Here is a 115,343-nt window from a genome sequence, read left to right on the forward strand (position 1 = left end):
GGTTCAATACCTGCAGCTGCACTTGATCATACTGTTTATACAATGAGCAACAATGCAAAAGCTTCAGCGGCTACTGGAACAGCAACTAAATAGTTTTAATATACTTTTAAAAAAGTACATTTAATTGACAAAGGCTTAAGTAATGACAAATAATTGTTGTTTCTTGAGCTTTTATCGATTTTGATAACTAAGCATTGATTTAAAGCTTAGAATTACTAAATCTCTTTTACATCCAAAGCAAAAAAACTATATTTATAAATACATTCTAACAAAAAACAATAGTTATGAAGAAAATTTTGATGATTGAAGACGACCCCTCTATTGTTGAGTTAGCTAGTATTCATTTAAAAGACATTCATTGTGAATTAACCAAAGCTTATAACGGCTTTGAAGGTTTGCATCTTGCTAACACTAATTCTTATGATGCTATTATTCTAGATATCATGTTACCCGATATTGACGGAATAGAAATTTGCAAACGCATTAGGGCCGAAAAGAACTTTACTCCCATAATGATGCTTACGGCAAGAAGTGAAGAAATTGACAAAATCATAGGTCTTGAAACCGGTGCTGACGATTACCTAACAAAACCTTTTAGCATAAGAGAATTTACAGCACGCGTAAAAGCACTGATTAGAAGAAGCGAAATAAACAGCACAGAGCAAGTCATTGTTGATGAAGTTTTGCAATGTGGAAATTTGCAATTAGATACTCAAAAAAGAAAAATTTTACTTGAGGATCAAAAAATTGAATTAACACCTAAAGAATTTGATTTATTGTATTTATTCATGTCAAATCCTGGAATAAGTTATTCTCGTGAAACCTTGCTAAATTTGGTCTGGGGATATGAATTTTCTGGTTACGAACATACTGTAAACTCTCATATAAATAGATTACGAACTAAAATAGAACCCAATCTTACCAACCCAAAATATATTTTAACTACTTGGGGAATAGGATACCGTTTTACTGACGAAATAAAATAAGAATGGAACAAAAAAGATACAACAGTTTATTTTGGAAAATATCATTGGTGTTTTTTCTACTTCTTGCGATTGTGGGTATGGCTCATGTTTATATAAGCTACAACTCATCACGAGAATATCTAGAAGAGGTCAACCAAAGAATCAACCACGACACTGCTAAAAATATTATTGAAAACTCTACTCCTTTTTATAACGGAAAAGTAATCAAACCGGCACTAAACGAAATGTTTCATCACGTGATGGCAATTAATCCAAACCTCGAGGTATATTTGGTTGACCCAAAAGGAAAAATTATTGCTTGGTTTCCGCCAGAAAAAAAAATAATATTAGAGTCTATTAATGTACTCCCCATCAAAGCATTTATTGCAGATAAGAAAAAGTCTTTGATAAGAGGTGACGATCCCTTAAACCCAGGTACTCAAAAAGTCTTTTCGGCACACCCATTAACCATGAATAATATGCTATATGCTTATATTTATGTGGTGCTAAATGGTGAGAAAAAACAAGCAGAATCTGATACCCTATTCACTAGTTACTTATGGCAAATTAGCTATCGTACTATGGGGATTACACTGTTTTTTACATTTTTAATAGGTTTGCTTATCATTCGAACCATCACAAAAAACTATTCAAAGATCCTGAATGTCATGCAACGTTTTAGAGAGGGAGATTTGCACGCCAGAATAAACCTGGACAGCTTAAGTAGTGAAAAACAACTAGCCGAAATGTTTAATGAAATGGCAGATATATTGACCACAAACATTGATAAACTTAAAGAAGTAGAAAATTTAAGACGAGAGCTTATCGCCAATGTATCACATGATTTAAGAACACCAATCGCAATAATACGAGGCTATCTTGAAACCTTACAAATCAAAGAAAAAACAATCACTGACGAAGAAAGAAAACGTTATATTGATATGGTAAGTCAGAGTTCAGTGAAATTAGAAAAACTTGTTCATGAACTTTTTGAATTATCAAAACTAGAAGCAAACCAAATTCGCCCTAACAAAGAAGCCTTTATTATTAGTGAATTAGTAAATGACATCAGCTCTAAATACCATCTTATTGCACACAATAAAAAAATTACAATTGACACTTTTTTATCGAAAGAATTAGCGCCGGTATTTGCAGATATTTCTTTGATCGAAAGAGTGATTCAAAACCTATTAGACAACGCAATAAAATTTACTCCTGAGAACGGATACATTAGTATTACAACAGAAAAATGTTTGAACAATACTGTAAAAATCACCATAACGGATAATGGAATAGGAATTCCGGAGAAAGACCGAGAACGTATTTTTGCTCGTTATTATAGAGCTAATAACTATACCGATCTAAAGAACAGTACAGGTTTAGGTCTTGCTATTGCAAAAAAGATACTGGACCTCCACGATTCGTCGCTTGAATTAATTAGCAGTGAAAATACTGGAAGCTCGTTCATTTTTAAATTAAAATGCAGTTAATTGCATTTATACTATACAAACTAGTATCACAGTTAATTATTTCCACTTAAGATAAGTCACAAAAAAAAGACCGATACACATAATATATCGGTCTTTTTTATACCTTAAAAAGGATTATTTTTTTGCTAAAGCAGCACTCATTTCCATAGAAATTGCAGAACGCTCCATTTTTAACTTTCCAGCCATTGTGTCTAAAATTACTGTTGTTTCAGCAATTTCAGAAACCTTACCGTGAAGTCCGCTTTTTGTAATTACTTTATCTCCAACTTTTAAAGCGCTTTCAAATTCTTTTTCGTTTTTAGCTCTTTTTTGTTGTGGTCTAATCATAAAGAAATAGATCACTACAAACATTAGTAAAAAGGGTGCAAATTTAGTTAATTGTTCCATAATATTAATTCTCTTTTTTAAATTATTAATTACATTAAACCGCGACCGGTTTTAAGCATTTTTTTATTCGATTCTAATTCTTTAACTAAATTATCTAGAATTCCGTTGATAAAAATACTACTTTTAGGAGTAGAATACTCTTTAGCAAGCTCTAAATATTCATTTAAAGTAACTTTTACAGGAATAGATGGGAATTTCAAAAATTCACAAATTGCCATTTTTAAAATAATAGTATCTACCTCTGCAATACGATCACTATCCCAGTTTGGTGTTTTATCTACAAATTCCTTAGCTAACTCAGATTCGTTTAAAACTGTTTTTCTGAATAAATCTTTTACAAATGCTTTATCTTCAGCATCCTTGTACACTTTAGGCACAGTAAAATTATCATCCATAATAGGTTTCATCGCTTTCAATTGCTTTAGAATTTGCGTGTTTACCAATGGAATGTCATCAATCCAAGTTAATTGATCGTCTTCTAAGAATTCGTATAACTTTTCATTTGGAACAATAACTTCTCCAAATAAATCAACAATAAGTTGTCTGTCTTCTTCAAAAGTTGTTTCGGCATTACTCATATAAGTAATGTAAAACGGACTTACTTTTATTGCATTTAACAGCAATGAAATGTAGTCTTCATGAAGTCTCCAAGCATCAATTTTACGATTCTCTAAAGCAATGCTCAAAGAATTATTTTCAGCAAGGATTTGAAAAATGCTGTTTTTGATAAATTTCTCGTTGGGTTTACGTTCTTGAGGCGTAGCAAGGTGTTTTAAACTTGATTTGTGTAAAAACTCAGCCTCTTTTTTACAGATTTCCATTAAGGAAGAAACCATTGTAAGGTATAAATCTTGAATATTATCGATACTATAAAAAAGAAACTTTTCTTCTTTCTCTAAGTTATCTGAACCGTTTTGATGCATCGCATAAATCGATTGCATAACTTTAACGCGTATGTGTCTTCTATTTACCACCTTGTAAGAACTTTAATTAAATTAGTTTGCAAAAATAAGTATTTCCTTTTTTATAATAAAATATATAATTGCTTATTTTAAAAAGTATTCGGTGTTGCCTTTTTAGATAATCAAGAGCTATCTAAAAAAACAACACGGAAATATAATTAGATCTGAAACCTATTTTTTACTGTTTTCTAGTTTTCTTTGATCAATTCGATTTTGTGCAATAGTAAGCGCTGCATGATGTGTCGTGATCCCTTTTGCTACAGCATAATCAAAAATCTCCAAAGTAGTATTGTAGATATTCTCAGTTTTACTCATGATCTCTGCTTTACCATAATGTGCTAGCTCAGCGTAAACATTGATAATTCCACCAGCATTAATCAAGAAATCAGGTGCGTATAAAATACCTCTTTCTTGTAAAATAGCTCCGTGAACATCTTCATTTGCTAATTGATTATTTGCCGCTCCAGCAATAACTTTTGCTTTAATTTTATTTACAGTAGCGTCATTAATAGTTGCTCCCATAGCACATGGTGCGTAAATATCAACATCAGCAGTATATAAATCAGCTCCTGTATAAATAGTCGCATTGTATTTATTTCCTACCTCATATAATTTTTCTTCGTTAATATCAGCAATAGTTACAATAGCACCTTCTTTAGTTAAATATTCTACTAAAGTTTCTCCTACGTGACCAATTCCTTGTACCAGTACTTTTTTACCTGCTAGAGAGTCGGTTCCAAATTTATGTTTTGCAGCCGCTTTCATCCCCATATAAACTCCAAAAGCAGTTACAGGTGATGGGTTTCCTGCTCCACCTCTTTCTTCAGATATTCCAGTTACATAAGGAGTCACATCTCTTACAATGTCCATGTCCTTAGTTTCCATTCCTACATCTTCTGCAGTAATGTAACGCCCGCTTAATCCGTGAACAAATTCTCCAAATTTACGCATCAACTCAGGAGTTTTCTTAGTCTTAGCATCACCCATAATAACGGCTTTACCTCCACCAATGTCTAAACCTGTAATAGCTGCTTTATAAGTCATTCCGCGAGACAAACGTAAAACGTCATTTAACGCTTCCCATTCATTAGCATAATCAAACATACGTGTTCCTCCTAAAGCAGGTCCCATAACCGAATTATGAATACCAATAATTGCTTTTAAACCCGTATCTTTGTCATTGCAAAATACAATTTGTTCGTGATCATCAAATGATAGTTGTCCAAAAACGGGATCCATTTTTTGAAGTTCCTTTCCTGTTGTGAAAGTTGCATCCATATAGTTTAATTTTATAGTGATATAATTGTGAATTTGTCAAAAAGACAAATCAAAATTACACAAAATATGCATATCTTTCATTTTTTTTATGAAAAATTGTCTTTTCTATAAAATACTAACCTATATTATCTTTTAATAATTTATAATTTAATAACATTTTACTTAAAAAGTAAAGAATCATAATACCGAATATCACAAAAAAATGAAAGAATTAAGTTATTTAAACAAATATTTTATAAAATACAAGTACAGTTTTTCGCTTGGTATTTTGTTCACAATAATCGCACAAATATTCATGCTCTTTACGCCTAAATTGATAAGTCAATCATTTAAGGTTATTGAGAGTTTCTCTAAGGACAAAACAATTTCAACGCAAGTGATTAGAGAAGAACTTACCTCTAATGTCTTATTAATTATCGCAACCACTATTATCGCTGGTTTTTTAACTTTCCTAATGAGACAAACATTAATTGTAATGTCACGTCACATAGAATTTGATTTAAAAAATGAGGTTTTTAGACAATATGAAAACCTGAGTCAAAGTTTTTACAAACAAAACCGTACGGGAGATTTAATGAACCGTATTAGTGAAGATGTCTCAAAAGTGAGAATGTATGTTGGTCCCGCAGTTATGTACTCAATCAATACCATTATTCGTTTTACGATTGTCATTGTTTACATGTACAATGTATCTCCACGATTAACCGCTTACACTTTGCTACCACTACCGTTATTATCTTACGGAATATTTAAACTAAGTACCGAAATCAATAAGCGCAGTACCATTTTTCAGCAGTATTTATCTAAAGTCTCTAGTTTTTCACAAGAAATTTTCTCTGGACTACGTGTAATTAAAGCCTATTCTTTAGAAAATCAGCATCAAAACAACATGGTCAACTTAGCCAATGAAAGTAAAAGCAAAAGTTTAAACCTAGCAAGAGTACAGTCGCTTTTTGGTCCTTTAATGTTAGCACTAATTGGCATCAGTAACTTGGTGGTTATTTATTTTGGTGGATTAATGTACATTGATGGTACAATTAAAAGCATAGGAACAATAGCCGAATTTATTCTTTACGTTAATATGTTAACTTGGCCAGTTGCCTCATTAGGATGGGTATCATCAATGGTTCAAGAGGCCGAAGCTTCTCAGAAACGTTTGAATGAATTCTTGAAAATCGAACCTCAAATTCAAAACAACAATCCTGACAAATCTATCATTGAAGGATCCATTGCTTTTGAAAACGTAAACTTTACTTATGATGACACGAAGATAAATGCTTTAAAAGACATTTCGTTCACAGTAAACAAAGGCGAAACTTTAGCTATTTTAGGTAAAACAGGCTCTGGTAAATCAACCATTCTTTCTTTAATTTCTCGTTTGTATGACGTTAATAGTGGTGTGATAAAAATCGACAATAAAAGTATTGAATCACTGAATTTATTTGATTTAAGAAACAGCATTGGTATTGTACCACAAGACGCTTTTCTTTTTTCTGATTCAATCAAAAACAATATTAAGTTTGGTAAAGAAAATGCGACGGACGACGAAGTTATGGCTGCTGCCAAAAGTGCTGTGGTTCACGACAACATCATGGGCTTCACCAAACAATATGATACGGTACTTGGAGAAAGAGGAATTACACTTTCAGGAGGACAAAAACAACGCGTTTCTATAGCACGTGCCATTATTAAGAGTCCGCCTATTTTACTTTTTGACGATTGCCTATCCGCAGTCGATACAGAGACTGAAGAGACGATTTTGAACAATCTTTTTGAGATTTGCAAAGACAAAACAACAATAATTGTAAGTCATCGTGTCTCATCGGCTAAAAATGCTAGTAAAATAATTATCCTTGAAGATGGTAAAATAATTCAACAAGGAACTCATAATCAATTGATAAATCAAGAAGGCTATTACGCTTCCTTATATCTAAAACAACTTTCAGAAAAAGAAATGCTTTAATTGTTGTGTAAACCATAATTTTTTAAGATTTTTGATTACTACTTAACAACCATTAATTGATAGAACGGATTATGAGAGAAAACGACATGTTAGAAAAAGAAGAAATTTTTTCTAAGGTTTTACGAGCTGGAAGAAGAACCTATTTCTTTGATGTAAGAGCAACAAAAGCAGATGATTATTACATTACAATTACTGAAAGTAAAAAATTTACTGAAGAGGATGGATCATTTCACTTTAAGAAACATAAAATCTACTTATACAAAGAAGATTTTGCCGCTTTTGCAGAAATCTTAAATGACATGACAACTTATGTTTTGAACCACAAAGGAGAAGAAGTAATTTCTGAAAGACATCAAAAAGATTTTAAAAAAGAATACGTTACTGAAAAAGTAATACTAGAAGAGGCAGTACCAAGCATTTCAAGTTTTACAGATATCGACTTTGACGATATTTAATTATATTACAAATTCAATTCCTATTACTTATTAAATTAAAAAGTCCAAAAGCTGCATGGTTTTTTGGACTTTTTGATTATAAATTATTTCCTAATTATAACATTAAATTACATGAAAGACCTTTTTGAAAAAAATATAGAAAAGTACGGAGAATTAATAATACCATGGCTTTTAACTAGTGGAGTTAAAATAATTTTTATAATTATTGCCGCATTAATCTTAAATAAAGTAATTACAAGTTTTATTGAAAAAGCGGTTAGAATTGCTGTACGTCCTGACAAAAACTCATCGGCAGAAGCAGAAGCAAAAAGAGAAGATACCTTAATTCAAATTTTTTCTACAACTTCTAAAATTTCGATCCTATTAATTACAGGATTAATGGTTTTACAGGAATTTGGTGTCGAAATCGCCCCAATATTAGCCGCAGCAGGAATTGTAGGTTTGGCATTTGGTTTTGGTGGTCAATACCTCATCAGAGATATCATTAGCGGATTATTTATTATTCTCGAAAACCAATACCGCATAGGAGATATTGTAAGTTTTGACAACGCAGGTGGTGAAGTAATCGAAATTAGTTTAAGAAAAACAACCTTACGCGACCTTGACGGAACCGTGCACCATATTCCTCACGGGGAAATTAAAAAAGTTTCCAATCTTTCTAAAGATTTCTCACGTATTAATATTGACATGGGTGTAGGATACAGTTCAAATTTAGAACATGTAATTACTGTAATCAATAGCGTAGGAACAGCTTTAGCAAATGACCCTCTATGGAAAAATGCAATCATAGCAGCACCGCAATTTTTAAGAGTTAATGATTTTGCCGACTCTGCCATAATGTTAAAAATTCTAGGAGAGACTTTACCTAGTAAACAATGGGAAGTTGCCGGTGAATTGCGTAAACGACTTAAAGTAGCCTTTGATAAAGAAGGAATTGAGATTCCGTTTCCACAAATGACACTGCATCATGTTAGAGAAAAAGCAGTAGAAACTGAAAAAGAAGCGCCAAACAATTAATTATTGCTTAAAACACAATATAATGAGCCTGAAAATCTACTGATTTTCAGGCTTTTTTTATACATTTATAGAAGAATAATATACTAATTATTCCGTTTGAAGTTAGTATACAAAAACACTAACACACCAATAATAAATACTTACAAACTAAATCTCTTGCTATTAGGGCAACTTACTTTTAAGTATTATTTCATTTCATACTTATGTCTAAAGAAATAAATATTCCAGAAAACATCATTGGCCTTACTAACAGTGAAGTTGTTGCATCAAGAAAGGAATTTGGAAGTAACGAACAATCTCATAAAACAGAATACAAATGGTGGCTAGCGCTCATAGAAATGTTCAAAGAACCCATGCTTTTATTATTGATTGCCGTTGCAATAATCTATTTTGTGTTAGGCGAAAATAGTGAAGCCTACTTTATGCTTGCTGCAATAGTTGCTGTTTCTGGAATCTCCTTTTTTCAAGACAATCGCAGCAGAAAAGCACTAGACGCCTTAGAAAAACTCAATGAACCGCTTAGTACTGTTTTAAGAAATGCCGTAGTTATCCAAATCCCAACACGAGAAATTGTAGTAAACGATATTGTAATTGCCGAAGAAGGCAACACCATAAATGCTGATGGAGAAATCATCCATAGCAATGACTTCTCAGTAAATGAGTCATCACTTACCGGCGAAGCTTACGCTGTTTTCAAATCAGAGAAGTCCGAAAAAAAAGAAGTCTTCAGTGGCACATTAGTTGCTTCTGGATTAGCTGTTTATAAAGTAAAACAAATTGGTATTGCTACTGAAATAGGAAAACTGGGCACTGCTATATTAAGCATAAAAGAACAAGCCACACCGCTGCAAGTACAAATAGAGAAATTTGTAAAAGGAATGGCCGTTATTGGCATCGTAATTTTCTTACTAGTTTGGGGTGTTTATTTTTGGAAAACTAAAGACTTATTACAAAGTTTACTAAAAGGATTAACCTTGGCTATGTCTATTCTTCCCGAAGAAATACCCGTTGCCTTCACCACATTTATGGCATTAGGTTCTTGGCGATTAATGAAAGAAGGAGTAATTGTAAAAAAAATAAGAACCGTAGAAACGTTAGGAAGCGCCACTGTTATTTGTACTGACAAAACAGGAACACTCACTGAGAACAAGATGAGTTTACAATCAGTTTATGCTTTTAGTACTGGAGAATTGTATGAAAAAGAAAGTTGGAGCAACCCAGAAGCACAAGCCGTCATTACCACCGCAATGTGGGCGAGTGAACCTGTGCCTTTTGATCCTATGGAAATTACATTGCACGAGGAGTATCAAAAAATTACTAGTAATGATATCCGTAGAGAGTTTACAATGTTTCATGAATATCCGTTAGAAGGGAAACCACCTATGATGACGCATATTTTTCAGAACCAAGAAGGCAAACGTATAGCTGCTGCCAAAGGTGGTGCTGAAACGATTATAAAAGTCTCTAAACTCAACACAGATCAAAAAAACACTATTTATAAAACAATTGATGCCTTAGCGGCAAAAGGTTACCGAGTGCTTGGTGTTGCACAATCTTCTTATTCTAAACAGGAATTCCCGGATAACCAACAAGAGTTGCCATTTCAATTTTTAGGCTTAGTAGCTTTCTACGATCCTCCAAAAGGCAATATTAAAGAAGTCATCAAACAATTCTACCAAGCTGGAATTGATGTTAAAGTAATCACTGGTGACAACAGCGCTACCACGAAAGCAATTGCCCAAATGGCAGGAATTAAAAATACTGACCGCATTATGGAAGGCGAAGCAATTATGGCGCTAGATGAAAATGAAAGATTAGCAGCTATTCACGACAGTACCTTAATGACTAGAATGTTTCCTGATGCTAAATTAGCAGTGGTTAATGCATTAAAAAACGACAACCAAATTGTAGCCATGATTGGTGATGGTGTAAATGATGGACCAGCATTAAAAGCTTCACACATAGGAATTGCAATGGGTAAAAAAGGAACTGAGATTGCTAAAACTGCAGCCGATTTAATTTTAGTTGATGACGACCTATCAAAAATGATTGTAGCTGTAGCTGCTGGACGTCGTATTTATACCAATCTTAAAAAAGCCGTTCAATACATCGTTTCCATACATATACCGATAATTTTAACCGTTTCCCTACCGTTATTTTTAGGTTGGATTTATCCGGATATTTTTACACCTGTACATGTTATTTTCTTAGAAATAGTAATGGGTCCAATGTGTTCTATTGTATACGAAAATGAACCTGCTGAAAAGAACAGCATGTTGCAAATGCCCCGCCATTTGGGCAGTACTTTTTTATCTTTAAAAGAAATGGCTATTAGTATCGTTCAAGGAATTATCATCACAGTCGGGATTTTATTTGTATACCAGTTGACAGTCCAAAATGGAGGGTCAGAGAATCTTACTAGAACAATGGTATTCACTACCTTAGTTTTTTCTAATGTTATCTTATCTCTTGTTAACCGTTCCTTTTATTACTCAGTTTTTACTTCGTTAAAAAATAAAAACAACATGATGGTTTTCGTAAATACTATTACATTAATAATGCTTGCTATGATTATCTACATCAATCCTATTGCACGTTTTTTTGAAGTAGAACCGTTGGCTTTTACCCAATTGTTAATATGTGGAGGAGTTAGCGCAGTAGCAGTACTATGGATTGAAATCTGGAAATGGAATAAACGCAGTAAAAAAAATTATTTATACTAAAAAAATAATGAAAAATACTATTGTATCAATACAATGGCTTAAAGAAAATCATCATGATAAAGAGGTGATTATACTTGATGCGAGCCAACAAATAAATCAAACAAAGGTTTTTCCTGAATTTCAAGGCATACAAATTAAAGGCGCCCGATTTTTTGACATAAAAAATGATTTTAGCGATACCACAAATCCGCTTCCTAATACAATACCAAGTCCCGACGCTTTCGCAAAAGCAGCGCAAAAACTGGGAATTAATTCTACTAGCAAAATTATAATTTATGACAGCCTTGGCATTTATTCTAGTCCTAGAGCGTGGTGGCTTTTTCAAATTATGGGTCATAAAAACGTCTGGGTACTTAATGGTGGACTTCCCGCTTGGGCGAAAGAAAATCTTCCGGTAGAAAAATCAGTAAAAAACGATTATGAAAGTGGTGATTTCGAATCCAATTTCAACTCAAAAATGGTGAAAAGTAAAGAGCAAATACTAAATAATATTGACTCAAAAGAAGCAATATTAATCGATGCACGTTCTAGTGATCGTTTTTACGGAGAAACCGAAGAACCAAGAGCCGGATTGCGCAGCGGTCATATTCCAGGAGCAATAAACATCCCGTACACTGATTTACTAGAAAACGGTCTTTTTTTATCGAAAGAAAAATTAGCTACCGTGCTACCTAATCAAGAGAAACCTATACTATTTAGCTGTGGTTCTGGCGTTACAGCTTGTATTGATTATCTTGCTTATGAAATAATTGGAAGCACCAATTCTAAAGCCATTTACGACGGTTCGTGGACTGAATGGGGACAAATCGAAAGTTTACCAATAGAGTAATAAAATCATCCTATATGTTGCCATTTAATTCAAATAGTAAGAATAACATCAACAATCCTAAAACTTTGAAATACACTAAATATTACTTGTATATACTAGTGGTGATTATGATTTCGTCTTGCGCAACTAATAAAGACAGTACGCATCAGCAAAATCATTCTTATACTCCTGACGACCCCGAATTATACCGTACTATAATAGCAATGGATAGCGTTTTCTTTACCGCATATAACAACTGTAATCTAGACAAACAAGCAGTAATATACGCTGACAATATTGAATTTTATCACGATAAAGGCGGATTAATGACTTCAAAAAAAGACATATTAGATGCAACTAAAAAATACATTTGCGGAAAAGTAAGTCGGGAATTAGTAAAAGGAAGCGTGGAAGTTTATCCCATAAAAGATTTTGGTGCCATTGAAATAGGTTTGCATAAATTTCATAACAATCAAGAGCCAGCTGGGACAGCTTCAAAAGAAAGTAAGTTTATAATGATGTGGCAATTTAAAAATAACGAATGGAAAATCACAAAAGTAATCAGCCTACATTGATGAAGTAAAAGTGAATTTAACCAATTCGCAATCCATTTTCAATTTTAAAATCGGGTGTTAATAATATCACATCACCTTCCGCTCCTACAGCTCCTAAAACTAAGCATTCACTCATGAATTTACCTATTTGCTTTTTAGGAAAATTTACAACAGCCACGATTTGTCGATCTAGTAAATCATCCTTTGAATACCTTTTTGTAATTTGAGCTGATGTTTTTCTAATTCCGATTGTTGTTCCAAAATCAATAGTCAGTTGGTAAGCTGGTTTCCTCGCTTCGGGAAAATCATTAATTTCTAGAATAGTTCCTACACGCATTTCAGTTTTCTCGAATTCTTGCCAACTCAGGTTATTTTCCATCATTCCTTTTGCTAAATAAATTACCAACTAAAATAACCATTTTAAGCTAAAAGCAATCCTTTTTTACTAACTTTAAAGTTCAAACAATAAATAAAATTTGCAATGGCAAGAACCGCTTCAAATATGTTGCCTTTAGGCACTAAAGCTCCCGATTTTTATTTAAAAGATCAAAAATCAGCATCTCAATGGTTTTCTTTTGCAGATTTAAAAGGAGAAAAAGGGACTTTGGTAGTATTCATCTGCAACCACTGTCCGTTTGTACATCATGTAATAGAAGAAGTTGTAATGATTGCTAATGATTATAGAGTTCAAGGCCTTGGTATTATTGCAATATCAAGTAATGACGTAGTGAATTACCCGCAAGACTCTCCAGAATTGATGACCGAATTCGCTTTCGAAAATAATTTTGAATTTCCTTATTTATATGATGAAAGTCAGGCTATCGCCAAAGCATATGACGCTACTTGTACACCAGATTTCTTTTTATTTGACAATCAAGACAAACTCATTTATCGCGGCCAGTTAGACGATAGTCGTCCTGGAAACGGGATTCCGCTTAGCGGAAATGATTTACGAGGAGCAATAGATGGTGTACTCTATAATCGTTCCATTAATCCGGATCAGAAACCAAGTATTGGGTGTGGAATTAAGTGGAAATAATACTTAAGGTTAAATATAATTAAAAATCCCATCTCGTTTAAAACAAGATGGGATTGTTAATTATATAAACTGATCAATAAAAATCTGATCACTGAATATTAAAAATTATTTAACGTCCATTAATTCAACGTCAAAAATCAAAGTAGCGTTTGGTGGAATTGCTCCTCCAGCACCACGAGATCCGTATCCTAATTCAGAAGGAATTACAAAACGTGCTTTGTCTCCTACTTTTAATAAAGCAATACCTTCATCCCATCCTTCGATAACTTGCCCTTGACCTAATTTGAATTCAATTGGCTTTTTTCTTGGGTAAGAAGAATCAAAAACTTTTCCGTTTTCTAAAGATCCTTCGTAATGAACGGCAACTGTTTTTCCAGCAACGGCTTGTTTCCCTTCACCTCTTTGGATGAATTGGTAACGCAATCCGCTATCTGTTTTTTCAAAACCAGCAGCTAATTTTTCCATCGCAGCATCTGCGCCAGCTCTTTGATCTGCAATACGTTTTTTACGGTTTCCTTCAAATGATCTAAAAGCTTCAATAGCATTCCATTTTTCAGCTTCCTCACCTACTCTAACAATTTCTAAAGTATCTAATGAATCCCCTTGTGCAATTGCATCAACAACATCTTGTCCTTCTACAACATGACCAAAAACAGTATGCTTACCGTCTAACCAAGAAGTAGGAACGTGCGTAATGTAAAATTGAGAACCATTAGTTCCAGGACCTGCATTAGCCATTGCTAAAATACCTGGTTTGTCATGCTTTAAACTTGGGTGAAATTCATCATCAAATTTATAACCTGCATCTCCAGTTCCAGTTCCTTGTGGACATCCACCTTGAACCATGAAATCAGGAATAACTCTATGAAAATTCAAACCATCATAGTATTTAGTTCCTTGAGGCTTTACTTTATTTTCCATATTACCCTCAGCAAGAGCAACAAAATTCCCTACTGTTCCTGGCGTTAATTCATGCTCTAACTTTACTAAAACAGCTCCTTTTGCTGTGTTGAATTTAGCGTATATTCCGTTTTCCATCTTTTTATTTTTTTATTGAATTACAAATTTACAAATTAATTTTTATCATTACTATTTTCTATCACTTTCCGTTTTGATTTAAACGTAAAAGCATACACCGAAAAAGCTAATGCAGATAATAGCAAACCACCTAAAGCCACCGCATGCCAACCTCCAAATTGCCATAAAAACAACCCAAATGCTGATCCTGCAGCTGTTCCTAAAAAGCTAAAAGACATGAATACAGTATTCATGCGATTTCTTGCTTCAGGCAATATAGAATATACACGGGTTTGGTTCGAAATATGCACGCCTTGCAAACCAATATCTATCAATACGATACCTATAACAATACCAACAACGCTTGCTCCCGAGAAATAGAAAACGATAAAACTTAACGCAATTAATAAACAACCATAGCCCACCGCCACTCTTGAACTTCCTTTATCACCAAGCTTTCCAACCAAAGGCGCTGCCAAAGCTCCTGAAGCACCTACAATACCAAATAATCCAATTGTTGCACTATTAAAATGAAACGGTTCTGCCGAAAGTAATAAAACCATGGTTGTCCAGAAAGCACCAAATTGCGCAAAACTAAACACATTAATTAAAGTTGCCTCACGTAATAATGGTTGCTCTTTAATTAAAGTAAAAAGAGAACCAATCAATTGTCCATAGGAACCATTGAACACCGGTTTATTGTAAGGGAATTGTTTTTTTATAATAAAAAACAAAAGCAAACACAATCCAGAAGCAATCCAAAACATCGCACGCCAGCCTAAGACTTCTCCAATAAAGCCACTTAAGGTTCTTGATAACAAAATTCCAACTAATAATCCACTCATGATGGTTCCCACTACTTTACCTCGTTCTTCAGGTGCGCTTAATGAAGCTGCCAAAGGCAAAATAAGTTGTGGAACGATAGAGGTGATTCCGATTAAAAGGGAAGCGATTTCTAAGATTAGATAACTTTGTGCAGTAGCTGCAATAATCAAAGCAATTACAGAAGCAAAAGTGGTGTATAATATTTGTGTTTTGCGCTCTAACTTATCTCCTAACGGAACCATAAAAAACAAACCAATTGCATATCCTGCTTGCGTAAGATAGGTTATAGTACCAGCATCGGCATGCGGTATATTAAACTCGTCTGCGATTAAAACGATTAAGGGTTGGCAATAATATAAATTAGCCACTATAAGTCCCGTGGCAGCAGCCATAAACAGGACATTTTTTTTTGATAAATTCATCGCGCAAAAATACGTTGGGTTTATAAATTAAACTTTTAAAAAAAAGCTAAATTTTATACAAATACACTAATCTCTAAATTAAAAATACCCTCAAAAGATTTTCACTTTTGAGGGTATTGAATAAAGACTTGCTTTAATTATTTTTTTAAGCCATCAAGAGCTTTAAGTATGTCGTGCGCTTCGGCTCTATTTCTATATTCAGCGTCTAAAAATGTATACACAATTTTACCACTTTGATCGATTACATATGTGGCTGCTAATGGTAATTCATCAGACTCATCACCGTTATATCCATGTAAATCAAATCCTTTTTGGTAAGACGCAGCTACATCATCAGTTAATTTAAAGACTATTCCGTATTCTTTTGCTACTTTATTTCCTACATCACTCAAAACTTCAAATTGTAAATGGTGTTTCTCAGCAGTAGACATTGATTTATCTGGTAATTCAGGTGTTAGTGCTAATAAATTAGCCCCTTTTAACTGAATATTTGGTAATTGTTCTTGTAAATAATGCAAAGTCATGTTGCAATAAGGACACCATCCACCACGGTACCATGTCAAAACTACAGGTCCTTTTTTTAGATAATCACTTAATTTCACTTCTTTACCAGTGGCATTTGTAAGACTAAAATCAGGAGCGATATCCTCATTTTTCTTAGCGTTAGCAACTACGTTCTGGCGTGTTACATCAGCTATTCCAGCTGCATATATTTCTTTAATTTGTTCTGGCGCTTTCTCTTCCCAAGCATTTTTAGCATTATCTAAAGTGGCTTGTAAACCAATTGTATTGTTTTCTGTGCTCATTTTTATATTTGTTTATTGATTGTACAAATGTACTATTACGTTTCCCTTAATTGTTTATAATTTTTTCTCGAAAATGTTACAATATTTCCCGAATTAAATCTAAAATTACTAGCTTCTAATTTTCTAAAAAGTCAGTTAGTGGCTTAATAAATTTATCAAAACTCTCAATATGTGGCATGTGTCCAATATTAGGAATCTCCACTAATTTTGAATTTGGTATTTTCTTTTGCGTTTCTTTTCCTAGTACAGCATACAACCCCATTGTTTTCCTAACCTCATCATTAACTAGAGGTTTTCCTAAAGCCGTTCTATCTCTTGTTCCAATTATTAAAAGCGTGGGGGCTTTTATGTTTTGGAATTCATAAACGACTGGCTGTGTAAAAATCATGTCATACGTTAGGGCTGAGTTCCAAGCTATTTTATTAAAATCAGAATTCAGAGTCCAACCTGCTAATAGATTTACCCACTCATCATATTCAGGATTCCATTTCCCATCGTAGTAACTGTCTAACTGGTATTTTTTAATTCTGTCGTAACTTTGTGTTAATTCGTTTTTATACCACCAATCTACTGTTTGATAAGGCACTTTTAATTTCCAGTCTTCTAAACCTATTGGATTTTCAAGAATCAATTTCTCCGTAACCTCAGGATACATCAATGCAAAACGTGTCGCTACCATTCCGCCCATAGAGTGTCCCAATACAGCTGTTTTTTGAATTCCAAGAGAATCCAGAATCTGTTTTGTATTTTGCGACAATTGCTGAAAAGTATATTGGAAGTTATTTGGTTTAGTCGATTTTCCAAAACCTATTTGATCTGGAACGATAACACGAAATCCTTTTTTTGTCAACGCTTCAATAGTGGTTTTCCAATAAGCTCCATTAAAATTTTTCCCGTGCAGTAATAGCACGTTTTTCCCGTTGTAATTATTGGGTTTCACATCCATATATTCCATTTTGAGTTCTTGTTGCTGCACATTTAAAGTGATATAATGTATTGGATAAGGATATTCATAATTAGACAAATTGATGTCTAACCATTTTAGTTCTTCTTGTTGTGCAAAAGACCCCAAGGTTATAAAAAAGAGTCCTATTAAAAGTTTGAATTTCATTTTTAGTATTTTTTATTAGAATCGTAAATTTAAGTAGAAAGAATGCTAATGGAAAACTATTAGGAAAACTTTACGATTAAATAGCACAAAGTACAACTATGAAATAGCTTTGTTAAACAAGAATATAATTTCAAAATTTCAATCTAATAATCTAGGATGCAACTATCGCATCATAAATCACAATTACTGTTTTTATCATATATAAGATTATAGTTACTTATTTCAAAAAAAATTTCATGCAACTTTAACTTTTATGTCCTGCTTTTTTGAGAGCGAAAATATACTTATCTCCTTTGTTTACTTGAATCTTTACATTACAACATACCTAATTAAAAAACGATCTAAATAAATTATTAACATTTTTTTTACATATAATGTAATTTACTTTATAATATTTTGTTTATTTGGTATTCCAAACTGGTGCACCAGTTTGGAATACCAAATTTACGATTGAATACTTAACCTAAATTTATTTAAAGATTATGAAAACAAAATCGATTAAGGATTATCAAATGAATTATTTGAAATCGAATCTAGTTTATGGCTTTATTAGCCTATGTCTATTAGGCCTTACTGGATGCAGCAATGATGTAGACCAAGTAGGGAATGATTTAACAAATGCCTCAAGTGACAAAACAACGAATATAGTAACTGATTTTAAAGTAGCAGGTATAACTACTGCAACTACAGCTTCTCCTACTTCGGTTTTAGGAATTACATCAAGCAAATGGAAAATTAATAGCAGCACTGGATCACCTAGTTCTTCATCTCAAAAATATTGGGATGACATTACAGATAGTGGCGCTAATTACGCAACTTATTCAGACACTAATTATTTTTACACAGATGGTTCATGGGTTTACTTTAAAGCTTGGAGAGGCACTAAAACTTCGTCTTCTTCAGGGAATCCAAGAACAGAATTAAGAGAAATGATAAGTGGATCTGCAGCTAATTGGAATGGTTCGTCAGGAACTCACTCTATGACATGGACAGTTAAAGTAGATAAATTACCTAAAGGAAAAGACGGATCCACTGGAGTTGTATGTTTTGGCCAGATTCATGGGCCTGAAAAGAATTCAAATGGTGTTGAAGTGGATGACATTATTCGTTGTCAATTTTATGGAACTGCCAATCAATCTACAGGTACTGTAAAATTAAAAATCAGTGGCTATATTACTGAAACTGTTCTTGGTGAAAGCAAAACTTACACAGGGTATAATTTAGGTTCTACTTATACTTTTACACTTAAATATTATGGTAGTACTGTTTATTTATATAATGGTTCAACTTTAGTATTTTCTCAAAAAATGAATACTAGTTGTGACAGCAACTACTTTAAAGTTGGTGACTATTTACAGTCTGTACAAAGTCAATCTTATGATGGTTCTTATGGTTTAGTGGGAATCAAAAATTTAAGTGTTACACACACTAATTAATTAGTTTTTAATGACTTCATTTAAAACGGGTTATCTAAAATAGACAGCCCGTTTTTTTTGTTATATAAAAAGTTTTTTTTTATGAAAACGCTTTATTATCGTTTCAATTATTGAGAAGATTATTCTGGAATACCATACTATTTATAAAAGAGTCCAATTGTCAGTTCGAGCGCAGTCGAGAACCGCTATTGCAACTCTATGGCACTTGAGGTGACGAAAATTAGACTGAACTATATCGGCTTTTTGGATACAATAAACACCCTTATCTATTGTTAAAATCGACGCAATCAACTAATTAAAAAACTACAGTTCCTGTATAAATGCTTAGCTTAATAATTTAAGCTCAAATAATACTATTAGAAAAATTTTACACTTTAGAAATCAAAACATAATCCCAACTACATTGGCTAGCCCAGATGGAAACGGCATCCTATTGTGCCGGGGTTCGGCGCAATAGATATAGTGGACAGCTGGAAATTGCTCTAAAAAAAATGACATCCTTAACGAATGCCATTTTAAATAGTATTGTAATGAGATTATTTCTCTATCAATCCTGCATTTCTTAAGTACGGTTCGATTTCCATATCATGACCTATCAATTCCTTAAAAGCTTCGTTTAAATCTACACTATTCCCTACTGATAAAATGTATTTTCTGAAACGCTCGCAGTTTTCTCTAGTCAAACCACCATTAGCATTCATCCAGTCGTATACATTATAATCTAAGGTTTTTGACCATGTGTATGCGTAATATCCAGCAGAATAACCGCCAGACCAGATGTGTGCAAAATAAGGAGAATGGTATCTTGTAGGTACTTCATTTACCAATAAACCGTATTTTTCAAGAGCTTCTTTTTCGAAAATTAAAGTTGGTTTAAAGTCTGCTTCATTCTCTACACTATGCCAGTTCATGTCTAAAGTTGACGCTGCCAAAAGTTCCGTTACATGATACCCACTATTGAAAGATTCTGCTTTTTTAATCTTGTCAATCAATTCCTGAGGAATCACTTCTTTAGTTTTATAATGTATTGCATAATTTTTTAAGACTTCAGGATCTAAAGCTGCGTGTTCATTGATTTGAGAAGGAAATTCTACAAAATCACGAGGCACAGAAGTCCCAGAAAGACTGGCATAATTTTGATTTGCAAATAATCCGTGTAAAGTATGTCCAAACTCATGAAACATGGTCGTTACGTTATCAAAACTAATTAAAGAAGGGTTTCCGTTTATTGGTTTTGCAAAGTTATATACGTTTACAATAACTGGTTTTTGTTTTAAATAATGCGATTGTTTCACAAAACTATTCATCCAAGCACCACCGTTTTTATTGTCTCTTGTATAGAAATCTAAATAGTAGATTGCCATTGATTTTCCGTCTTTATCAAAAACTTCGTAAGCCACAACATCCGGGTGATAGACTGGCAAATCAGGACGCGCTTTAAAAGTTATACCGTACATTTTTTGGGCTGCAAAAAACACTCCTTTTTCAAGAACTGTTGTCAACTCAAAATATGGTTTTACTTGACTTTCGTCCAAATCGTATTTGGCTTTACGAACTTGCTCAGAATAAAAATTCCAATCCCATGGTTCTAACTTGAATCCACCGTTTTGAGCATCAATAAGATCTTGAATTTCTTTGGCTTCTCCTTTTGCTTTGGCTACTGCAGGTCCTGCAATTTTTGCTAATAAGTTCATTGCTCTCTCTGGCGTTTGTGCCATTTGGTCTTGTAGCTTCCACTCAGCAAAATTCTTTTTGCCCATTAAGTTGGCTTTTTGCAAACGCAATTTTGCCATTTGCTCTAGCACTTCACGAGTATCTCCATCATCATTCTTTTCGGCACGAGTCCAAGATGATTTGAATATTTTTTCTCTAGTTGCTCGGTTAGTTAAACTCTGTAATAAAGGCTGTTGCGTAGTGTTTTGCAAGCCTATTAAATATTGTCCATCGTGACCCGCTTCAGTCGCTTTTAATTTTGCAGCAGCAAGATCATTAGCGCTTAAGCCATCTAAATCAGTTACATTATCAAAAAGAATTGCTCCGTTTTTACGAGCTGCTAATAATTTATTTCCAAAAAGAGTTCCCAAACTAGCCAACTCTCCATTGATTTTTTTCATTTTCTCCTTATCCGCTTCAGATAAATTAGCACCGGCCAATTCAAAATCTTGCAAATAATTTTCAGTTAGTTTTTTATCTTCTCCTTTAAGAGTATTCAAATCAACTGCTTTAATACGGTTGTATAACTTAGAATTCAAGTACATTTTATCGCTATGCGCTGAGAATATAGGTGCGTATTCTGCCTGCAAGGCTTGCAATGTTGGGTTGGTATTAGAGCCCGTTAAGTTGTAAAACATTCCAGTAGCTCTTTTTAAATCTACTCCAGAAGTTTCTAAAGCTAATATTGTATTTTGAAAAGTAGCCTTGGCAGTATTGTTTGTAATCGCTAATATCTCTTTGTCGTGAACCGCTAAACCATACTCAAAAGCAGGTTTAAAATGTTCGTCTTTAATTAAATTAAAAGCAGGAGCTTGATATTGTAATGTGCTTTTTTGTAATAATGGATTGGTCATTTTTACTGATTTATCTTGGGCATTAATCGATTGTAAAGACGTAACCATAACAAGCATAGTGCTTGATAGAATTATGTTTGATAAAATTTTCATAAGGTGATTGTTATTTTCTATAAAAGTAATTAAAAAAATAGAGACAATCAGCATGCACCACCTAATCCTTAACTAAATTAATAGGTATATTTGCTTTAGAGCAGCACAAAAAAAACAGGTTCTAATTTTAGACTATGAAATCAATATTTGACAAAACCGATAATGCTATTATAATAAATCGTATCAACAAACTTACTCCTGAAAGTAAAGCTGAATGGGGTAAGATGTCTGTAGATCAAATGCTAGAACACACTAATGCTGCGGTGATAGTTGCTTTTGGAGAAAAAGAGCTAAAAGTAAACTTCTTAATAAAGTTGGTTGGTAAAATATTAAAGAAAAAAGTCTTCAATTCGGAATTCAAAAAGAATAGTCCCACAGCCAAAGAATTTGTTTTTACCGCACAATACGATTTTGAGCACTCTAAAAATGAATTAATTAAAAATTTTAGTCGTTTTGCTGCTGGAATTGAATCCATAAAAACAAATGATCACCCTTTTTGGGGAAATATGTCTCCCGAAGATTGGAATAAATTGATGTGGAAACATGTAGATCATCATTTAAAACAATTTGGAGTGTAATACTTCTCTATACTGTTTCTTAGTACTTGACTCTTGACTCTACTTTTGTACCTTTACCAAATAAATTACTAACATGCGAATAGATATTATTACCGTTTTACCTGATTTACTTAGAAGTCCGTTTGAAGCTTCGATTATGAAACGCGCCATTGACAAAGGACTTGTTGAAGTTCATTTTCATAATTTACGTGATTACACTACCAATAGGCAAAAAAGTGTAGACGATTACGCTTATGGTGGTCGTGCGGGTATGGTAATGACTGTGCAACCTATTGATGATTGCATCACGCATTTAAAAAGCGAAAGAAGCTACGACGATATAATCTATATGTCTCCCGATGGTAAAACTTTGAATCAAAAAATGTGTAACACCATGTCTATGTATGAAAACATTATCATATTATGCGGACATTATAAGGGAGTAGATCAAAGAGTTCGTGATCACTTTATCACTAAAGAAATTTCAATAGGAGATTATGTATTATCTGGAGGAGAATTAGGCGCTTTAGTATTATCAGATGCATTAATTCGCTTAATTCCAGGAGTTTTGAGTGACGAAACATCTGCTTTGACAGATAGTTTTCAAGATGGTTTATTATCAGGACCTATATATACAAGACCAGCTGATTATAAAGGATGGAAAGTTCCAGAAGTTCTAACAAGCGGTAACTTTGCTAAAATAGACAAATGGAATGAGGACATGGCGTACGAACATACTAAAACAAGACGACCTGATTTATTGGAAGAATAGAAAAACCACTTAACAATCAGTATTTAAGCAACCCTTTATAGCTTTAAATAAAATAATTTCAAAATCTAAACTTTTTTAATTACTTTTGCACCCACTTTAGACTAACCTCTGGCGAGATCCGTGAATGTTGCTCTAGTATAAAAAACCATAATTACAATTATCATGGCAGATTTAATGAAATTCGTTAAAGACGAATTAGTTACAAAAAAAGAATTTCCTGAATTCGGAGCTGGAGACACAATCACAGTTTACTACGAAATTAAAGAGGGTGAAAAAACTAGAACACAGTTTTTCAAAGGAGTTGTTATCCAAAGAAGAGGTTCTGGTAACACAGAAACTTTTACTATTCGTAAAATGTCAGGTGCAGTAGGTGTTGAGCGTATCTTCCCTGTAAACTTGCCAGCTTTACAAAAAGTTGAAATCAACAAAAAAGGTGCAGTTCGTAGAGCTAGAATTTTCTACTTTAGAGAACTTACTGGTAAAAAAGCAAAAATTAAAGATAAAAGAAGATAGTCAAATATCCCTTTATCATAAAAGTCCCAACAATGTTGGGACTTTTTTTTGTCCTAATTTTAACCAAAAACGACAACATTGTTGGAAATAGACCTGTTCCATGAACAAAACAATAAATTCAACACTAACAAGTTAACAATCCTATAATTCAATTAATTCTAGTCAAAACTGAGCCTAATTTCGCTCGGATTTCATTATATTTGCATCGCTTAATTTTTAAGCATACGATTCATTTAACATTCTTTTTAAAAGGATACGATTATAAAAATATAAAAATGACACAGAAACCGAAGATTGTTTACACGTTAACTGACGAAGCTCCTTTGTTAGCTACTTACTCATTATTACCTATTGTTAAAGCATTCACTGCTACCTCTGGAATCGAAATAGAAACAGAAGACATTTCCCTGGCATCAAGAATATTAGCTACTTTCCCTGAGTTCTTAACTGATGCTCAAAAAGTTCCAGATGCATTAGCAGAATTAGGAAAACTTGCTACATCGCCAGAGGCTAACATTATTAAATTACCAAATATTTCAGCATCAGTACCGCAATTAAAAGAAGCTATTGCTGAATTACAAGCACACGGTTACAAGGTTCCTAATTTCCCTGGTGAACCACAGGACAAAGCTGAAAATGAAATCAAGAAAAAATATTCTAAAGTTTTAGGTTCTGCTGTAAATCCTGTATTACGTGAAGGAAATTCAGATCGTAGAGCGCCTAAAGCAGTAAAAAATTACGCTAAAGTAAACCCACATTCTATGGGGGCTTGGTCTGCAGATTCAAAAACAGAAGTAGCGTCAATGGAAAGTGGTGATTTTTACGGAAGTGAAAAATCAGTTACACTTGCAGAAGCTACAGATGTAAAAATTGAATTTGTTGCCGAAGATGGAAAAACAACTGTTTTAAAAGAAAGCACACCGTTAAAAGTGGGTGAAATCATTGACAGTTCTGTACTGCACTTAAAAGCTCTAAAAGCTTTTGTTGTTAAAGCAATCGCAGAAGCAAAAGCAAAAAACATCTTGTTATCTGTACACTTGAAAGCAACAATGATGAAGGTTTCTGACCCAATTATTTTTGGTGCAATCGTTGAAGTATATTTCGCTGCTGTTTTTGAAAAATACGCTGCTTTATTTGATGAATTAAACGTTGATACTCGTAATGGTTTAGGTGATGTATATGCAAAAATTGCAGGTCGCCCAGAACAAGCAGAAGTAGAAGCAGCCATTACTAAAGCAATTGAAAACGGTCCCGCTCTTGCTATGGTAAATTCTGATAAAGGAATTACCAACCTTCATGTACCTTCTGACGTAATTGTTGATGCTTCTATGCCAGCTATGATTCGTACTTCAGGTCAAATGTGGAATAAAGACGGAAAATCTCAAGATACTTTAGCACTTATTCCAGACCGTTCTTATGCTGGAATTTACACTGCAACTATTGATTTTTGTAAAAAGAATGGCGCTTTTGACCCTACTACAATGGGAAGTGTTCCTAACGTAGGTTTGATGGCCCAAAAAGCGGAAGAATACGGTTCCCACGACAAAACATTCCAGATGACAGGAAATGGTGTTGTACGTGTTATTGACACAAAAGGTAATGTATTAATGGAGCAAGCTGTTGATGCTAAAGACATTTTTAGAATGTGTCAAGCCAAAGACGCTCCTATTCAAGACTGGGTTAAGCTTGCTGTAAACAGAGCACGTTTATCTAACACTCCTGCTGTTTTCTGGTTAGATGAAAACAGAGCGCACGACAGACAATTAATTGAAAAAGTAAAATTATATTTAAAAGATCACGACACTACCGGTCTTGATATTCGTATTTTAAACCCTATTGAAGCTACTAATTTCACATTAGAAAGAATTAAAAAAGGAGAAGATACTATCTCAGTAACAGGAAACGTATTGCGTGATTACTTAACTGACTTGTTTCCAATTTTAGAATTAGGAACATCAGCTAAAATGCTTTCTATCGTTCCATTAATGAGCGGTGGTGGATTGTTTGAAACTGGAGCTGGTGGATCAGCACCTAAACACGTAGAGCAATTTACTAAAGAAGGGTATTTACGTTGGGATTCATTAGGAGAATTTTTAGCTCTTGGTGCTTCATTAGAACATTTAGGACAATCTTTACACAATTCTAAAGCAATTATTTTATCAGAAACTTTAGACGAAGCTAATGATGCTTTTTTAAGAAATGATAAATCTCCAAGTAGAAAAATAGGTCAAATTGACAACCGTGGATCTCACTTTTATCTAGCAATGTACTGGGCAGAAGCACTTGCAAAACAAGATAAAGACGCTGAACTAAAAGCCATCTTCACTCCTATTGCAGCTGAATTAAAAAGCAATGAAGCAAAAATCAATAAAGAATTGATTAGTGCACAAGGAAGACCTCAAGATATTGGTGGGTATTACCAACCAAATCCTGAATTAACAAGCAAAGCAATGCGCCCTAGCGCAACATTAAATGCAATTATAGCAAAAATCGCTTAAATTCATTTCATTGTTATTATACTGAAAAGGCAACTGGAAACAGTTGCCTTTTTTATTAACAAAAAATTAATCATTGTTTAATCACAATTTTCTTATCTTTTCAAGCTGTTAGTAAACCTAAAAAAAGAGTATGTTTTTAAAAAAATTCATCGGATTAATTCTTGTGTTATTATTTAGTATTGCTTCTTTTTCGCAAGAAAAATTTACAGTAAGTGGCACAATATCTGACAGTAGTAGCAATGAAACCCTTATAGGTGTCAATGTTTATATTCCAGAACTAAATGCAGCTGTTAGCACAAATGAATACGGCTTTTATTCTATTACATTACCTAAAGGAAATTACACACTTCTTGTAAGTTACATTGGTTATGAAACAGTTTCGGAAAAATTAAATTTAACTGAAAACAAAAAAAGTAATTTTAGTTTATCACCAAGTGGTGAAATGCTCCAAGAAGTAATTATTAAAGATGGTAACAAAATCACAAACATCCGTTCGCCAGAAATGAGTGTAAACCGATTATCGATTACTTCTATAAAAAAAATGCCTGTTGTACTAGGTGAAGTTGATGTAATAAAATCATTATTACTACTTCCTGGTGTTACTAATGCAGGTGAAGGAGCATCTGGATTTAATGTTCGTGGTGGTGGAGCTGATCAAAATTTAATCTTATTAGACGAAGCTACAATTTTTAACTCCTCCCATGTTTTTGGTTTCTTCTCAGTATTCAATCCTGATGCTATCAAAGATTTAAAATTATATAAAGGAGGTATTCCAGCAAATTTTGGAGGTAGAGCCTCTTCTGTTTTAGATATTTATCAAAAAGACGGTAACAGCAAATCTTTTCATGCTAATGGAGGTATTGGATTAATTTCAAGTAGGTTATTATTAGAAGGCCCTATCGTTAAAGACAAAGGTTCATTTCTAATTGGTGGTCGCAGTTCTTATGCTCATTTATTTTTAAAACTTAACGAAGAAACTAAAGATAACACCGCCTATTTCTATGATTTAAATGCTAAATTAAGTTACAAACTAAACCCAGATAATAATTTGTATTTTTCAGGTTATTTTGGTCGTGATGTTTTTGCTATTAACGATAGCTTTTCAAATATTTATGGAAACACCACGCTTAATTTACGCTGGAACCATCTTTTCTCTGATAAATTATTTTCTAATTTTTCCATGATTTATAGTGATTACTATTACGGATTAGACTTGGATTTCATTGGATTCAAATGGGAATCTGGAATAAAAAACTACAATATAAAGTACGATTTTAAAAATTATATTTCAGATACATTCAAACTTAATTATGGCGTAAACGCTATTTATTATTCTTTTAATCCAGGAAGAATAAGTCCTACCGATTCAGATTCAGGAATTAATCCTGACCAATTAGATAAAAAATATGCTTTTGAACCCGCTTTGTATATAAGTGCTGAACAAGAAATCTCTAAAAAAATTGCAATAACTTATGGATTACGCTATAGTATGTTCTATAGATTAGGAGCGTCAACGCTAAATCTTTATGAGAACAACAATCCTGTGATTTTTAATAACGATCAGCAAATTTACGAAAAAGCAGCTTCTACGGGAACACAATTTTATGACAAAAATAAAGTCATTAAAAGATTTAATAATTTAGAACCTCGTTTAGCCGTAGCCTACCAATTAAATGACAATACCTCTGTAAAAGCGAGCTATAACCGTATGACTCAATATTTACAGCTAATATCTAATACGTCCTCACCCACTCCTTTAGACATATGGATGCCTAGTGACAAGTACATAGAGCCTCAACTTGCAGACCAAGTGGCCATAGGCTATTTTAAAAATTTTAGTAATAATATGTATTCTCTAGAAATAGAAACCTATTACAAGAAAATTAAAAACCGCCTGGATTATATTGACGGAGCCGACTTAATTGCAAACGACGCTATTGAACAAGTGATTTTGAATGGTAGAATGCGCTCGTATGGATTAGAATTGATGCTTCGAAAAAATGAAGGAAGATTAAACGGATGGATTTCTTATACCTTATCAAAATCAGAACAGCAAACTCCGGGTAGAACCGCTGAGGAATCTGGAATCAACAATGGTAACTGGTACAACTCTGCTTATGATAAAACCCACAATCTCGCAGTAACAGCAGCCTATGAAAAGAATGAAAAATGGAGTTTTGGTGCTAATTTCGCTTTACAAACGGGACAACCTGTAACCTACCCTACAGGACAATATACTTATTTAGGTCTTGTGATACCTAGTTATGGTTTGCGAAACGAAAACCGACTTCCTACCTACCATCATTTAGATATTTCGGCAACGTTGACACCAAAAGCAAATAAAGATAGAAACTGGAAAGGCGAATGGGTTTTTAGTATCTACAATCTATACAATAGACATAATGCAGCTTCTATCAATTTTAGTCAAAACCTAGATACAGGTGTAAATGAGGCAGTAAAAACGTCGATTTTTGGAATCGTTCCTGCTGTAAGTTATAATTTTAAATTTTAATCGAAATGAAGAAAGTAAACCTAGCTATAATTCTATTATTTTCCTTTTTCATGAATAGCTGTGAAGAAGTCGTTCAAATTGACTTGGATACTGAAGCACCACGTTTAGTAATTGAAGCCAATCTAAAGTGGCAAAAAGGAACAGATGGAAGCCAACAAAAAATAAAACTATCTACAACAACCTCTTTTTTTAGTGATCAAATACCAACAGTTTCTGGTGCAGAAATAATAGTGAAAAATAGTAGCAACGTACCTTTTATCTTTACAGAAATTGCCAATACTGGTGAATACGAGTGTAATAATTTTATTCCTGTTATTGATGAAAGTTATACGCTTACAGTAAAATTAAATGATATTATTTATAGCGCTACAGAAACATTAAAATCAGTTGCTCCCATTGACGAAGTTACTCAGAATAATGAAGGCGGAATAGCCAAAGATCAAATCCAGATTAAAACATTTTTTAATGATCCTACAGCAACAAACTATTACCTATTTCAATATACTTATGAAGAGGAACGTTTTCAAAATTTATCAGCCACTGATGATGATTTTTTTCAAGGCAACCGCTTTTTTAGCTTATCGCAAAAAGATGATTTAGAAATAGGTGATAAAGTAACCGTAACCCATTATGGTGTATCTAAAACCTATTACAATTATCTTGTAATATTAATAACCATATCTGGTGGTAGTAGCGGTGGTCCTTTTCAGTCACCTCCTGCCACGGTAAGAGGAAATATTATAAATACAATCGATAAAGACAATTACCCATTAGGATTTTTCTCTGTGGGTGAAACAGATACTAGAACAATTACAATTCAATAAATCGTTCTATGGACTTTAGCCCTGATAGCAGCGGCAGCCCCGATTGACAAAAGCTATTTTTTGCAGGTAGTACAGAGCGACCAAGGGAAGCTCCTGTACTACCTAGCAAAAAAAGCGTTTGGATTAAGGGCTAGAGCGGATAGCAGGAATAGCTCCTTAAACTACTTTTCTAGCATGTTTTTATTTATCTTTACGCTTTAATTTATACTTCATGTCATCACATCATATTGTTAGAGACGACCAAGAACCTGCTTTAATTATTGCCAATGGCGCAGCTTGTAATTCGGAACTACTAGGTCAGTTATTAGAATGGTCTCCTTTAGTAATCGTGCTTGACTCAGCTATGGAAAGAGTCATGAAATTAGATATAAAAGTAGATGTTTTACTTGGCGACTTTGATCGAGATTTTGATGCAAATTACTACAAAGAGAAACAGTACCCTATTGAAATTGTGCATACTCCAGATCAAAACAAAACAGATCTTGAAAAAGCATTTGACTATTTAATAGCTAGAAAAATCCCTGCTGTTAATGTGGTTTGGGCAACGGGAAGACGTACTGATCATACTATTACAAATTTAACTACAATTGTTCAATATAGAGAGCAGTTAAAAATAGTAATTCTTGATGATCACTCCAAGGTTTTTTTACTGCCAAGACGTTTTGAAAAATGGTACACAGCGGACACACCTATATCTTTAATCCCGATTGGGCAGGTTTCAGGCATACATTCTGAAAATTTATTTTACCCTTTGAAAAACGACCAATTAACAATAGGGTACCGAACAGGAAGCAGTAATCATGTTATTAAAGATGGCATTGTCACTATTGTCCATGAACATGGTGATTTACTACTAATGGAATGTATGGATTAAGAAAAACAAAAACTACGCTTTAAAAGTTATAAAAGTGCTGATTTTTACATAACTTGCCCCCGATTTTGATGGAGAACAATTCCCATCTTTCCGTAACATACCAATAATGTCAAAGCAAATTACCGAGAAAACGAACTTACACGCCAGAAATCTACACCGATCACGATACGATTTCAATATTTTAATAAAAAATTGTCCCGAATTAAAATTGTTTGTTGCCATCAATGAACACAATATTGAAACTATAGATTTTAGCAATCCGGATGCTGTAAAAACGCTAAACAAAGCATTATTAGCCACTTATTACGATATTAAAAACTGGGACATCCCTAAAGATTATCTTTGCCCTCCCATTCCAGGTAGAGTAGATTATATTCATTACATCGCTGATTTACTTGCAGAAAACAACAATGGTATAATCCCGAGAGGACTTGCTGTTGAAGGACTGGATATAGGTCTTGGAGCCAATTGTATTTATCCGTTATTAGGTAATGCAACTTATGGATGGAGCTTTGTAGGAACAGATATTGATGAAAAAGCACTTGAAAGCTGTAGCGCTATTATCGAAAACAATCCCAAACTAATTGACGCCATAAGCTTGCAACAACAAGTATCTTCGCGTTTTATATTTAAAGATATTATTACTCCCGAAGATAGATTTGCTTTTACTATATGCAACCCTCCTTTTCATTCATCACAAATGGAAGCAGAAAAAGGTTCGCTAAGAAAAGTAAATAATTTACAAGATAAGAAAACAACAAAGCCTATTTTGAACTTTGGTGGTCATAACGCCGAATTATGGTGTGAAGGTGGTGAGCTAGGATTTATAACACAGATGATTTATGAAAGTGCTAAATACCCTATGCAATGCTTATGGTTTACTACATTAGTAGCTAAACAATCACACCTTAGTAGTATTTATAAAACCTTGAATAAAGTGAATGCGGCAACTATAAAGACAATCGATATGGCTCAAGGCCAAAAAACGAGTCGCATAATAGCATGGACATTTTTAAGCGAAGCACAACAAAAGGAATGGAAATTTGAAGAAGAAGTACACTAGTATCTTTTTGATTTAAAGTAAATTAAGCTAAAATAGCTACAAATTAAACGGTCACCAGTAATGGTTGTACCGTTTTTTTTGTGTTTTAATAATTGTAAACTTAAAGAAACTGACGTTTTTTATACGTTTCTTAAATAAATCTAAAAATATTTATAATTTTAAAACATATTAAAGAGATGTTAATAATAAATAAACTGCAATAAAAAGCACTAAAAACAAACAATACATCATCAAATAAATTAAAAAAACATCATAAATACAACATTTACTATTTTTTAACATATAAATAACATTTCGAGGTTAATGTTGTATTTTTGAGTACAAAGCAAAAAACAAAAACCATGAAAAATTTATTATTAATGTTAATCTTAATTTTCAGCAGCGTACTGAACGCTCAGGAAATTAAAGTATCTGGAGTAGTTAGTGACGATACTAACGGTCCGTTACCAGGCACTTCTGTTCTGGTAAAAGGAACCACAAAAGGCACCTCAACCGACTTTGATGGAAAATATACCATCACGGCAAAAGTGGGTGATTATCTTCAATTTTCTTACGTAGGTTTAGAAACTAAAACCATAAAAGTTACTGGACCAACAGTAAATGTTTCTTTAACAGGAAGCGGAGAAACATTACAAGACGTTGTAGTATTAGGATCTCGTAGTACTGCGAGAACAGTAACAGAGTCTACTGTACCTATTGATGTAATTAATATGAAAGATATTGCCTCTCAAGGACCGCAAGCCAATTTAAACCAAATTTTGAATATGGTTGCACCTTCGTTTACATCAAATACCACTACAGTAGCTGATGGAACAGATCATATTGACCCAGCTCAATTAAGAGGATTAGGTCCTGATCAAGTACTAGTATTGGTAAACGGAAAAAGAAGACATACTTCATCACTTGTAAATATTAATGGGTCACCAGGAAGAGGATCTGTAGGAACAGATTTAAATGCGATTCCTGCTTTTGCAATTGATAAAATTGAAGTTTTAAGAGATGGTGCTTCTGCACAATACGGATCTGATGCTATAGCTGGTGTAATTAACATAAATGTAAAAAAAGCAACTAATAAATTTGATATAAATATATTAGGAGGAACCCAACTATCAAGTGGCGCTAACGACCACAGAGGTGGTAATGACGGAAACAACCTTCAAATAGATTTGAATTATGGTACAGGACTTGGTAAAGAAAAAAGTTTTATCAACGCAACTGGAAGTTTTCAATTAAGAGGACAAACCAGTAGAGCAAAAGATGCCACAGGTAATTTATTTAGCGCTTTCAATGCCATTGAGCAAAGAGCTTCTGAAGCTGGTACCAATATCAATGCTTTATGGGGCAATATCAATAATACACCGAATTCAGATCAAATCCTATCAACAATAAAAACATTCGCTACACCAGCCAACTTCAGTTATTTTACACCGACACAATTATCGGATATCAATAATGCTACAACAATTGGAGCCATGCAAACGGCATTAAACTTTGATGCTACCACAGGAGAGTTAGCTTATAGAAAACTAGAAAGAAGTGCATTCAATATGAAAGTAGGACAATCGTCATTACAAAGTGCGCAATTTTTCGTTAATGCTGCTTACCCTATCAATGACAACCTAGAGTTATACGCTTTTGGAGGTACTAGTCATAGAACAGGTGAAGCGGCAGGTTTTTATAGAAAACCTAATCAATCTAGAACATACACGGCTTTATATGCTAATGGTTTTTTACCTGAAATTCATTCTACAATCAACGATATTTCTGCAGCAGCTGGTCTTAGAGGTAACATTTTTAAAGATTGGAAATTTGATTTAAGTAATACTTTTGGTAGAAACGGATTTGATTATAACATCGAAAACACATTAAACTCTTCAATGAGAGAAAGCTCTCCTACAGAATTTGATGCTGGTGGATTGGCTTTCTCTCAAAACACAACTAATTTTGATATTTCAAGAAAAATTGACAAATTAAATGTGGCATTTGGAGCGGAATTCAGACATGAGAATTTTCAAATTAAAGCTGGAGAACCTGATTCATACAATCAATACGATATTAATGGTGATGTTGTAACCGGAACAACAGCTACTAATTTAAAAGTAACAGATTTTTACAACGGTGTATTAGGTGGTTACGCTGGAGCCATTTACGGATCAGCAACTACTGCCTACAACGGACAAAGAGCTGGAGGAGCTCAAGTATTTCCAGGATTTAAACCTGCTAATGCCGTTGACAAAAGCCGTAGTAGTGGTGCAGTATATGCTGACTTAGAATATGATGTAACAGACAAATGGTTATTAAACGGTGCTTTACGTTATGAAAACTATTCTGATTTTGGAGGAACGACTAACTATAAACTAGCAACTCGTTATAAGTTAACAGATAATATTAATTTGCGTGGAGCGGTTTCTACAGGATTTAGAGCGCCTTCTTTACACCAGATTTATTTTAATTCAACTGCTACACAATTTGTAGGAGGTGTGCCATTTGAAGTTGGAACATTTAGTAACGACTCTCCAGCTGCAAAATTATTAGGAATTCCACAATTAAAACAAGAAGAGTCTCAAAGTGCAAGTATTGGTTTTACTGCTAAAATTCCTGAAGCGAAACTTACTATAACTGCTGATGCTTATTTCGTAAAAATTAATGACAGAGTAGTCTTAACTGATCAATTTTCTAGACCTAGTTTATCAACTGCTAATGGTGGTGTTGCACCAAATTATTTTTATCCTACTGGAACTACACAAAGAGATTTGCAAAATCTTTTTGATACAGCAAACGCAACAGCAGCAACATTTTTTGCTAATGCAATTGACACAGAGTCAAAAGGTATCGATATTGTAATTAGTCATAAAGCTTCTGTTGGAAATGGATTAACATTAAAAACAGATTTATCAGGAACAATATCAAACACAAGAAAAGTTGGCGATATTCACGGTTCACAAATCTTGGAAGACAATGGACAAACCAACAGATACTTCTCAGAATCTAGTAGAGTATATCTTGAGGAAGCTGTACCAAGAGCAAAAGCAAACCTAACAAACTCGTTAACAGTTAAAAAATTCGATTTCTTCTTGAGAAACGTTTATTTTGGACAAGTTACTGATCCAAATATTGCAGACGCAAATGGAGACGGAATAATCAATGCTATCGTAGTAAATGATCAAGCAGTTGAAAACGAACACCCAATTTGGTCTGCAAGAGTAATCACTGATTTATCAGTAGGTTATAAAATATCCAATTCTACTAAAGTTGTAGTTGGTGCCAATAACATTTTTGATGTTTATCCATCTAGAAATTTAGGTCCGCAAACAATTACTTCAAGAGCGTCTGGAGTTGACTCTAATGGTAATATTATTTATTCTCCAACAACAGCAACTATCGATTTGTCTAATGGAAATCAATTTACATACTCTAGAAACACTTCTCAATTTGGACAAAACGGAAGATTTGTTTTTGCCAGATTAAGTTTAAGTTTCTAATAAAAAATTATTTATTTCATCTAAACCATCATGTTCGCGTGGTGGTTTTTTGTTTTTTTCTTAAGATAAGATTGATTTTAAACTTCGTAACTTTGTGTTTCTAAAACTTTGCCCTTTATAAACAATGAATTTTCAAGTAGTATCAGATTATCAACCAAAAGGAGACCAACCACAAGCCATTGATAAATTAAGTCAAGGAATTGAAGATGGTGAAAAATTCCAAACTTTATTAGGAGTAACCGGTTCTGGTAAAACATTTACAGTTGCTAATGTCATTCAGGAAGTACAAAAGCCTACTTTAGTTCTTGCACATAACAAGACGTTGGCGGCACAATTGTACTCTGAGTTCAAACAATTTTTCCCAAATAATGCTGTGGAATATTTTGTTTCTTATTACGACTATTACCAGCCCGAAGCTTTTATGCCCGTCTCTGGGGTTTTTATCGAAAAAGACTTGTCTATCAACGAAGAGTTAGAAAAAATGCGTTTAAGCACCACCTCTTCCCTACTTTCAGGCAGACGAGATATTCTGGTTGTGGCCTCTGTTTCTTGTTTGTATGGTATTGGAAATCCCGTTGAATTTCAGAAAAATGTGATTGAAATTGAAAGGGATCAGGTGATTTCACGTACCAAATTATTGCACCAATTAGTACAAAGTTTGTATTCTAGAACGGAAGCTGATTTTACTCCGGGTAATTTTAGAATAAAAGGAGACATTGTTGAAGTGTACCCTAGTTATGCTGACGACGCTTTTAGAATTCACTTTTTTGGTGATGAGATTGAAGAAATTGAATCATTTGATGCTACAACTGCTGAAGTAATTGAAAAATTTGAAAAACTAACTATATATCCTGCCAATATGTTTGTGACTTCTCCAGATGTCTTACAAGGCGCAATCTGGGATATCCAACAAGATTTAGTTAAACAAGTGGATTATTTTAAGGAAATAGGAAAACCGCTTGAAGCAAAAAGATTAGAGGAAAGAACAAATTTCGATTTAGAAATGATACGGGAATTAGGATATTGTTCAGGGATCGAAAATTACTCTCGTTATCTAGACGGAAGACTCCCTGGAACAAGGCCGTTTTGCCTTTTGGATTATTTCCCAAAAGATTATTTAATGGTTGTTGATGAAAGTCATGTAACCTTATCACAAGTACATGCAATGTATGGTGGTGACCGTAGCCGTAAAGAAAATTTAGTTGAATATGGCTTTAGACTTCCTGCAGCAATGGACAATCGCCCATTAAAGTTTGACGAATTTGAAGCAATGCAAAACCAAGTGATCTATGTTTCCGCAACTCCAGCTGATTATGAGCTACAAAAAACTGATGGTGTAGTTGTAGAGCAAGTGATTCGTCCTACTGGATTATTAGACCCTGTTATCGAAGTTCGCCCAAGTTTAAACCAAATTGATGATCTTATAGAAGAAATTCATGTACGTTGTGAATTAGACGAACGTGTATTAGTAACTACGTTAACTAAACGTATGGCTGAGGAATTAGCTAAATACCTAACTAAAGTCAATATACGTTGTCGTTACATTCACTCTGATATCGATACTTTAGAACGTATTGAGATTATGCAAGACTTACGTAAAGGGCTTTTTGACGTGCTTATTGGTGTCAATTTACTTCGTGAAGGACTTGATTTACCTGAGGTTTCTTTAGTCGCAATTCTTGATGCTGATAAAGAAGGTTTTTTAAGGAGTCATCGTTCGCTTACGCAAACAATTGGTCGTGCTGCTCGTAACTTAAACGGAAAAGCAATTTTATATGCAGACAAAATAACAGCCAGCATGCAAAAAACGATAGACGAAACCGACTATCGCAGAACAAAACAAATTAATTTCAATACTAAAAACCACATTGTTCCTCAAGCACTGAACAAGAAAATAGAAAGTGCTTTTATCAAAAGTCCGTTGATTGAACAAGAATTAGGCCGTGGACTAGCCGCAGCTGCTGAACCCGAAAACCTATACTTATCAAAACCCGAAATTGACAAATTAATTCGAGAGAAGCGCAAGTCAATGGAAAAAGCAGCTAAAGAATTAGACTTTATGCAAGCAGCAAAATTACGTGATGAGATTAAAAATCTGCAAAAGCAATTAAACTAGTCGTGAAATTCTTTGTAAATTTTTTGTAAAGCTTCTGGTGTAATTACTGTATTAGGTGCCTTTTCTATCTTTTTTAACACTTTTTTAGTCGCATCAGGATTAATCCCCATACTAATAGAAATTTGGTGAATTGTGTTCGACTCATTTGTATTCAATATTTTTCCTTCGTGCATTAAAAATGCCAAACGATAAAACTGCTGCATGCGTCTAAATCCTGTTTTAGCAGTAATTTTTGGTAAATCTAAAAGAAATAAATTATTGAAATCTCCTTTTTCTAAATCTAGTGCATTGGCAATAACAAATAGAAAATCATAATCTTTTTTTGGCAGAACACCATCTTCAGTTGAAAAGGCGATCATATCTAGAATTAAATTCTTTTTTTCTTCGTAAGTTTCCATTATATATTTTTTTAGCTAAAATATCGTTTTTAATACTAAAACCCAAGAACAAATGATGATTAAACAATTTTGGCTGTTTTTTATATTTTTTTTTCTAACAAGTAAAAACATAGCCCAAAATATAACAATGTCGAAACAGATGAGTACTTTCATCATTGAAGCACCACAATTACATACTCAAAAGAAGATTTGGGTCTACCTCCCAAAAAACTATGCTACTTCCCTAAAAAAATTTCCAGTTTTATACATGCATGATGCTCAAAATTTATTTGACGCAAAAACTGCATACGCTGGAGAATGGAATATAGATGAAAAATTAGACAGTTTGAACGCTGAAATAATTGTTATAGGAATCGAACATGGTAATGAAAAACGCATAACTGAATTAACTCACTATAAAAATCAAAAATATGGAGGCGGAAATGCAGATAATTATCTTGATTTTATTGTGAATACATTAAAACCAAAAATAGACAATACATATCAAACAAAAAGTAATCGTAAAAATACACTAATAATGGGAAGTTCTCTTGGAGGTTTAGTTTCTTACTATGCTATCTTAAAATACCCCAATGTATTTGGTAAAGCAGGAATATTCTCTCCGTCCTTTTGGTTTTCAGATCAAATCTATTCTGATACGGAAAAAACTAAAGATATAAAGACAAAAATTTATTTACTATGTGGTGCTAACGAAGGTGATGATATGGTTCAAAATATGCAAAAAATGGCACTTTTACTTCAGCCTAAAATTAAAAGAAAAAGTCAATTAACATCAAAAGTTATCAAAGGGGGACAACACAATGAAAAATTATGGCGTGAAAATTTTACTAACGCTCTTTTATGGCTAGGATATTAAGTAATTTATTATATTTATTAAAGACTATTTTATACTCAAAACTATTTATCCTATATTAATTATGAAACTTCAATTAAAAGCATACGATCTAAAACTAAAACACACCTTTACAATTTCACGAGTTTCGATTGATGTGCAACCTTCATTGATTGTAGTATTAACAAGTGATGGTTTTACTGGCTATGGAGCGGCTACGGCTAATCCCTATTACAATATTACGGTGCCAATAATGATAGCGAATTTAAATAAAATCAAACTTCTAATTGAATCATCTGGCACTGAAACTCCAGAAGAATTTTGGATAAAAATGCACCCTTACTTAAAAGAGGATCTCTTCTCGCTTTGTGCACTTGACATGGCTTACACCGATTTGTACGCTCGTAAAAGAAAACAAAAACTATATGAATATTGGAACTATTCTATCAAAGACAATCCGTTGACAAACTATACTATTGGTATAGCTTCTGTAGAGAAAATGGTAAAAAAAATGAAGGAACTCCCTTGGCCTATATATAAAATAAAATTAGGTACAAAAGAGGATATCGAAATCATAACAGAATTAAGAAAACACACTAAAGCCGTTTTTAGAGTCGATGCAAATTGCGGTTGGGGAATTGAAGAAACAATCAATAACGCTGTAATTTTAAAAGAATTAGGTGTAGAATTCATAGAACAACCCCTAAAAGCGGATAACTGGATTGGTCATAAAGAGGTTTTTAAACACACTGTTTTACCCATAATTGCTGATGAAAGTTGCATCACAGAAGAAGACATTACTAAATGTCACAATCATTTTCATGGTGTTAATATCAAATTGATGAAATGTGGCGGATTAACTCCTGCTAGAAGAATGCTGGAGGAAGCAAAAAAATTGGGACTTAAAACTATGGTAGGTTGTATGACTGAGTCTACTGTAGGTATTTCAGCAATTGCGCATTTACTGCCTCAATTGGATTATGTAGATATGGATGGCGCACTGTTACTAGAAGAAGATATTGCAACCGGAGTAACACTTAATTACGGAAAAGTAAGCTATGCTGATCATGATGGAACTGGCGTTGTCTTATTATAAAACACCATTTTTAATTCGTTTCAAATTAATATAAAAACGTACCTTTGTAAAAAAACATAACACCTTGACAAATAACGATATCTTTAAGAAATTGCGTGTGGCATTAATGCTACGTGACGATCAAATAGTTGAAATTTTGGAATTAGTAGATTTCAGAATAACTAAATCAGAATTAGGAGCTTTTTTCCGTGATGAAAAACATGAGAACTACATGGAATGTGGTGACCAAGTTTTGCGTAACTTTTTGAATGCATTAGTAATTCATTTAAGAGGAACAAAAGAGAATCCAAAAAACCCTAATGCTGTTTTAGCAAAGCACAAAGCTGAGATTCCTGCAAAAGCATCTACTAAGGAAAGAACTGAATTTAAAGCAAAACCTAGAGATGACGAAAAGTCTAGAGGTGATCAAAGTCCTTCAGAATCTAGTACAGCTAAAAAACCTTTCAAAAAACAATATCCTAAAGGAAACAACAAAACACAAGTTGTGGAAAAAGTGAAATTTAATTTTGGGAAAAATAAAAAAGCATAACAAATGAAAACGGCTTTAATAATAGGAAGCACTGGTTTAATTGGTGCTCAACTATTACAAAATCTTTTGGATAATACTGATTATGAAAAGGTAATCGCTTTTAACAGGGCAGATACAGGTATTGAGCATCCCAAATTATCTGAAAAGATTATTGATTTTGACAAGCCCGAAACTTATGAAAATAGTATTAAAGGAGACGATTTCTTTTGCACTATAGGTACAACTATAAAACAAGCAGGAAGCAAAGAATCCTTTAAAAAAGTAGACTTTGAATATCCAAAACAGTTTGCCACTTTAGCGTCTAAGAATGGTGTGAAACAATTTTTGCTAATTTCATCTATGGGTGCTAATTCAAAATCGGATAGTTTTTACTTGAAGACTAAAGGCGAAATAGAAGACTTTCTTAAAGCTACTCCATTTAAAGGTATAGCCATCTTTAGACCATCACTACTCTTAGGAGATCGTAAAGAATTTAGATTTGGAGAAAAAATAGGCGGTTTTTTAATGAAGACCTTCTCCTTTTTATTCATTGGAAAACTAAAAAATTACAAACCTATTCAAAGTACGACTGTAGCAAAAGCGTTAGAACTTATTGCTCAAAAAGAAATCTCAGGATTCAAAATATACAATTCAGCAGAAATTGAAGCAATAGCAAATCCGTAATTAATAACTATTTCGCTACTTTGTTTTTTTATTCGATAGGTATAATAACAAAAAAATCCTGAGCTCACACTCAGGATTTTTTAATATATATAACTTTTCTAATTAAGAAAGTGCTGCTTTTACTTGATCAGCTGCTTCTTGAAATTCAACAGCAGATAAGATTGGCATTCCTGAATTATCAATTAATTCTTTTGCAATTGCTGCATTAGTACCTTGTAAACGAACAATGATTGGTACTTTAATAGCATCACCCATATTTTTGTAAGCGTCTACAACTCCTTGAGCAACACGATCACAACGAACAATACCTCCAAAGATATTAATCAAAATTGCTTTTACGTTAGGATCTTTTAAGATAATACGGAAAGCAGTTTCAACACGTTTTGCATCAGCAGTTCCACCTACGTCTAGGAAGTTAGCAGGCTCAAAACCAGCATACTTAATTAAATCCATAGTTGCCATTGCTAATCCAGCTCCGTTAACCATACATCCTACAGTACCATCAAGATCTACGTAGTTTAATCCTACTTCTTTAGCTTCAACTTCGATTGGATTTTCTTCAAGAATATCACGCATCTCAGCATATTTCTTTTGTCTGTATAAAGCATTATCATCAATATTTACTTTAGCATCAACAGCTAAAATTTTATTGTCAGATGTTTTTAATACTGGGTTAATTTCGAACATTGAAGCATCAGATCCAATGTAAGCATTATATAAAGCATCGATAAATTTTACCATTTCTTTAAAAGCATTCCCTGAAAGACCTAAGTTAAAAGCAATTCTTCTTGCTTGAAAACCTTGTAAACCTACAGATGGGTCAACTTCTTCAGTAAAAATTAAGTGCGGAGTATGTTCAGCAACTTCTTCAATATCCATTCCACCTTCAGTAGAATACATAATCATATTACGACCAGTAGCTCTGTTTAAAAGTACAGATACATAAAATTCTGAAGTTTCAGATTCACCAGGATAATAAACATCTTCAGCAACTAAAACTTTGTGTACTTTTTTACCTTCAGCAGAAGTTTGAGGAGTAACTAATTGCATACCAATAATTTGACCTGCAATCTCTTCAAGTTGTGCTAAATTTTTGGCAAGTTTAACTCCACCACCTTTACCACGTCCACCTGCATGAACTTGTGCTTTAACAACATACCAACTCGTTCCCGTTTCAGTAGTTAATTGTTTTGCAGCAGCAACAGCTTCAACTGCATTATTAGCAACGATTCCACGTTGAATGCGAACTCCGTAGCTAGCTAAAATCTCTTTTCCTTGATATTCGTGTATGTTCATAATATAGAATTTGTCTGAATCCTGAATTTATTTCAGAATATAAGTGGTACAAAAATAGCAAAATTCATCTAAACAGAGAAATCTTTTTCTTTATTTAAAAGATCTTATCTGCTATTATTTAATTTACAGCTTTTATTTTACAATTTCATCAAACTTGAAAGAGTGCTTTTTTACAAAATTAGCATTTATAAAGTGGTTTAAAAAACAACTATAACGATTGATTTTTTTATCTAAAACCATCAAAAACATCCTATTATAGCGCCAAACTAGGTTCTTAATAAAAAGCGATTATCAATTTGGCAATGCAACTATAGCTAAAAATTATTATTATCATTTATTAAACCTTTTTCTATTATAAGTGTAAAAATAAAGGCTTTTAACCTATTTCAATGCATTATGTTTAACGAAAACTTTATTTTTGTATAAAAAAAATATAGAGCATGAAAGTTAAAGAACAAGGCCTTTATTTGCCAGAATTTGAACATGACAACTGTGGCGCAGGATTTATTTGTAACTTAAACGGAATAAAATCGAATGATATTATTCATAAAGCCCTCGATATCTTAATAAAATTAGAACATCGTGGAGCGGTAAGTGCAGATGGAAGAACGGGTGATGGTGCAGGAATCCTTTTTGACATCCCTCATAACTTTTTTAAAAAAGTATGTGATTTTGAAATTCCAGAAACAAGAGAATATGCTGTAGGAATGCTTTTCTTACCAAAAAAGAAAAACCAAGTTGACTTTTGCAAAAAAACATTTGAGAAAGCAGTAACAGATCAAAACTTAAAAGTGATTGGATGGAGAGATGTTCCTGTTGATGTAACTAACTTAGGTCAAATTGCAGCTGAAAAAGAACCAACAGTAAAACAAGTATTTATAAGTAAGAATGGCTTAGAATTAACTGAACAAGAATTTAATGCCAAATTATTTGCAGCCCGAAAAATAGGAGAACATGCCATTAGAGATTCTAAAATTTCTGAAAGCCACAAGTTTTACTTTTCTAGTTTATCTACTACAACAATAATATATAAAGGGCTATTAATGCCAGAGGATATCAGTCGATATTATACTGATTTATCAGATACTGATGTAGTTACTCGTTTGGCATTAGTACACCAACGTTTCTCTACCAATACATTCCCTTCATGGGAGCTAGCGCAGCCGTTTAGGTACATGTGTCATAATGGGGAAATCAATACCCTTCGTGGAAACATTAGTAGAATGCGTGCTCGCGAGGAGCTTATGGAGAGCCCTATATTTGGCGAAGACATAAAAAAAATGTTTCCTATTATATTAGAAGGAAAATCCGATTCTGCTTCTATGGATATGGTCATCGAGTTGTTATTAATGACTGGTCGTTCGCTTCCTGAAGCTATGATGATGGTGGTTCCTGAAGCTTGGGAAAAACACCAAACAATGTCTGATGAGAAAAAAGCATTTTATGAATACAACGCTTGTATCATGGAACCATGGGATGGCCCCGCTTCTATTCCTTTTACAGATGGAAATGTTATTGGAGCATTATTAGATAGAAATGGATTGCGTCCATCTCGTTATACATTAACAAAAAGTGGTTTTGTAATCATGTCTTCTGAAATTGGCGTACTTGATGTAAACCCTGAAGATGTCGTGCAACACGGTCGTCTTGAGCCTGGAAAAATGTTTCTTGTAGACATGAACGAAGGTCGCATTATAGAAGATGACGAAATTAAAAATTCTATTGTTACTAAGCGTCCTTACAGACAGTGGTTGAATGAAAATTTACTACCATTAGCCAAAGTACCTTATACTAATAATGAGAATCCAACAGAAAAATTGGATTATGAAACAAGATTACGTTTATTTGGGTATACTCTTGAAGATTTAAAAACTACAATCAACCCAATGGGGTCAAAAGGAGCCGAAGTAATTAGCTCCATGGGGAATGATACTCCGTTAGCCATACTTTCTGACAAACCACAACTTTTATACAACTATTTCAAACAATTATTTGCTCAGGTTACAAATCCACCATTAGATGGTATTCGTGAAGAAATAATTACGGATATTAGCCTTGCTGTTGGAGGTGATTTTAATATTTTTGAAATAGAATCTAAGCAATGTAAAAAACTTAAAATTCAAAATCCTGTAATTTCAAAAGAGGATTTAGATAAGATAAAACACATTGATCATCCTGATTTTAAATCCATCTCGATTTCTACTTTATACAAAATAGAAAAAGGAGTAAATGGTTTAGAACGTGCACTAGAAAAATGTGTTCAAGCAACATACAAAGCAGTTAATGAAGGTTACAATATCATAATCCTTTCGGATAGAGGCGTAAGTGAAGAAATGGCCCCAATACCTATGTTATTGGCCTGTTCTTATGTACACCATTCCTTAAATAAATTACAGGTACGTTCAAAATTCGGAATCATAATCGAATCTGCTGAGCCACGTGAGCCGCATCATTTTGCTTTATTATTTGGATACGGAGCGAGTGCTATTAACCCTTATTTAGTAAACGAAATCATTCGCGATCAAGTTGCTCAAGGTCATATTGCAGGTATTGATCCTGATTATGCCATTACAAATTATAATAAAGCTATTGCAAAAGGGATTCTGAAAATCATGAATAAAATTGGAATTTCAACTTTGCATTCCTATAGAGCTGCACAGATATTTGAAATTTTAGGTTTAAACAAAACATTCTCTACTAAATATTTTCCATATACTCCCTCTAGAATTGAAGGTATTGGTTTAATGGAATTAGAGAAAGAAATTAAACTCAGATATCAAAAAGCGTTTCCAAACTCAAAAATTGCAGGTTTATTACCTTTAGAAATTGGAGGTATTTACCGATGGAGAAGAAACGGTGAAAAACACATGTTTAACCCAACTACAATCGCTAAATTGCAGCAAGCAGTACGTTTAAACAGTCCTGAAAGCTACAAAGAATATTCAAACATGGTCAACGAGCAAAGTGCTAATTTGATGACGATACGCGGAATGTTCGAATTTAATAATTTGGATCCAATTTCTATAGATGAAGTAGAACCTTGGACAGAAATTGTAAAAAAATTCAAAACTGGAGCCATGTCTTATGGATCTATTAGTCAGGAAGCTCATGAGAACTTGGCTATAGCCATGAACAGAATTGGTGGAAAAAGTAACTCTGGTGAAGGTGGAGAAGATCCTAAGCGTTTTCAGAAAGAAGTAAATGGAGATTCTAAAAATAGTGCCATTAAACAAGTAGCTTCTGGTCGTTTTGGAGTATCTATCAATTATTTAACAAGTGCCAAAGAGATTCAAATAAAAATGGCTCAAGGTGCAAAACCAGGCGAAGGTGGTCAATTACCCGGTGAAAAAGTAGTGCCTTGGATAGCAAAAGTTAGGAATTCAACTCCTTATGTAGGATTAATATCTCCGCCGCCACACCACGATATTTATTCGATTGAAGATTTATCACAATTAATATTCGATTTAAAAAATGCCAATCGTGAAGCACGTGTCAACGTAAAATTAGTTTCAGAAGTTGGTGTAGGAACAATTGCTGCTGGAGTTGCTAAGGCAAAAGCGGATGTAATTTTAATTTCTGGATACGATGGTGGTACTGGTGCTGCCCCATTAACTTCATTGCAACATACAGGTATTCCATGGGAACTTGGACTTGCTGAAGCGCAACAAACATTGATATTAAATGATTTAAGAAGTCGTGTAGTATTAGAATGTGACGGCCAACTTAAAACGGGTCGTGATGTTGCCATTGCAGCATTGCTTGGAGCAGAAGAATTTGGTTTTGCTACTGCTCCACTTGTTGCTTCTGGTTGTATCATGATGAGAGCTTGTCATTTAAATACTTGCCCAGTAGGTATTGCAACTCAAGATCCTGAATTAAGAAAAAACTTCAAAGGCACACCTGAACATATTATTAACTTCATGTATTTTATTGCTGAAGAGCTAAGAGAAATTATGGCTGAACTAGGCTTTAGAACCTTGAAAGAAATGGTGGGTCAATCACAAAAATTGAACGTCAATAAAGCAATTAAACATTATAAAGCAAATGGTTTAGATCTATCTACTATTCTTTATAAACCAGAAAAAGCTAAAACAGTTCCCAATCACAATACAACAACACAAGATCACGCATTAGAAAACGTATTGGATTTTGCAATTATAAAAGAAGCAATTCCTTCCATCTATAGAAAAGAGAAAACTAGAGTTAACTTTAAAATTAAAAACACAGACCGTTCTGTAGGTGCTATTTTAAGTAACGAAATCTCTAAAATATATGGAGCACAAGGATTACCTGAAGATACAATATTAGTCGATTTTGAAGGTTCTGCAGGACAAAGTTTTGGTGCGTTTGCAACTAATGGATTGTCTTTCAAAATTCATGGAAACTGTAATGATTATTTAGGTAAAGGACTTTCTGGAGGAAAATTAATTATCAAAGTTCCACCAACCGCTACTTTTAAACCTGAAGAAAATATCATTATTGGAAATGTAGCACTTTACGGTGCAATTACAGGAGAAGCTTACATTAATGGTATGGCGGGAGAACGTTTCTGTGTTAGAAATTCAGGTGCAACAGCCGTTGTAGAAGGAATTGGAGATCACGGTTGTGAATACATGACTGGTGGTACCGTGGCTATTTTAGGAAGAACTGGAAGGAATTTTGCTGCTGGAATGAGCGGTGGTGTTGCTTATGTTTTTGATGAAAAGAAACAATTTGAAAATGGCTTATGCAATATGGAAATGGTCGCTTTAGAAACATTAGAAGAAGATGATTTAATCAAATTAAGACGATTAATTAAAAATCATTCTATGTATACTAATAGTCCATTAGCAAAAAGAATTTTAGAAGATTGGGAAAACCAACAGAAACATTTTGTCAAAGTAATGCCTAGAGATTATAAAATAGCATTACAGAGATTAGCAGAAGAAAAGAAAATTGAAGAACTAATAGCAACAGCATAGTTATGGGAAAGATAGGCGGATTTAAAGAATACGATAGAACAGACGAAAGCAATATAGCAGTACCGGAACGTGTAATTAATTACAACGAATTTACGATCCCGCTACCGCAAGATAAAATTAAAGAACAAGGAGCAAGATGTATGGATTGCGGAATCCCATTTTGCCACAGTGCTTGTCCGTTAGGGAATTTAATCCCTGATTTTAACGACATGGTATACCAAAACGAGTGGCAAAGTGCATTAGATATTTTACAATCTACTAATAACTTTCCTGAATTTACTGGTAGATTATGCCCAGCGCCATGCGAAAAATCATGTGTACTTGGAATCATTGAGGAACCTGTTGCTATCGAAAATATTGAGAAAAACATTATTGAAAGAGGTTTTGCAGAAGGATGGATAAAACCACAAACTCCTGCAATGAGAACAGGAAAAACAGTAGCCGTAATTGGTTCTGGACCTGCAGGATTAGCAACTGCACAGCAATTAAATCGTGCTGGACATACAGTAACTGTTTTTGAAAGAGACAATGCAATAGGTGGATTACTACGTTACGGAATTCCAAATTTTAAATTAGAAAAAGGAATCATCGACAGGCGAGTAAAAATTCTAGAGTTAGAAGGAATCACCTTCAAAACAAATGTAAATGTAGGTTTTAATTATAGTGTTGACCAATTAAATACATTCGATTCAATCGTTTTATGTGGTGGTGCTACAGAGAGAAGAAGCCTACCTACAAAAGGAATTGAAATAAAGGGAGTGGTTCAAGCAATGGACTTTTTAACTCAAGAAACTAAAGTCCTTTATGGGGAAGAAATTCCTAACCAAATCAAGGCTACTGGTAAAGACGTTATCGTAATTGGTGGTGGAGATACAGGTTCTGACTGTGTGGGGACTTCAAATAGACAAGGTGCAAAATCAGTTACTAATTTTGAAATCATGCCAAAACCTCCAGTAGGAAGAAGTGAGACAACACCTTGGCCTTACTGGCCTTTACAACTTAAAACCTCTTCTTCTCATGAAGAAGGCTGCAACAGAAACTGGTTAATAAACACTAAAGAATTTATCGCAAATGATAAAGGAGATTTAGTTGGTTTAAAAACTGTTGAAGTAGCTTGGAAAATAACTCCAGGACAAAGACCTGAATTAATCGAAAAAGAAGGTTCCGAAAAAATATGGCCATGTGATTTAGCATTACTAGCCTTAGGATTTACAGGACCTGAAAAAACATTAAGCGAACAATTAGGTTTACAAACAGATGTGAGAAGCAATTATAAAGCGACAAATTATCAAACTAATATACCGCATATTTTTGCAGCCGGTGACATGCGTCGCGGACAATCATTGATAGTTTGGGCAATCTCTGAAGGTCGTGAAGCTGCTCGTGAAGTCGACTTATATTTGATGGGATCAACAAATTTACCTACAAAAGGTACTGGTGATTTACCCAGTTTATAATTAAAAAAATGAAATAAGTTAAAAATGGCTGCCAAATTGTATATTTAGGCAGCCATTTTATTTGGGGGTACCCATGCATCCACTATCGTTCCTGCATGGTCGGGCTGTACGCTTCAAGTCCTCGTCGCTTTCGTAAAAACTCCAGCGACTGTGGGCTATCCGCTTCCATCCCTTACCCAAAAGAAATAACAACACATAAAAAAGCACTTAATGTTAAATTCATAACTTTTTGTTATATTTTGTTAGAATTCATTCAATAGCTTGTGGAAACAAATAAAGTATAATAAATTTGCTAAAAAATAATAACCATGCAATCAAAAGACTTACTTCAACTAACAGAACAATTTGGCAGTCCCTTATACGTATATGATGCCGAAAAAATAAAATCACAATACAATAGATTAACTAAAGCTTTTTCTAAAGTTGAAAAGTTGCGTATCAATTACGCCATGAAAGCATTATCTAACGTTGCTATATTGCAACTATTAAAAGAAATGGGTTCAGGTCTTGATACGGTTTCCATACAAGAAGTTTTATTAGGATTACACGCAGGATATGACCCCGAAAAAATATTTTATACTCCAAATGGTGTTTCTCTTGAAGAAATTGAAGAAGTAAATGCAATGGGGGTTCAAATCAATATTGATAACTTGTCGATATTAGAACAATTTGGTGCTAAACACCCTAATGTTCCTGTTTGTATTCGTATCAATCCACACGTTATGGCAGGTGGAAACACGAATATTTCTGTAGGACATATTGATAGTAAATTTGGTATCTCAATTCACCAATTACCACACCTCGTTCGTATTGTTGAAAATACTAAAATGAACATTGTAGGTATACACATGCACACAGGTTCTGATATTTTAGATATTGAAGTATTCTTATATGCTGCCGAAATTTTATTTGATGCAGCTAAAAATTTCAAAAATCTAGAATTTCTAGATTTCGGAAGCGGATTTAAAGTCCCTTACAAAAAAGACGATATCGAAACAGATATTGAAGAATTAGGAAAAAAATTATCTAAAAGGTTCAATGCATTTTGTACTGAATACGGAAAAGAATTAACGTTAATTTTCGAACCAGGAAAATTCCTAGTAAGTGAAGCAGGGCAGTTTCTTGTAAAAGTGAATGTGATCAAGCAAACAACATCAACAGTATTTGCAGGAATTGATAGCGGTTTTAACCATTTAATTCGTCCAATGCTATACGGTTCACAACATCATATAGAAAACATATCTAACCCAAAAGGAAAAGAGCGTTTTTATTCAGTTGTAGGATATATTTGCGAAACAGATACCTTTGCAAACAACAGAAGAATACCCGAAATAAAAGAAGGCGATATTTTAAGTTTTAGAAATGCTGGAGCATATTGTTACTCTATGGCCTCCAACTATAACTCAAGATACAAACCAGCTGAAGTATTGTGGATGAATGGTCAAGGTCACTTAATTCGTGCCCATGAGACATTTGAAGATTTATTAAAAAACCAAATTCCATTACCATTAGCAGAAAAAGTTTAGTTGATAACCAAACATAAAAAAAGGTGTATTTTTACAAAATACACCTTTTTTTATATCTAAATTTAATCATTCAATACTTCCTCAAGAACTTGAGCTTCTGTACCATTAGGAAAAGAAACTTTAATCTTTTGAGCAATCGTTGGTGCAATTTGAGTAATTTCTTTTTTATTAAAAGATTCCCCCTTTTTAATATGCCAACCATAGAAAATGGCAGGAACATGTGTATCGTAAGTATAAGTAGTTCCATGAGAAGTTCCAGTACCCTGATATTCAATGTAACCCGGTTTATCAAGAATTATCAAATCACCATTTTGAGTCACATCATATCCTTTAGCAATAAAATTCAAGAAATAGTCATTCCCTGTAGAATGTAAAATCTCGTCTTCGGTATAGACTCTTTTTACGTAATCTTGCGTCATTAAATAAGATTTAAAAGCTTCTTTAACTACGTTAAAATCAAGATTTTTAGATTTAATAATATCTTTATTAAAAAATAAATTAAAACTACCATAATTTAAAACCAAATCAACACCAAATGTCTTCATAGAAAAATCTTTTAGATTATTTCTAATATCTTTTGGACTTATACTGTTCACATTGTACTTATGATCTTTTAAATAATTTACATTCTCCGCACCAGCATGATCAGCTGTTAAAAATAATAAGTAATTATCTTTACCAACAGTTTTATCTAAATAATTCAAAAAATCAGCAATAGTTTGATCTAAACGCAAGTAAGTATCTTGTAATTCCATAGATCTCGGTCCTAGTAAATGACCAACATAATCTGTAGAAGAAAAACTAACCGTTAAGAAATCAGTAATATTATCTTTACCTAGTTCTTCTTTTTCTATTGCTTTCATGGCAAATTCCGCCAACAAATTATTCCCGAAAGGAGTTGAGCGTAATACCCCAGCATCATTTTTAGCATACATATCCTTTAAATCGTAAGGAAAAACAGGAGCAATACTATTGTATAGTTTTCCTTCGTAAGGGTTATTATCTTCTAAGCTTTCATTATAAGTAGCTTTTGGTTTTAATAAATCCCATCCTTTATTAATGTAAGGCATATAATGTTTCTCATCATTGAATTTTTGAACCCAATCAGGCAACTTTTCACCATAAAAAGTACTCGAAATAAAAGAACCAGTTTTACTATACCAGAATGCCCAATTAGCAAAATGACCTGCTGGCAAAATAGCACCACGATCTTTTAGACTTAACCCAATAACCTTACCTTGGAAATTAGTACCCATTCTAAGTTCATCAGTAATCGTAGTTGTCAATAGATTTTTAGGAGACATTTCTCCTTCTTCTTTAGTTCCATCACCTACAGTACTTACACTAGCATCATCAGTACAATACACATCTTTACCTAATTTTCTACTAAACCATTCGTTACTAACTATTCCGTGAACTGCAGGTGTAGTCCCTGTGTATATAGACGCATGACCTGGAGCAGTATAAGTTGGCATATAATTGTAGTGCATATTTTGAAATGTATACCCATTTCCCATGAGTCTTTTAAAACCATCATTAGAAAAATCATTAGAAAAACGGTACAAATATTCCATTTTCATTTGATCAACAACAATACCAACAACCAGTTTAGGTCTTTCTTGTGCTTGTAAATTTGACATAATAATAACAGCCAAAAACAAAATCAGTTTTTTCATATTTAAATTTATTTTTTGAATACAAAAATAAGCATTAATGAACAAACTGATTTAGATATACCGTTATAATGACAAATAACCAAATTGATTTAACATAATATTAAACATTCATATACTTCCGATGAAAATAATTTAAAACAAAAAAAACGGATCAATCCTAAAAGTTGGGGAGGGATTTGATTTTTATTAAATTAGCAGATAAAAAAGTACCCCTTGGAAAATTATATAGAACTATTAAAACTCATACTGCCAGAATTAATTGTTGAACACTTTGATTTGGTGAATACCAAAACTGAACAAGAGAAAATGCATTTGTTTTTTGAAGAAAAAAGTGCTCCACCCAAAGAGTATAATAATCGACAACTAGTTTCAAAAGGTTTTTTACATGAGATTACTATTCAAGATTTTCCACTTAGAGGGAAATTCGTATATCTCCATATTAAAAGACGTCGTTGGACAGATAAAGAAACTCAAGAAATCATACAACGAGATTGGAATATTGTAGCACAAGGAACCCGCATGACTCATGAGTTTGCGGATTTTTTAAAAGAAATTAATAGATACTAAAGCAAACGATTGTCATACTATTGGTTTTTTCTTTGGTGTTAATGGTAAAAAATTGCAACGACAATATAAAAAACATCTTAGTAATTTTTCCAATTGGGAACAACGAGAACATGCAAATGAGTGGCTAATTTTCCCTGAAAACATGGGTAGTCATTTATCTATAGACGAAGTAAACTTGTCAATGGGAGAGCTTTATACCGTAGTGACCAATAAAGCAGGAAAAGGTAAAAAAGGTTCTATTGTAGCCATTATTGCTGGAACAAAAGCAGAAGTAGTTATTAATCATTTACAAAGGATAGATTTTAAAAAACGTTCTCAGGTTATTGAAATTACTCTAGACATGGCTAATAGCATGAAATTAATTGCTAAAAAATCTTTTCCAAAAGCAACACAAGTAACAGATCGTTTCCATGTTCAAAAACTTGCTTTAGAAGCTGTACAAGAAGTTCGTATTAGATTAAAATGGGAAGCGCTAGATCAAGAAAACCAAAGTATATTTGAAGCAAAACTCAACAAAGCACCTTTTGTTTCTAAAGAATTCTCTAACGGAGATACTGCCAAGCAATTACTCACCAGGAGTAGGTTTCTACTCTACAAAAGCCCTAACAAATGGAGTGAGAGCCAAAAAGAAAGAGCTACAATAGTATTTACAGAATATCCGGAAATTAAAACGGTTTACTTTTTAAGTCAAAAATTACGCAACATTTACAATAACAATACTGATAAAGCAATAGCTATTACCAAATTAGCACACTGGTATAACGATGTTGAGCGCTTAGGAATAAAAAGTTTTAATACAATAATAAATACCATTAAAATTAACTATGATTCTATTTTGAATTATTTTGGTAATAGAAGCACTAATGCTTCTGCAGAATCTTTCAATGCTAAAATAAAGGCTTTTAGAAATCAGTTCAGAGGTGTTAGAAAAGTTGATTTCTTTCTATTTAGATTAACTAAATTATTTGCTTAATCCCCAACTTTTGCGCTTGATCCAAAAAAACATCAGATTGGACAACTTTTTCTTAAAAAAAGACACGATCCCCAGTTAATCAATAGATTTTTCAAGAGGGCTCCCACATAACTGCATCATTAATTTAAAAACAAAAAACCCCTATCCGATAAGGATAGGGGTTTTAAAGAAAGGCGACGACATACTCTCCCACATAACTGCAGTACCATCTGCGCAGGCGGGCTTAACTACTCTGTTCGGGATGGGAAGAGGTGAGCCCCGCCGCAATAACCACCTTAAGGTCTTGCTTAGGGACTAGCCATTAGCCATAAGGCATTAGCTAGCATCTAATTTAGTAAGTAGTTTTAGACTTTGCCTAATCACTAATTAACTAATAATATCTTAACATACTGAGATAAAGAAAAAAGTATTAATCTTGACTTGCACTGAGCGAAGTCGAAGGGAGAAAGTTTCCCCAGTGCACTTTCGTGCACTGGAAAGGGTGTACATAAGCTTACGGATTATTAGTACTACTCGACTATGACATTACTGCCTTTACATCTATAGCCTATCAACGTGGTCATCTCCCACGATCCTTAAAAGAAATCTCATCTTGTGGTGGGTTTCGCGCTTATATGCTTTCAGCGCTTATCCCTTCCAAACGTAGCTACTCTGCGATGCCACTGGCGTGACAACAGATACACTAGAGGTTTGTCCAATTCGGTCCTCTCGTACTAGAATCAGATCCACTCAAATTTCTTGCGCCCACAGTAGATAGAGACCGAACTGTCTCACGACGTTCTGAACCCAGCTCGCGTGCCACTTTAATGGGCGAACAGCCCAACCCTTGGGACCTTCTCCAGCCCCAGGATGTGACGAGCCGACATCGAGGTGCCAAACCCCCCCGTCGATATGAGCTCTTGGGGGAGATCAGCCTGTTATCCCCGGCGTACCTTTTATCCTTTGAGCGATGGCCCTTCCATGCGGAACCACCGGATCACTATGCTCTACTTTCGTACCTGATCGACCTGTATGTCTCTCAGTCAAGCTCCCTTATGCCATTGCACTCTACGCACGGTTACCAAGCGTACTGAGGGAACCTTTAGAAGCCTCCGTTACTCTTTTGGAGGCGACCACCCCAGTCAAACTACCCACCAAGCAATGTCCCCCGCATTCGCGGGGTTAGGCTTCAGACAAACAAAGGGTTGTATTTCAACAATGACTCCACAACGCCTAGCGACGCCACTTCACAGTCTCCAACCTATCCTACACATCATTTGTCCAAAGTCAATACTAAGCTATAGTAAAGGTGCACAGGGTCTTTTCGTCCCACTGCGGGTAAGCGGCATCTTCACCGCTACTACAATTTCACCGAGCTCATGGCTGAGACAGTGTCCAGATCGTTACACCATTCGTGCAGGTCGGAACTTACCCGACAAGGAATTTCGCTACCTTAGGACCGTTATAGTTACGGCCGCCGTTTACTGGGGCTTCATTTCAATGCTTCTCCGAAGATAACATCTCCACTTAACCTTCCAGCACCGGGCAGGTGTCAGGCCCTATACTTCATCTTACGATTTTGCAGAGCCCTGTGTTTTTGATAAACAGTCGCCTGGACCTCTTCACTGCGGCCAGCATTGCTGCTGGCGACCCTTCTCCCGAAGTTACGGGTCTATTTTGCCTAATTCCTTAGCCATGAATCTCTCGAGCACCTTAGAATTCTCATCTCGACTACCTGTGTCGGTTTGCGGTACGGGTACTATTAACCTGAAGTTTAGAGGTTTTTCTTGGAAGCCCTTAGGTGCACTATCTCTTTGTCCGAAGACGCCGAGTACTATCGTATTTCCCCAAGCCGCGTGGATTTGCCTGCGCAGCTTATAGGTAGGTACTTCAACGAACTATTCCGTCAGTTCGCGGCACTTTCATCACTCCGTCACCCCATCACAGTTAACAGTAGTACGGGAATATTAACCCGTTGTCCATCGACTGTCCCTTTCGGGTTCGCCTTAGGTCCCGACTAACCCACAGCTGATTAGCATAGCTGTGGAAACCTTAGTCTTTCGGTGTGCGGGTTTCTCGCCCGCATTATCGTTACTTATGCCTACATTTTCTTTTCTCACCGGTCCAGCATACCTTACGATACACCTTCTACCCTGTGAGAATGCTCCCCTACCACTTACAATAAATTGTAAATCCATAGCTTCGGTAATATACTTATGCCCGATTATTATCCATGCTCGTCCGCTCGACTAGTGAGCTGTTACGCACTCTTTAAATGAATGGCTGCTTCCAAGCCAACATCCTAGCTGTCTATGCAGACAAACCTCGTTCTTTCAACTTAGTATATATTTGGGGACCTTAGCTGATGGTCTGGGTTCTTTCCCTCTCGGACTTGGACCTTAGCACCCAAGCCCTCACTGTTACGAAACATTATATAGCATTCGGAGTTTGTCAGGAATTGGTAGGCGGTGAAGCCCCCGCATCCAATCAGTAGCTCTACCTCTATATAACTTTAAACATAACGCTGCACCTAAATGCATTTCGGGGAGTACGAGCTATTTCCGAGTTTGATTGGCCTTTCACCCCTACCCACAGATCATCCCAAGACTTTTCAACGTCAACGGGTTCGGTCCTCCACTTTGGGTTAACAAAGCTTCAACCTGTCCATGGGTAGATCACACGGTTTCGCGTCTAACACTACTGACTAAAGCGCCCTATTCAGACTCGCTTTCGCTACGGATCCGTGGCTTAACCACTTATCCTTGCCAGCAACGTTAACTCGTAGGCTCATTATGCAAAAGGCACGCCGTCACCCCACTAAAGGGCTCCGACCGCTTGTAAGCGTATGGTTTCAGGATCTATTTCACTCCGTTATTCACGGTTCTTTTCACCTTTCCCTCACGGTACTGGTTCACTATCGGTCTCTCAGGAGTATTTAGCCTTAGCGGATGGTCCCGCCAAATTCAGACAGGATTTCTCGTGTCCCGCCCTACTCAGGATACCACTATTGTTATCTTCTATTACTTATACAGGGCTATCACCTTCTTTGGCTTTACTTTCCAGTAAATTCTAATTCTATCCGCAACAAATAACGTGGTCCTACAACCCCAACATTGCCGTAACAACATTGGTTTGGGCTAATCCGCGTTCGCTCGCCACTACTTACGGAATCACTTTTGTTTTCTTCTCCTCCGCCTACTTAGATGTTTCAGTTCAGCGGGTTTGCCCACCCGAAGGTGTACTAGATCTTCAATCTAGTGGGTTGCCCCATTCAGGTATTTACGGATCAATCAATGTGTGCTTGTCCCCGTAACTTTTCGCAGCTTATCACGCCTTTCATCGCCTCTGAGAGCCAAGGCATCCCCCATACGCCCTTATTTTGCTTATTGTACCAATCTTAAAATTAATTAAGACCGTTTTTTCTTGTATTTTACTATCTCTAGTAAAAAACGCTTTCTACTTTTAATATTTTTCTTATCTCAATATGTCAATGAACTTTAATCCCCCTCCAACTCCCCCGAAGGGGGAGAGCCGATTGCTCTGGGTTCCTCCCCTTTGGGGAGGTTAGGAGGGGATTTGTGGAGAATAACGGAGTCGAACCGTTGACCTCCTGCGTGCAAGGCAGGCGCTCTAGCCAGCTGAGCTAATCCCCCATTTTTGAGCGACTAGTGAACAGTAATTAGTGACTAGCACTAATTTTGTTGCTTTTCAACTCTAGAATTTCCTTTAAGTTTAAATAGTTGTCTCGGACAGACTCGAACTGTCGACCCCTACATTATCAGTGTAGTACTCTAACCAGCTGAGCTACGAGACACTCTTATTCTTAAATTATTTTTTATTCAATTTCTTTAAATTAACAGCAAGAGTAATAAAGCTTCTAAATCAGACCCCAATGTCTCTTTTCGTCTCTTTCCCTACCGTGCTTTTCTTAATCCTTAATTCTTAAATATAAATACCTATTCATTAAAAAACAATACTTAGCTAACACTAAGGCTCTAGAAAGGAGGTGTTCCAGCCGCACCTTCCGGTACGGCTACCTTGTTACGACTTAGCCCTAGTTACCAGTTTTACCCTAGGCAGCTCCTTGCGGTCACCGACTTCAGGCACCCCCAGCTTCCATGGCTTGACGGGCGGTGTGTACAAGGCCCGGGAACGTATTCACCGGATCATGGCTGATATCCGATTACTAGCGATTCCAGCTTCACGGAGTCGAGTTGCAGACTCCGATCCGAACTGAGAACGGTTTTGTAGATTCGCTCCTGGTTGCCCAGTGGCTGCTCTCTGTACCGTCCATTGTAGCACGTGTGTAGCCCAAGGCGTAAGGGCCGTGATGATTTGACGTCATCCCCACCTTCCTCACAGTTTACACTGGCAGTCTTGTTAGAGTTCCCGACATGACTCGCTGGCAACTAACAACAGGGGTTGCGCTCGTTATAGGACTTAACCTGACACCTCACGGCACGAGCTGACGACAACCATGCAGCACCTTGTAAATTGTCTTGCGAAAAGTCTGTTTCCAAACCGGTCAATCTACATTTAAGCCTTGGTAAGGTTCCTCGCGTATCATCGAATTAAACCACATGCTCCACCGCTTGTGCGGGCCCCCGTCAATTCCTTTGAGTTTCAAACTTGCGTTCGTACTCCCCAGGTGGGATACTTATCACTTTCGCTTAGCCACTGAGATTGCTCCCAACAGCTAGTATCCATCGTTTACGGCGTGGACTACCAGGGTATCTAATCCTGTTCGCTACCCACGCTTTCGTCCATCAGCGTCAATATATTAGTAGTAACCTGCCTTCGCAATTGGTATTCCATGTAATCTCTAAGCATTTCACCGCTACACTACATATTCTAGTTACTTCCTAATAATTCAAGTCAGACAGTATCAATGGCCGTTCCACCGTTGAGCGATGGGCTTTCACCACTGACTTATCTGACCGCCTACGGACCCTTTAAACCCAATGATTCCGGATAACGCTTGGATCCTCCGTATTACCGCGGCTGCTGGCACGGAGTTAGCCGATCCTTATTCTTACAGTACCGTCAAGCTGGTTCACGAACCAGTGTTTCTTCCTGTATAAAAGCAGTTTACAATCCATAGGACCGTCATCCTGCACGCGGCATGGCTGGATCAGGCTTGCGCCCATTGTCCAATATTCCTCACTGCTGCCTCCCGTAGGAGTCTGGTCCGTGTCTCAGTACCAGTGTGGGGGATCTCCCTCTCAGGACCCCTACCCATCGTAGTCTTGGTAAGCCGTTACCTTACCAACTAACTAATGGGACGCATGCTCATCTTTCACCGATAAATCTTTAATAGTGGTCTCATGCGAGACTACTATACTATGAGGTATTAATCCAAATTTCTCTGGGCTATCCCTCTGTGAAAGGTAGATTGCATACGCGTTACGCACCCGTGCGCCGGTCTCATTATCCGAAGATAACTACCCCTCGACTTGCATGTGTTAAGCCTGCCGCTAGCGTTCATCCTGAGCCAGGATCAAACTCTTCATCGTATATTATTTGCTTATTACTAAGCTATTTATTTTTGACTGAAGATCTATTGGTTATACTCTAATCTATCTATTCTATTACTCTTATTCTTTTGTTCTAACATCTCTGTTAAAACGGCTGTCAATTCAATATGTCTAGGAACGTGTTCTTATCTTTTTTTTAACCTCGTTTTCATGTTACACATGTTTCCCGAAGCGGGTGCAAAAGTAATAAACTCTTTTATTTCTCACAAGCTTTTTTTAAAATAATTTGAAAATAAATTCTCAACTTATTTCGTTTTGCTTGCCATAATGTAAAGAACTTATTCGCTGTTGCGGGTGCAAAAGTAACTCCTTTATACCGTTAAACAATACTTTTGATTGCCTTTTTTTAATGTTTTTATAACTTTAATTTTAAATTACTGGAAATCTTATCTTTGAAAAAGAGTCATTGGTGCGGTTTTGTGTAAAAGTAGGAATTATTACTGTTGCAGATTGGGTTTTTATTAGATTTACAACCTATTTATGGTTTTCCCTAAGTTGCAACTCGCTTAAAAATACTTTCATTAAACTACTTTACAGTTAAGAGCGACTTTGCAGAAGCTATTAATCCTCTTAACTTAGCTCAGTTATTATGCTTTATTACTAAATGTAATTTGAACAAACTAATTACTCCTTAATATATAGGTAGCAAAATCTAGATTCAAACACACCACTCCTTCCTAGCCCTGATAGTAGCGGAAATCCTAGGGAGCAGGTGTTCGGCGAACTAGATTGTAGCAGATAGCAGGAAATAGCTCCTGTAAATTACACACACCAAGGTTACTCAGCTCAAAAAAATCTAGCTTAAGAAAAATTCATATAGCACAGTTATACACGAGCTAAATATCTTAAGATAAAACACAATCACTCATACACGAAAATTCATTCAGCTAAAAAAAAAAAAAAAAAACCACATCTACCTCTTTATTTAACAATGTCTAAATATTCTATAAAACTTAACTTAACAACCCCAAAGCATCGGCAGCAAAAAAAACTCTTAATTCAAGATATACATAATATTATTACATACCTATATACAATTATATCTAATAATAATTAATAGCAACATTGATTTTAACTCCTACAACAGTCAAATAACATTAAATAAAATTTCATTACAAACGACCTATCCTTCATTCCTAATATATTACGAAAAAGAGGAACACAAATCATAAAATACAAATACATCAAAACAAATACACACCAACACAAAGATGACCTATTTTAAATATAACACAAAATCTAAAAAACAAGCATAAATAAAAATATTCCATAAATCAAAACAAAACACCCTTATAAAATAGGGGTGTTGAAATGAATAAACATAAAAATAAACCAAAATACCCTATTAAAAATGCAATTCAAATAAAATAACTATTGTGAATTATTTATTTTTTCATATTCAAAAATGAATTATGCTTGTTTTTTTAAATTGATTTTTTCTTATCAATAATTCTTTCCAAATAAGCGTCATTTGTTAGCTCTAAATTCTGTTTACTTACTAAATGTTAATAAATTCGCCTTGTTTTACTGTTCAAAATACTTTCAAAATGAAGAGCTCTCATTTTATATTTTAGACTTAAAACACATTAACTAACAACCAAAAGAATTAACAAAAACAACTATTACATGAAAAAGCTACTAACAATACTAATATTAGCATTTGCTGCTAACACATCATTTGCTCAAGACACTCCATTAGAAATTTCGGGCTCAGGAGACCTATATTATAAATATGATTTTTCTAAAACTGCAAACATACCTACTAGTTTTGCATCAGATCAAAATTCAGTTTCTTTAGGAATGATTGATATCGCTTTAAAGAAAACTACAGGAAAAACCTCTTTTGTAGGTGAAGTATCCTTTGGACCAAGAGGACAATTTCAATCCATTTTAAATTCGGACGGAACTTACGATGAATTAGGAGCTAATTCATTTCACATTCAAAATTTATACGCAACCTATGCAGCATCAGATAAACTAAGCTTTACTGCTGGATTCATGGGGACATTTATAGGATACGAGGTAATATCACCATTAAGCAACTTCCACTATTCTACTTCTTACTTATTTACAAACGGTCCTTTTCAAAATGCTGGTGTAAAAGCAACTTATGCAATTTCCGACAAAGTAGGAATTATGGTTGGCGCGTTTAATGACGCTTGGAATTCTTACACTGCAGACGCATTTAAAGGACTAAACGCTGTTGGTGCACAACTATCTTTAACTCCAAGCGAAAATATTAGCGCTTACGTTAACTTTATGGATGGTTCCGTAAGTGGAACAATCATTGACTTAACAGCTTCTTTTAAAGTTTCAGAAAAATTCAACTTAGGATTAAATGCAGCCGATTACTCAAATGAAGGCGATGTAGGATATACAGGTGTTGCTTTATACCCATCATTTGCTGTAAATGAAAATTTTGGCTTGGGATTACGTGGTGAATATTTCGATTATAAAAAAGGATCTGGTGACACTTCATTCACTGCTTTTACATTATCTGCTAATTTAAAATCAGGTGGATTAACTTTTATTCCTGAAATAAGACTAGACAACGCTTCAGATGAAGTATTTGTAGATTCAAATATGGCCGGAACAAAATCAGCAACTCAATTTGCAGTAGCGGTAGTTTACGGTTTTTAAACATTCAAAAAAAAAAACATAATGTAAATTACTATTTACATATAACTTATGATTACCCCTATATTTTTTTTTAACTGTCAAGGTACTCTTAGTACTTTGGCAGTTTTTTTTAATATCAAATAGAGCTAATCGATGAATTAAAAACAAAAAAAGAGTTTCCTAAAATCTAGAAAACTCTCTTCTTACTATTTATTTTAATCTATTTACTGCTTTTTATAAACTGCATAAATAGTATTGATTGTATTTTGATCCAATACAGCATTAACTTCTTTTTGCATATAATGTAATTTAAATGCCGTAATTGCTGCTTGTAGATTTTTAGTATCATAACCTATTACACGCAATCCTAATTCAGAACTAAAATACATAGGAGCTTCTTCTAAAACCTCATCATACCACAAGCCAAATCCATTATCGGCTAAAGTTTTCCATGGAAAAAAGACACTTGGATCTTGCTTTCTACTTGGCGCAATATCAGAATGTCCTATAATATTCTCAGCAGGAATTTTGTAATCCTTTTTCAACTTACTCAACAAAGCCATCAAGCTTGTAATTTGAGCTTCAGAAAAAGGTTCTTTACCATTATTATCCAACTCAATTCCTATAGAAGCAGAGTTGATATCAGTATTTTTTCCCCAGCTACCAGAACCAGCATGCCAAGCACGCAAGTAATCATTAAGCATTTGAACCACTTCACCATTATCACCTATAACATAATGAGCACTTACCTGTGTTCTTGCTAAAGTAAATGTTCTTATCGTTTGTTGTATAGAATCTTGAGCAGTATGATGAATAATTATAAAGTTAGGCTTACGCAAATTAAAATTAACAGTTCCTATCCATTTCATATTACTATTCTCTGGATACGAAGCCCCTCTATTATAAACGCTATCTTTAAAAGTGTACAGCTGTTTTGCATAAGAACTATCAATACTTATAGTACTTTTTATTACCACCGGTAAAGGTTCAGGTTCTTTCTTAGAAATAACCTCTTTAAAAGTTTTTAATTTCTCATTGTATTCTTTCTCGCTAACTTTATAAGGATTAGGAGAACATGATGCAACTGCAATAGCCAAGGCTAAATAGTAAAAATATTTTGACATAATATATTAAGATGCTAAAAAGACTACCTGTTTCTTCTTTTCTTTTTAGAACTTGCGTTCTCTTCATTTAGAGCTTTATATTTCTCTTTTTGATCTTCATTTAAAAACTCTTTGATTTTTCTATCTGTAGTTTCTGAAAGCGCCTCAAATTCTTTTATTTTTTGTTCTTGATTGCTTTCATCTTTCAATAAAATACCTTGCGATCGAATACTTTCTGTCAAAACATTTGCAATAGCAATTTCTTGCAACGCATCAAGATCAAGAGCTGGCTTAATTTTTTCCATGATTTTACCTACAGTAACCTCAATAGGAATTTCTTTAGGCTTTTCGGGCTCTCTATTTTGACTCATTTGATTCATTCCTCCATTTCTTCCGTAGCCGCTATTACCGTAACCATTTCCATAACCATTGTTTCCATATTGTGCAGAAACGCTTGTTAGTGTCAGTAAAAAGAATACAACTATTATTGCTTGAAATGTTTTCATATACAGTATTTTAATTTGAGCTATAAAAATAAGAATTATTGTTTAAACTGGTTCACCATATAAATCAAATTCTGTTGCTTCGGTAATTCTGATCATTGCAAAATCAGCCGTTTTTAAATAATGTTTTGACGCATCAATTAAAACCTCATTATCTACATCAGGACTATCAAATTCAGTTCTACCTACAAAGTGACCACCTTCTTTACGATCAATAATACATTTAAAAACTTGACCAATTTTTTCCTGGTTCAAGTCCCAAGAAATTTGAGATTGCAATTCCATTATTTCATTAGCACGTGCTTGTTTAACATCATCTGGAACATCATCTTCAAGCAAGTAAGCATGTGTGTTTTCTTCATGAGAATAAGCAAAACATCCCATTCTATCAAATTTCATTTCTTGTACCCAATCCTTCAAAATATTAAAATCTTCTTGAGTTTCTCCAGGGTACCCTACAATTAGTGTAGTACGAATCGCCATTCCTGGTACTTTTTCACGAAAGTCTCTTAATAATTTCGTAGTTTTTTCTTGAGTAGTTCCACGACGCATTGATTTTAAAACTGAATCTGAAATGTGTTGTAAAGGAATATCAATGTAATTACAAATCTTAGGCTCGCGCTTCATTAAATCCAACACATCCATAGGGAAACCAGTAGGAAATGCATAATGCAAACGAATCCACTCAATTCCTTCTACTTTAGCTAAAGCTTCTAAAAGCTCAGCAAGATTACGTTTTTTGTAAATATCAAGTCCGTAGTAAGTTAAATCTTGTGCGATTAAAATCAATTCTTTCACACCATCTCTAGCTAATCCTTCTGCCTCTTTAACTAATTTTTCAATAGGTTGCGAAACATGCTTTCCTCTCATTAAAGGAATCGCACAAAAACTACATGGTCTATCACAACCTTCAGCAATTTTTAAGTAGGCATAGTTTTTTGGAGTTGTTGTTAGACGCTCTCCTAATAACTCGTGCTTATAATCAGCTCCTAAAGCTTTCAATAATTGAGGCAACTCAGTTGTTCCAAAAAATTGATCCACATTTGGAATCTCTTTTTCTAAATCAGGTCTGTAACGTTCCGATAAACATCCTGTAACAAAAACTTTGTCTACTAATCCTTTTTCTTTTTTATCTGCATATTCCAGAATCATATTTACTGACTCCGCTTTAGCATTATCAATAAATCCGCAGGTATTAATAACAATTATATTCCCTTCTTTGTCAGCAGGAGCCTCATGTTCAACTTCTTTTCCGTTTGCACGGAGTTGTCCCATTAAGACTTCACTGTCATATATATTTTTTGAACACCCAAGAGTGATCACGTTGATTTTGTTCTTTTTTAAAGACTTGGTTCTCATAGATTTGTAAATTGGAGTGCAAAATTACAATTTTTATTTCGGGTAATGTAAAAGATTCCTGTTTTTATGAAGCTATTCCTGCTGTACGCTGTATCTTTTCCTAGCAAAAAAGCTAGAAAAAGGATGCCGCTGCCATCAGGGCTAAAAAAAACCGTCTTGTACAAATAACACAAGACGGTTTTCATAAAAATTTTATATCAATTACAATTCAAATAAAACTGACAATGACACATTATTATTTATAGAATTGATTTTTGCTCCATCAGTAAAACCTTGTGCAAAAAACCCTTGTTGCGAATCTCTTTTTGCGTAAGCATAAGACAAATCAACTTTAGTAGCACCAAAGTTATATCCTAAACCTCCTGAATAACCCGTTAAATCACCAATAGTAGTTTTGTTTTTATACGGACTCTGCTCATAGCGGTACCCTGCTCTCAAACTCAATTGCTTAATTTTATACTCTGCTCCAATTCTTAATTCACCTGTATTATCAAGTACATCATTCATAGCATTATTTATACGAGTATAATAAGCATCGTTTTCAGGCTTGAATTTAGTGTTACTATAATCTTTTATAGCATAATCTATACTGATCAAGCCTGTTTTTCCAAAAATATAAGCTAAACTCCCTGTAACTTTACTAGGGGTTTGCAATTTATATGCTTCATAAAAATTAGTAACCTGAGGATTAAAATAGTTGTCTTTATCAACTCCACCAGAACTACTTGTTGTAGAAGCTATTTTTTGAGAAAATTCATCATTTAATCGGTACCATGTAGAAGACTCATAAGCTAATCCAGCACGTAGCTCATTAGTCACCTTAGCAATCGCTCCTACTTGAAATGAAAATCCAGATCCATAAGTATACAATTCATTATCAAAACGAATATTACTAATTGTATAATCTGTAGTTAAAGGAGCAGTGTTACTTTCATAAAAAGCAGTCGATTTTCTATAATCCGTAAAATGTGAATTTAGATTGATACCTATATACAACTTGTCTTTATAAGAAGTTGCTGCATTAAAAGACAACTTTCCATTATAACCCTCAGCTGTTACTGCATTTTGCTGGTAATAATTACCTCCACCAGGAACATTAGAATTATAAATTACATTATTAGCATTAGTTGTATTAGGGTTAATCACAAATGCATTGTAACCTAAAAAAGCTTGTTGATCGCCATTATTTAAATTTCGATAATTACTATTTTCTAAAACACCTAGTTCAGTTCCATTAGCATAATATAAAAAATAATCATCTACTGAATTTACTGGATTAGTACCTTCTGAAAAAACTGAATTATTGAAATTATTTGTATTTTCAAAGTTAACTCCAACAGTAAATTTTTTCCAATTACTTTTCGTTCTTTGGTTATTAAAAACAAACACACCACCAGCTTGATTTATGTCAAAAGTGTTGTTTTTATCATTTGACCTAGTACCAAAATAATCAGAATCATTTTTAGTATTCATACTACTCAATGTCACACCCACTTGATTGTTAACAAAAACAGCAGATCCTGCAGGATTCACATTTAAAGAAGACAAATCTCCTCCAAGCGCACCAAAAGCCCCACTCATAGCTCTATAACGAGCCGTTCCATTTAAATTATCTTGTGAGTAGCGTAGCGCATCTCTTATTTCTTGCGACTGTGCGGTACAAAAAGAGAGCCCCGTGATGAGTATAAAAATATATTTTTTCATTTCCTTTAGAATATAAGTTATTATGTAATTATGATATGATGATTAATTCCCTCCTCGTCTAGAACTTCCACCAGAACTTGATCTACTAGAGCCCGAAGAACTAGAAGAACTTGATCTACCATAGCTTTGAGACCCTGAGGAACTATTACTACTAGGAGTTGATTCTCTACGTGTATTATTACTACTATTTGTTCTAACAGGTTGGCTATAAGAATTATTTTGAGAACTACTTCTTCTAGTGTTGTTTGAATTACTATTAGTTCTAACTGGCTGGCTATAAGAATTATTTTGACTACTTCTTCTAGTATACTGTGTATTTGTATTCCCATTAGAACTTCTAGAAGTTCGTCTAAAATCTACATTATTAGAACTTCTACCCGTACTGTTTCTAGTAACACCGTTGTAATCCCTGATTGAATTTACGTTGTTATTACTTGAAGACCCTCTTCTACTTGAATTATATGAATAATTTCTATTACTGTAATAAGGACGATTATAATTGTAGCCGTAATTACGGTAATATGGATTGTAGTAATTTGCATAGTAAGGACTATTCCATCCATAATTAGAATACCCATAACCGTAATAAGGATAATTCCAACCAAAGTTATTGTAGCCAAAATTGTTATACCCATAGTTATTATAACCATAATTACCATAACCATATCCGTAATTACCATATCCATAATTAGGATATCCGAAACCAAAACCTAAAGAAAGTCCTGAGTTATATGGATTGGAATTAATTTGGATTACAGTTCCTGATGAATTACTTCCCCAATCAGCATAATTCTCATCCCTTACATCATTATTAGCTTCTTCAGTGTAATTATTATAATCATCTATGTTTGTAAAAATTTCAGTAGACTGATTACCATCTTGCAAAGAACTAAAATAATCACCGTAAGAGTTACTTTGATTATTTTGATTGTTCTGATTATTTGGATAATTTGTATCATCAGGAGCATTTTGATATTGCTTTTCTGTTGTATTTATAGCCGTAGCCCCATAAATCCCATCATTATCATAGTAAGAACTATTTTGATACGACCCACAAGAACTCATTAAAACGCTTATAAATCCAATAGTAGCATAAATAGCACTGTTTTTGGATGAAAAAATATTAGTTTTCATATCTCTAGGTTTTTTTATTGTTGCACATTACAAAAATAGTTAGTTTTGCTGAACTATTTAGTTAAATAAAATAATGCAAAATTTATGCCAAACTATTCAATATGAGCAAGAACCTTACAACAAGATCAGAAGATTATTCAAAATGGTATAATGAACTGGTTGTCAAAGCCGATTTAGCCGAAAATTCAGGAGTTAGAGGATGTATGGTTATCAAACCTTACGGATATGCCATTTGGGAAAAAATGCAAGCAGAATTAGACCGAATGTTTAAAGAAACAGGACATCAAAACGCTTATTTTCCGCTTTTTGTACCCAAAAGTATGTTTGAAGCCGAAGAAAAAAATGCAGAAGGCTTCGCAAAAGAATGTGCTATTGTGACACATTACCGATTAAAAAATGATCCAGACAAACCTGGAAAGTTAATGGTGGACCCAAATGCTAAACTAGAAGAAGAGCTAATTGTTCGCCCAACTAGTGAAGCAATTATTTGGTCAACGTATAAAGGATGGGTACAGTCCTACCGTGATTTGCCTTTACTAATTAACCAATGGGCAAACGTTGTGCGTTGGGAAATGAGAACTCGTTTGTTTTTAAGAACAGCTGAGTTTTTATGGCAAGAAGGACATACAGCACACGCTACTAGAAATGAGGCAATAGAAGAGTCAGAAAGAATGATGAATGTTTACGCTGATTTTGCTCAAGATTTCATGGCAATTCCAGTTGTAAAAGGAATAAAAACAGAAACAGAACGTTTTGCAGGAGCCGAAGAAACTTATTGCATTGAAGCACTAATGCAAGATGGCAAAGCACTTCAAGCAGGTACATCCCATTTCTTAGGTCAGAATTTTGCAAAAGCATTTGATGTTAAATTTGCAAATGCCGAAGGTAAACAAGAACATGTTTGGGGAACTTCATGGGGAGTTTCAACACGATTAATGGGAGCGTTAGTAATGACCCACTCTGATGACAAAGGATTAGTGTTACCACCAAATTTAGCACCAATACAAGTAGTAATCGTACCTATACATAAAACAGATGAACAGTTAGCTGAAATCACTGCCGAAGTAACTATTTTAGTAGCCCAATTAAAAAAGCTAGGCGTTTCTGTTAAATATGACGACAGAACAACACAAAAACCAGGCTTTAAATTCGCTGAATGGGAATTAAAAGGAGTTCCTGTTAGAATTGCTATTGGACCAAAAGACCTAGAAAACGGAACTTTTGAGATCGCAAGAAGAGACACTTTGACTAAAGAATTAGTTTCTAAAGACGGAATTGCAACTTTTATTAGCGATTTACTAGAACAAATTCAGAAAGATTTGTTCGAAAAAGCGCTTGACTATAGAAATACACATATTACTGAAGTAAACGATTTTGAAGAGTTTAAAACCATTTTAAACAACAAACGAGGTTTTGTATCAGCACATTGGGACGGAACAGCAGCTACAGAAGAACGAATTCAAGAGTTGACTAAAGCTACAATTAGATGCATCCCTTTAGATAGCGTTGAAGAAGCCGGAGCCTGTGTGTTTACTGGGAATCCCTCAAATAAAAGAGTGCTTTTTGCGAAAGCTTACTAAATATTTTAGTTTTTTTTGTCTTAGCTATTGTGCGACTCAAAAATAGTTGTATCTTTGCATCCGCAATACAGAAGCAGGCCCGTTCGTCTATCGGTTAGGACGCATGGTTTTCATCCATGTAAGAGCGGTTCGATTCCGCTACGGGCTACTATTCTGATGCTAATACAGTTTTCACTAACTTTAAAAGTGATAATGGCCCGTTCGTCTATCGGTTAGGACGCATGGTTTTCATCCATGTAAGAGCGGTTCGATTCCGCTACGGGCTACAATTAATCTTTAAAAGGTTAAATTAACTAGAGGGATAATGGTCCGTTCGTCTAGGGGTTAGGACGCCAAGATTTCGTCTTGGTAACAGGGGTTCGATTCCCTTACGGACTACAAGTTAAAAGAATAGTAAAAGATAAAAATATAATAAAATGGCAAATCACAAGTCAGCTCTAAAAAGAATCAGAAGTAACGAAAAGAGAAGAGTATTAAATAGATACCAACATAAAACTACTCGTAATGCGATCAAAGCATTAAGAATAGCTACTGACAAAACTGATGCTACATCTAAATTGTCAAATGTAATCTCTATGATTGACAAGTTAGCTAAGAAGAACATTATCCATGATAATAAAGCTTCTAACTTAAAATCTAAGTTGACTAAATTTGTTGCTAAATTGTAATAAACGACAATATCACACAAATCAATAGCCTCTTTTTTAAGGAGGCTATTTTTTTAGAATAAAAGTCAAGAAAACTACAATGGAGGCATAGCTCAGCTGGATAGAGCACCTGCCTTCTAAGCAGGCGGTCGAAGGTTCGAATCCTTCTGCCTTCACTTAAAAAAACCGATACATTTTGTATCGGTTTTTTTGTTTTAATTTATATCAAAAAGCAAATACACTATTTGAATCAAGTCCAAAAAAAAAAACATTTGCAGAACAAATTCTACAAATGTTTAAGTAATTATTCTAAAAAAGCACCAAGCTTATACGTAGTTGGCGCTTTGAAGCCTTATAAAGGAATGTTTCCGTGTTTTCTATCTGGAGTGACACATTCTTTATTTTCTAACATACTGAAGCCTTTAATCAATTTACGCCTGGTATCTTGCGGCAAAATAACCTCATCAACAAAACCACGTTGTGCCGCAGTGTATGGATTCGCAAATAATTTCGCATATTCTGCTTCTTTTTCTAAAAGTTTAGCTGCTGGATCTGCCGCTTCATTAATTTCTTTTTTGAATATAATTTCTGAGGCTCCCTTTGCTCCCATTACAGCAATCTCTGCAGTTGGCCAAGCAAAATTCATATCAGCACCAATGTGTTTTGAATTCATTACATCATAAGCACCTCCATACGCCTTACGCGTAATCACCGTAATTCTAGGCACAGTCGCTTCGCTTAAAGCGTATAATAATTTTGCCCCATGAACAATAATTCCCTGCCATTCTTGATCAGTTCCAGGTAAAAATCCTGGTACATCTACTAAAACTAGTAACGGAATATTAAATGCATCACAAAAACGGGTAAAACGCGCTGCTTTTACGGAGCTATTTACATCTAGACAGCCTGCTAAATACATAGGTTGATTAGCAACAATACCAATACTTCTACCTCCAAGTCTAGCAAAACCAACAATAATATTCTCTGCATAATTTTTATGCACTTCAAAAAAAGAGTCTTCATCAATAATTCCAGCAATAACACCATGCATATCATAAGGCTTATTTGGATTATCAGGAATAATAGCCGCTAGTTGCTCACGCAATTCATCATTTAACTCATAAGGTAGTTTTTGAGTTTTCTCTTTATTACTTTGAGGTAAATAACTCAATAAACGTTTCACATCCTCTAAACATTCAATATCATTTGCTGCTGTACAATGTGCCACACCAGACTTAGTGGAATGTGTACTCGCTCCGCCTAACTCTTCTGAGGTAACAGTTTCGTTTGTTACCGTTTTAACGACACTAGGACCAGTAACAAACATATAACTTGTATCTTCTACCATCATAGTAAAATCAGTCATTGCAGGTGAATAAACCGCACCACCGGCACAAGGGCCCATAATTGCAGATATTTGCGGAATAACACCACTTGCTTGTACATTTCGATAAAAAATATCAGCATAACCACCCAATGAACGAACACCTTCTTGAATACGCGCCCCTCCTGAGTCATTCAAACCAATCATAGGAGCACCCATTTTAACAGCCATATCCATCACTTTACAAATCTTCTCTGCATGAGTTTCAGATAGCGCACCCCCAAAAACGGTAAAATCTTGAGCAAAAACATAGACTAATCTTCCATTAATGGTTCCATAACCTGTAATTACACCATCACCGTAGTACATTTCTTTTTCCATTCCAAAATCAGTTGTCCGGTGTGTAACCAGCATCCCAATTTCTTCAAAAGAACCTTCATCCATCAAATAAATAACACGTTCTCTTGCTGTTAATTTCTTTTTTTGATGTTGCTTCTCTATTCTGTTTTTCCCTCCGCCCAAATGAGCTTTGGCAATTTTATCGTTTAATATTTCTATTTTGTCTTTCATACTTTTATTTTTAACCGCTAATTCACAAACTGTTAATTTTTAAATCTCTAAATGAGAAAAAATTAATTGGGTAATCGCACTATTTTTTGATCCTCAAAATATTGTTTCAAAGCAATTCGAGCTGCAATCTCAGCCTCTTTTATAATTTCAGCTTTTAATAAATTGGCGCTATAGTACTTTTTAACAAAATGCGTATCAAAATTTCCAGAGCGAAATGCCTCATGCTCCATCACAAAGGCACCAAATGGCAGTGTTGTTTGCACACCTTCTACTTGATAATCAGCAATAGCTTTAATCATTATTTGAATAGCCTCCTCACGAGTTTCGCCATAAGTAATAAGCTTTGCTAACATGGGATCGTAATATATAGGGATATCCATTCCTTGTTCAAAGCCATTATCAACACGTATTCCTTTACCCGAAGGCAACTTATACACGTCAAGATGTCCTACACTTGGTAAGAAATCATTCATAGGATCCTCAGCATAAACACGCAACTCCATTGCATGACCTTTTATCTTTAAATCCTCTTGTCTTAGCGTTAATGCCTCACCTCGAGCTACCTTAATTTGCATTTCAACCAAGTCCAAACCCGTAATTAACTCAGTTACCGGATGCTCTACTTGCAGACGGGTATTCATTTCTAGAAAATAAAAATTATGGTTTTCATCCAATAAAAACTCTACCGTACCCGCTCCTAAATAATCACATGCTTTAGCTACTAAAACTGCAGCTTCACCCATTTTTTTTCGTAATTCGGCTGTTAATACTGATGAAGGAGCTTCTTCAACCACCTTCTGGTGTCTACGTTGAATACTGCATTCTCTTTCAAATAAATATAAAATAGTACCATGACTATCTGCCATGATTTGGATTTCGATATGACGCGGAGACGCTACATATTTCTCTATAAAAACTGCACCATCACCAAAAGCATTTATTGCTTCACTAATAGCACGTTTCATTTGAGATTCAAATTCCTCTGCGTTTTCAACAATTCGCATTCCTTTTCCACCGCCACCAGCTGAGGCTTTTATTAAAATAGGAAAACCTATCTCACTTGCCACAATTTTTGCTTTATCAATATCCGTAATCGCTTCATCAAGACCAGGAACCATTGGAATATTATAAACCTTAACCGCTTCCTTTGCGGCCAGCTTGTTTCCCATGATATGAATCGCTTTTGACTTTGGGCCAATAAAAATGATGTTGTTTTTTTCTGCTTTTTCAGCAAAATCGGCATTTTCACTTAAAAACCCATAACCAGGATGAATAGCATCTACACCAAGGTTTTTAGCAACTTCAATAATTTTATCTCCCAGTAAATAAGACTGACTAGAAGGTGATTCTCCTATCCAGACTGCTTCATCGGCAAATTTTACGTGAGGCGCATTTCTATCTGCAGTAGAATATACTGCAACTGTTTTGATTCCCATTTTTTGGGCAGTTTTCATTACCCTGATAGCAATCTCTCCTCTATTAGCAACTAATATTTTTTTCATTTTTATATATTTTTGGCCACGAAAGCAGTAATTATTCTAATGCTTATTAAAATGTTTTCGTTTTTTAAAATTGTACTTTTTAGACTTCAACTTTTAGATTCACAGTATCACTAATTACCTTATTCAGTATCGAATAAAATAATTATGTTCTAATTTTAGGTGAATTAAGGAGTACTTTATTCAAACTCAATTAACAGTTGTCCCTTATCTACAGCATCTCCCTTACTTACTGCAATGGATTTAATTACTCCGTCTCTAGGTGATTGAAAACTGTTTTCCATTTTCATAGCTTCTAGAATTAAAAGCGGCTCATTTTCCTTTACGGTTTGACCTACAACTACACTTATTTCTAGAATCAATCCTGGCATAGGTGCTTTGATGGCATTGATTTGTTTAGCTAAGCCAACTTCAAATCCCATCTCTTTTATAAGCAAGTCTAAATTATCAGCAATAGCCACTGTGTAACTATTATTATTGACTTTAACTGTATATTTTTTTTGATTGAAATTTGCTGAGACAATTTCAGCTAAATAAGGGGTTTCTTGGTGCAAAACATGAAACTTATTTGTCTCAATAGTTACGGCATCAAGTTGAACTGCATGTTCTTTTTCAATATCGAATTCAAAAGAATCATTTACTTTTACTTTATAGCTATCACTCATTAATGTAATTTTTATAGTCGTAAAAATAAGTAAAAGAAAACGTTTTCGTAAAATAAAAAAGAAGTTTTATAAATGAATCTAAAAATTTATCTGTTAAACTCCATAATAATAAACAAAAATAGTGGCACATAAAAAAACTCCAAATCAAATTTGGAGTTTTTCTTAAGATATCTATTACAATGAAGTGAGCGTTTTTTTGATTAAATTTTAGCTTCAACCGCTTTTACAACTCCTTTTAGGGTTAAAACACTAGGTGCTAATCCATCATTTAAATTCACAGTAACCGTTTTAGAAAACGAACCTGCACTTGCTGCATTATAAGTTGCTGTAACTGTTCCTTTTGCCCCTGCTGCAATTGGTGTTTTAGTATAATCAGTAGCAGTACATCCACACGAGCCTTGCACATTGGTGATAATAATAACCGCTTTACTCGTATTAGTAAACTCATAGACCATTTTTTTAGGAGTTCCTTGCGGAATTTCTCCTACATCAATTGTTTCTGCTTTCCATAATACTGAAGCTACAATTACTGCTGATTTCTCCTTTTCAACAATAGTATTAATGGGCTTAATTATTGCAAAAGACATCAATCCTAACGAGACTGCTAACATGGTAATTTTGAAGATTTTCATAATAAATTTTATTTGGTTAAAACTATTTAATTTTGCTGTACAACAAAAGTAATCCCTAATTAAGCACCTTCTTGTTAAGTGATTTCAAATGATTGTTAACGAGTTGTTAATAGCTCAATTTAAATGTATTTTTTAGTAATATTACATTTTAAAAGTATCATAATTGAAGATCAACAAACTCAACAGTATCATTCTAATAGGATTAATTGCTATTATAGGCATCTTAATCGCTCAATTACTATGGACTAAAGAAGCTTTTACCATTGAAGAAACTAAATTCAGTCAAAAAACGCACATCGCTTTACTTGAAGTGGCTAAAAAACTATATCAAAATACTACTCGTGAACTCCCATTTGAAAATCCAGTAAAAAAAATAGCTAATGATTATTATATTGTAAACATCGACAACGATTTTGAACCCACAATTTTAGAATTTTATCTAAAAACAGAATTCAAGAAAATCAACCTCAATACTGATTTTGAATACGCTGTTTACAACTGCCTAAGCCAAGAAATGGTTTATGGCAACTATGTTTCATTAGACAACGACAATAAAAAAGCCATTACGGTAAATTTTCCAAAACATAAAAATCTGGTTTATTATTTTGCTATTCGGTTTCCTAATGAAAATAATTATTTGTTTAGTTCATTGCGTTTTTGGTTCATATTATCGTTTGTTTTAATTCTGATTTTAGTGATTTACGTTTACTCTATTTTTACTATTTTGCAACAAAAAAAATACTCTGAACTACAGCGTGACTTCATCAATAACATGACGCATGAATTCAAAACCCCTTTATCCTCCATTTTAATTGCTTCAAATTACTTGATTAAACAAAATCCTATAAAAGATGATGAACGACTACAAAAGTACACCCAAAGCATTATCACGCAAGGAAACAAACTCAATCAACATATAGAAAAGATCTTAAATATCGCTAAATATGACCATTCTCCTTTAGCACTAAACAAGGAAGAGTTATCACTTATTCCTATTTTAAAAGATACTATTGAGAGTTTTAATCTAAAAAATGAAAAAGCCATTATAACTATTGAAAATGACACTGCTAATTACTTTATCACAGTTGATCCTTTTCATTTCACAAATTTGGTTTATAATCTTATCGATAACGCTATAAAATACTGCGATGAAAATCCCGTAATTAAAATCAAAGTAACAACTGAAAAAGAATATATCTCATTGCAATTTATTGATAATGGTATTGGAATAAATGACAAACACAGCCCCTTTATTTTTGATAAATTCTATAGAGTTACTAATCAAAAAAGCAATGAAATCAATGGATTTGGAATAGGTTTGTATTATGTTAAAAAAATATGCACATTACACCATTGGAAAATAACCATAAATAACAATCCTAAAAAAGGCATCACGATAACTCTTTTAATACCTACAAAATAATGCGCGTTTTTAAAATTTTATATACTGAAGATGATGAAACACTCGCCTTTTTAACTAAAGATAATTTAGAACAAAACGGTTATGAAGTAACTCATTTTACCAACGGCAAAGCCGCATTAGAAAGCTATGAAAAAGACACTTTTTCTATTTGTGTTTTTGATATTATGATGCCTAAAATGGATGGTTTTGAATTAGCTACTCAAATTAGAAAAACCGATACTAATATCCCCATCATTTTCCTTTCGGCAAAAACATTAAAGGAAGACCGCATTAAAGGTTTGCGACTAGGCGCCGATGATTATCTAGTCAAACCATTTAGTATTGAAGAGTTACTGTTGAAAATTGAAATTTTTATAAAACGTTCTCAAAAAAGCACTGTTAATAATGGTGCTTTTTTCCGCGTTGGTAAATATCATTTTGATACAAATAATTTCTTTTTAACTAATGAAAATGAAAAAATCAGTCTCACACAACGCGAAGCTGAACTATTGAAATTATTTTTAGAAAACAAAAATACAGTTTTAAAAAGAGAGCAAATATTAACCACACTTTGGGGTGATGACGACTATTTTATGGGACGTAGTTTAGATGTTTTTATTTCCCGCTTGCGAAAAATATTGGCTAACGAAAAAAACATTTTAATTGAAAACTTACACGGAATAGGTTTTAAATACACTGAAGAATTACAAAACTAACAATCCAAATTCTCGTAATGTATTAATGGGTTTTGAGAACCAAAAAAGCTCAAAATCCTCTAGATTCGTTTCAAAATCTGCCTTTATTTCTTGAAAGCTGTGCACCTTAGAATTTGTTACCTTCATTTTTTCTAAAGCAACAAGTAACCAGTCCCCTAATTCTTTATTTAATTGAATGCTAAAACTTTCTTTTTTATCATGAAACGTAAGTGCTACCATTTCCCACGAGTTTCCTTTTTTAGATTTGGTAAACGCTTCCGCAAAAGGCTTCCCTCCTAACCAAACAATTTTAGCGTTAGGTTTCACACTTAAAAAACCATCGTCTTGCAAGGCATTAAAAATAAAGTCATCAGGAATTTTAGTCTTTGGGATTTTAAAATCAAACCAATCTTGCAACTCATAATCAAAACAAATTCCGTGCATGAAATTGAATAATGATTTCTTAAGTCCAAAACTAAATTTATCATGATCTATTCCCGTTGAGTCGGTATAATTAATATCATTATTAGCAAACGTTCCTATAGCTTCCGTTTCTTTTACTACTCCAAATTTTTCTGGAAACATTCCCACAGGACTGTGCGCCGTCATCGCAAACTGATGCCAAAATCCTGACTGCAAAACACCTGCTTCAAACAGCTGACGCACCATTTCTAGACTATCTACCGTTTCCTGAATGGTTTGTGTAGGATAACCGTACATTAAATAGGCATGCACCATAATTCCGGCTTCAGTAAAATTACTATTCACTTTAGCCACCTGCTCTACAGTAACTCCTTTATCTATCAATTTCAACAACCGATCAGAAGCCACTTCAAGACCACCAGAAACAGCAATGCAACCAGAAGCTTTCAATAGCAAACACAAATCAGCGGTAAAGCTTTTTTCAAATCGAATGTTTGTCCACCATGTAACCGATAATTTTCTGCGTAGAATTTCTATCGCTAAGGCACGCATTAAGGCTGGAGGCGCAGCTTCATCAACATAATGAAAACCATTCTCACCTGTTTGTTCCATCATTTCCTCCATACGATCACACAGCAAACTTGCCGATACGGGTTCGTAGATTTTTATATAATCTAATGAAATATCACAAAAGGTACACTTACCCCAATAACAACCATGTGCCATGGTCAATTTATTCCAGCGTCCATCGCTCCACATTCTATGCATAGGATTTACGATTTCGATTACCGAAATATATTTATCCAAATGCAAATCAGAATAATCAGGGGTTCCTACTTGCGCTTGTTTATAATCTGGTTTTAATGAATTATTTTTGTAAACAACTTTTCCATCTTCTAGAATAAATGTTCTTTTAAAAGAATTATGATCAGGATTTTCTACATTATTTATCAATTCTTCTACTGGCACTTCACCATCATCTAAAGTGATAAAATCAAAAAATTCAAAAACACGAGCATCAGATAAAGAGCGTAGCTCAGTATTTGGAAACCCACCTCCCATCGAGATTTTAATATCTGGATAGTTCCTTTTTACCCATTGAGCGGATCGAAACGCACTGTATAAATTCCCTGGAAAGGGTACAGAAATCAAGAAAATAGTAGGCTGTACTGTTTCAATTTTTTCTTTTAGTATCGAAAGCAAAACTGCGTCTATATAGGTAGGTTCTTGCTGTAAGACAGTATATAATTCGTCAAAAGAATTCGCTGACCTCCCTAAACGTTCAGCATAACGGCTGAAACCAAAATTTGCATCAACACATTCCACAATAAAATCAGAAATATCCTCAAGATATAATGTAGCGAGATGCTTTCCCTTATCTTGCGTTCCCATAGTCCCAAAAGCCCAATCTAATTCTTCGAGCTGTGCAAAACGAGAGGCTTCAGGTAAATAATCTTCCTGACAAATTTGCAACGCTAATGTTGGGTTCTTTCCTTGCAAAAAGGCTATTACTCCGTCAATTGTTTTAATGTATTCGTCTTGTAAAGCAAAAATACGTTTTGAATTATCAGAGATTGTAGTAGCTTCATTTGCAATGTCAAACATCTCTTTCAAACCTTTTTTAGAAAATAATTCCAAAATCACTTCAATTCCTAAATCCGCATGTACTGATTCGACATCAATTGTATTCAAGAACCCTTTAATGTAAGCAGTTGCAGGATACGGCGTATTTAATTGTGTAAAAGGAGGCGTAATTAGAAAAAGTTTCGTTTTCAAAGGGAATAAATTTTCTGCAAAAATAAGCTATTTTATACCAACAATATAAATATATGCAAGTATCTCAACCTACTAAAATTTGTGCTCCTCTTTACTGATCATTAAAAGCGAAAATAAAGAGATACAAGCGGCAGCAGTTAAATAAAAACCAACATAAGTTAAACCATAATGTGTTGCTAACCAAATAGCAATCATAGGCGCAAATGCGGCTCCAATGATCCCTGCCATATTAAACGCTAATGAGGTTCCTGAGTAACGAACATTTGTAGGAAATAATTCTGATAAAAAAGTTCCTAAAGGTCCATAAGTAAAACCCATTAATATCATCCCAACACATAAAAACAAAGTCACAAGAAAAGGACTTCCAGAGTTTAGAAAAAAAGAAAACACAAAACCAAAAAGAGCAATAGCTATTGTTGTACAAACAAGCATTTTTCTACGTCCAATACGATCTGCAACTAAAGCAGATACTGGAATAAAAAGCGCAAAAAACAATACCGAAAATAATTGCATTAACAGAAAATCTCTTTTTGAATAACCCAAATCAGATGTTGCCCAGCTCAAAGGAAAAACAGTCATTAAATAAAAAACTAAGAAAGTTGTTATGGCTGCAAATGTGCCAAAAATCAATTGGTTCTTGTAAAACTTCACTAACGTAAAAAAAGGAATTTTCACTTCTTCTTTTTCTTTTTTTACATTTTCAAAAGCAGGAGTCTCCGTAATTTTTAATCGAATGTAAAACCCTAGAACTACTAAAAGCGAACTCGATATAAAAGGAATTCTCCAGCCGTAGTCAAGAAAATCTTGAGGAGACATTGTATCAGTTAAAATTAAGAAAGTTCCACCTGAAAGTAGCAAACCTATAGGTGCGCCAAGTTGAGGAAACATACCATACCAAGCACGTTTATTTGGAGGTGCATTCTCAATAGCGAGCAATACCGCTCCGCCCCATTCTCCGCCTAAACCCACACCTTGACCAAAACGACAAAGCATTAACAATAAAGGCGCTGCTATTCCTATGCTTGTATAACTAGGTAAAAAACCAATACTAACCGTTGAAATACCCATGGTCAGTAAAGCAATTACTAGTGTTGTTTTACGTCCTACTTTATCACCATAATGCCAAATACCGCCGAACCCAAGGGACGCGATAAAAAAGCGATTGAAAAAGTGGCCAATGATAACAATACGGAATTAGTACTATCAGCTGAAGGAAAAAATAATTGAGGAAATACTAAAACTGCTGCGTTAGCATAAATATAAAAATCAAAAAACTCTATCGTTGTTCCTATTAAACTACCAAAAAGTACATGCTTTACTGAATTCGTATTGGTTGATTTTTTTTCCATTGTAGTGATTAATTTTATCCTTATAAAAGTCAGCCTTATTTTTTATAACAGCAAATGTTTATTAGCCTTTTTATAGACGTATCCAAAAAAAAGAAAATCTATCAAAAAACTTACTATTAAAAAATCATTATCTTATTGTAAACAATAAAAACGTAAGAATACCTTTTAAAAACTATTCTGTTTAAATAATTCATGATATAATTAATTAGCGGTTTCAAATAGCCATAAGCTATTAAGCGGATTCTTTATTCATTAAAAACTCCCAATATAATTGCCGCATTTTAACTTTGGTATAAACCAAAACCCTTATTAACATTATGTTTCTTTCTTAAAATCAAAATAAAAAAGCAACTAATCAAAATAGGAATACTGCAATTTTACGGCTATAAAAAATGATTTAATTATTTAATACACAGTTCAAATGAGGATTCATTGAATTTAAAATAGTTTTAATAAGGTTATTTGTTTTTTCCTAATTTAATACGTAAAATTACAAAACAATTAACACAAAATTAATATAGCCACTTTTATTACATTGAAAATAAACCACAAAAATATTGCAACTACATCTGAAGATTCCCAATTATGGAGCCGATTGAAAGCGGGAGATGAAAAAGCTTTTTCAATACTATTTGAGAGATATTATGAGCATTTAGTTCGTTATGGAAATTCCTTTTCAAATTATTCCGAGAAAATCCAAGATTGTGTGCAAGATGTATTTACTGACATTTGGATATACAAAGAATCATTAAGTGACACTACTAACGTTAAAGCGTACCTATTATCAAGTGTTCGTAAAAGATTTTCTAGACTTCAAGAGCGAGATAGGGTTTTTAACAAAGTTACATCAACTGATGTAACTAATTTTTTATTTGAATTTTCGATTGAACATCAATTAATATCTGATGAAATAACTGCTACTAAAGTATTCCAGTTAAATAAACTTATTAACCTCTTGCCTTCAAGGCAAAAAGAGGCTTTATACCTTAGATACAATCAAGGTTTAAACGTAGAGCAAATTGCTGACATGCTTGAGGTGAATTACCAATCAGCTAATAATTTATTACATCGTGCATTACTTAATTTGCGTAAAGATTGGAGCGGCTCTATTCCCTTACTGACACTACTATCACTTAGTGTATTATAATTATTTCTTAAAGAAATTAAAAAAAAATCATAATTTACTGAGTATACAATAAAGAAACTGTCCTTTATATGTTTGTAACCTTATTTTTAAAATGCAAAGACGCAATCAATATACAGAAATAGAAGACTTTTTAGCAGATGCCTCTTTCCTTTCATGGGTACGTTCAAATGTTGATCGTGATCATTGGGAAGAATGGACCCTTGAAGATGCTAAACGTGCTAAGTTAGTAGAGACTGCACGTTTGTGGGTTTTAGCTATGAAAGTAACTGAAAATTCTTTTTCTACCGCAACAGTGCAATCAGCACTAGTAGCTACTTGGAATAAAATTGAAAAAAAGGAAGATGCTATTTCAAATAAACCTGTAGTAAAATTATGGAATAGAAATTGGCTAAGGTCTATAGCAGCAGTTTTGGTTTTTGGATTACTCGCTACTTGGACCTATAGCCATTTATTTATATCGAATAACACTACACAAATTTATAATGAACTTATCGATGAGAATAATGAAGGCTTAGTAGAACAAACTAATAATTCTGATAAACCACAAATTATTACTTTATCTGACGGAAGTTCTGTTTTATTACAACCTAAGAGTAAATTAAGTTATCCAAAAACTTTTACTGGAACAGAAAGAAGAGTGTATTTATCAGGAGAAGGTTTTTTTGAAATTAGTAAAAATCCACAAAAACCATTCTTAGTTTATGCTAACGAAATTGTCACTCGAGTTATCGGTACAAGTTTTAAAGTTACTGCTTATGCAAATAAACCAAATATTGAAGTGCTTGTTAGGACAGGAAAAGTTAAAATTGAATCTAACAAAGCGATAATGAATAATGATAAAAATGAAGACATCACTTTATTGCCTAATGAAGCAATTCGCTTTACACGCCAGGATCTAAAATTTAAAAAAATAACTGATATTACTAAAGATGAAGTTTTAATAAATTCCTTAAGTAATATCGAGCAACTTAGTTTTGATTTTACTGACATCCCGGTTAGTCAAATTTTTAAAACAATTGAACAAGCCTACCTAGTTAATATTGACTATCCAAAAGAAAAATTAAAAAACTGTCACTTAACAACTTCACTAAATGACCAACCTTTACCTGAGAAACTAAAAATTATATGTAAAGCTCTAGGAAACAATACAAACTATGAAATGAATGGAAATCAAATTATCATCGATTCAGATGGTTGTAATTAAACAAGTAATGCCTATGTAAAGTTAAAACTAAAAAAAAACGCCGAAAATGCTGTAACATAATCGACGTTTAAATGAAATCAAATTGTCTTCTGTAAAAAGCAATTTGTGTTGTTCTATAATACCCGATAATAAGTACTAATAAAAACCAAAATTATGAAAAAACCTGTTGTTAAACAACGATTACTCTTTCGAATCATGAAAATAACCCTATTCCAACTCTTGTTGGCTTTTGTATTTTCAACTGTAACTATGGCAAATAGTGTAAATGGTCAAAAGAAACTAGATACTAAAGTTACCTTAAGTATCGAAAACTTAACTTTATACAATGCTTTAGTAAAACTTGAAAAGACGGCGAAAGTTAAATTCTCTTACAATTCAAGAATAAGCCAATTGAATCAAAAAGTGAATTACAAGGCTAATGATGAACTATTATCATCAATACTTAGCAATATTTTAAAACCTCTTAATATTACTTACTCTGAGGTAAGCAATCAAATTGTATTACAAAACGAAACGGCATTAGCAAATGACTTAACACTTAATCCAGTTAACGGTTTAAATAGTGTTTTATTTGCTAAAACTGTTACAGGAAAAGTACTTGATGACAAAGGTAACCCTTTACCTGGTGCTACAATTTTAGTAAAAGGTACTAGAGTGGCAGTAATGACAGATTTTGACGGTAAATTTACTATTGATATGCCTGGAAATACTACAACTTTAGTTATTTCCTATATTGGTATGCAAACACAAGAAGTTGTTGCAAAAGCTACTCCTATGACTATTATATTAGCAGAGGTAGGACAAAAATTAAATGAAGTAGTAATTACTACTGGATACGAAAAAACATCAAAAAGAACTTTTACAGGTGCTATTAGTAGAATATCTGAAAAGGATTTACTAGTAGAAGGTGTAGTTGATATCAGTAGAATGATTGAAGGAAAAGCTGCTGGTGTTACAGTACAAAATGTAACAGGAACTTTTGGAACAGCTCCTAAAATTACCGTACGTGGATCTTCTTCTATTTTTGGAGATACTAAACCTCTTTGGGTAATTGACGGTATTGTTCAAGAAGACATCGTGAATTTATCTTTTGCAGATTTAGCATCTGGAAATTCTGAAACTTTATTAAGCTCTTCTATTGCAGGACTAAATCCTAATGACGTACTAAGCATTGAAATATTAAAAGATGCATCAGCTACCTCTATTTATGGGTCAAGATCTTTAAACGGTGTTGTAGTAGTAACTACTAAACAAGGTAGACGTGAAGCACCATTAAGCATTACCTATTCATTAGAGCAAACAGCGAGAGTTGTGCCTAGCTATAATCAATATGATATTTTAAATTCTCAAGAAACAATGGGAATCTTAAAAGAAATTGAATCTAAAGGTTTCTTTGGCTTACCAGATACTTCACAAGGTCGTTATGGAGGAGTTTATAATATTCTTGCGAACGCTATAAACACATATGACACCACTAATGGAGCTTTTGGTGTTAAAAATGATGAACCAAGTAGAAATGCTTTCTTAAAAAAATATGAATTAGCAAACACAAACTGGTTTAAAACATTATTTAGACCTTCAATAACACAAAATCACTCATTAAGTTTAAGTGGTGGTGGTAAAAATAGTACTTACTATGCGTCGCTTGGTTTTTATAGCGATCCAGGATGGACTATTGCAGATAAAGTAAATCAATTAACATCAAACATTAAGAGTACTTTTTTCATTAATGACAAATTAAAATTAGCTTTATCAACACAAGCTTCTGTAAGAAATCAAGCTGCCCCAGGGAGTTACGATAGCCTTAAAGATGGTGTAAACGGAAGTACCACCAGAGATTTTGATATCAATCCTTTTAGCTATGTATTAAATACAAGTAGAACTTTAAGACCTTATGATGATAATGGAAACTATGAGTACTATAGAAATAATTGGGCTCCAATAAACATTATTGAAGAGTTGAAAAATAATTACATGGACATCAATGTAAAAGATATTCGTTTTCAAGCTGATTTAGGGTATGACATAACTCCTAAATTAACTTATAACTTTACAGCTAACGCACGTTATGCTAATACAGTTAGAGAGCACAATATCCTAGAGCAGTCTAATATTGTGGGTGCTTATAACGCAATGGAAACAACAATTGTTAGAGAAGCAAATATATTTTTATATGAAGATCCTAACGATTTAACAGCTCCTAAAGTATCTGTTTTACCTAATGGTGGTATTTTAAGAAAATTCACAAACGAATTAACCTCTTATAACATTAGAAATAGTTTTAATTATAAAAATGTTTTTAATGATGATCATGAATTCGAAGCTTTATTTGGTCAAGAATTAAGATCAGTTGATAGAAGTAATGATAACTTTACTGCTTATGGCTTACAATATGACAGAGGCTTAACTGCTTTTACAGATCCTAGAATTCTTGAAAAAATAATTAATGGTGGAGAATCATATTATGGTTTCAATGAAGAAAGAGAAAGAACAGTTGGTTTCTTTGGTAAAGTAGGATATACTTATGATAGACGTTACACTGGGTCAATCACAGGACGTTATGATGGATCTAATAGACAAGGTAATAGTACTTCTTCAAGATGGCTGCCTACCTATACTTTTAGTGGTAAATGGAATATTATGGAAGAAGATTTCATGAAAAACATTAACACAATTAATAACTTAAGCTTAAGAGGTTCTTACGGTTTAACAGCAACTGCAGGACCTGCAACAAACTCTCTAGCAATTTACAAGAGCTTTATTACTGATCGTCTTAACTTATCAAACAGAGAAACTGGTTTAGATATTGATGAACTTCAAAATGCTGATTTAACTTGGGAAAAACAATTTGAAACTAACATTGGTTTGGACTTAGGTATGTTTAACAATAGAGTTCAGTTCACTACTGATGTATATAGCCGTAAAGCTTTTGATCTAGTTGATTTTGTTACAACTTCAGGAATTGGAGGTCAAAAATTAAAAAGAGGAAATAATGCTGATATGGAAACTAAAGGTATTGAAATGTCTTTAACAACTAGAAACCTTAATGACACAAGATTAAAATGGACTACCTCTTTTAACTTTTCTATTTATGATCAAAAAATAACGAAGTTACAAAACAACCCTCAAGTATTAGGTTTAGTTGATGGTACTGGTGGTAATACTGTAGGACATCCAAGAAACGCACTATATTCATACCAATTTACTGGATTGACAAACCAAGGTTTACCAACATTTGTTATGGCTAATGGTGAGCAAGACAATATTGCTGGTGCTAACTTTCAGGATTCTGAAGATGTTACAAAATATTTAAAATATGAAGGATCTATCGAACCTAATAAATCAGCAGGTATTTCAAATACTTTCACTTATGACAATTGGTCTTTAAACATTTTTATCGTTGCCGCTGGTGGTAATAAAGTACGTTTAAACCCAATTTATGCTAGTGAATATGATGATCTTACTGTTTTCACTAAAGAATTCACAAACAGATGGATTAACCCTGGTGATGAAGCACTTACTAACATACCCGTAATCGCTGACCAACGTTTGATCACAAATTACGATGCGCAATCAAAAAATTTAGAAATAGCATACAATACTTACAACTTTTCTAATGAGCGTGTAGCTGATGGTACTTTTGTAAGATTGAAAAACGTTTCTGTAACTTATGAATTCCCTAAAGATTTGAAGAAAAATTTAGGCGTTAATACGTTTTCATTAAAAGCTTCAACAGCGAATCCGTTACTAATTTATTCTGATAAAAAATTAAACGGACAAGATCCTGAATTTTACAGAACTGGAGGAGTTTCTCAACCAATCACTAGCCAATACACATTCTCACTTAACGTATCATTTTAATAAAAAAACATGAGAAAAATAAAAATAACCCTATCCCTCTTAGTTATACTAGGACTTAGTAGTAGTTGTGATGATTTCCTTTCGGAAATTCCTGACAACAGAACACAATTAGACACACCCGAAAAAATATCAGAAATATTAGTTAATGCATACCCACAAGCAAATTACATGGAATTTGCTGAAACTATGACGGATAACGTGTTTGATAGTGGTGATCTAACACTTACTAATATTAAAAATAGTCAAAATTACAACTGGGAAATGCAAGATAATCTTGCTCAAGATAGCCCTTCTAATTATTGGGATGCCTGTTATACAGCAATTGCGCACGCTAATCAAGCCTTAGATGCAATTGAAAAATTAGGAGATCCTTCTAATTTATTACCTCAAAAGGGAGAAGCTTTATTAGCCAGAGCCTATTCACATTATATGTTAGTAAGTCTATTTTCTAAAAGGTACAATCCTGCAACTGCTAAAACAGATCTAGGAATTCCTTACATATTAAAGCCTGAAACTGTATTACTTGCTCAATATAAAAGAAACTCTGTTGAAGAAGTTTACAAGTTCATTAAAGCCGACATAGAAGAAGGATTAGCCTATGTAACAAGTGACTACAAACAACCTAAATTCCATTTTAATAGAGCTGCAGCAAATGCTTTTGCTAGTCGTTTCTATACTGTAATAGGAGATTGGGATAGCGTTTTAGATGTTTCTAATGAATTAGGAAATAAACCTGGTTCTCAATTAAGAGATTATCAATCTTACTTAGATGTAGACTTTGAAACAGGTACCAGAAAATATTCTGATGAAGGTGAAAACACGAATCTTTTAATAGCTTCTGCATCGTCTATTTACTCTAGAAGTTTTTACCTAAATAGGTTTCAATTAACAGGTGCAGATAGAGACTTGATGCTTGGTGCAGGTACTAATTTAGTAAGCAAAACATATTTGTATCGAGCCTTATCATATAACGGACAAATAACTCTTTTTATCCCAAAATTTGTAGAATATTTCAGATATACTAATGCAAACGCAGGGATTGGTCAACCATTTGATGCATTAGTTCTATTAAGCAATGACGAGCTATTCTTAAATAGAATTGAAGCTCATGTAATGAACAACCAGCTGAGCATAGCTAATGAAGAAATTGATCATTTTTTATCGCTTAGAATAACTGGTTACAATGCTACAACTGATAAGGTTTCTGAGGCTAAAATAGTAGCAAAATATCCAGTGATCAGTGATGAATATACGCCGTTTTATAGCTTAACACCCGTACAAACTTCATACATTAAAGCACTTGCTGAAATGAGAAGAAGAGAGTTTCTTCACGAAGGTTTAAGATGGTTAGATATTAAACGATTTGCTTTAAAAGTAACTCACAAAACATTTAATCAAGCTGATAATGTTTTAGAAAAAGATGATTTACGTAAAGCAATTCAGCTGCCGTTACACGTAACAAATACAGGAATAGAAAAAAACCCACGTTAATACCTTAATTAAAATGAAAAAATTAAATCTATATAAAAAAGTAGTCGTACTTTCTTCGGTTTTATTCCTAGGAGCTTGCGCAAGTGAAGACCCACTTAAAGAAAGTATTCTTGATGTGTCAATTCCATCAAAAACAACTTTAGATAATTGGATTGACACCAATTACCTTAATCCATACAATATTAACGTTCAGTATAAATGGAATCAAAATGTAGTAGACAACAATCGTTTTTTATTCCCTCCATTACAATCAAAAGTGCAGCCAGCTCTAGAAATAGTTCAAAAAATTTGGCTAGATAGTTACTCTACAATTGGTGGAGCTGATTTTGTAAAAAAAATATCACCTAGAGAACTTGTTCTTGTAGGAGGATTAAATTTAAATACAACAGGGACAAGAACATTAGGTTTAGCCGAAGCTGGTTTAAGAATCACCTTATTTGAAACGGATTATGTAGTAAAAAACAACCGTGAAAGCGTAAAAATGTTTGTACATACTATTCAACACGAATATATTCATATATTAAATCAAACTAAACCTTTTGATGAAAAAGCATTAGCAAAAATAACTCCAACAGGCTATACAGCTAACTGGGATGCTACATCAACTGCTGTTGCTAACGAAGAAGGTTTTATTACTGCTTATGCAAGATCAAACATAAACGAAGATTTTGCTGAAATGGCATCTACAATAATAGGTAACACAGAAGATGAATACAATGCCATACTAGATGGAATAACTGATCCTGTAGCAGTAGCTAATATTAAGGCTAAAGAAGCTGTAATTGTTAAATATTTTAAAGACACTTTTTCAATTAACATTTACGACTTAAGAGACGAAGTAGAAAAAAATACTATAGCAGTTACTAATTAATTTATATAAAAAACATTATGAAATTAAAAACTATAATTAATTATCTATTGGTGGCTTTTATAGCCATACAATTGGTTTCTTGTGATAACAAAGAAACCCTCGATTCGCCTTTTGGTGCAACACCCACTGAGCGTTTAAATGCGCAACAAACAGAATTAAATGATTTACTTGAATCATCTGAATTTGGTTGGAAAGCAGTCTATTTTACAGATACAACTCAACTAGGTGGATTTACTCATGTATTTAAATTTAAAGATGGTGTTGTTGATATGGCATCAGATTATGATGATGACACTTCCATTTATTCTAGTGAATATAGTATTGAATTAGGTAGTACTGTTAGCTTACTTTTTTCTACTAAAAATAGAATACATTTATTATCCGATTCAGATAACTACCCAACATCTGCATTAAGAGGAAAGGGATATAAAGGAGACTTTCAGTTTTTATATTATGGTCAAGAAGATGGTCAAATCATTTTTAGAACTAACAGAAGTTTTGAAGAATTACGTTTTGTTAAAGCTACTGCAGCTGACTGGACTGATTTAGCAAAATCAAGAGCAATGATACCTAATGTAATAGGAGCTACTACAAGACCTCTATTTAGGTTATTAGAAACTAATGATGGATCAAAAATAAGTCAATTTGACTTTAACTTCACTACTGCTTCACGTTATGCTGTAGCCAATTCTATTGAATCAGGATCTAGTTTTTCATACAACATGGGGATTGCATATACTCCTACAGGAATTATTGTTAGCCCTGCAGTAAAAATAGGCTCACAAAGCTTGTCTGAATTTACTTATGAAGCAAGTACTGGGAGCTTTAATGCTACAGGAACAGCTGGAGTGTCTGCAACAATTAAGTATACTGACAAACCCCTAGTTTTAACTGATGATTACTTACCATTTTTAGATGGAAATCCATCAACTGCTTTTGGTTACATAGCCTCATTTTTAAGTAGTGCTCCTTCAAACTCTTTAGTAGCAAAAACTTTATTAGCTGAGATCAATGCTAATCTACCAGCAGGAATCACTATTAGTAGAGTGCAATTACAATTTAATACTGCTTTTGGTAGTTACATACAGTATGTTTTTGCAGGTGGTAAAGCAACTGAATATCATAATGTACAAGTTATTGAAGACCCTGTTAACAAAACAATCATATTTCAAGATCTTGGCTGGGATTCAGGCAGTACGCCAGCAGTATTAGCAAAAATAGATGCTGAATTAATGAACCCAAAAGGATTGTATGTAAAGCGTGAAAACTTCACATTTGGAGGGCCTCCAAACAAAATATACACTTTCACAAGTGCATCAAGCAATTTTAGATTAACTACTTACGCATTTCAATAATAAATATAATAACCAATTATATTGCACCCCGAGTAACCCCAAATCTTGGGAAGAGGCTGTCTGAAAAGACAGCCTCTTTTTTTTAAAAATAAATTTCTTATTGATTTTATTATTAACATTTGAAAAATTCACAAAGCTTTCATAAACCTAAAAAGCGTAACTTTACTTTTTATTACTTTAGCATTAAATTTAGAAATTCAAACTTATGCCTACCGACTGTATCAGCTATCAAAATTCTGGATATTTCTCGCCTTTGATGAATGATTATTTAGACGAAAAATCAAACCTAGCACCACTATACAACCGTTTTCCGAAACTTGAAAACTTTGAAGCACAAATTCTTGAAAAACAAGCCAATTTTAATGATGCCTCTAGAGCGCAGCTGGTAACTGTTTTACAAAAACAATACGAAGGATTAAACATTTCCCCATTAACTAAGCAGAATATTGAAGCTCTAAAAGGTTCCAATACTTTTACCGTTACAACAGGGCACCAACTTAATTTATTTAGTGGACCACTTTATTTTTTATATAAAATTATATCTACTATTAATCTTACTAAAGAATTAAAAGAGAAATATCCTGCCTATAATTTTGTTCCTATTTATTGGATGGCGACTGAGGATCATGATTTTGAAGAAATAAACTATTTCAATTTTAAAGGAAAAAAATTCAGATGGAATAAAGAAAGTACTGGACCTGTAGGGAGATTATCAACTGAAGGGTTGTCTGATTTTTTTGATATCTACCAGCAAGAACTAGGAACTAGCACGAACGCTACAACACTTAAAAAAATATTCAAAGAGGCGTATTTACAGCATGATAACCTAGCTAGTGCAACAAGACAGTTAGCTAATGCACTTTTTGGAGAACTAGGTTTAGTAATTATTGATGCTGATGAGCGCGCGTTGAAACAAAACTTTATTCCTTATATAAAGGAAGAACTTTTAAAACAAACTTCTCATAAAGCTGTTCTAGAAACAACTGAGCAACTAAAAGAATACAATATCCAAGTTAATCCTAGAGAGATAAACTTGTTTTATATTGAAGATGACTTACGAGAACGAATCATTCTTGAAAACAATATTTATAGCATTAACAATACTAAAATGGCGTTTTCAGAAACTGAAATAATACAACTTTTAGAAAACAATCCTGAAAAGTTTAGCCCTAATGTAATTATGCGTCCACTCTATCAAGAGGTTATATTACCCAATCTATGCTACATAGGTGGTGGAGGCGAAATTGCCTACTGGCTGGAATTAAAGTCGTTCTTTAATGCTGTGAATATTACTTTCCCAATGCTTTTAGTTCGTAATTCCGTTTTATTAGCAACCGAAAAGCAAATTAAAAAAATAGATAAGCTAAAATTGAGTTGGAGCGATTTATTTGCAAAACAATCACAACTTATAAATAAAGTCACTCAAAAAAGTTCTGAATTCCCAATTGATTTAACACCTCAAAAAGAACAATTACAGCAGCAATTTAAAGCTTTATTTGAATTAGCTAAACAAACAGATAAATCATTTACTGGAGCCGTAAAAGCGCAAGAAGTGAAACAAACAAAAGGATTAGAGAGTTTAGAAAAACGTTTGCTAAAAGCACAAAAAAGAAAGTTTAGCGAAGAAATTGAACGCACAACCGACTTACAAAATGAATTATTCCCTAATAAAAGTTTGCAAGAAAGACAGGCAAATTTCTCTGAATTTTATCTTGAAAACGGAGTTGATTTAATTCCGAAATTGATTGCAAGTTTGCATCCGCTAGAGCAAAAATTTGAAATTATTACGTTATAATGATTTTTGACACACTATAATAGAAAAATTGTAACATTATTAAACAAAAAAAACTATTTTTGCACAAAATCTAAAAAATAAAAAAATGGCTACTAATAGAACATTTACAATGATTAAGCCTGATGCTGTTGCTAACGGACACATCGGAAACATTCTTGCAATGATTACTAATGCAGGTTTCAAAATCGTTTCTTTAAAATTAACTCAACTTACAATTGCTGATGCTCAAGCATTTTACGCTGTTCACGCTGCTAGACCTTTCTACGGTGAATTAGTTGAATTTATGTCAAGAGGACCAATTGTTGCTGCTATTTTAGAAAAAGACAATGCAGTTGAAGATTTCAGAAATTTAATTGGTGCTACAAACCCAGCTGAAGCTGCTGAAGGAACTATCCGTAAAGCATACGCTACTTCTATTGGAGAAAATGCAGTTCACGGTTCTGACAGTGATGAAAACGCAGCTATCGAAGGTGCTTTCCATTTTGCAGGAAGAGAGCAGTTCTAATAAGAAAATACAGTACACTCTTTTTATATTCGAAAATAAAAAAAGAGCTCTTTATAAAAGTGGACGTTAAGATTAACGTCTACTTTTTTTTGTCCACTTTTTTGTACCTTTATTAGAGTACCAAGAACAACTAAAGTATAGTACTTTATTTATCCCATCAAGCGCAGTTAAAATACGGTAACGTGTCTCTATTTCGTTCTAATGGTAATTGGATTCTGTTTTAAATAGTAATAGAAATAACTATTGTGCATTAACAATATTATAGACAATGATTTTATCTTTATAAGTAATATAGAGTTGTTTTCTATTGTCTTGTTTTTTTCGAGTAATGATAGCTACCACACAATCCTCTCCGTTCGTGTCTTTACAAACAAAGGAATATACAATATCTGATTCATTCTCTTCAGTAGGTTCATAAGCTGCAATCTCAAATAATTGAACTAAAGGTAAATAAACTACAAACCTGTTTTTTTCAGTATCTAAATTTATTGAGATAGTAACCAGCTTCAAATCAGACCAACTACCCCATTTTCCTCTTTCATTTTTTTCAAGAACACTAAAACCTGATGTTCTAAATTTATAATTTTGTGCAAAGGATTGCTGTATTCCTAAAAACAAAAAAAATGCTATTGCATATACTTTATAATTATTCATCATGATTTCAATTAAAAACTAAAGGAAGCTACTTCGTTCTGTGCCATTTTAAATTCAGCTATCATTTCATCAATAATAGTCGCTGATGATTTTATTTCATGAATCAATCCTGCAACTTGACCTATTTCTAACTCACCTTCAATTAAATCACCTTCAAACATACCACGTTTAGCTCTTGCTCTACCTAAAAGCGATATTAAATCCTCCTTGTTTCCGTGATTTGCATAGAGTTCTTGAACATCATTAAAAAACTTATTTTTTACCAATCGTACAGGCGCAAGCTCTTTAAGTGTTAATTGCGTCCCTCCTTCTCCTACTTCAACAATTGTTTGTTTAAAATTATCATGTGCCGATGATTCTAATGAAGCGGCAAACCTACTTCCTACTTGTACTCCATCAGCACCAAGCGCGATAGCAGCAAGCATTGCACGACCGGTACCTATTCCTCCCGCTGCAATAACCGGAATTTTTATTTTTTCTTTCACCATCGGAATCAAAGTCAACGTTGTTGTTTCATCACGCCCATTGTGTCCTCCCGCTTCAAAACCCTCAACAACAATGGCATCAACCCCTGCATCTTGTGCTTTTAAAGCAAAAACAGTACTACTTACAACATGTATCACTTGTATTCCGTTTTCTTTTAAATAAGGAGTCCAAGTTTTAGGATTACCAGCCGATGTAAAAACAATTTTCACACCTTCTTCAACAATAATCTTCATAATTTCGTCTATATTAGGATACAACATAGGAACGTTAACACCAAAAGGGTTTGTTGTGGCTTTTTTACATTTTTGAATATGTTCTCGCAGCACCTCTGGATACATTGACCCAGCTCCTATAAGTCCTAAACCACCTGCGTTACTCACGGCACTAGCTAATTTATAACCACTAACCCAGATCATTCCTCCTTGAATAATGGGGTATTTAATATTGAAAAGTTTGGTAATCTTATTCATCGAATAGTACTATTTACTGTTTTATTATTTTTCCATTTTTAACAAACGAATCTGTTTCAAATGTATAGAAATATACCCCATTACTTAAAGATTGTAATGAAATAAAACTAGATTCTTTATTTATATTTTCCTCCAAAACTTTTTTTCCTAATGTACTATAAAAATATACTTTTCCATTATTGAAATCTTTTGGTACGGGAAATTGAACTAAATCTTTAGTTGGATTAGGATAGATATAAAAATCATTAGCAATAAAGTCTCTAGCAGTTAGGTTTTTGGCTACAGCCAAACTAAAGTCGGGAATTCCGTATCCATAGTTATTATCTGGACTTGTAAAACGATCTGCCGATTCTACAATTATCGCTCTAATTTCTTTATTGGTTTTATCAGGTAATGCTTGCCACAAACAAGCAACCATCCCTGCTATGACTGGGCTAGAAAATGAAGTTCCATTTGCGGTGGTGATCTGGCCAAATTCATTTGATAAAACAGTCGCAAATCCTTGTGCCATTACATCTGGTTTAATTCTACTATCATACGAAGGTCCTATTGAACTAAATGAAACACGAGATTTACTACTATTGACTGCACCAATTGTCAAAACCGAAACAGCATCTGCCGGAGCAGCAATATGAGGATTAATAGAGCTTCCTGAATTTCCAGCCGAAATTACGACCATCATTCCTCTACTAAAAGCAATCTCAGCACCTCTTGAAATAAATGTAGTTTGCCCATCCATTTGCGCATAAGTATGACTATAGGAACTATTATCAAAATCAAAATATCCTAATGAACTATTGATAATATCCACACCTAAGCTATCTGCTTTTTCAGCTGCTTCTACCCAAAGCGATTCTTCAACAGGGTTTTCGGCATTTTCATCCTCTGTAATGAATAAATAAAAACTTGCATCTGGTGCTGTACCCACTAACGAATTATCAATATAACCTCCCATTGTCGATAGAACAGAGGTTCCGTGCGAACTTGAAGCATAAAAATCTTCCTTTCTATTCACAAAATCATATCCTCCTAAAATTTGATTGTTATCACGTAATCTTTTAAAAGGCGCAGTAGTATTTACTCCCGGAAAACCAGCATCTAAAATGGCAATAACATTTCCAGAACCAGTATAATTTTGCTGATGCAAAAGGTCTCCTTTTAACATTGTGATTTGGTTAGATGAAGCTCCATAATTATAATTCACCGCTGTTTCTTCTACTTTAGTGATCGCTCTAGCTTGAGTAAGCCTGTTAATTTTATTAGATTGAATAAATCGACCGGTCCCGTTTAAACTTTTATTCGCAAAATCTACTTTGTCAACAAAATCAATTGTTTTCAAGCCATTAATTGCTGTTTGAGTTCCTCTAATATGTAGCGCATTTAGCCATTTAGACTTAGCCATTACCGTAATTCCTGCTACTGATTTTATGTTATTGATGTAGGTTTGATCAATAGGAATATCTTTTAAATCAAATGGAATTTTTTGATTAGCTCTTCTGTCAATAGCCCTTTGAGTGAGCATTTTTAACGGAGAATCAAGATAAGTTTGTGCATTAGACTTTTCTTTAAAGTACACCCAAGCATCCTCTTGTGCAAAAGTGATTGTTGTCATTGATAAAAAAAGTAGTAGGTAAAGCTTTTTCATAATCAATTATTAAATTAGTGTACTAAACTACTAATTATAAATAATAAAAACCAGACTACAGTAAATAAAACTGTAGTCTGGTTTTTTGACTTTCATATAAATAAGGATGCTTTACGAAATCACACCTGAACCAATTAGTTCATCTCCAAGATACCAAGCAGCAAATTGCCCTTCAGTAATTGCTGATTGCGGCTCTTCAAATGAAATATACATTCCGTTTTCAAGCTGGTGTAACGTTGCTTTTTGAAGTGGCTGTCTGTATCGAATTCGAACCATTGCCTCCATTTTTTGACCATTTTCTAATGCCATATCAGATCGTACCCAATGTACTTCGGGAGTGTCAATAAAAAGTGCTTTTCTAAACAATCCTGGATGCTGGCTACTCAAACCCGTATAAATAGTATTTGTATCTACATTAGTACCTATGATAAACAAAGGGTCTTTAGTACCACCTACATTAAGCCCTTTACGTTGTCCTATAGTAAAATAATGCGCTCCTTGATGTTTCCCAACCACCTTACCCATTTCTGGAGTATAAGCAATTTTATTTGAAGCAAGAACCAAAGCTTCTTCCTTAGTCAATGCCACTGTATTTAAATTAGTATATACAGCATCATCTTTATCTATTTGAACAATTAACCCGTCTTTTGGTTGCAATTTTTGTTGTAAAAATTCTGGCAAACGTACTTTACCAATAAAACAAAGGCCTTGCGAATCTTTCTTTTCGGCGGTTACTAATTCCATTTCAGTTGCTATTTCTCGTACCTCAGGTTTCGTTAATTCACCTATAGGAAACAAGGATTTAGCCAATTGCTCTTGTGATAACTGACAAAGAAAATACGATTGATCTTTGTTAGTATCAGCACCCGCTTTTAATTGATAAACTGTTTCTCCGTTTACAGTTGTTTCACTTTTCTGGCAATAATGTCCTGTTGCTACATAATCAGCACCAAGACTTAAAGCAATTTTCATGAAAACATCAAATTTTATTTCACGATTACAAAGTACATCCGGATTTGGAGTTCTTCCTTTTTCGTATTCGTTGAACATATAATCAACGATTTTTTCTTTATACTCTTCACTTAAATCTACAGTTTGAAAAGGTATTCCTAATTTCTCAGCAACTAATAATGCATCATTACTGTCTTCTAACCAAGGACATTCATTTGAAATTGTCACAGAGTCATCATGCCAGTTTTTCATAAAAAGACCAATCACTTCATATCCTTGTTGTTGCAATAAATAAGCGGCAACACTTGAATCTACACCTCCAGAAAGTCCTACTACAACACGTTTCATCTTAATTCTTTATTATTTTATAAGACTGCAAAGTTACAACGTTTTATTTGAGTAGCGATCTTAGTACTGCGTTAATTAGGATACTATTTAGAATTGGTCTGCGGAAAACTCATATTCAATTCTTTCACTTTCTTTCCTTTTTCAAAAAACTCCCAGATGCCCACTTTTTTATTATTCAAAAATTTCCCTGAAGAAGCTATATTCCCTGAACCATCTCTAAAAATAGCCGGACCATTAAACTCTCCATTAACATACATCGTTTCCTCTAAAACAAATCCGTTTTCAGAATAAATTTTACACATTCCGTTTTTCAAATCATTTTTATACACGATTTCCTCAGCAATTTTTCCATTTGGATAAAAAACAGATCGTAACCCTTCCAGTTTACCATTCTTATAATTCTCGAGTGTCATAATGGTTTTTGCAGCTTGATGATAGTATTTCCACTCCCCTTCAAATAATTTATTGACTACCTTACCTTCGCTCACTTTATTATTGGCTTGATCATAAAAAATAGTATAAGCACTTGTGTCTTTATCATTAAATTCTCTTGTAGCAATAATACTTCCTGCTTTTGTATCATCAAAAAATTTAAACAGGCCGATTTCTTTTCCATGAGAAAAGTTTCCTTCATATCTCGGTCTTTTAGAAGTTTCGTAAGTCCCCTTCCAGACACCTTCTTTTTTCCCTTTACTATCTAATTTATTCACATTAGTCTGTGCTAATAATAATTGAGTTGAACAAATTAAAAATGCCAATGAAAAAGCTTTAAAGTATTTCATAATAATTTATAAGTTTAATAGATGCGGTTTATTGAAATGCAAAAATAATCCTTTTACACAAGAACTTTTCAATTTCCATAATATTACTTTTATGTATAAAAATTTAAAATTATCATTAAACAAAGAAATAACCATATGTTAAAACTGTTTAACTTATCATTTTTAAAATAAAACACATAAAATCAAAAAAAAGCTTAACAATAACAGAGTAAAACAACTAAAAAACTCATAATCAATAGTTATTATAATAATAAACAAAATTTAAAATTATCACAAAATTTATATTATGTTTATTATTATTAACTAAAAGTTAAACAAATTATCTTAAATTGCTCAAAATTTAAAACAAACAATTATGAAAAATTTATTAAAACCTATTTTTTAATGATGGTTGCTTCATTGACATTTTCAGCAACATCATGTAGTAATGATGATAATGATGAACCAGTTGCGACAGATAATACCATAACAGGTATTGCTGCAAAAACACCAGATTTTAGCATTTTAGTCCAAGCTTTAACCAAAGCAGATTTAGCAGTAACCTTACAAGGAACTGATAATTACACCGTTTTTGCTCCTACAAATGCAGCTTTCACAGCATTTCTTGCCACTACACCTTACGCTACTATTAATGACGTACCTACTGCTGCATTAAAAGAAATTTTATTAAATCATGTTATTAGTGGTACAATAAAATCTACTGATCTTACAACAACCTATATAAAAACATTAGCAAAAGGAACAGCTTCAGCAACAAATAACTTAAGCATGTTTGTAAATACTAGTGGTGGTACTGTAAAATTAAATGGTGTTGCCATGGTAACTAGTGCAGATATAATGGCATCAAATGGAGTAATTCATATTGTTGATGCCGTAATCAACTTACCTACAATTGTAACTCATGCGACTGCTAATCCAAATTTCACATCATTAGTTGGCGCTCTAACTGGCAATGATCAACCAGATTTTGTATCTATTTTATCAGGTACAGGACCATTTACTGTATTTGCCCCTACTAATGATGCCTTTACAGCATTAGATACCGAATTAACTGATGGGATCGCAAGTGTTTCTGCAGCGAATTTAACTAAAGTACTAAAATATCATGTAGTTTCTGGAAATATATTAGCAGCAACTTTGACTGAAGGACAAGTAGTTCCTACATTAGAAACGCCACAATCATTTACAGTACAATTAACTGGTGGCGCAAAAATTAAGGATGCAAATGACCGAATTTCTACAATTGTAGCTACAGACGTACAATGTTCTAATGGAGTTATCCATGTTTTAAACAAAGTATTACTACCTATGTTATAATTCATAAGTATCCTAAACTAAAAAAGCTTCCATCACTGGAAGCTTTTTTTATGTTTAAAATAATAACTATTTCTTTTTTTGTTGCGCTTTTACCGCTTCTTGTTGTTCCATTACTTCTTGTAATTTTCTCTGGAACTTACCTTGTTTCTTAGGCTCTTTTAATTTATTTTCTTGAATTTGAGCGTGAATTTTATCACTATCAATAATGTAGTTTTTAATTACAAGCATAATACCAATAGTAATTGAGTTAGATACAAAATAATACAAACTCAAACCAGATGCATATCCATTGAAGAAAATTAACATCATCAATGGCGAAACATAAATCATGATTTTCATCATTTTAGCCATATCTGGCATACCTTCTTGTTGAGGCGCAGCCATTTGTTGATCTCCTGTAGTCATTTTCATGTAAAAGAAAATAGCAATAGAAGCTAAAATAGGAAATAAACTTATGTGATCTCCGTACCCTGGAATATGAAAAGGCAATTGGTAAACAGAATCAAATGAAGATAAATCATCTGCCCATAAAAACCCTTGTTGCCTTAAACCTATAGCTGAAGGGAAGAATTGAAACAAAGCGTAAAACACTGGCATTTGTAATAAACCTGGGACACAACCCGCCATTGGGTTCACACCTGCTTTATTATACAGCTTCATTGTTTCTTGCTGTTTTTTCATTGGGTCTTTTTTGAACTTTTCCCCTAACTCAGCAATTTCAGGTCGTAAAACTTTCATTTTTGCTTGAGACAAAAACGATTTATACGTAATAGGCGACATAACTAATTTTACTAAAATAGTAAAAATAACAATTGCCCAACCGTGAGAAATAAACATACTTAAAAAACTATACATAGGAATAAAAGCATGACGGTTAATCCAACCGAAAATACCCCAACCTAAAGCAACAATATCCTCTAAATTTCTATCGTACGTTTTTAATAACTTATAGTCCGTTGGTCCGTAGAACCAATTCATTCTTTGGTCAATTTCCCCATTTTTAAAAGCTAAAGGAACAACCGCTTTAAATTGCTTTGTAAAAGTAGTATCTACTTTATCATCCTTAACTAAATTAGTCGAGTGTAACTCTGCTTGCTCGAAAGGTGTAGCTGACAATAAGATAGAAGTGAAAAAGTGTTGCTTGTAGGCTACATAAGATACGTCCTTAACAATATCATCTTCTTGACTACCTAATCCTAAATAGTTACTTTTTCCATCTTCATGCTCATAATACAACTCAGAATAACGGTTTTCATACGTAATACTTTTTTCATTCGTATACGTTTTTAAATCCCACTCTAAATTTAATGGTTTAGAAGTATTCAAAACTTTACTCAATCCTTGCGACTGAATATCAAAATCTAGCATATAATCATCTGCTTTAAGCACATATTTATATTCTAAGTATTGGTTTGCTCCAGCTTTTAAACGCATTGATAAAATTTGGTCTTCACCATTTTTTGTCAATGTAGGTTCAAAATAAAGGTCTTTAGTATTTAAAGTATGATTGTCACTAGTAAACAATTGAATGTTTAAACTCGCATTATTATCTTTAACAAGTTTTACTAATTCTCCAGATCCTTTTTTAAATCTTTCGAAATTTTTTAAAGTAGCCTCAACAATGTACCCCCCTTTATTAGCGATTTTTAAAGTAACCAACTTATTCTCAATAGTTGTAAAACCTTCTTTAGCGGATGGAAGTGCTGCTGAATAGGCAAAACTACCTAATGATTTTTGTAGTTGAGCTATTTGCAATGTATCTCCTACGGCTACAACTGCAGCTTTTTCGGTAGTTTTTACATTATTTGCTTTAGCATCCTCTTTAACTACCAATTCTTTTTTGGTTTTTTCTGCTGCTACTTCCGCATCAGTTGGTTGGTTATTGTACATCATCCAAATCAATATACCAAAAATCAATACAAAACCAATTAACGAATTAGGGTCAAACTTTTTTTGTTCCATTATATTCAATTATTATTTATAGCCTGGCTTGATAACAAGCTCAATTAGGCATTACTATATATGCGTATTCTAAAATTATTTTTTCTTAGCTTTTACAGCTGCTGCAACAAAATTCACAAAAATAGGATGCGGATTTGCTACTGTACTTTTATATTCTGGGTGGTACTGTACTCCTATAAAGAAAGGATGATCTTCAATCTCTACAATCTCTACTAAACCTGTGTCAGGATTCACTCCAGAAGCAATTAAACCTGCTTTTTGTAATTCATCTGCGTAAGCGCTATTAAACTCATAACGGTGACGGTGACGCTCTGTAATATCCGTTTTACCATAGATTTTATAAGCTAACGTATCTGGCCTAATATTACATTTCCAAGCACCAAGACGCATGGTCCCACCTTTATCAGTAATTGTTTTTTGTTCTTCCATTAAGTTTACAACTGGATGCTTAGTCGCTTCATTCATCTCAGTAGAATTTGCGTCAGCATAACCTAGAACATTTCTTGAATATTCAATCACTGCCATTTGCATTCCCAAACAAATCCCGAAGAATGGCATTTTATTCTCACGTGCATAACGCACGGCTTCAATCTTACCTTCTATACCTCTTTCACCAAAACCCGGCGCAACAAGAACAGCGTCTAGATCTTTTAATTTTTCAGCTACATTTGAAGCATCAATATGTTCTGAATGTATTGAAATAACATTTACTTTAGTTTCATTAGTAGCTCCTGCATGAATAAAAGCCTCTAAAATTGACTTGTAACAATCTTGCATTTCTACATATTTCCCAATCAAACCAATATTTACAGTATGTTTAGGATTTTTTAATCTTTTCAAAAAAGTATTCCAAGTTTTTAAATCTGGAGCTGATTTTTTAGGCAAGTCTAATTTCTTTAAAGCCACTAAGTCTAATCCTTCTTCAAGCATTAAATTAGGTACTTCATAAATTGTATCTGCATCAATAGATTGAATTACAGCCTCTCTTTTTACATTACAAAACAAAGCCAATTTATTACGAATTTCATCTGAAATTTCGTGCTCTGTTCTACAAACTAAAATATCAGCTTTAATTCCGCTTTCCATTAAAGTTTTCACAGAATGTTGTGTAGGTTTTGTTTTTAACTCACCCGCAGCAGCTAAATAAGGCACTAATGTTAAATGAATAACAATAGCATTATTTTCACCCATATCCCAAACTAATTGACGAACAGATTCAATATATGGTAATGACTCAATATCTCCTACAGTCCCACCAATCTCAGTAATCACAATGTCATAATCACCTGATTTACCAAGTAATTGCATTCTGTCTTTAATTTCATTAGTGATGTGAGGAACTACCTGTACCGTTTTACCTAGAAATTCTCCTCTACGCTCTTTTTCAATAACCGAAAGATAAATTCTTCCTGTAGTTACATTGTTAGCTTGAGAAGTAGGTACATTTAAAAAACGCTCATAATGACCTAAATCTAAATCAGTCTCAGCACCGTCATCAGTCACATAACACTCCCCGTGTTCATAAGGATTTAATGTTCCTGGATCAACGTTTAAATAAGGATCGAATTTTTGAATTGTCGTCCTGTACCCTCTTGCTTGTAATAATTTTGCTAAAGATGCTGCTATAATCCCCTTCCCTAAAGAAGAAGTCACACCACCGGTAACAAAGATATATTTTGTTTGATTCATTATGTTGTTGTTTGTATTGTAGTTGTGTAAAAAACTTGGCAAAAATACGATTATAAATTGAGAATATGCTAATTTAAAAAAGAGATAATTTAGAAAATTGTCAATTGATTAACGAACAAGTTTTGAGGTAAATAGCAATTATTTACTTTCACTAAAGCCCTTTGGGATATCTTTTTTTAATATTCCGAATCAATTCTTCTAATCCGTTTAACTTCAACTCATAGATTAATCGCAATTGATCTCCTAAAACACCATTAGGAAATCCTTTATTATGGTACCACACGACATAATACTCTGGTAAATCTATAAGAAAACGCCCCTCGTATTTACCGAAGGGCATTTTTGTATGTGCTAATTTTATTAATTCCTTTTGATTTTGATCCATTGTTATTTATAAAAAACAAGAATCAACAAACAATAAAGTCACTACTTCTTGTTTCTCAATTCTTGTTGTTAATTCATATTATTTCCAGTTGAAAGAAATTCGCTTTTCGATATCTAGATGTAAACTTAAAAAAACAGGACAGGTCAAAGCGGCTCTTTCAAGAATTGCTCTATTTTTTGGATCATTGGTTCCAACCAAATTAAAAATAATTTCAATAGCTCCTATTCTTCTAGGCTCAGCGTTCATTATTTTAGTTACTTCAGCAGTAGTACCAGCCATCTCAACCGATAAATCACCTGCTTTTATTCCCATGATAGTCATCATACAACTTGCTAATGCATTCGCTACAGTGTCAGTAGGTGAGAAAGCTTCGCCTTTTCCATTGTTATCTAAAGGAGCGTCTGACATTATTTCACTTCCTGATGAAACGTGAATTGATGATGTTCTTAAACCACCTAAATAAGTTACTTTTGAAGTCATTATTTAGCTTCTTTTATAATTAAGTCCGTGTCATAATACATGATAAACACCCCTTTATTAGTGTATCCACCATCTTCTTTTTTATAATATTCAAACTTATTTTCTACTAATTCAGTTGCAGCAACTTTTACAGTTTGCTCAAATTTTACATTTTGAACCAATCGCATCATTGTATCAAAGGTAACGTCAAAACCACGAGTAGCATAATCACTAGGATAAATATTATTTGCGCTTTTAAATTTTTTATCAAAAATAGCAGCTTCAGGAGTAACGCAGTCGCGAATTACCGAAGGATACATCAGCTTTAACTTCGTTAAGTTTGAGAATTTTATCTCTTCAAAATCCAGTGTTTCATTAGGCTCTAAAATCACTAATTGTACTTGATAAGCAGGCATTGCACTTATCATAGCAGCAATTGTTGTTTTAATCATCCAAGTATTAGCTGTCTCCATGACAACATAATTCATACGGTCTTTCACCAACATTCCTTTTAAACTTTCTGCAGACACACTACCGTCCTCTTTAAAAGCCACTAGAGGAACATTTTTTTGATATTCTCTTAGATATTTAAGAATAGATTCTTTCTTTTTATCAACAACAGCCATTATATTTCCGTTTTGAGCACGCATATAGTCAAACATTGTCCCCTTAACAACTTCATTTGAAGGTACCGCTTGATATAAATTTGCATAAGCGTTACCTACATCTTTAGAAAGTGGCGATATAACTGGGACATTATTCAATGCTACTGCTTGAGCAGCTACTTCGGCATTACTTTGATAAAAAGGCCCTACGATAGCATTAGCATTTTGTAATTTATTATCTCTAATTACAGCCGCAACATTAGAGCTGTTTTTACTTTCTTGAGAATCATAAATTTCTACATCAATAGGAAGACCTAATGTTTTAGCTGAATCAATGGCAATTAATGCACCCGCATAAAAATCAAGAGTCATGTTTAAAAACTTATCTTTTTTCAATCTACTGTAAGCTGAATTTACGGTATCTCCTTCAATTTTTGAAACATTAAAAGGTAGTAATAACACCATTTTTTTACGCTTCCCTTCAGCAATATTTTTACTTAAGGAAACATATTCCTTTTTTTCTTGAATAACGGCAGCAATTTTTGAAGGTACTTTTAAAAGCATACCAATATCAACTCCATTATTTAATTCTGGATTTAGCTTTATTAACTCTTCTTGCGAAATATCAAACATTTTTGAAAGACTATAAAGTGTTTCTTTTGGCTGAACTTCATATGCGATATAACTAACTACAGTATCTTTTGCAATAGCGGCATTTTTTAAATCTGTAATTTCCTCTTTTGCTACAGCCTTAACTTCATTTATAGTTTGTGAAGGATTGCCTTTGATTAATAATTTATATCCAATAGGTAAGTTATCTACAACCTCAGGGTTGCGCTGTTCAATTTGTTGAATTGTAACTCCATATTGTCGCGCTATAGAATACTTAGTTTCCTTAGGTAATACATCATGATATACCGCTTGTTCTTGTTTCGTAGTCTCTTTTTCTACTTTTTTAACAGCAGCTTTAGTAGGATGTTTTGAAGGAATAGTCAAAAGCATTCCTATTTTCAATCCATCAATTTCAATATCTGGATTTGCTTTTTTCAAGTCGGCATCAGAAATTTTATATTGTTTTTCGATCCCGTATAGTGTTTCCTTAGCAATAACCATATGTGTTATTGATCCAGAAGAAGGAACAGTTTTCACCTTTTGCACACTTACACCAGCCTCTTTTTTATTAGGGATCAACAAAACCGTATTCAATTTTAGTCCGCTTTGTGCATCTGGATTTAATTGATAAATATCAAACGGTGTAATTTGATATTTCTGTGCAATTTGATTGATTGTCTCCCCTTTCTCTACTTTATGAGTTAAGGTTTTGTTTTGCGAGAAAACAGTTCCGGCAAAAAACAAAAATGTAGCACAAGTAGCAAAAAAATATTTCATTTTATTTATTTAAAAATTATTAAGTCAAAGATAAGAAAACGGTATCAAATTTTATTCCAAAAACTTGATACCGTTTATAAAATTAAGGAAATTCGAGATCAAAAAACCTTATATATAACTAAAAATTTATTATTCCCATTCAATAGTCGCTGGTGGTTTAGAGCTAATGTCATATACTACTCTATTTACTCCTTTTACTTTATTTATAATGTCATTTGAGATTTTCATTAAAAACTCATAAGGTAAGTGCACCCAGTCAGCCGTCATTCCGTCAGTAGATTCTACCGCACGTAGCGCAACCACTTTTTCATAAGTACGCTCATCCCCCATTACCCCTACACTATTTACAGGAAGTAATATTGCTCCTGCTTGCCAAACTTTATCATACAATCCCCAAGATTTTAATCCATCAATAAACACAGCATCTACATCTTGTAAAATTTGCACTTTTTCTGGAGTGATATCTCCTAAAATACGAATTGATAATCCTGGACCTGGAAAAGGATGTCTTCCTAATAGTTCAGGATCAATTCCTAATGAAGCCCCTACTCTACGTACTTCATCTTTAAAAAGCATGCGAAGAGGTTCTACAATTTTTAATTTCATGTAATCAGGCAAACCACCTACATTATGATGTGATTTTATAGTTGCTGACGGTCCTTTTACAGAAACCGACTCAATAACATCCGGATATATCGTTCCTTGAGCTAACCACTTTACGTCTTCTATAAGATGTGATTCATCATCAAAAACTTCGATAAAAACTCTTCCTATAATTTTACGTTTTGTTTCAGGATCACTTACTCCCGCTAATTCAGATAAAAAACGATCTCCCGCATCTACTCCTTTAACGTTTAAGCCCATTCCCTTGTACTGATCTAGCACACTTTGATATTCGTTTTTACGAAGCAAACCATTATTTACAAAAACACAATACAAGTTTTCACCAATAGCTTGATGTAATAAAACTGCTGCTACAGTAGAATCTACTCCACCAGAAAGTCCTAAAACAACTTTATCGTTTCCTACTTTCTCTTTTAACTCAGCAACCATTTCTTCAACAAAAGCATTTGGTGTAAATGTTTGTGGAACTTCGGCAATTTTCACCAAGAAATTCTCTAACATTTTTGAACCATCTGTGGTGTGAAAAACCTCTGGGTGGTATTGAATCGCATAAGTAGTTTCGCCTTCTATTTTATAAGCAGCAAATTCTACATCATGAGTACTCGCTAGTTTTACCCCATTAGTAGGCAAAGCTTTTATACTATCACTGTGACTCATCCAAACTTGACTATTCACTGAAACATTTTCAAAGAATATCTCGTCTTCTTTAATAAAAGACAAATTAGCTCTACCATATTCTCTAGTATTTGATGCCGCTACTTCTCCACCGCTAAAGTGAGCTAAGTATTGTGCGCCATAACAAACCGCTAGTAAAGGCAATTTTCCTCTAATTTGAGATAAATCAGGATGGGGAGCATCTTCTCCACGAACAGAAAAGGGGCTTCCACCAAGAATTACGGCTTTATAACTGGATAAATCACTAGGTATGTGATTATAAGGGAAAATTTCGCAGAATATATTTAATTCGCGAACTCTACGCGCAATAAGCTGAGTGTATTGCGATCCGAAATCTAAAATAAGTACGTTGTGTTGCATGCGCAAAAATACTTTTTATATTTTGAATTGGAAAATTGAATTTTGAAAAAATTGAATTTTTTTTCCAACACAAGGTTTTAAGTAAAAAACAAGTGTTAAACAACTGAAATTCATTACAAAAAACAAAACCGCTAACAAGTTCTAATACTAATTTAGCAACACGACTTAAGCACTATTATTAAAAAGACTACTTTTGTAAAATAAAAATTTTTATTAACAATTGCTTAAACAGCTCAAAATCATATTATGAAAATAAAAAATTACGCAATAACTCTCCTTTTACCCTTATTTGTAATTTCATGTAGCATTGTAGACAAACTGTTAACCTTTACAATCTCTAACAGTACTAGCATACAAATTGACAGTAACCTACCTCTAGGAACACCTTTTGAAATTAGCACTCCTGATATTACAACCAATTCAAGTAGTGAATTTGAAAACAATAAAACAAAAGCTAACTTAGTAAAAGAAGTTAAACTTAAAGACTTAATTCTTACTATAACAGATCCATCTGATAAAAGTTTTAGCTTTTTAAAATCAGTTCATTTGTACATATCTACAGATGCAAATGACGAAATTGAATTGGCTTATTTAGACAATATAAATACTACTGATAATACTATACAATTAATTTCTACTGAGGCTAAACTTGACAAATACATCAAAGCTTCAAGTTATAAAATTCGCACAGAAGCAGTTTTAAAAGAAACCGTTACTAAAGACGTAACTATAAAAGCTGACATGAATTTTAGAGTTACTGCTGATCCTTTTTAATTAACAATTACTCTTTAACTAAAATTATTGTCGCTTTAAATCCAGTACCTAGGTTCCATTGACTAGCAGATATTAATCCTCCTTTGTCATCATAAACCTTAAATTCAGCGGTATTAGGCCCTGAGCTTCCTTGATTTAAAGCTTCAAAGTCAATTTTATTGAACCCTTTTTGTAATTCAATCTCAAAACCTTTAAACTCACTATCAAGATTCACTTGGTACTGAATCACTTTGTCATTTAGATATACTCTAATTTGATCCCCATCAACATACGCAGCATCACGATACAATACTTTTGCCGTTGTTGAATTTGTTTTAAAATCACCAAGATTTTGATTCTTTCTATAAACAATAGCTTCTGGATTATCTTCTTTCTTATTTAATTTCTCAACAATAGCATCGCCTGGATTTACAAAATCGTTTTTAGGAGTCATCGTCATTTGAGCGGGTTTTCCTATTTGAAAATTAGTACTTGGCGGTGTAAAAGGATCTGGTTTTTTAAAAACATTGGGCGCTACAATAACCGGAGGTTCATTAGTTGGCGGAATCGTTTTTTTAGCCTTATAACCATTATCAACTGGTGGAATAGCTTTAAATTTACTGCTAAACTCGTTCTGAGAATACCCCATTGCGGTTGTACCTATTAGTAGAATTAAAAAAAGTATTCTTTTCATGATGCTTTATATTGAATGGTATTGAACTATTTTTTTTTTAAAAATAAAAAACCAAAATTATATATCAACAAATCCACATATAATTTAACTTACTATTATAACAGTCTTTTTTAGTGATTATTATTCCCTGATTGTAAAGTCAAGCTAAATAATGCTATTAAATCAACCCGCAGAATAACAAATCGTTGTTGTTTTTTTCCTAAATTGCAAAAAATATACCAAAATTGTTTTTGAATCAATTTGCTTTAAAATAAGCTAAAATAAAACACAATGAAAAGAGAAAACATACTTACTGGATCACCCTGGGAAGACAAAATGGGTTATTGCCGTGCTGTAAGGATTGGCAACATTGTAGAAGTTTCTGGAACAGTTGCTATTGTTGACAATGACAAAGTAAAAGCTACTGATGCCTATGCACAAACTTTAAATATCATGGAACGAGTAGCTGTAGTTCTTGAAGATTTAAACGTAAGCATGAAAGATGTCATTAGAACAAGAATCTTCACAACAGATATTACTAGTTTTGAGGCTGTCGCCAAAGCGCATTCTGTCTACTTTAAAGACATCAAACCTACAACAGGTTTTTACGAAGTAAGTAAATTAATTGCACCCGAATATCTTGTAGAAATAGAATTCACGGCAGTAATAGCATAAAAATAATATAAAGGATTGTAAATACTCCTTTAAAATAACAAGATTACAATTCTTGTAAACTAACAAATGAATTTACTTAAAATAAAAAACACCCTTTTATCAGTCTTTAAATGGCTACTTATTTGTGCATTGATAGGCTTTTTCTCAGGATCAGCATCCGCTTTTTTACTTGTTTCGCTTGAGTGGGCGGCAACAATTAGAGCCAATACTATTTGGATTATTTGGCTGCTGCCAATAGCTGGTTTACTGATAGGCTTGAGCTACTATTATTATGGAGCAGTTGCTATAAGAGGCAATAATTTACTCTTAGAAGAATACGATAAGCCAAAAGCAAAAATTCCTTTTATAATGGCACCTTTAGTGCTTTTTGGAACGATTGCAACACATCTTTTTGGAGGTTCAGCAGGTCGAGAAGGAACTGCTGTACAAATGGGAGGCGCAATAGCAGACCAATTCACATCTCTTTTTAAACTAGACGGATCCGAAAGAAAAACAATTATCATATTAGGAATTAGTGCTGGTTTTGCTTCAGTATTTGGAACACCTTTAGCAGGTGCAATTTTTGCCTTAGAAGTAGTGTATTTTAGCAAAATCACTCTTAAAAGTACTATTCTATCTTTTATAGTTGCCTATTTTGCTTATTACACCGTCGACATTTGGCAGGTAAAGCACACACATTATGCTATTCCTAATGTACCTGATTTTAATTTTGAAATACTTCTTTGGATTATTCCAGTAAGTATCCTATTTGGTTTAGCTGCAATGTTATTTTCACGAAGTACGCATTATTGGGGTGCATTATTCACTAAAAAAATAAAATATGCACCATTACGACCTTTTATAGGAGGGGCCGTTTTAGCGCTTATTATTTACTTTATAGGAACTACAAAATATATTGGACTCGGAGTACCTATGATTGTTGAGTCTTTTTCTACTCCAAGCAACTATTATGATTTTTTACTAAAAATTCTTTTTACAGGGTTTACTTTGGGCGCAGGATTTAAGGGTGGCGAGGTCACGCCGCTGTTTTTCATTGGAGCCACATTAGGAAGCGCCTTGTCATTATTTATTCCGTTGCCTATTGCATTATTAGCTGGAATGGGGTTTGTAGCAGTTTTTTCTGGAGCCACACACACTCCTATTGCCTGCACAGTTATGGGACTCGAACTATTCGGGATTCAATCAGGTATCTACATAGGAACCGCTTGTTTTATTGCCTATTTGTCCTCTGGATCTGTAGGTATTTACCATGCTCAGATAGTTAAAGGCGCTAAATACCATTTATACGAAAAAATTAAAAGAAAAAAATTAGACCTTTTTTAACGCTAAAAAAAGGGTTTTATTTACAAATGAATTCCAACTTTACATTAAAAAAATGTAATTTCGCACACTATGAAAATACAAGACATTGAAGCTATCGCGTTGCTACTGGCAACACCAAAAAAAATTGTTATCATCCCTCACAGAAGCCCTGATGGCGATGCCATGGGGTCAACCTTAGGATTATACCACTTTTTATTAAAATACAATCACGAAGCAGTTGTGATTGCTCCTAATGAATTTCCAGATTTCTTGGCTTGGTTACCAGGTTCAGAAACAGTTAAAATATTTGAAAAAGATAAAGAAAACTGCACTAAAATATTGCAAGAAGCTGATTTAATTTTTACTCTTGACTTTAATGCTTTTCACCGCGTAGGTAACGAAATGGAGAAAGTATTAACCGAGTTAAAATCAACATACATTATGATTGATCATCATCAAAAACCTGATGATTATGCGGCTTACACTTATTCGGACACTGGTTTTGGATCAACCTGTGAAATGCTATATAACTTCATTAATTTTTTAGATAAAAAAAACGCTATTGATAAAACTATTGGTACTTGTATTTACACAGGAATCCTTACTGACTCTGGCTCTTTTCGTTTTCCAGGAACAACTGGTAATACCCATCGCATTGTAGCTGAATTAATAGATTTAGGTGTTGAAAATACTAAAATCCCAAATTTACTGTTTGAGAATAGTTCCTATCAAAGATTACAATTATTGGGACGAGCACTTCAAAACATGAAAGTCCTTGCCCATCATAATACTTCATACACGACACTTACTCAAGAAGAATTAAATTCTTTTGAATATGTAAAAGGAGATACTGAAGGAATTGTAAATTATGGTTTGAGTATAAAAGGAATTGTTTTTACAGCAATTTTCATTGAAAATACCGATGAAAAAATAATCAAAATATCGTTCCGTTCACAAGGAGATTTTGATGTAAATCAATTCGCAAGAGATCATTTTAATGGTGGCGGACATCGCAATGCTGCAGGCGGAAGATCAGAAGTTTCTATGGAAGAAACTATTGTTAAATTTGAAAATTTAGTAGCACAACTAACAATATAGTACATGAAATTTAAATCATCAATTGCAATTACAATACTTTTAGTACTCATCGTATCTAGCTGTAAACAACATCAGGAAGCAAGAAGACCTATCTCACATTCTTCAGGAGCTTTTATGAAAAAATCAATCATAAGAAATAAAAAGTTGGTTGCTTCAGAGGAGGATTTGATAAAAGAGGTAATAAAAAATAATCCTCAAGTAACTTATTTATCATCAGCAAAAGGATATTGGTATTCTTACGATACCAAAAACACATTAGATACATTAACACCAAAGAAAGGTGATGTAGCTTATTTTGATTACGAGATAAAAGACTTACATGGCAATGTTATTTATTCTGATCTTGAATTAAGACCACAAACTTATTATGTTGACAAGCAAGAAATAATGATGGGATTAAGAGACGCTATTAAATTAATGCATAAAACTGAGAAAGTAAACTTTTTATTCCCTTCTCACATGGGATATGGTTATCACGGTGATGATAAAAAAATAGGAACAAATCAACCATTAATAGTCACTGTAACTTTAAACGATTTCAAACCCGAAGCTAGTGCTAAGAAAAAAACAGTAGAAAAAACGGTTATTGCTCCTAATACAGCTACTCCTTCAGTTAAAAAAAATATTAATGAAATAACAATAAAACCTACAGTTACACCAAAAAAACCTACTACAAACCAACCCAAAGACACTTTAAAATAAGTTAACATTTTTTTAGATATGAAAAAAAGAATCCTATTTGTATTACTCGCAATCGTTAGTTTATCTTCTTGTAAAGATAATAACAGCAACCTTCCTGATGGTCTTTATGCAAAATTAGAAACTAGTAAAGGAGAAATCATTGTTGCTTTAGATTATAAAAGAGCACCTATTACTGTGGCTAACTTTGTTACTCTTGCTGAAGGTAAAAATGACTTTGTTACCAATAACAATCTTAAAGGAAAGCCCTTTTTTGATGGTTTAAAATTTCACCGTGTTATTAACGATTTCATGATACAATCTGGTGACCCTCTTGGAACGGGATCTGGTGATGGAGGTTATAAGTTTAAAGATGAATTCTCTGACTTAAGATTTGATAAAGGTGGCGTTCTAGCTATGGCTAATAACGGTCCTGAAACAAACAGCAGTCAGTTTTTCATTACACATGTTTCAACACCTTGGTTAGATGGCAAGCACACTATCTTTGGTCATGTTGTAGAAAAAGGTATGGAAGTAGTTAATAAAATTCAACAAAATGACTACATCAATAAAGTAACAATTATCAGAAATGGTGAGGCGGCAAAAAAATTCAATGCTGTAAAAACGTTTTACGATTACTTCTCTGTTGAATCAGAAAATCAAAAGAAAAAATTAGCTGCTGATGCAGAAAATAAAAAAGTTTACGACGAGAAATATAAAGACGTTCGTGAAGACAAAGTAAAGTATTTTACTGCTTTAAAAAGTAAAGTTTCAAAAACTTCTACGGGTCTTCAATATGTAATTACTAAAAAAACAGCTAATAAAAAACCAACCAAAGGAACACAAGTATTCATTCATTATGCTGGATTCCTAGAAGATGGCCAACTTTTTGATAGTAGTATTGAAAATGTAGCGAGAACTTTTGGGAAATTTGATCAAAATAGAGCTGCTCAAAATGGATACCAACCAATTGCTTTTCAAGCGGGACGTAAAGAAGGTATGATCCCTGGTTTTATTGAAGGATTAGAGAAATTATCTTATGGCGAAAAAGCAATATTATTTATTCCTGCACATTTAGCTTACGGTGCTGGTGGCGCTGGAGATGTTATTCCGCCTAATGCTAATATTATATTTGAAATAGAATTGATGGAAGTGACTCCACAATAAATTATAATTAATTATTTTTAAACTCATAATAATGAAATTAAGATTATTAGGTCTTGTATTTTTAGCAATAGTAAATATGCAAGCACAGGTTACAAAAAAAGTAGCTACAGGTAAAGCAGCTGCTAATTCAGTTGTAAAAAACGAGAAAGATGCTGATGGTATTTTTGCAACAATTTCTACTAATAAAGGAGATATTCTACTTGTTTTAGAATATCAAAAAGCACCTATTACTGTAGCTAACTTCATCTCTTTAGCCGAAGGAAAAAACATTTTTGTTACTGATGCTAAATTAAAAAACAAACCGTTTTATGATGGTTTAAAATTTCATCGTGTTATTAACGACTTTATGATTCAAACTGGAGATCCTCAAGGAAACGGAACCGGTGGATCAGGATATGCTTTTAAAGACGAATTTACTGATTTAAAATTCGATAAAGGTGGAATTCTTGCTATGGCAAATTCAGGACCTGCAAGTAACTCCAGTCAATTTTTCATTACGCACAAAGACACGCCATGGCTAGACAATCGCCATACTATTTTTGGTCATGTTATAAGCGGAATGGATGTTGTTAATAAAATTTTGCAAAATGATGTAATGACTAAAGTTACCATTACGCGCAAAGGTTCTCTTGCTAGAAAATTTGATGCTCCTAAAGTTTTTGAAACTTACTTTAATAATAAAGCAGAAGACGCAAAAAAAGAAGCGGTATTAGAACAAGAAAAACAAAAGAAAGAAGCAGCACTTGAACTTGAAAAAGAAAAAGCTTATAAGGAAAAATTCGCTCCTGTAGTTGCGGCAAAGTTAGCTTACTTTACTACTACTAAAACTAGCGCGACAACAACTGATTCAGGGTTGACATATAAAATCATCCAAAAAGGAACAGGAGTTAAACCAGTAGACGGAAGTACTTTTTACTTTCATTACGCAGGTTACTTTGAAGACGGAAACTTATTTGACAGTAGTTATGAAGATGTAAACAAAACTTACGGAAAGTTTGACGAAAAAAGAGCCGCATTAAACGGTTACAATGCTTTCCCTTTTCAAGCTGGACGTAAGGAAGGCATGATCCCTGGTTTTATAGAAGCATTAAGCTTAATGTCCTACGGAGATAAATTAATCGCTTTTATTCCTGCTAAATTAGCATATGGAGAAAGAGGCGCTGGAGGTGTAATTCCCCCTAATGCAGATTTGATTTTTGAGTTAGAGCTATTTGATAAACAACCCGCTCCTAAACAATAACTATCTTTTACTACTATATAAAAAACCCGATATGTATCTTTACATATCGGGTTTCTTGTTACTAATTATTTAGTAGTAAGCTGATTAATGTTTTTAATACCTTACTATTTATAGAACATTCTAATTTTAAGTTTGAACGGAGTCGAAAACCATTAGTGCATTTCGACTGCTCATGATTTGATAAGAATTAAGTTGTACTAGAATTAGTATAACTTTAATTATTTTTTACTGAATTTCCAGTCAAATTGATCTTTATCATTGATGATGGCACCAATTTCGAATTTCACAACCTCATCAAATTCAGTTTGTAAAATAAACCAGTTGTCTTCATTAAAATAATTTTCAAAAGTATCAAACTCTTCTTGTGTAAATTTAGCAACACCTTTTCTAGACAGCTCTTTCTTAATTTCTTTGATTTGTTTTCCAATAACTTTATTATCGAATAATTCTAAATCAGGGCTTGATGCTACCATGTAACCTAACTTAAGCTCCTCTTCTTGATAAAATGTTAATCGGATTTTTTGTGCATTGTAAGCAAAAATAACATTATCATCTTCATCTTTATAATTTCTATCTGGCTTACCATAAACAGCAATTACATCGTTTTGCTTCATTCCGAAAATGAGTTTATCTATTCCGTTTTTTAAATTTATTTTCATCTTTTGCTTTTTTTTTCTAATTTGGTTTTATTCAACACCCCAAATACAATTGTATTTTCTATTGAAAGCTGAGTCATTTACTCGACTGCAAAGTTCGTAAAGTTTTTCACAAATACGATATATAATTAATCAAATAATCACTGTATGATGGTGCTACAAATATAGTTTTGAAATAAATGATTTTTTAAAATGCTTATACTAATGAAGCTTTTATTTTTTGCTTTACTGACTCAAACCAATCCTTTTTTAAAATACTGAGTACAATACTATCACGTCTTATTTCGCTACCATGAGTAGGCATGTGATTGCGCAACACTCCTTCAACTACACATCCAATGCTTTTCATTGCAGCAATACTTCTAGTATTACTATTATCTGCTCTAAACTCCACTCTTTCCATATTTAAGCTCTCGAAAGCATATTGTAGTAATAAAACTTACAGTGTTTATTTAAACCTGTTCCTCTAAA

The 115,343-nt window shown here is 33.6% G+C and carries 90 protein-coding genes, 6 tRNA genes and 3 rRNA genes (2 of these 99 only partly in view); 55 read left to right on the forward strand and 44 right to left on the reverse strand.

Features of this window, described 5'->3' with window-relative positions:
- The 3 genes from ACVEGE_RS01455 to ACVEGE_RS01465 all read left to right on the forward strand — a co-directional run.
- Positions 1-93, forward strand: the 3' portion of a protein-coding gene (locus ACVEGE_RS01455) for an anti-sigma factor (protein WP_173854358.1). 792 nt of this gene lie to the left of the window's left edge; only the last 93 of its 885 coding nucleotides appear in the window; its start codon lies off the left edge, out of view; its stop codon occupies positions 91-93.
- A 191-nt stretch (positions 94-284) separates the two neighbouring features.
- Positions 285-986 carry a response regulator transcription factor gene (locus ACVEGE_RS01460; RefSeq protein WP_192500293.1) on the forward strand — a complete coding sequence of 234 codons (702 nt, stop codon included), beginning with the start codon at positions 285-287 and terminating at the stop codon, positions 984-986.
- Positions 987-988: 2 nt separating this feature from the next.
- A complete protein-coding gene (locus ACVEGE_RS01465) occupies positions 989-2,455 on the forward strand; it encodes a sensor histidine kinase (protein WP_192500294.1) in 1,467 nt (488 codons plus the stop codon).
- A 114-nt stretch (positions 2,456-2,569) separates the two neighbouring features.
- Here ACVEGE_RS01465 and yajC read toward each other — a convergent pair whose 3' ends face one another.
- From yajC to ACVEGE_RS01480, 3 genes are all read right to left on the reverse strand, one after another.
- On the reverse strand, positions 2,570-2,842 hold the full coding sequence (gene yajC / locus ACVEGE_RS01470) for a preprotein translocase subunit YajC (RefSeq protein ID WP_173854363.1): 273 nt from the start codon (positions 2,840-2,842) through the stop codon (positions 2,570-2,572).
- A 29-nt stretch (positions 2,843-2,871) separates the two neighbouring features.
- On the reverse strand, positions 2,872-3,783 hold the full coding sequence (gene nusB / locus ACVEGE_RS01475) for a transcription antitermination factor NusB (protein ID WP_192500295.1): 912 nt from the start codon (positions 3,781-3,783) through the stop codon (positions 2,872-2,874).
- A 192-nt stretch (positions 3,784-3,975) separates the two neighbouring features.
- On the reverse strand, positions 3,976-5,082 hold the full coding sequence (locus ACVEGE_RS01480; protein WP_173854367.1) for a Glu/Leu/Phe/Val family dehydrogenase: 1,107 nt from the start codon (positions 5,080-5,082) through the stop codon (positions 3,976-3,978).
- A gap of 202 nt (positions 5,083-5,284) precedes the next feature.
- Here ACVEGE_RS01480 and ACVEGE_RS01485 point away from each other — a divergent pair, with 202 nt between their 5' ends.
- The 6 genes from ACVEGE_RS01485 to ACVEGE_RS01510 all read left to right on the forward strand — a co-directional run bounded on the left by ACVEGE_RS01485 (position 5,285) and on the right by ACVEGE_RS01510 (position 12,623).
- On the forward strand, positions 5,285-7,045 hold the full coding sequence (locus tag ACVEGE_RS01485) for an ABC transporter ATP-binding protein (protein WP_173854368.1): 1,761 nt from the start codon (positions 5,285-5,287) through the stop codon (positions 7,043-7,045).
- Between the two features lie 71 nt (positions 7,046-7,116).
- Positions 7,117-7,500 carry a PUR family DNA/RNA-binding protein gene (locus ACVEGE_RS01490; protein ID WP_173854401.1) on the forward strand — a complete coding sequence of 128 codons (384 nt, stop codon included), beginning with the start codon at positions 7,117-7,119 and terminating at the stop codon, positions 7,498-7,500.
- Positions 7,501-7,611: 111 nt separating this feature from the next.
- Entirely contained in the window at positions 7,612-8,517 is a 906-nt protein-coding gene (locus tag ACVEGE_RS01495; protein ID WP_173854370.1) for a mechanosensitive ion channel family protein, read from the forward strand.
- Positions 8,518-8,720: 203 nt separating this feature from the next.
- Positions 8,721-11,240: a cation-translocating P-type ATPase gene (locus tag ACVEGE_RS01500; protein WP_192500296.1), complete on the forward strand. Its 2,520-nt coding sequence runs from the start codon at positions 8,721-8,723 to the stop codon at positions 11,238-11,240.
- 7 nt (positions 11,241-11,247) lie between these two features.
- Positions 11,248-12,069: a sulfurtransferase gene (locus ACVEGE_RS01505; protein ID WP_192500297.1), complete on the forward strand. Its 822-nt coding sequence runs from the start codon at positions 11,248-11,250 to the stop codon at positions 12,067-12,069.
- Positions 12,070-12,083: 14 nt separating this feature from the next.
- Complete coding sequence (locus tag ACVEGE_RS01510) at positions 12,084-12,623, forward strand: nuclear transport factor 2 family protein (RefSeq protein ID WP_225738077.1); 540 nt, start codon at positions 12,084-12,086, stop codon at positions 12,621-12,623.
- 16 nt (positions 12,624-12,639) lie between these two features.
- Here ACVEGE_RS01510 and ACVEGE_RS01515 read toward each other — a convergent pair whose 3' ends face one another.
- Positions 12,640-12,981, reverse strand: coding sequence for a tRNA-binding protein (locus ACVEGE_RS01515; RefSeq protein WP_192500321.1), 342 nt, complete (start codon positions 12,979-12,981; stop codon positions 12,640-12,642).
- Positions 12,982-13,083: 102 nt separating this feature from the next.
- Here ACVEGE_RS01515 and ACVEGE_RS01520 point away from each other — a divergent pair, with 102 nt between their 5' ends.
- A complete protein-coding gene (locus ACVEGE_RS01520) occupies positions 13,084-13,641 on the forward strand; it encodes a thioredoxin family protein (RefSeq protein ID WP_192500298.1) in 558 nt (185 codons plus the stop codon).
- A 105-nt stretch (positions 13,642-13,746) separates the two neighbouring features.
- Here ACVEGE_RS01520 and ACVEGE_RS01525 read toward each other — a convergent pair whose 3' ends face one another.
- The 4 genes from ACVEGE_RS01525 to ACVEGE_RS01540 all read right to left on the reverse strand — a co-directional run bounded on the left by ACVEGE_RS01525 (position 13,747) and on the right by ACVEGE_RS01540 (position 17,822).
- Positions 13,747-14,679 carry a peptidylprolyl isomerase gene (locus ACVEGE_RS01525; protein WP_173854374.1) on the reverse strand — a complete coding sequence of 311 codons (933 nt, stop codon included), beginning with the start codon at positions 14,677-14,679 and terminating at the stop codon, positions 13,747-13,749.
- 35 nt (positions 14,680-14,714) lie between these two features.
- Positions 14,715-15,875: an MFS transporter gene (locus tag ACVEGE_RS01530; RefSeq protein ID WP_225738078.1), complete on the reverse strand. Its 1,161-nt coding sequence runs from the start codon at positions 15,873-15,875 to the stop codon at positions 14,715-14,717.
- A gap of 167 nt (positions 15,876-16,042) precedes the next feature.
- Entirely contained in the window at positions 16,043-16,711 is a 669-nt protein-coding gene (locus ACVEGE_RS01535; RefSeq protein WP_192500300.1) for a peroxiredoxin-like family protein, read from the reverse strand.
- 115 nt (positions 16,712-16,826) lie between these two features.
- Complete coding sequence (locus ACVEGE_RS01540) at positions 16,827-17,822, reverse strand: alpha/beta fold hydrolase (RefSeq protein WP_192500301.1); 996 nt, start codon at positions 17,820-17,822, stop codon at positions 16,827-16,829.
- A gap of 482 nt (positions 17,823-18,304) precedes the next feature.
- On the opposite strand from ACVEGE_RS01540, the gene ACVEGE_RS01545 reads away from it, so the two are divergent.
- A complete protein-coding gene (locus ACVEGE_RS01545) occupies positions 18,305-19,258 on the forward strand; it encodes a polysaccharide lyase family 7 protein (protein WP_192500302.1) in 954 nt (317 codons plus the stop codon).
- Positions 19,259-19,794: 536 nt separating this feature from the next.
- On the opposite strand, the gene ACVEGE_RS01550 is transcribed toward ACVEGE_RS01545, so the two are convergent.
- Positions 19,795-21,873 carry a M3 family metallopeptidase gene (locus ACVEGE_RS01550; protein ID WP_370566959.1) on the reverse strand — a complete coding sequence of 693 codons (2,079 nt, stop codon included), beginning with the start codon at positions 21,871-21,873 and terminating at the stop codon, positions 19,795-19,797.
- Between the two features lie 179 nt (positions 21,874-22,052).
- On the opposite strand from ACVEGE_RS01550, the gene ACVEGE_RS01555 reads away from it, so the two are divergent.
- From ACVEGE_RS01555 to uvrB, 10 genes are all read left to right on the forward strand, one after another.
- Entirely contained in the window at positions 22,053-22,496 is a 444-nt protein-coding gene (locus tag ACVEGE_RS01555; protein WP_192500304.1) for a DUF1569 domain-containing protein, read from the forward strand.
- Positions 22,497-22,569: 73 nt separating this feature from the next.
- On the forward strand, positions 22,570-23,247 hold the full coding sequence (gene trmD / locus ACVEGE_RS01560) for a tRNA (guanosine(37)-N1)-methyltransferase TrmD (protein WP_192500305.1): 678 nt from the start codon (positions 22,570-22,572) through the stop codon (positions 23,245-23,247).
- A 162-nt stretch (positions 23,248-23,409) separates the two neighbouring features.
- The gene (gene rplS, locus ACVEGE_RS01565) at positions 23,410-23,760 is read left to right on the forward strand and encodes a 50S ribosomal protein L19 (protein ID WP_173854384.1); all 351 of its coding nucleotides are present in this window, start codon (positions 23,410-23,412) and stop codon (positions 23,758-23,760) included.
- A gap of 275 nt (positions 23,761-24,035) precedes the next feature.
- Positions 24,036-26,258, forward strand: coding sequence for an NADP-dependent isocitrate dehydrogenase (locus ACVEGE_RS01570; RefSeq protein ID WP_192500306.1), 2,223 nt, complete (start codon positions 24,036-24,038; stop codon positions 26,256-26,258).
- 130 nt (positions 26,259-26,388) lie between these two features.
- Positions 26,389-28,770, forward strand: coding sequence for a TonB-dependent receptor (locus ACVEGE_RS01575; RefSeq protein ID WP_192500307.1), 2,382 nt, complete (start codon positions 26,389-26,391; stop codon positions 28,768-28,770).
- A gap of 5 nt (positions 28,771-28,775) precedes the next feature.
- Entirely contained in the window at positions 28,776-29,594 is an 819-nt protein-coding gene (locus ACVEGE_RS01580) for a DUF4249 domain-containing protein (protein WP_192500308.1), read from the forward strand.
- A 211-nt stretch (positions 29,595-29,805) separates the two neighbouring features.
- A complete protein-coding gene (locus ACVEGE_RS01585) occupies positions 29,806-30,468 on the forward strand; it encodes a thiamine diphosphokinase (protein ID WP_173854388.1) in 663 nt (220 codons plus the stop codon).
- A gap of 106 nt (positions 30,469-30,574) precedes the next feature.
- The gene (rlmF, locus tag ACVEGE_RS01590; protein ID WP_192500309.1) at positions 30,575-31,531 is read left to right on the forward strand and encodes a 23S rRNA (adenine(1618)-N(6))-methyltransferase RlmF; all 957 of its coding nucleotides are present in this window, start codon (positions 30,575-30,577) and stop codon (positions 31,529-31,531) included.
- Positions 31,532-31,872: 341 nt separating this feature from the next.
- Positions 31,873-35,013, forward strand: a complete 3,141-nt coding sequence (locus tag ACVEGE_RS01595) for a TonB-dependent receptor (RefSeq protein WP_192500310.1) — start codon at positions 31,873-31,875, stop codon at positions 35,011-35,013.
- Positions 35,014-35,137: 124 nt separating this feature from the next.
- On the forward strand, positions 35,138-37,129 hold the full coding sequence (gene uvrB / locus ACVEGE_RS01600) for an excinuclease ABC subunit UvrB (protein ID WP_192500311.1): 1,992 nt from the start codon (positions 35,138-35,140) through the stop codon (positions 37,127-37,129).
- Here the strand turns inward: uvrB and ACVEGE_RS01605 are convergent.
- The gene (locus ACVEGE_RS01605; protein ID WP_173854392.1) at positions 37,126-37,527 is read right to left on the reverse strand and encodes an excinuclease ABC subunit B; all 402 of its coding nucleotides are present in this window, start codon (positions 37,525-37,527) and stop codon (positions 37,126-37,128) included. The two genes, uvrB and ACVEGE_RS01605, sit on opposite strands and share 4 nt — an antisense overlap.
- Before the next feature lie 55 nt (positions 37,528-37,582).
- Between ACVEGE_RS01605 and ACVEGE_RS01610 the strand changes: the two genes are divergently transcribed.
- The 4 genes from ACVEGE_RS01610 (at position 37,583) to ACVEGE_RS01625 (ending at position 40,647) form a co-directional block, all read left to right on the forward strand.
- On the forward strand, positions 37,583-38,383 hold the full coding sequence (locus tag ACVEGE_RS01610; RefSeq protein ID WP_192500322.1) for an alpha/beta hydrolase: 801 nt from the start codon (positions 37,583-37,585) through the stop codon (positions 38,381-38,383).
- A gap of 61 nt (positions 38,384-38,444) precedes the next feature.
- Positions 38,445-39,455 (forward strand): dipeptide epimerase, encoded by a 1,011-nt coding sequence (locus ACVEGE_RS01615; protein ID WP_192500312.1) that lies wholly within the window; start codon positions 38,445-38,447, stop codon positions 39,453-39,455.
- Between the two features lie 64 nt (positions 39,456-39,519).
- Entirely contained in the window at positions 39,520-39,984 is a 465-nt protein-coding gene (locus ACVEGE_RS01620; RefSeq protein ID WP_173854394.1) for a DUF1456 family protein, read from the forward strand.
- Positions 39,985-39,987: 3 nt separating this feature from the next.
- A complete protein-coding gene (locus ACVEGE_RS01625) occupies positions 39,988-40,647 on the forward strand; it encodes an NAD(P)H-binding protein (protein WP_192500313.1) in 660 nt (219 codons plus the stop codon).
- 102 nt (positions 40,648-40,749) lie between these two features.
- On the opposite strand, the gene sucC is transcribed toward ACVEGE_RS01625, so the two are convergent.
- Entirely contained in the window at positions 40,750-41,943 is a 1,194-nt protein-coding gene (gene sucC / locus ACVEGE_RS01630) for an ADP-forming succinate--CoA ligase subunit beta (RefSeq protein ID WP_173856915.1), read from the reverse strand.
- A 440-nt stretch (positions 41,944-42,383) separates the two neighbouring features.
- Here sucC and gltB point away from each other — a divergent pair, with 440 nt between their 5' ends.
- From gltB to lysA, 3 genes are all read left to right on the forward strand, one after another.
- Positions 42,384-46,904, forward strand: coding sequence for a glutamate synthase large subunit (gltB, locus tag ACVEGE_RS01635; protein ID WP_192500314.1), 4,521 nt, complete (start codon positions 42,384-42,386; stop codon positions 46,902-46,904).
- A gap of 2 nt (positions 46,905-46,906) precedes the next feature.
- Positions 46,907-48,361: a glutamate synthase subunit beta gene (locus tag ACVEGE_RS01640; protein ID WP_192500315.1), complete on the forward strand. Its 1,455-nt coding sequence runs from the start codon at positions 46,907-46,909 to the stop codon at positions 48,359-48,361.
- Positions 48,362-48,669: 308 nt separating this feature from the next.
- Positions 48,670-49,887 carry a diaminopimelate decarboxylase gene (lysA, locus tag ACVEGE_RS01645; protein WP_192500316.1) on the forward strand — a complete coding sequence of 406 codons (1,218 nt, stop codon included), beginning with the start codon at positions 48,670-48,672 and terminating at the stop codon, positions 49,885-49,887.
- 62 nt (positions 49,888-49,949) lie between these two features.
- Here the strand turns inward: lysA and pafA are convergent, their stop codons facing one another.
- Positions 49,950-51,563, reverse strand: a complete 1,614-nt coding sequence (pafA, locus tag ACVEGE_RS01650) for an alkaline phosphatase PafA (protein WP_192500317.1) — start codon at positions 51,561-51,563, stop codon at positions 49,950-49,952.
- A gap of 213 nt (positions 51,564-51,776) precedes the next feature.
- Between pafA and ACVEGE_RS01655 the strand changes: the two genes are divergently transcribed.
- Entirely contained in the window at positions 51,777-52,130 is a 354-nt protein-coding gene (locus ACVEGE_RS01655; protein ID WP_173854557.1) for an ISAon1 family transposase N-terminal region protein, read from the forward strand.
- A 19-nt stretch (positions 52,131-52,149) separates the two neighbouring features.
- Positions 52,150-53,103, forward strand: coding sequence for an ISAon1 family transposase (locus ACVEGE_RS01660; protein ID WP_458008645.1), 954 nt, complete (start codon positions 52,150-52,152; stop codon positions 53,101-53,103).
- 168 nt (positions 53,104-53,271) lie between these two features.
- Here the strand turns inward: ACVEGE_RS01660 and rrf are convergent.
- The 5 genes from rrf to ACVEGE_RS01685 all read right to left on the reverse strand — a co-directional run bounded on the left by rrf (position 53,272) and on the right by ACVEGE_RS01685 (position 58,595).
- Positions 53,272-53,381, reverse strand: a 5S ribosomal RNA gene (rrf, locus tag ACVEGE_RS01665).
- A gap of 205 nt (positions 53,382-53,586) precedes the next feature.
- Positions 53,587-56,471 (reverse strand): 23S ribosomal RNA (locus ACVEGE_RS01670).
- 190 nt (positions 56,472-56,661) lie between these two features.
- Positions 56,662-56,735: transfer RNA gene (locus ACVEGE_RS01675), tRNA-Ala, on the reverse strand.
- A gap of 87 nt (positions 56,736-56,822) precedes the next feature.
- Positions 56,823-56,896 (reverse strand) — tRNA-Ile (locus ACVEGE_RS01680).
- 185 nt (positions 56,897-57,081) lie between these two features.
- Positions 57,082-58,595 (reverse strand): 16S ribosomal RNA (locus ACVEGE_RS01685).
- Together the 16S, 23S and 5S rRNA genes with 2 tRNA genes alongside form the textbook arrangement of a ribosomal RNA operon.
- Before the next feature lie 1,647 nt (positions 58,596-60,242).
- Here ACVEGE_RS01685 and ACVEGE_RS01690 point away from each other — a divergent pair.
- Entirely contained in the window at positions 60,243-61,256 is a 1,014-nt protein-coding gene (locus ACVEGE_RS01690; protein WP_173854055.1) for a porin, read from the forward strand.
- A 203-nt stretch (positions 61,257-61,459) separates the two neighbouring features.
- Here ACVEGE_RS01690 and ACVEGE_RS01695 read toward each other — a convergent pair whose 3' ends face one another.
- The 5 genes from ACVEGE_RS01695 to ACVEGE_RS01715 all read right to left on the reverse strand — a co-directional run bounded on the left by ACVEGE_RS01695 (position 61,460) and on the right by ACVEGE_RS01715 (position 67,038).
- The gene (locus ACVEGE_RS01695) at positions 61,460-62,359 is read right to left on the reverse strand and encodes an N-acetylmuramoyl-L-alanine amidase (protein ID WP_173854056.1); all 900 of its coding nucleotides are present in this window, start codon (positions 62,357-62,359) and stop codon (positions 61,460-61,462) included.
- 23 nt (positions 62,360-62,382) lie between these two features.
- Entirely contained in the window at positions 62,383-62,844 is a 462-nt protein-coding gene (locus ACVEGE_RS01700) for a hypothetical protein (protein WP_173856377.1), read from the reverse strand.
- A 42-nt stretch (positions 62,845-62,886) separates the two neighbouring features.
- Positions 62,887-64,200: a 30S ribosomal protein S12 methylthiotransferase RimO gene (gene rimO / locus ACVEGE_RS01705; RefSeq protein WP_173854058.1), complete on the reverse strand. Its 1,314-nt coding sequence runs from the start codon at positions 64,198-64,200 to the stop codon at positions 62,887-62,889.
- A gap of 201 nt (positions 64,201-64,401) precedes the next feature.
- Positions 64,402-65,904: an OmpP1/FadL family transporter gene (locus ACVEGE_RS01710; protein WP_192500105.1), complete on the reverse strand. Its 1,503-nt coding sequence runs from the start codon at positions 65,902-65,904 to the stop codon at positions 64,402-64,404.
- Between the two features lie 42 nt (positions 65,905-65,946).
- Entirely contained in the window at positions 65,947-67,038 is a 1,092-nt protein-coding gene (locus tag ACVEGE_RS01715; RefSeq protein ID WP_192500106.1) for a hypothetical protein, read from the reverse strand.
- A 101-nt stretch (positions 67,039-67,139) separates the two neighbouring features.
- On the opposite strand from ACVEGE_RS01715, the gene proS reads away from it, so the two are divergent.
- The 6 genes from proS to ACVEGE_RS01745 all read left to right on the forward strand — a co-directional run bounded on the left by proS (position 67,140) and on the right by ACVEGE_RS01745 (position 69,441).
- Positions 67,140-68,618: a proline--tRNA ligase gene (gene proS / locus ACVEGE_RS01720; protein WP_192500107.1), complete on the forward strand. Its 1,479-nt coding sequence runs from the start codon at positions 67,140-67,142 to the stop codon at positions 68,616-68,618.
- 76 nt (positions 68,619-68,694) lie between these two features.
- A tRNA-Glu gene (locus tag ACVEGE_RS01725) sits at positions 68,695-68,766 on the forward strand.
- A gap of 46 nt (positions 68,767-68,812) precedes the next feature.
- Positions 68,813-68,884, forward strand: a tRNA-Glu gene (locus ACVEGE_RS01730).
- Positions 68,885-68,924: 40 nt separating this feature from the next.
- Positions 68,925-68,996 (forward strand) — tRNA-Glu (locus tag ACVEGE_RS01735).
- Between the two features lie 38 nt (positions 68,997-69,034).
- On the forward strand, positions 69,035-69,286 hold the full coding sequence (gene rpsT, locus ACVEGE_RS01740; protein WP_173837097.1) for a 30S ribosomal protein S20: 252 nt from the start codon (positions 69,035-69,037) through the stop codon (positions 69,284-69,286).
- An 81-nt stretch (positions 69,287-69,367) separates the two neighbouring features.
- Positions 69,368-69,441 (forward strand) — tRNA-Arg (locus ACVEGE_RS01745).
- 176 nt (positions 69,442-69,617) lie between these two features.
- Here the strand turns inward: ACVEGE_RS01745 and ACVEGE_RS01750 are convergent.
- The 4 genes from ACVEGE_RS01750 to ACVEGE_RS01765 form a co-directional block, all read right to left on the reverse strand.
- On the reverse strand, positions 69,618-71,159 hold the full coding sequence (locus ACVEGE_RS01750) for an acyl-CoA carboxylase subunit beta (protein WP_173854062.1): 1,542 nt from the start codon (positions 71,157-71,159) through the stop codon (positions 69,618-69,620).
- Positions 71,160-71,221: 62 nt separating this feature from the next.
- Positions 71,222-72,661 carry an acetyl-CoA carboxylase biotin carboxylase subunit gene (gene accC / locus ACVEGE_RS01755; protein ID WP_192500108.1) on the reverse strand — a complete coding sequence of 480 codons (1,440 nt, stop codon included), beginning with the start codon at positions 72,659-72,661 and terminating at the stop codon, positions 71,222-71,224.
- A 176-nt stretch (positions 72,662-72,837) separates the two neighbouring features.
- Complete coding sequence (locus tag ACVEGE_RS01760; protein WP_173856371.1) at positions 72,838-73,323, reverse strand: acyl-CoA carboxylase biotin carboxyl carrier protein subunit; 486 nt, start codon at positions 73,321-73,323, stop codon at positions 72,838-72,840.
- Between the two features lie 200 nt (positions 73,324-73,523).
- A complete protein-coding gene (locus ACVEGE_RS01765) occupies positions 73,524-73,955 on the reverse strand; it encodes a DUF1573 domain-containing protein (protein WP_192500109.1) in 432 nt (143 codons plus the stop codon).
- 163 nt (positions 73,956-74,118) lie between these two features.
- Between ACVEGE_RS01765 and ACVEGE_RS01770 the strand changes: the two genes are divergently transcribed.
- Both ACVEGE_RS01770 and ACVEGE_RS01775 read left to right on the forward strand, forming a co-directional pair.
- Positions 74,119-75,378 carry a sensor histidine kinase gene (locus tag ACVEGE_RS01770; RefSeq protein WP_192500110.1) on the forward strand — a complete coding sequence of 420 codons (1,260 nt, stop codon included), beginning with the start codon at positions 74,119-74,121 and terminating at the stop codon, positions 75,376-75,378.
- Positions 75,378-76,073 (forward strand): response regulator transcription factor, encoded by a 696-nt coding sequence (locus ACVEGE_RS01775; RefSeq protein WP_173854067.1) that lies wholly within the window; start codon positions 75,378-75,380, stop codon positions 76,071-76,073. Before ACVEGE_RS01770 ends, ACVEGE_RS01775 begins: the two co-directional genes overlap by 1 nt.
- Here ACVEGE_RS01775 and ACVEGE_RS01780 read toward each other — a convergent pair.
- From ACVEGE_RS01780 to ACVEGE_RS01790, 3 genes are all read right to left on the reverse strand, one after another.
- A complete protein-coding gene (locus ACVEGE_RS01780; protein ID WP_192500111.1) occupies positions 76,062-78,251 on the reverse strand; it encodes a B12-binding domain-containing radical SAM protein in 2,190 nt (729 codons plus the stop codon). The genes ACVEGE_RS01775 and ACVEGE_RS01780 overlap by 12 nt on opposite strands.
- Before the next feature lie 72 nt (positions 78,252-78,323).
- Positions 78,324-79,439 carry an MFS transporter gene (locus ACVEGE_RS01785; RefSeq protein ID WP_370566950.1) on the reverse strand — a complete coding sequence of 372 codons (1,116 nt, stop codon included), beginning with the start codon at positions 79,437-79,439 and terminating at the stop codon, positions 78,324-78,326.
- Positions 79,355-79,600: a hypothetical protein gene (locus ACVEGE_RS01790; protein WP_225738068.1), complete on the reverse strand. Its 246-nt coding sequence runs from the start codon at positions 79,598-79,600 to the stop codon at positions 79,355-79,357. The genes ACVEGE_RS01785 and ACVEGE_RS01790 overlap by 85 nt, the downstream gene beginning before the upstream one ends.
- A 535-nt stretch (positions 79,601-80,135) precedes the next feature.
- On the opposite strand from ACVEGE_RS01790, the gene ACVEGE_RS01795 reads away from it, so the two are divergent.
- The 8 genes from ACVEGE_RS01795 to ACVEGE_RS01830 all read left to right on the forward strand — a co-directional run bounded on the left by ACVEGE_RS01795 (position 80,136) and on the right by ACVEGE_RS01830 (position 91,829).
- Positions 80,136-80,747 carry an RNA polymerase sigma factor gene (locus ACVEGE_RS01795; protein WP_217424430.1) on the forward strand — a complete coding sequence of 204 codons (612 nt, stop codon included), beginning with the start codon at positions 80,136-80,138 and terminating at the stop codon, positions 80,745-80,747.
- A 91-nt stretch (positions 80,748-80,838) separates the two neighbouring features.
- Positions 80,839-81,951 carry a FecR family protein gene (locus ACVEGE_RS01800; RefSeq protein WP_192500112.1) on the forward strand — a complete coding sequence of 371 codons (1,113 nt, stop codon included), beginning with the start codon at positions 80,839-80,841 and terminating at the stop codon, positions 81,949-81,951.
- 153 nt (positions 81,952-82,104) lie between these two features.
- Positions 82,105-85,812 (forward strand): SusC/RagA family TonB-linked outer membrane protein, encoded by a 3,708-nt coding sequence (locus tag ACVEGE_RS01805; protein ID WP_192500113.1) that lies wholly within the window; start codon positions 82,105-82,107, stop codon positions 85,810-85,812.
- Between the two features lie 9 nt (positions 85,813-85,821).
- Positions 85,822-87,303, forward strand: a complete 1,482-nt coding sequence (locus ACVEGE_RS01810) for a RagB/SusD family nutrient uptake outer membrane protein (protein WP_192500114.1) — start codon at positions 85,822-85,824, stop codon at positions 87,301-87,303.
- A gap of 13 nt (positions 87,304-87,316) precedes the next feature.
- Positions 87,317-88,174: a zinc-binding metallopeptidase gene (locus ACVEGE_RS01815; RefSeq protein ID WP_192500115.1), complete on the forward strand. Its 858-nt coding sequence runs from the start codon at positions 87,317-87,319 to the stop codon at positions 88,172-88,174.
- Between the two features lie 17 nt (positions 88,175-88,191).
- A complete protein-coding gene (locus ACVEGE_RS01820) occupies positions 88,192-89,529 on the forward strand; it encodes a DUF4302 domain-containing protein (protein ID WP_192500116.1) in 1,338 nt (445 codons plus the stop codon).
- Between the two features lie 205 nt (positions 89,530-89,734).
- Positions 89,735-91,324: a bacillithiol biosynthesis cysteine-adding enzyme BshC gene (gene bshC, locus ACVEGE_RS01825; protein ID WP_192500117.1), complete on the forward strand. Its 1,590-nt coding sequence runs from the start codon at positions 89,735-89,737 to the stop codon at positions 91,322-91,324.
- A gap of 85 nt (positions 91,325-91,409) precedes the next feature.
- A complete protein-coding gene (locus ACVEGE_RS01830; protein ID WP_173854075.1) occupies positions 91,410-91,829 on the forward strand; it encodes a nucleoside-diphosphate kinase in 420 nt (139 codons plus the stop codon).
- A gap of 240 nt (positions 91,830-92,069) precedes the next feature.
- Here the strand turns inward: ACVEGE_RS01830 and ACVEGE_RS01835 are convergent, their stop codons facing one another.
- The 5 genes from ACVEGE_RS01835 to ACVEGE_RS01855 all read right to left on the reverse strand — a co-directional run bounded on the left by ACVEGE_RS01835 (position 92,070) and on the right by ACVEGE_RS01855 (position 97,165).
- Positions 92,070-92,486, reverse strand: coding sequence for a hypothetical protein (locus ACVEGE_RS01835; RefSeq protein WP_370566947.1), 417 nt, complete (start codon positions 92,484-92,486; stop codon positions 92,070-92,072).
- A gap of 8 nt (positions 92,487-92,494) precedes the next feature.
- The gene (locus ACVEGE_RS01840) at positions 92,495-93,439 is read right to left on the reverse strand and encodes an NAD(P)H-dependent flavin oxidoreductase (RefSeq protein ID WP_192500118.1); all 945 of its coding nucleotides are present in this window, start codon (positions 93,437-93,439) and stop codon (positions 92,495-92,497) included.
- A gap of 13 nt (positions 93,440-93,452) precedes the next feature.
- The gene (locus ACVEGE_RS01845; protein ID WP_192500119.1) at positions 93,453-95,084 is read right to left on the reverse strand and encodes a S8 family serine peptidase; all 1,632 of its coding nucleotides are present in this window, start codon (positions 95,082-95,084) and stop codon (positions 93,453-93,455) included.
- Positions 95,085-95,195: 111 nt separating this feature from the next.
- Positions 95,196-96,383, reverse strand: coding sequence for a tRNA 2-thiouridine(34) synthase MnmA (mnmA, locus tag ACVEGE_RS01850; RefSeq protein WP_192500120.1), 1,188 nt, complete (start codon positions 96,381-96,383; stop codon positions 95,196-95,198).
- An 83-nt stretch (positions 96,384-96,466) separates the two neighbouring features.
- Complete coding sequence (locus ACVEGE_RS01855; protein ID WP_173854079.1) at positions 96,467-97,165, reverse strand: toxin-antitoxin system YwqK family antitoxin; 699 nt, start codon at positions 97,163-97,165, stop codon at positions 96,467-96,469.
- A gap of 384 nt (positions 97,166-97,549) precedes the next feature.
- Here ACVEGE_RS01855 and ACVEGE_RS01860 point away from each other — a divergent pair, with 384 nt between their 5' ends.
- Complete coding sequence (locus tag ACVEGE_RS01860; protein ID WP_192500121.1) at positions 97,550-98,482, forward strand: fasciclin domain-containing protein; 933 nt, start codon at positions 97,550-97,552, stop codon at positions 98,480-98,482.
- Positions 98,483-98,548: 66 nt separating this feature from the next.
- Here ACVEGE_RS01860 and yidC read toward each other — a convergent pair whose 3' ends face one another.
- The 6 genes from yidC to guaA all read right to left on the reverse strand — a co-directional run bounded on the left by yidC (position 98,549) and on the right by guaA (position 106,630).
- Positions 98,549-100,444: a membrane protein insertase YidC gene (gene yidC, locus ACVEGE_RS01865; protein WP_192500122.1), complete on the reverse strand. Its 1,896-nt coding sequence runs from the start codon at positions 100,442-100,444 to the stop codon at positions 98,549-98,551.
- 75 nt (positions 100,445-100,519) lie between these two features.
- Positions 100,520-102,133 (reverse strand): CTP synthase, encoded by a 1,614-nt coding sequence (locus ACVEGE_RS01870; RefSeq protein WP_192500123.1) that lies wholly within the window; start codon positions 102,131-102,133, stop codon positions 100,520-100,522.
- 151 nt (positions 102,134-102,284) lie between these two features.
- Positions 102,285-102,518, reverse strand: a complete 234-nt coding sequence (locus tag ACVEGE_RS01875; protein WP_173854083.1) for a DUF3820 family protein — start codon at positions 102,516-102,518, stop codon at positions 102,285-102,287.
- A gap of 78 nt (positions 102,519-102,596) precedes the next feature.
- Entirely contained in the window at positions 102,597-102,998 is a 402-nt protein-coding gene (locus tag ACVEGE_RS01880) for an OsmC family protein (RefSeq protein ID WP_192500124.1), read from the reverse strand.
- Positions 102,998-104,971 carry a PBP1 and LysM peptidoglycan-binding domain-containing protein gene (locus ACVEGE_RS01885; RefSeq protein ID WP_192500125.1) on the reverse strand — a complete coding sequence of 658 codons (1,974 nt, stop codon included), beginning with the start codon at positions 104,969-104,971 and terminating at the stop codon, positions 102,998-103,000. The genes ACVEGE_RS01880 and ACVEGE_RS01885 overlap by 1 nt, the downstream gene beginning before the upstream one ends.
- A 129-nt stretch (positions 104,972-105,100) precedes the next feature.
- Positions 105,101-106,630: a glutamine-hydrolyzing GMP synthase gene (gene guaA, locus ACVEGE_RS01890; protein WP_173854086.1), complete on the reverse strand. Its 1,530-nt coding sequence runs from the start codon at positions 106,628-106,630 to the stop codon at positions 105,101-105,103.
- 246 nt (positions 106,631-106,876) lie between these two features.
- Here guaA and ACVEGE_RS01895 point away from each other — a divergent pair, with 246 nt between their 5' ends.
- On the forward strand, positions 106,877-107,404 hold the full coding sequence (locus ACVEGE_RS01895) for a hypothetical protein (RefSeq protein WP_192500126.1): 528 nt from the start codon (positions 106,877-106,879) through the stop codon (positions 107,402-107,404).
- A 7-nt stretch (positions 107,405-107,411) separates the two neighbouring features.
- On the opposite strand, the gene ACVEGE_RS01900 is transcribed toward ACVEGE_RS01895, so the two are convergent.
- A complete protein-coding gene (locus ACVEGE_RS01900; protein ID WP_173854088.1) occupies positions 107,412-108,077 on the reverse strand; it encodes a hypothetical protein in 666 nt (221 codons plus the stop codon).
- 270 nt (positions 108,078-108,347) lie between these two features.
- Between ACVEGE_RS01900 and ACVEGE_RS01905 the strand changes: the two genes are divergently transcribed.
- The 6 genes from ACVEGE_RS01905 (at position 108,348) to ACVEGE_RS01930 (ending at position 114,216) form a co-directional block, all read left to right on the forward strand.
- Positions 108,348-108,731 carry a RidA family protein gene (locus ACVEGE_RS01905; protein ID WP_173854089.1) on the forward strand — a complete coding sequence of 128 codons (384 nt, stop codon included), beginning with the start codon at positions 108,348-108,350 and terminating at the stop codon, positions 108,729-108,731.
- 66 nt (positions 108,732-108,797) lie between these two features.
- A complete protein-coding gene (locus tag ACVEGE_RS01910) occupies positions 108,798-110,054 on the forward strand; it encodes a chloride channel protein (RefSeq protein WP_192500127.1) in 1,257 nt (418 codons plus the stop codon).
- A gap of 69 nt (positions 110,055-110,123) precedes the next feature.
- A complete protein-coding gene (locus ACVEGE_RS01915) occupies positions 110,124-111,131 on the forward strand; it encodes a DHH family phosphoesterase (protein WP_192500128.1) in 1,008 nt (335 codons plus the stop codon).
- Positions 111,132-111,134: 3 nt separating this feature from the next.
- Complete coding sequence (gldI, locus tag ACVEGE_RS01920; protein ID WP_192500129.1) at positions 111,135-111,833, forward strand: gliding motility-associated peptidyl-prolyl isomerase GldI; 699 nt, start codon at positions 111,135-111,137, stop codon at positions 111,831-111,833.
- A gap of 18 nt (positions 111,834-111,851) precedes the next feature.
- Positions 111,852-112,976, forward strand: coding sequence for a peptidylprolyl isomerase (locus ACVEGE_RS01925; RefSeq protein ID WP_173856346.1), 1,125 nt, complete (start codon positions 111,852-111,854; stop codon positions 112,974-112,976).
- 31 nt (positions 112,977-113,007) lie between these two features.
- The gene (locus ACVEGE_RS01930; RefSeq protein ID WP_192500130.1) at positions 113,008-114,216 is read left to right on the forward strand and encodes a peptidylprolyl isomerase; all 1,209 of its coding nucleotides are present in this window, start codon (positions 113,008-113,010) and stop codon (positions 114,214-114,216) included.
- 218 nt (positions 114,217-114,434) lie between these two features.
- On the opposite strand, the gene ACVEGE_RS01935 is transcribed toward ACVEGE_RS01930, so the two are convergent.
- The 3 genes from ACVEGE_RS01935 to ACVEGE_RS01945 all read right to left on the reverse strand — a co-directional run.
- Positions 114,435-114,875 (reverse strand): hypothetical protein, encoded by a 441-nt coding sequence (locus ACVEGE_RS01935; protein ID WP_173854095.1) that lies wholly within the window; start codon positions 114,873-114,875, stop codon positions 114,435-114,437.
- A 193-nt stretch (positions 114,876-115,068) separates the two neighbouring features.
- Positions 115,069-115,275, reverse strand: coding sequence for a GNAT family N-acetyltransferase (locus ACVEGE_RS01940; RefSeq protein WP_370566948.1), 207 nt, complete (start codon positions 115,273-115,275; stop codon positions 115,069-115,071).
- Positions 115,276-115,277: 2 nt separating this feature from the next.
- Positions 115,278-115,343, reverse strand: the 3' portion of a protein-coding gene (locus ACVEGE_RS01945) for a GNAT family N-acetyltransferase (protein ID WP_370566949.1). It continues 324 nt past the right edge of the window; 66 of the gene's 390 nt are visible here — the last part of the coding sequence; the start codon falls outside the window, past its right edge; the stop codon is at positions 115,278-115,280.

Source organism: Flavobacterium sp. PL002 (assembly GCF_054165825.1).

What these genes read in the sequence shown, in the direction of transcription:
- ACVEGE_RS01460 (WP_192500293.1), top strand. Translation starts at nt 285, where the DNA reads ATGAAGAAAATTTTGATGATTGAAGACGACCCCTCTATTGTTGAGTTA.
- ACVEGE_RS01465 (WP_192500294.1), top strand. Translation starts at nt 989, where the DNA reads ATGGAACAAAAAAGATACAACAGTTTATTTTGGAAAATATCATTGGTG.
- yajC (WP_173854363.1), bottom strand. Translation starts at nt 2,842, where the DNA reads ATGGAACAATTAACTAAATTTGCACCCTTTTTACTAATGTTTGTAGTG.
- nusB (WP_192500295.1), bottom strand. Translation starts at nt 3,783, where the DNA reads ATGCAATCGATTTATGCGATGCATCAAAACGGTTCAGATAACTTAGAG.
- ACVEGE_RS01480 (WP_173854367.1), bottom strand. Translation starts at nt 5,082, where the DNA reads ATGGATGCAACTTTCACAACAGGAAAGGAACTTCAAAAAATGGATCCC.
- ACVEGE_RS01485 (WP_173854368.1), top strand. Translation starts at nt 5,285, where the DNA reads ATGAAAGAATTAAGTTATTTAAACAAATATTTTATAAAATACAAGTAC.
- ACVEGE_RS01490 (WP_173854401.1), top strand. Translation starts at nt 7,117, where the DNA reads ATGAGAGAAAACGACATGTTAGAAAAAGAAGAAATTTTTTCTAAGGTT.
- ACVEGE_RS01495 (WP_173854370.1), top strand. Translation starts at nt 7,612, where the DNA reads ATGAAAGACCTTTTTGAAAAAAATATAGAAAAGTACGGAGAATTAATA.
- ACVEGE_RS01500 (WP_192500296.1), top strand. Translation starts at nt 8,721, where the DNA reads ATGTCTAAAGAAATAAATATTCCAGAAAACATCATTGGCCTTACTAAC.
- ACVEGE_RS01505 (WP_192500297.1), top strand. Translation starts at nt 11,248, where the DNA reads ATGAAAAATACTATTGTATCAATACAATGGCTTAAAGAAAATCATCAT.
- ACVEGE_RS01510 (WP_225738077.1), top strand. Translation starts at nt 12,084, where the DNA reads ATGTTGCCATTTAATTCAAATAGTAAGAATAACATCAACAATCCTAAA.
- ACVEGE_RS01515 (WP_192500321.1), bottom strand. Translation starts at nt 12,981, where the DNA reads ATGGAAAATAACCTGAGTTGGCAAGAATTCGAGAAAACTGAAATGCGT.
- ACVEGE_RS01520 (WP_192500298.1), top strand. Translation starts at nt 13,084, where the DNA reads ATGGCAAGAACCGCTTCAAATATGTTGCCTTTAGGCACTAAAGCTCCC.
- ACVEGE_RS01525 (WP_173854374.1), bottom strand. Translation starts at nt 14,679, where the DNA reads ATGGAAAACGGAATATACGCTAAATTCAACACAGCAAAAGGAGCTGTT.
- ACVEGE_RS01530 (WP_225738078.1), bottom strand. Translation starts at nt 15,875, where the DNA reads ATGGCTGCTGCCACGGGACTTATAGTGGCTAATTTATATTATTGCCAA.
- ACVEGE_RS01535 (WP_192500300.1), bottom strand. Translation starts at nt 16,711, where the DNA reads ATGAGCACAGAAAACAATACAATTGGTTTACAAGCCACTTTAGATAAT.
- ACVEGE_RS01540 (WP_192500301.1), bottom strand. Translation starts at nt 17,822, where the DNA reads ATGAAATTCAAACTTTTAATAGGACTCTTTTTTATAACCTTGGGGTCT.
- ACVEGE_RS01545 (WP_192500302.1), top strand. Translation starts at nt 18,305, where the DNA reads ATGAAAACAAAATCGATTAAGGATTATCAAATGAATTATTTGAAATCG.
- ACVEGE_RS01550 (WP_370566959.1), bottom strand. Translation starts at nt 21,873, where the DNA reads ATGGTTACGTCTTTACAATCGATTAATGCCCAAGATAAATCAGTAAAA.
- ACVEGE_RS01555 (WP_192500304.1), top strand. Translation starts at nt 22,053, where the DNA reads ATGAAATCAATATTTGACAAAACCGATAATGCTATTATAATAAATCGT.
- trmD (WP_192500305.1), top strand. Translation starts at nt 22,570, where the DNA reads ATGCGAATAGATATTATTACCGTTTTACCTGATTTACTTAGAAGTCCG.
- rplS (WP_173854384.1), top strand. Translation starts at nt 23,410, where the DNA reads ATGGCAGATTTAATGAAATTCGTTAAAGACGAATTAGTTACAAAAAAA.
- ACVEGE_RS01570 (WP_192500306.1), top strand. Translation starts at nt 24,036, where the DNA reads ATGACACAGAAACCGAAGATTGTTTACACGTTAACTGACGAAGCTCCT.
- ACVEGE_RS01575 (WP_192500307.1), top strand. Translation starts at nt 26,389, where the DNA reads ATGTTTTTAAAAAAATTCATCGGATTAATTCTTGTGTTATTATTTAGT.
- ACVEGE_RS01580 (WP_192500308.1), top strand. Translation starts at nt 28,776, where the DNA reads ATGAAGAAAGTAAACCTAGCTATAATTCTATTATTTTCCTTTTTCATG.
- ACVEGE_RS01585 (WP_173854388.1), top strand. Translation starts at nt 29,806, where the DNA reads ATGTCATCACATCATATTGTTAGAGACGACCAAGAACCTGCTTTAATT.
- rlmF (WP_192500309.1), top strand. Translation starts at nt 30,575, where the DNA reads ATGTCAAAGCAAATTACCGAGAAAACGAACTTACACGCCAGAAATCTA.
- ACVEGE_RS01595 (WP_192500310.1), top strand. Translation starts at nt 31,873, where the DNA reads ATGAAAAATTTATTATTAATGTTAATCTTAATTTTCAGCAGCGTACTG.
- uvrB (WP_192500311.1), top strand. Translation starts at nt 35,138, where the DNA reads ATGAATTTTCAAGTAGTATCAGATTATCAACCAAAAGGAGACCAACCA.
- ACVEGE_RS01605 (WP_173854392.1), bottom strand. Translation starts at nt 37,527, where the DNA reads ATGGAAACTTACGAAGAAAAAAAGAATTTAATTCTAGATATGATCGCC.
- ACVEGE_RS01610 (WP_192500322.1), top strand. Translation starts at nt 37,583, where the DNA reads ATGATTAAACAATTTTGGCTGTTTTTTATATTTTTTTTTCTAACAAGT.
- ACVEGE_RS01615 (WP_192500312.1), top strand. Translation starts at nt 38,445, where the DNA reads ATGAAACTTCAATTAAAAGCATACGATCTAAAACTAAAACACACCTTT.
- ACVEGE_RS01625 (WP_192500313.1), top strand. Translation starts at nt 39,988, where the DNA reads ATGAAAACGGCTTTAATAATAGGAAGCACTGGTTTAATTGGTGCTCAA.
- sucC (WP_173856915.1), bottom strand. Translation starts at nt 41,943, where the DNA reads ATGAACATACACGAATATCAAGGAAAAGAGATTTTAGCTAGCTACGGA.
- gltB (WP_192500314.1), top strand. Translation starts at nt 42,384, where the DNA reads ATGAAAGTTAAAGAACAAGGCCTTTATTTGCCAGAATTTGAACATGAC.
- ACVEGE_RS01640 (WP_192500315.1), top strand. Translation starts at nt 46,907, where the DNA reads ATGGGAAAGATAGGCGGATTTAAAGAATACGATAGAACAGACGAAAGC.
- lysA (WP_192500316.1), top strand. Translation starts at nt 48,670, where the DNA reads ATGCAATCAAAAGACTTACTTCAACTAACAGAACAATTTGGCAGTCCC.
- pafA (WP_192500317.1), bottom strand. Translation starts at nt 51,563, where the DNA reads ATGAAAAAACTGATTTTGTTTTTGGCTGTTATTATTATGTCAAATTTA.
- ACVEGE_RS01690 (WP_173854055.1), top strand. Translation starts at nt 60,243, where the DNA reads ATGAAAAAGCTACTAACAATACTAATATTAGCATTTGCTGCTAACACA.
- ACVEGE_RS01695 (WP_173854056.1), bottom strand. Translation starts at nt 62,359, where the DNA reads ATGTCAAAATATTTTTACTATTTAGCCTTGGCTATTGCAGTTGCATCA.
- ACVEGE_RS01700 (WP_173856377.1), bottom strand. Translation starts at nt 62,844, where the DNA reads ATGAAAACATTTCAAGCAATAATAGTTGTATTCTTTTTACTGACACTA.
- rimO (WP_173854058.1), bottom strand. Translation starts at nt 64,200, where the DNA reads ATGAGAACCAAGTCTTTAAAAAAGAACAAAATCAACGTGATCACTCTT.
- ACVEGE_RS01710 (WP_192500105.1), bottom strand. Translation starts at nt 65,904, where the DNA reads ATGAAAAAATATATTTTTATACTCATCACGGGGCTCTCTTTTTGTACC.
- ACVEGE_RS01715 (WP_192500106.1), bottom strand. Translation starts at nt 67,038, where the DNA reads ATGAAAACTAATATTTTTTCATCCAAAAACAGTGCTATTTATGCTACT.
- proS (WP_192500107.1), top strand. Translation starts at nt 67,140, where the DNA reads ATGAGCAAGAACCTTACAACAAGATCAGAAGATTATTCAAAATGGTAT.
- rpsT (WP_173837097.1), top strand. Translation starts at nt 69,035, where the DNA reads ATGGCAAATCACAAGTCAGCTCTAAAAAGAATCAGAAGTAACGAAAAG.
- ACVEGE_RS01750 (WP_173854062.1), bottom strand. Translation starts at nt 71,159, where the DNA reads ATGAAAGACAAAATAGAAATATTAAACGATAAAATTGCCAAAGCTCAT.
- accC (WP_192500108.1), bottom strand. Translation starts at nt 72,661, where the DNA reads ATGAAAAAAATATTAGTTGCTAATAGAGGAGAGATTGCTATCAGGGTA.
- ACVEGE_RS01760 (WP_173856371.1), bottom strand. Translation starts at nt 73,323, where the DNA reads ATGAGTGATAGCTATAAAGTAAAAGTAAATGATTCTTTTGAATTCGAT.
- ACVEGE_RS01765 (WP_192500109.1), bottom strand. Translation starts at nt 73,955, where the DNA reads ATGAAAATCTTCAAAATTACCATGTTAGCAGTCTCGTTAGGATTGATG.
- ACVEGE_RS01775 (WP_173854067.1), top strand. Translation starts at nt 75,378, where the DNA reads ATGCGCGTTTTTAAAATTTTATATACTGAAGATGATGAAACACTCGCC.
- ACVEGE_RS01790 (WP_225738068.1), bottom strand. Translation starts at nt 79,600, where the DNA reads ATGGAAAAAAAATCAACCAATACGAATTCAGTAAAGCATGTACTTTTT.
- ACVEGE_RS01800 (WP_192500112.1), top strand. Translation starts at nt 80,839, where the DNA reads ATGCAAAGACGCAATCAATATACAGAAATAGAAGACTTTTTAGCAGAT.
- ACVEGE_RS01805 (WP_192500113.1), top strand. Translation starts at nt 82,105, where the DNA reads ATGAAAAAACCTGTTGTTAAACAACGATTACTCTTTCGAATCATGAAA.
- ACVEGE_RS01810 (WP_192500114.1), top strand. Translation starts at nt 85,822, where the DNA reads ATGAGAAAAATAAAAATAACCCTATCCCTCTTAGTTATACTAGGACTT.
- ACVEGE_RS01815 (WP_192500115.1), top strand. Translation starts at nt 87,317, where the DNA reads ATGAAAAAATTAAATCTATATAAAAAAGTAGTCGTACTTTCTTCGGTT.
- ACVEGE_RS01820 (WP_192500116.1), top strand. Translation starts at nt 88,192, where the DNA reads ATGAAATTAAAAACTATAATTAATTATCTATTGGTGGCTTTTATAGCC.
- bshC (WP_192500117.1), top strand. Translation starts at nt 89,735, where the DNA reads ATGCCTACCGACTGTATCAGCTATCAAAATTCTGGATATTTCTCGCCT.
- ACVEGE_RS01830 (WP_173854075.1), top strand. Translation starts at nt 91,410, where the DNA reads ATGGCTACTAATAGAACATTTACAATGATTAAGCCTGATGCTGTTGCT.
- ACVEGE_RS01835 (WP_370566947.1), bottom strand. Translation starts at nt 92,486, where the DNA reads ATGATGAATAATTATAAAGTATATGCAATAGCATTTTTTTTGTTTTTA.
- ACVEGE_RS01840 (WP_192500118.1), bottom strand. Translation starts at nt 93,439, where the DNA reads ATGAATAAGATTACCAAACTTTTCAATATTAAATACCCCATTATTCAA.
- ACVEGE_RS01845 (WP_192500119.1), bottom strand. Translation starts at nt 95,084, where the DNA reads ATGAAAAAGCTTTACCTACTACTTTTTTTATCAATGACAACAATCACT.
- mnmA (WP_192500120.1), bottom strand. Translation starts at nt 96,383, where the DNA reads ATGAAACGTGTTGTAGTAGGACTTTCTGGAGGTGTAGATTCAAGTGTT.
- ACVEGE_RS01855 (WP_173854079.1), bottom strand. Translation starts at nt 97,165, where the DNA reads ATGAAATACTTTAAAGCTTTTTCATTGGCATTTTTAATTTGTTCAACT.
- ACVEGE_RS01860 (WP_192500121.1), top strand. Translation starts at nt 97,550, where the DNA reads ATGATGGTTGCTTCATTGACATTTTCAGCAACATCATGTAGTAATGAT.
- yidC (WP_192500122.1), bottom strand. Translation starts at nt 100,444, where the DNA reads ATGGAACAAAAAAAGTTTGACCCTAATTCGTTAATTGGTTTTGTATTG.
- ACVEGE_RS01870 (WP_192500123.1), bottom strand. Translation starts at nt 102,133, where the DNA reads ATGAATCAAACAAAATATATCTTTGTTACCGGTGGTGTGACTTCTTCT.
- ACVEGE_RS01875 (WP_173854083.1), bottom strand. Translation starts at nt 102,518, where the DNA reads ATGGATCAAAATCAAAAGGAATTAATAAAATTAGCACATACAAAAATG.
- ACVEGE_RS01880 (WP_192500124.1), bottom strand. Translation starts at nt 102,998, where the DNA reads ATGACTTCAAAAGTAACTTATTTAGGTGGTTTAAGAACATCATCAATT.
- ACVEGE_RS01885 (WP_192500125.1), bottom strand. Translation starts at nt 104,971, where the DNA reads ATGAAATATTTTTTTGCTACTTGTGCTACATTTTTGTTTTTTGCCGGA.
- guaA (WP_173854086.1), bottom strand. Translation starts at nt 106,630, where the DNA reads ATGCAACACAACGTACTTATTTTAGATTTCGGATCGCAATACACTCAG.
- ACVEGE_RS01895 (WP_192500126.1), top strand. Translation starts at nt 106,877, where the DNA reads ATGAAAATAAAAAATTACGCAATAACTCTCCTTTTACCCTTATTTGTA.
- ACVEGE_RS01900 (WP_173854088.1), bottom strand. Translation starts at nt 108,077, where the DNA reads ATGAAAAGAATACTTTTTTTAATTCTACTAATAGGTACAACCGCAATG.
- ACVEGE_RS01905 (WP_173854089.1), top strand. Translation starts at nt 108,348, where the DNA reads ATGAAAAGAGAAAACATACTTACTGGATCACCCTGGGAAGACAAAATG.
- ACVEGE_RS01910 (WP_192500127.1), top strand. Translation starts at nt 108,798, where the DNA reads ATGAATTTACTTAAAATAAAAAACACCCTTTTATCAGTCTTTAAATGG.
- ACVEGE_RS01915 (WP_192500128.1), top strand. Translation starts at nt 110,124, where the DNA reads ATGAAAATACAAGACATTGAAGCTATCGCGTTGCTACTGGCAACACCA.
- gldI (WP_192500129.1), top strand. Translation starts at nt 111,135, where the DNA reads ATGAAATTTAAATCATCAATTGCAATTACAATACTTTTAGTACTCATC.
- ACVEGE_RS01925 (WP_173856346.1), top strand. Translation starts at nt 111,852, where the DNA reads ATGAAAAAAAGAATCCTATTTGTATTACTCGCAATCGTTAGTTTATCT.
- ACVEGE_RS01930 (WP_192500130.1), top strand. Translation starts at nt 113,008, where the DNA reads ATGAAATTAAGATTATTAGGTCTTGTATTTTTAGCAATAGTAAATATG.
- ACVEGE_RS01935 (WP_173854095.1), bottom strand. Translation starts at nt 114,875, where the DNA reads ATGAAAATAAATTTAAAAAACGGAATAGATAAACTCATTTTCGGAATG.
- ACVEGE_RS01940 (WP_370566948.1), bottom strand. Translation starts at nt 115,275, where the DNA reads ATGGAAAGAGTGGAGTTTAGAGCAGATAATAGTAATACTAGAAGTATT.